General features: G+C 70.9%; 104 protein-coding genes (1 of these 104 running past the window's edge). 47 read left to right on the forward strand and 57 right to left on the reverse strand.

The genetic code is table 11. The features are described 5' to 3' along the window. The 3 genes from ACWEJ6_RS01870 to ACWEJ6_RS01880 all read right to left on the reverse strand — a co-directional run. Positions 1-85: the 5' end (the start) of a 3-deoxy-7-phosphoheptulonate synthase gene (locus ACWEJ6_RS01870; RefSeq protein WP_387671125.1), read on the reverse strand. Its footprint begins 974 nt before the window's first position; only the first 85 of its 1059 coding nucleotides appear in the window; its start codon is at positions 83-85; the stop codon falls past the left edge of the window. A 249-nt stretch (positions 86-334) separates the two neighbouring features. Next, positions 335-1027 (reverse strand): CBS domain-containing protein, encoded by a 693-nt coding sequence (locus ACWEJ6_RS01875; protein ID WP_387671127.1) that lies wholly within the window; start codon positions 1025-1027, stop codon positions 335-337. Between the two features lie 7 nt (positions 1028-1034). Continuing rightward, positions 1035-1238: a hypothetical protein gene (locus tag ACWEJ6_RS01880; protein WP_352322071.1), complete on the reverse strand. Its 204-nt coding sequence runs from the start codon at positions 1236-1238 to the stop codon at positions 1035-1037. Between the two features lie 187 nt (positions 1239-1425). Here ACWEJ6_RS01880 and ACWEJ6_RS01885 point away from each other — a divergent pair, with 187 nt between their 5' ends. Beyond that, complete coding sequence (locus ACWEJ6_RS01885; RefSeq protein ID WP_452420586.1) at positions 1426-3336, forward strand: N-acetylmuramoyl-L-alanine amidase; 1911 nt, start codon at positions 1426-1428, stop codon at positions 3334-3336. On the opposite strand, the gene ACWEJ6_RS01890 is transcribed toward ACWEJ6_RS01885, so the two are convergent. Next, positions 3299-4195 carry a MurR/RpiR family transcriptional regulator gene (locus ACWEJ6_RS01890; RefSeq protein WP_364330608.1) on the reverse strand — a complete coding sequence of 299 codons (897 nt, stop codon included), beginning with the start codon at positions 4193-4195 and terminating at the stop codon, positions 3299-3301. The genes ACWEJ6_RS01885 and ACWEJ6_RS01890 overlap by 38 nt on opposite strands. A gap of 50 nt (positions 4196-4245) precedes the next feature. Next, complete coding sequence (glgP, locus tag ACWEJ6_RS01895) at positions 4246-6825, reverse strand: alpha-glucan family phosphorylase (protein ID WP_452420588.1); 2580 nt, start codon at positions 6823-6825, stop codon at positions 4246-4248. A gap of 293 nt (positions 6826-7118) precedes the next feature. Here glgP and ACWEJ6_RS01900 point away from each other — a divergent pair, with 293 nt between their 5' ends. From ACWEJ6_RS01900 to ACWEJ6_RS01910, 3 genes are all read left to right on the forward strand, one after another. Next, complete coding sequence (locus ACWEJ6_RS01900; RefSeq protein ID WP_452420590.1) at positions 7119-9221, forward strand: alpha-1,4-glucan--maltose-1-phosphate maltosyltransferase; 2103 nt, start codon at positions 7119-7121, stop codon at positions 9219-9221. A 71-nt stretch (positions 9222-9292) separates the two neighbouring features. Continuing rightward, entirely contained in the window at positions 9293-10993 is a 1701-nt protein-coding gene (treS, locus tag ACWEJ6_RS01905) for a maltose alpha-D-glucosyltransferase (RefSeq protein ID WP_352322061.1), read from the forward strand. Positions 10994-10996: 3 nt separating this feature from the next. Further along, the gene (locus ACWEJ6_RS01910) at positions 10997-12328 is read left to right on the forward strand and encodes a maltokinase N-terminal cap-like domain-containing protein (RefSeq protein ID WP_452420593.1); all 1332 of its coding nucleotides are present in this window, start codon (positions 10997-10999) and stop codon (positions 12326-12328) included. Between the two features lie 31 nt (positions 12329-12359). Here the strand turns inward: ACWEJ6_RS01910 and ACWEJ6_RS01915 are convergent, their stop codons facing one another. Continuing rightward, positions 12360-13214, reverse strand: a complete 855-nt coding sequence (locus ACWEJ6_RS01915; protein WP_387671137.1) for an NAD(P)-dependent oxidoreductase — start codon at positions 13212-13214, stop codon at positions 12360-12362. A gap of 74 nt (positions 13215-13288) precedes the next feature. Between ACWEJ6_RS01915 and ACWEJ6_RS01920 the strand changes: the two genes are divergently transcribed. From ACWEJ6_RS01920 to ACWEJ6_RS01950, 7 genes are all read left to right on the forward strand, one after another. Next, a complete protein-coding gene (locus ACWEJ6_RS01920) occupies positions 13289-16396 on the forward strand; it encodes a BTAD domain-containing putative transcriptional regulator (protein WP_452420595.1) in 3108 nt (1035 codons plus the stop codon). 169 nt (positions 16397-16565) lie between these two features. After that, the gene (gene glgB, locus ACWEJ6_RS01925) at positions 16566-18761 is read left to right on the forward strand and encodes a 1,4-alpha-glucan branching protein GlgB (RefSeq protein ID WP_452420596.1); all 2196 of its coding nucleotides are present in this window, start codon (positions 16566-16568) and stop codon (positions 18759-18761) included. Positions 18762-18858: 97 nt separating this feature from the next. Next, positions 18859-20748, forward strand: a complete 1890-nt coding sequence (locus tag ACWEJ6_RS01930; protein ID WP_452420598.1) for a S8 family peptidase — start codon at positions 18859-18861, stop codon at positions 20746-20748. Between the two features lie 163 nt (positions 20749-20911). Beyond that, positions 20912-22291, forward strand: coding sequence for a S8 family peptidase (locus tag ACWEJ6_RS01935; protein ID WP_452420601.1), 1380 nt, complete (start codon positions 20912-20914; stop codon positions 22289-22291). A 162-nt stretch (positions 22292-22453) separates the two neighbouring features. Beyond that, positions 22454-23803 (forward strand): S8 family peptidase, encoded by a 1350-nt coding sequence (locus ACWEJ6_RS01940; RefSeq protein WP_452420738.1) that lies wholly within the window; start codon positions 22454-22456, stop codon positions 23801-23803. A 98-nt stretch (positions 23804-23901) separates the two neighbouring features. Continuing rightward, positions 23902-25599 carry a signal peptide peptidase SppA gene (sppA, locus tag ACWEJ6_RS01945; RefSeq protein ID WP_452420603.1) on the forward strand — a complete coding sequence of 566 codons (1698 nt, stop codon included), beginning with the start codon at positions 23902-23904 and terminating at the stop codon, positions 25597-25599. Between the two features lie 46 nt (positions 25600-25645). Further along, positions 25646-26590 (forward strand): TolB family protein, encoded by a 945-nt coding sequence (locus ACWEJ6_RS01950; RefSeq protein WP_452420605.1) that lies wholly within the window; start codon positions 25646-25648, stop codon positions 26588-26590. Here ACWEJ6_RS01950 and ACWEJ6_RS01955 read toward each other — a convergent pair. The 6 genes from ACWEJ6_RS01955 to ACWEJ6_RS01980 are packed head-to-tail and all read right to left on the reverse strand — an operon-like array spanning position 26538 to position 31024. Next, the gene (locus tag ACWEJ6_RS01955) at positions 26538-27125 is read right to left on the reverse strand and encodes a flavodoxin family protein (protein WP_452420607.1); all 588 of its coding nucleotides are present in this window, start codon (positions 27123-27125) and stop codon (positions 26538-26540) included. The genes ACWEJ6_RS01950 and ACWEJ6_RS01955 overlap by 53 nt on opposite strands. After that, positions 27126-27608, reverse strand: a complete 483-nt coding sequence (locus ACWEJ6_RS01960) for a flavin reductase family protein (RefSeq protein WP_352352263.1) — start codon at positions 27606-27608, stop codon at positions 27126-27128. A gap of 37 nt (positions 27609-27645) precedes the next feature. Beyond that, a complete protein-coding gene (locus ACWEJ6_RS01965) occupies positions 27646-28572 on the reverse strand; it encodes an ABC transporter substrate-binding protein (RefSeq protein WP_357973381.1) in 927 nt (308 codons plus the stop codon). A gap of 40 nt (positions 28573-28612) precedes the next feature. Next, positions 28613-29305, reverse strand: coding sequence for an ABC transporter permease (locus ACWEJ6_RS01970; protein ID WP_352352265.1), 693 nt, complete (start codon positions 29303-29305; stop codon positions 28613-28615). Beyond that, positions 29302-29979 (reverse strand): ABC transporter permease, encoded by a 678-nt coding sequence (locus ACWEJ6_RS01975; protein ID WP_352322038.1) that lies wholly within the window; start codon positions 29977-29979, stop codon positions 29302-29304. Before ACWEJ6_RS01975 ends, ACWEJ6_RS01970 begins: the two co-directional genes overlap by 4 nt. Further along, positions 29972-31024, reverse strand: coding sequence for an ABC transporter ATP-binding protein (locus tag ACWEJ6_RS01980; RefSeq protein WP_452420610.1), 1053 nt, complete (start codon positions 31022-31024; stop codon positions 29972-29974). The genes ACWEJ6_RS01975 and ACWEJ6_RS01980 overlap by 8 nt, the downstream gene beginning before the upstream one ends. 263 nt (positions 31025-31287) lie before the next feature. Between ACWEJ6_RS01980 and ACWEJ6_RS01985 the strand changes: the two genes are divergently transcribed. Next, entirely contained in the window at positions 31288-33012 is a 1725-nt protein-coding gene (locus ACWEJ6_RS01985) for a sigma factor-like helix-turn-helix DNA-binding protein (RefSeq protein ID WP_452420612.1), read from the forward strand. 4 nt (positions 33013-33016) lie between these two features. Here the strand turns inward: ACWEJ6_RS01985 and ACWEJ6_RS01990 are convergent, their stop codons facing one another. The 7 genes from ACWEJ6_RS01990 to ACWEJ6_RS02020 are packed head-to-tail and all read right to left on the reverse strand — an operon-like array spanning position 33017 to position 40161. Then, positions 33017-33742, reverse strand: a complete 726-nt coding sequence (locus ACWEJ6_RS01990; protein ID WP_358288782.1) for a DUF981 family protein — start codon at positions 33740-33742, stop codon at positions 33017-33019. 40 nt (positions 33743-33782) lie between these two features. After that, positions 33783-34949: a lipid-transfer protein gene (locus tag ACWEJ6_RS01995; RefSeq protein WP_357973396.1), complete on the reverse strand. Its 1167-nt coding sequence runs from the start codon at positions 34947-34949 to the stop codon at positions 33783-33785. Next, positions 34949-35344, reverse strand: a complete 396-nt coding sequence (locus ACWEJ6_RS02000) for a MaoC/PaaZ C-terminal domain-containing protein (protein WP_358288785.1) — start codon at positions 35342-35344, stop codon at positions 34949-34951. The genes ACWEJ6_RS01995 and ACWEJ6_RS02000 overlap by 1 nt, the downstream gene beginning before the upstream one ends. After that, entirely contained in the window at positions 35341-36342 is a 1002-nt protein-coding gene (locus tag ACWEJ6_RS02005) for a bifunctional MaoC family dehydratase N-terminal/OB-fold nucleic acid binding domain-containing protein (RefSeq protein WP_452420615.1), read from the reverse strand. The genes ACWEJ6_RS02000 and ACWEJ6_RS02005 overlap by 4 nt, the downstream gene beginning before the upstream one ends. Beyond that, positions 36339-37493 (reverse strand): acyl-CoA dehydrogenase family protein, encoded by a 1155-nt coding sequence (locus ACWEJ6_RS02010; protein ID WP_397164490.1) that lies wholly within the window; start codon positions 37491-37493, stop codon positions 36339-36341. The genes ACWEJ6_RS02005 and ACWEJ6_RS02010 overlap by 4 nt, the downstream gene beginning before the upstream one ends. Then, positions 37493-38533, reverse strand: a complete 1041-nt coding sequence (locus ACWEJ6_RS02015; RefSeq protein ID WP_452420617.1) for an acyl-CoA dehydrogenase family protein — start codon at positions 38531-38533, stop codon at positions 37493-37495. The genes ACWEJ6_RS02010 and ACWEJ6_RS02015 overlap by 1 nt, the downstream gene beginning before the upstream one ends. Then, positions 38533-40161, reverse strand: a complete 1629-nt coding sequence (locus ACWEJ6_RS02020) for an AMP-binding protein (protein WP_452420619.1) — start codon at positions 40159-40161, stop codon at positions 38533-38535. Before ACWEJ6_RS02020 ends, ACWEJ6_RS02015 begins: the two co-directional genes overlap by 1 nt. Positions 40162-40348: 187 nt before the next feature. Between ACWEJ6_RS02020 and ACWEJ6_RS02025 the strand changes: the two genes are divergently transcribed. The 7 genes from ACWEJ6_RS02025 to ACWEJ6_RS02055 all read left to right on the forward strand — a co-directional run bounded on the left by ACWEJ6_RS02025 (position 40349) and on the right by ACWEJ6_RS02055 (position 47347). After that, the gene (locus ACWEJ6_RS02025) at positions 40349-40999 is read left to right on the forward strand and encodes a TetR family transcriptional regulator (RefSeq protein ID WP_358288798.1); all 651 of its coding nucleotides are present in this window, start codon (positions 40349-40351) and stop codon (positions 40997-40999) included. 67 nt (positions 41000-41066) lie between these two features. Beyond that, positions 41067-42071: a sigma-70 family RNA polymerase sigma factor gene (locus tag ACWEJ6_RS02030; RefSeq protein ID WP_358288801.1), complete on the forward strand. Its 1005-nt coding sequence runs from the start codon at positions 41067-41069 to the stop codon at positions 42069-42071. Between the two features lie 43 nt (positions 42072-42114). Continuing rightward, a complete protein-coding gene (locus ACWEJ6_RS02035) occupies positions 42115-43230 on the forward strand; it encodes a steroid 3-ketoacyl-CoA thiolase (RefSeq protein WP_397164482.1) in 1116 nt (371 codons plus the stop codon). Between the two features lie 38 nt (positions 43231-43268). Continuing rightward, entirely contained in the window at positions 43269-44294 is a 1026-nt protein-coding gene (locus tag ACWEJ6_RS02040; protein ID WP_452420621.1) for an MBL fold metallo-hydrolase, read from the forward strand. Positions 44295-44319: 25 nt separating this feature from the next. Further along, entirely contained in the window at positions 44320-44994 is a 675-nt protein-coding gene (locus tag ACWEJ6_RS02045) for a FadR/GntR family transcriptional regulator (protein WP_352322012.1), read from the forward strand. A 32-nt stretch (positions 44995-45026) separates the two neighbouring features. Further along, positions 45027-45974 carry a DNA polymerase ligase N-terminal domain-containing protein gene (locus ACWEJ6_RS02050; RefSeq protein WP_452420623.1) on the forward strand — a complete coding sequence of 316 codons (948 nt, stop codon included), beginning with the start codon at positions 45027-45029 and terminating at the stop codon, positions 45972-45974. A 101-nt stretch (positions 45975-46075) separates the two neighbouring features. Then, positions 46076-47347, forward strand: coding sequence for a S1 family peptidase (locus ACWEJ6_RS02055; RefSeq protein ID WP_452420625.1), 1272 nt, complete (start codon positions 46076-46078; stop codon positions 47345-47347). 35 nt (positions 47348-47382) lie between these two features. On the opposite strand, the gene ACWEJ6_RS02060 is transcribed toward ACWEJ6_RS02055, so the two are convergent. From ACWEJ6_RS02060 to ACWEJ6_RS02095, 8 genes are read right to left on the reverse strand one after another with little or no spacing between them, the layout of a single operon-like run. Beyond that, positions 47383-48300 carry an aldo/keto reductase gene (locus tag ACWEJ6_RS02060; protein WP_452420627.1) on the reverse strand — a complete coding sequence of 306 codons (918 nt, stop codon included), beginning with the start codon at positions 48298-48300 and terminating at the stop codon, positions 47383-47385. Continuing rightward, the gene (locus tag ACWEJ6_RS02065) at positions 48297-48602 is read right to left on the reverse strand and encodes an L-rhamnose mutarotase (RefSeq protein WP_452420629.1); all 306 of its coding nucleotides are present in this window, start codon (positions 48600-48602) and stop codon (positions 48297-48299) included. The genes ACWEJ6_RS02060 and ACWEJ6_RS02065 overlap by 4 nt, the downstream gene beginning before the upstream one ends. Further along, a complete protein-coding gene (locus tag ACWEJ6_RS02070) occupies positions 48602-49591 on the reverse strand; it encodes an ABC transporter permease (protein WP_387671170.1) in 990 nt (329 codons plus the stop codon). Before ACWEJ6_RS02070 ends, ACWEJ6_RS02065 begins: the two co-directional genes overlap by 1 nt. Continuing rightward, positions 49588-51069, reverse strand: coding sequence for a sugar ABC transporter ATP-binding protein (locus ACWEJ6_RS02075; protein ID WP_387671172.1), 1482 nt, complete (start codon positions 51067-51069; stop codon positions 49588-49590). Before ACWEJ6_RS02075 ends, ACWEJ6_RS02070 begins: the two co-directional genes overlap by 4 nt. Beyond that, complete coding sequence (locus ACWEJ6_RS02080) at positions 51069-52118, reverse strand: sugar ABC transporter substrate-binding protein (protein WP_387671174.1); 1050 nt, start codon at positions 52116-52118, stop codon at positions 51069-51071. Before ACWEJ6_RS02080 ends, ACWEJ6_RS02075 begins: the two co-directional genes overlap by 1 nt. A 7-nt stretch (positions 52119-52125) precedes the next feature. Continuing rightward, positions 52126-52869, reverse strand: coding sequence for an SDR family NAD(P)-dependent oxidoreductase (locus tag ACWEJ6_RS02085; RefSeq protein WP_387671176.1), 744 nt, complete (start codon positions 52867-52869; stop codon positions 52126-52128). Then, on the reverse strand, positions 52866-54155 hold the full coding sequence (locus ACWEJ6_RS02090; RefSeq protein ID WP_364330707.1) for an L-fuconate dehydratase: 1290 nt from the start codon (positions 54153-54155) through the stop codon (positions 52866-52868). Before ACWEJ6_RS02090 ends, ACWEJ6_RS02085 begins: the two co-directional genes overlap by 4 nt. Next, positions 54155-55000 (reverse strand): fumarylacetoacetate hydrolase family protein, encoded by an 846-nt coding sequence (locus tag ACWEJ6_RS02095; RefSeq protein ID WP_352324024.1) that lies wholly within the window; start codon positions 54998-55000, stop codon positions 54155-54157. Before ACWEJ6_RS02095 ends, ACWEJ6_RS02090 begins: the two co-directional genes overlap by 1 nt. A gap of 859 nt (positions 55001-55859) precedes the next feature. Here ACWEJ6_RS02095 and ACWEJ6_RS02100 point away from each other — a divergent pair. Next, a complete protein-coding gene (locus tag ACWEJ6_RS02100) occupies positions 55860-57044 on the forward strand; it encodes a cytochrome P450 (RefSeq protein WP_358288833.1) in 1185 nt (394 codons plus the stop codon). 35 nt (positions 57045-57079) lie between these two features. Here the strand turns inward: ACWEJ6_RS02100 and ACWEJ6_RS02105 are convergent, their stop codons facing one another. From ACWEJ6_RS02105 to ACWEJ6_RS02120, 4 genes are all read right to left on the reverse strand, one after another. Beyond that, positions 57080-57901, reverse strand: coding sequence for a DUF559 domain-containing protein (locus ACWEJ6_RS02105; protein WP_452420633.1), 822 nt, complete (start codon positions 57899-57901; stop codon positions 57080-57082). Positions 57902-58036: 135 nt separating this feature from the next. Beyond that, positions 58037-58882, reverse strand: coding sequence for a CU044_5270 family protein (locus ACWEJ6_RS02110; protein ID WP_452420635.1), 846 nt, complete (start codon positions 58880-58882; stop codon positions 58037-58039). Further along, positions 58875-59447 carry an RNA polymerase sigma factor gene (locus ACWEJ6_RS02115; RefSeq protein WP_397164465.1) on the reverse strand — a complete coding sequence of 191 codons (573 nt, stop codon included), beginning with the start codon at positions 59445-59447 and terminating at the stop codon, positions 58875-58877. The genes ACWEJ6_RS02110 and ACWEJ6_RS02115 overlap by 8 nt, the downstream gene beginning before the upstream one ends. 98 nt (positions 59448-59545) lie before the next feature. Next, positions 59546-60385 carry an LLM class flavin-dependent oxidoreductase gene (locus ACWEJ6_RS02120; RefSeq protein ID WP_452420637.1) on the reverse strand — a complete coding sequence of 280 codons (840 nt, stop codon included), beginning with the start codon at positions 60383-60385 and terminating at the stop codon, positions 59546-59548. A gap of 76 nt (positions 60386-60461) precedes the next feature. Here ACWEJ6_RS02120 and ACWEJ6_RS02125 point away from each other — a divergent pair, with 76 nt between their 5' ends. After that, the gene (locus ACWEJ6_RS02125; protein ID WP_452420639.1) at positions 60462-60944 is read left to right on the forward strand and encodes a MarR family winged helix-turn-helix transcriptional regulator; all 483 of its coding nucleotides are present in this window, start codon (positions 60462-60464) and stop codon (positions 60942-60944) included. A gap of 10 nt (positions 60945-60954) precedes the next feature. On the opposite strand, the gene ACWEJ6_RS02130 is transcribed toward ACWEJ6_RS02125, so the two are convergent. The 3 genes from ACWEJ6_RS02130 to ACWEJ6_RS02140 form a co-directional block, all read right to left on the reverse strand. Beyond that, entirely contained in the window at positions 60955-61791 is an 837-nt protein-coding gene (locus ACWEJ6_RS02130; RefSeq protein ID WP_452420641.1) for an SRPBCC domain-containing protein, read from the reverse strand. Next, positions 61784-62341 (reverse strand): helix-turn-helix domain-containing protein, encoded by a 558-nt coding sequence (locus ACWEJ6_RS02135; RefSeq protein ID WP_352324016.1) that lies wholly within the window; start codon positions 62339-62341, stop codon positions 61784-61786. The genes ACWEJ6_RS02130 and ACWEJ6_RS02135 overlap by 8 nt, the downstream gene beginning before the upstream one ends. Before the next feature lie 116 nt (positions 62342-62457). Then, positions 62458-63486 carry a GDP-mannose 4,6-dehydratase gene (locus tag ACWEJ6_RS02140; RefSeq protein WP_358288852.1) on the reverse strand — a complete coding sequence of 343 codons (1029 nt, stop codon included), beginning with the start codon at positions 63484-63486 and terminating at the stop codon, positions 62458-62460. Positions 63487-63752: 266 nt separating this feature from the next. Here ACWEJ6_RS02140 and ACWEJ6_RS02145 point away from each other — a divergent pair, with 266 nt between their 5' ends. The 4 genes from ACWEJ6_RS02145 (at position 63753) to ACWEJ6_RS02160 (ending at position 67958) form a co-directional block, all read left to right on the forward strand. Continuing rightward, positions 63753-65024, forward strand: coding sequence for a glycosyltransferase family 4 protein (locus ACWEJ6_RS02145; protein ID WP_387671191.1), 1272 nt, complete (start codon positions 63753-63755; stop codon positions 65022-65024). Positions 65025-65071: 47 nt separating this feature from the next. Beyond that, complete coding sequence (locus ACWEJ6_RS02150; RefSeq protein ID WP_352324013.1) at positions 65072-65782, forward strand: class I SAM-dependent methyltransferase; 711 nt, start codon at positions 65072-65074, stop codon at positions 65780-65782. Continuing rightward, positions 65779-66834 carry a prenyltransferase gene (locus tag ACWEJ6_RS02155; RefSeq protein ID WP_397210871.1) on the forward strand — a complete coding sequence of 352 codons (1056 nt, stop codon included), beginning with the start codon at positions 65779-65781 and terminating at the stop codon, positions 66832-66834. Before ACWEJ6_RS02150 ends, ACWEJ6_RS02155 begins: the two co-directional genes overlap by 4 nt. 155 nt (positions 66835-66989) lie before the next feature. After that, positions 66990-67958 (forward strand): DUF1702 family protein, encoded by a 969-nt coding sequence (locus ACWEJ6_RS02160; RefSeq protein ID WP_387671195.1) that lies wholly within the window; start codon positions 66990-66992, stop codon positions 67956-67958. Here the strand turns inward: ACWEJ6_RS02160 and ACWEJ6_RS02165 are convergent. Continuing rightward, complete coding sequence (locus ACWEJ6_RS02165) at positions 67955-68584, reverse strand: class I SAM-dependent methyltransferase (RefSeq protein ID WP_364330959.1); 630 nt, start codon at positions 68582-68584, stop codon at positions 67955-67957. The two genes, ACWEJ6_RS02160 and ACWEJ6_RS02165, sit on opposite strands and share 4 nt — an antisense overlap. Positions 68585-68669: 85 nt before the next feature. On the opposite strand from ACWEJ6_RS02165, the gene ACWEJ6_RS02170 reads away from it, so the two are divergent. The 4 genes from ACWEJ6_RS02170 to ACWEJ6_RS02185 all read left to right on the forward strand — a co-directional run bounded on the left by ACWEJ6_RS02170 (position 68670) and on the right by ACWEJ6_RS02185 (position 70903). Continuing rightward, positions 68670-69122: a pyridoxamine 5'-phosphate oxidase family protein gene (locus ACWEJ6_RS02170; protein WP_352324010.1), complete on the forward strand. Its 453-nt coding sequence runs from the start codon at positions 68670-68672 to the stop codon at positions 69120-69122. Further along, entirely contained in the window at positions 69119-69310 is a 192-nt protein-coding gene (locus tag ACWEJ6_RS02175; RefSeq protein ID WP_352324009.1) for a ferredoxin, read from the forward strand. The genes ACWEJ6_RS02170 and ACWEJ6_RS02175 overlap by 4 nt, the downstream gene beginning before the upstream one ends. Positions 69311-69332: 22 nt before the next feature. After that, positions 69333-70421, forward strand: a complete 1089-nt coding sequence (locus tag ACWEJ6_RS02180; RefSeq protein WP_358288864.1) for a Zn-dependent alcohol dehydrogenase — start codon at positions 69333-69335, stop codon at positions 70419-70421. A gap of 161 nt (positions 70422-70582) precedes the next feature. Further along, a complete protein-coding gene (locus ACWEJ6_RS02185; RefSeq protein ID WP_387671196.1) occupies positions 70583-70903 on the forward strand; it encodes a hypothetical protein in 321 nt (106 codons plus the stop codon). Positions 70904-70952: 49 nt separating this feature from the next. Here the strand turns inward: ACWEJ6_RS02185 and ACWEJ6_RS02190 are convergent, their stop codons facing one another. The 3 genes from ACWEJ6_RS02190 to ACWEJ6_RS02200 form a co-directional block, all read right to left on the reverse strand. Further along, positions 70953-72176 carry an NAD(P)/FAD-dependent oxidoreductase gene (locus ACWEJ6_RS02190; RefSeq protein ID WP_358288870.1) on the reverse strand — a complete coding sequence of 408 codons (1224 nt, stop codon included), beginning with the start codon at positions 72174-72176 and terminating at the stop codon, positions 70953-70955. Positions 72177-72236: 60 nt separating this feature from the next. Continuing rightward, on the reverse strand, positions 72237-72683 hold the full coding sequence (locus ACWEJ6_RS02195; protein WP_452420646.1) for a hypothetical protein: 447 nt from the start codon (positions 72681-72683) through the stop codon (positions 72237-72239). A gap of 64 nt (positions 72684-72747) precedes the next feature. Next, positions 72748-73266, reverse strand: coding sequence for a DUF2231 domain-containing protein (locus ACWEJ6_RS02200; RefSeq protein ID WP_452420648.1), 519 nt, complete (start codon positions 73264-73266; stop codon positions 72748-72750). A gap of 118 nt (positions 73267-73384) precedes the next feature. Between ACWEJ6_RS02200 and ACWEJ6_RS02205 the strand changes: the two genes are divergently transcribed. Together ACWEJ6_RS02205 and ACWEJ6_RS02210 are read left to right on the forward strand one after the other, a co-directional pair. Further along, positions 73385-74158 carry a helix-turn-helix transcriptional regulator gene (locus ACWEJ6_RS02205; protein ID WP_452420650.1) on the forward strand — a complete coding sequence of 258 codons (774 nt, stop codon included), beginning with the start codon at positions 73385-73387 and terminating at the stop codon, positions 74156-74158. A 98-nt stretch (positions 74159-74256) separates the two neighbouring features. Further along, positions 74257-74745, forward strand: coding sequence for a hypothetical protein (locus ACWEJ6_RS02210; RefSeq protein ID WP_452420652.1), 489 nt, complete (start codon positions 74257-74259; stop codon positions 74743-74745). A 20-nt stretch (positions 74746-74765) separates the two neighbouring features. Here ACWEJ6_RS02210 and ACWEJ6_RS02215 read toward each other — a convergent pair whose 3' ends face one another. The 8 genes from ACWEJ6_RS02215 to ACWEJ6_RS02250 form a co-directional block, all read right to left on the reverse strand. After that, positions 74766-75773, reverse strand: a complete 1008-nt coding sequence (locus tag ACWEJ6_RS02215) for a sugar phosphate isomerase/epimerase family protein (RefSeq protein ID WP_452420740.1) — start codon at positions 75771-75773, stop codon at positions 74766-74768. Further along, positions 75770-76921, reverse strand: coding sequence for a Gfo/Idh/MocA family protein (locus ACWEJ6_RS02220; RefSeq protein ID WP_387671206.1), 1152 nt, complete (start codon positions 76919-76921; stop codon positions 75770-75772). Before ACWEJ6_RS02220 ends, ACWEJ6_RS02215 begins: the two co-directional genes overlap by 4 nt. An 11-nt stretch (positions 76922-76932) precedes the next feature. Then, the gene (locus tag ACWEJ6_RS02225; RefSeq protein WP_387671207.1) at positions 76933-77979 is read right to left on the reverse strand and encodes an ABC transporter substrate-binding protein; all 1047 of its coding nucleotides are present in this window, start codon (positions 77977-77979) and stop codon (positions 76933-76935) included. Further along, positions 77976-78983: an ABC transporter permease gene (locus tag ACWEJ6_RS02230; protein ID WP_452420654.1), complete on the reverse strand. Its 1008-nt coding sequence runs from the start codon at positions 78981-78983 to the stop codon at positions 77976-77978. Before ACWEJ6_RS02230 ends, ACWEJ6_RS02225 begins: the two co-directional genes overlap by 4 nt. After that, positions 78983-80467 (reverse strand): sugar ABC transporter ATP-binding protein, encoded by a 1485-nt coding sequence (locus ACWEJ6_RS02235; RefSeq protein WP_452420656.1) that lies wholly within the window; start codon positions 80465-80467, stop codon positions 78983-78985. Before ACWEJ6_RS02235 ends, ACWEJ6_RS02230 begins: the two co-directional genes overlap by 1 nt. Positions 80468-80479: 12 nt before the next feature. Continuing rightward, entirely contained in the window at positions 80480-81637 is a 1158-nt protein-coding gene (locus ACWEJ6_RS02240) for an ROK family transcriptional regulator (RefSeq protein ID WP_358288897.1), read from the reverse strand. Between the two features lie 178 nt (positions 81638-81815). Then, on the reverse strand, positions 81816-82688 hold the full coding sequence (locus ACWEJ6_RS02245; RefSeq protein WP_352352311.1) for an SDR family oxidoreductase: 873 nt from the start codon (positions 82686-82688) through the stop codon (positions 81816-81818). Positions 82689-82743: 55 nt separating this feature from the next. Beyond that, entirely contained in the window at positions 82744-83802 is a 1059-nt protein-coding gene (locus tag ACWEJ6_RS02250) for an MBL fold metallo-hydrolase (protein WP_387671215.1), read from the reverse strand. A gap of 46 nt (positions 83803-83848) precedes the next feature. On the opposite strand from ACWEJ6_RS02250, the gene ACWEJ6_RS02255 reads away from it, so the two are divergent. After that, positions 83849-84694, forward strand: a complete 846-nt coding sequence (locus tag ACWEJ6_RS02255; RefSeq protein ID WP_358288903.1) for a glutathione S-transferase family protein — start codon at positions 83849-83851, stop codon at positions 84692-84694. Here ACWEJ6_RS02255 and ACWEJ6_RS02260 read toward each other — a convergent pair. Continuing rightward, on the reverse strand, positions 84642-85931 hold the full coding sequence (locus tag ACWEJ6_RS02260; protein ID WP_452420659.1) for an MFS transporter: 1290 nt from the start codon (positions 85929-85931) through the stop codon (positions 84642-84644). The genes ACWEJ6_RS02255 and ACWEJ6_RS02260 overlap by 53 nt on opposite strands. Beyond that, positions 85928-86569, reverse strand: a complete 642-nt coding sequence (locus ACWEJ6_RS02265) for a winged helix-turn-helix domain-containing protein (RefSeq protein WP_452420661.1) — start codon at positions 86567-86569, stop codon at positions 85928-85930. The genes ACWEJ6_RS02260 and ACWEJ6_RS02265 overlap by 4 nt, the downstream gene beginning before the upstream one ends. A gap of 75 nt (positions 86570-86644) precedes the next feature. On the opposite strand from ACWEJ6_RS02265, the gene ACWEJ6_RS02270 reads away from it, so the two are divergent. The 5 genes from ACWEJ6_RS02270 to ACWEJ6_RS02290 all read left to right on the forward strand — a co-directional run bounded on the left by ACWEJ6_RS02270 (position 86645) and on the right by ACWEJ6_RS02290 (position 93031). After that, on the forward strand, positions 86645-87289 hold the full coding sequence (locus ACWEJ6_RS02270) for a B3/B4 domain-containing protein (RefSeq protein ID WP_352323530.1): 645 nt from the start codon (positions 86645-86647) through the stop codon (positions 87287-87289). 204 nt (positions 87290-87493) lie between these two features. Continuing rightward, complete coding sequence (locus ACWEJ6_RS02275; RefSeq protein WP_358288914.1) at positions 87494-91132, forward strand: multifunctional oxoglutarate decarboxylase/oxoglutarate dehydrogenase thiamine pyrophosphate-binding subunit/dihydrolipoyllysine-residue succinyltransferase subunit; 3639 nt, start codon at positions 87494-87496, stop codon at positions 91130-91132. 91 nt (positions 91133-91223) lie between these two features. Continuing rightward, positions 91224-91403, forward strand: a complete 180-nt coding sequence (locus ACWEJ6_RS02280; RefSeq protein ID WP_352323532.1) for a DUF6104 family protein — start codon at positions 91224-91226, stop codon at positions 91401-91403. A 99-nt stretch (positions 91404-91502) separates the two neighbouring features. After that, a complete protein-coding gene (locus ACWEJ6_RS02285; RefSeq protein WP_364330797.1) occupies positions 91503-92306 on the forward strand; it encodes a DUF4097 family beta strand repeat-containing protein in 804 nt (267 codons plus the stop codon). After that, positions 92303-93031 (forward strand): PadR family transcriptional regulator, encoded by a 729-nt coding sequence (locus ACWEJ6_RS02290; RefSeq protein WP_358288920.1) that lies wholly within the window; start codon positions 92303-92305, stop codon positions 93029-93031. Before ACWEJ6_RS02285 ends, ACWEJ6_RS02290 begins: the two co-directional genes overlap by 4 nt. Before the next feature lie 73 nt (positions 93032-93104). Here the strand turns inward: ACWEJ6_RS02290 and ACWEJ6_RS02295 are convergent, their stop codons facing one another. The 5 genes from ACWEJ6_RS02295 to ACWEJ6_RS02315 all read right to left on the reverse strand — a co-directional run bounded on the left by ACWEJ6_RS02295 (position 93105) and on the right by ACWEJ6_RS02315 (position 97494). Further along, positions 93105-93695 carry an oxygenase MpaB family protein gene (locus tag ACWEJ6_RS02295; protein WP_452420665.1) on the reverse strand — a complete coding sequence of 197 codons (591 nt, stop codon included), beginning with the start codon at positions 93693-93695 and terminating at the stop codon, positions 93105-93107. Next, positions 93662-93961, reverse strand: a complete 300-nt coding sequence (locus ACWEJ6_RS02300; protein WP_452420667.1) for an oxygenase MpaB family protein — start codon at positions 93959-93961, stop codon at positions 93662-93664. The genes ACWEJ6_RS02295 and ACWEJ6_RS02300 overlap by 34 nt, the downstream gene beginning before the upstream one ends. 76 nt (positions 93962-94037) lie before the next feature. Further along, complete coding sequence (locus ACWEJ6_RS02305; protein WP_452420668.1) at positions 94038-94994, reverse strand: zinc-binding dehydrogenase; 957 nt, start codon at positions 94992-94994, stop codon at positions 94038-94040. A 51-nt stretch (positions 94995-95045) separates the two neighbouring features. Further along, complete coding sequence (locus ACWEJ6_RS02310) at positions 95046-95924, reverse strand: hypothetical protein (RefSeq protein WP_452420670.1); 879 nt, start codon at positions 95922-95924, stop codon at positions 95046-95048. A gap of 130 nt (positions 95925-96054) precedes the next feature. Further along, positions 96055-97494 carry an acetyl-CoA synthetase gene (locus tag ACWEJ6_RS02315; RefSeq protein WP_452420672.1) on the reverse strand — a complete coding sequence of 480 codons (1440 nt, stop codon included), beginning with the start codon at positions 97492-97494 and terminating at the stop codon, positions 96055-96057. 283 nt (positions 97495-97777) lie between these two features. On the opposite strand from ACWEJ6_RS02315, the gene ACWEJ6_RS02320 reads away from it, so the two are divergent. Further along, positions 97778-98908, forward strand: a complete 1131-nt coding sequence (locus ACWEJ6_RS02320) for a trypsin-like serine peptidase (protein WP_452420674.1) — start codon at positions 97778-97780, stop codon at positions 98906-98908. Positions 98909-99003: 95 nt separating this feature from the next. Here the strand turns inward: ACWEJ6_RS02320 and ACWEJ6_RS02325 are convergent, their stop codons facing one another. Then, positions 99004-99246: an SSI family serine proteinase inhibitor gene (locus ACWEJ6_RS02325; protein WP_352323540.1), complete on the reverse strand. Its 243-nt coding sequence runs from the start codon at positions 99244-99246 to the stop codon at positions 99004-99006. A 346-nt stretch (positions 99247-99592) separates the two neighbouring features. Between ACWEJ6_RS02325 and ACWEJ6_RS02330 the strand changes: the two genes are divergently transcribed. The 3 genes from ACWEJ6_RS02330 to ACWEJ6_RS02340 all read left to right on the forward strand — a co-directional run bounded on the left by ACWEJ6_RS02330 (position 99593) and on the right by ACWEJ6_RS02340 (position 102723). Beyond that, on the forward strand, positions 99593-100690 hold the full coding sequence (locus tag ACWEJ6_RS02330; RefSeq protein ID WP_452420676.1) for a trypsin-like serine peptidase: 1098 nt from the start codon (positions 99593-99595) through the stop codon (positions 100688-100690). Positions 100691-100888: 198 nt separating this feature from the next. Beyond that, positions 100889-102049, forward strand: a complete 1161-nt coding sequence (locus tag ACWEJ6_RS02335; RefSeq protein ID WP_358288941.1) for a trypsin-like serine peptidase — start codon at positions 100889-100891, stop codon at positions 102047-102049. Between the two features lie 479 nt (positions 102050-102528). Continuing rightward, on the forward strand, positions 102529-102723 hold the full coding sequence (locus tag ACWEJ6_RS02340) for a hypothetical protein (RefSeq protein ID WP_387671240.1): 195 nt from the start codon (positions 102529-102531) through the stop codon (positions 102721-102723). A gap of 335 nt (positions 102724-103058) precedes the next feature. Here the strand turns inward: ACWEJ6_RS02340 and ACWEJ6_RS02345 are convergent, their stop codons facing one another. Further along, on the reverse strand, positions 103059-103319 hold the full coding sequence (locus tag ACWEJ6_RS02345; RefSeq protein ID WP_364330826.1) for a GntR family transcriptional regulator: 261 nt from the start codon (positions 103317-103319) through the stop codon (positions 103059-103061). Positions 103320-103459: 140 nt separating this feature from the next. Here ACWEJ6_RS02345 and ACWEJ6_RS02350 point away from each other — a divergent pair, with 140 nt between their 5' ends. The 6 genes from ACWEJ6_RS02350 (at position 103460) to ACWEJ6_RS02375 (ending at position 110815) form a co-directional block, all read left to right on the forward strand. After that, positions 103460-103675, forward strand: coding sequence for a DUF397 domain-containing protein (locus ACWEJ6_RS02350; protein WP_449915871.1), 216 nt, complete (start codon positions 103460-103462; stop codon positions 103673-103675). An 88-nt stretch (positions 103676-103763) separates the two neighbouring features. Beyond that, the gene (locus tag ACWEJ6_RS02355) at positions 103764-104117 is read left to right on the forward strand and encodes a hypothetical protein (protein WP_452420679.1); all 354 of its coding nucleotides are present in this window, start codon (positions 103764-103766) and stop codon (positions 104115-104117) included. Between the two features lie 24 nt (positions 104118-104141). Beyond that, positions 104142-104936, forward strand: coding sequence for an inositol monophosphatase family protein (locus ACWEJ6_RS02360; RefSeq protein WP_387671243.1), 795 nt, complete (start codon positions 104142-104144; stop codon positions 104934-104936). 495 nt (positions 104937-105431) lie between these two features. Next, positions 105432-107015: a trypsin-like serine peptidase gene (locus tag ACWEJ6_RS02365; protein WP_387671245.1), complete on the forward strand. Its 1584-nt coding sequence runs from the start codon at positions 105432-105434 to the stop codon at positions 107013-107015. A 439-nt stretch (positions 107016-107454) separates the two neighbouring features. Further along, on the forward strand, positions 107455-109050 hold the full coding sequence (locus ACWEJ6_RS02370; RefSeq protein ID WP_397164406.1) for a trypsin-like serine peptidase: 1596 nt from the start codon (positions 107455-107457) through the stop codon (positions 109048-109050). Between the two features lie 181 nt (positions 109051-109231). After that, positions 109232-110815, forward strand: a complete 1584-nt coding sequence (locus tag ACWEJ6_RS02375; protein ID WP_452420682.1) for a trypsin-like serine peptidase — start codon at positions 109232-109234, stop codon at positions 110813-110815. 83 nt (positions 110816-110898) lie between these two features. Here the strand turns inward: ACWEJ6_RS02375 and ACWEJ6_RS02380 are convergent, their stop codons facing one another. Both ACWEJ6_RS02380 and ACWEJ6_RS02385 read right to left on the reverse strand, forming a co-directional pair. After that, positions 110899-112257, reverse strand: a complete 1359-nt coding sequence (locus ACWEJ6_RS02380; protein WP_358288963.1) for a hypothetical protein — start codon at positions 112255-112257, stop codon at positions 110899-110901. A 277-nt stretch (positions 112258-112534) separates the two neighbouring features. Continuing rightward, a complete protein-coding gene (locus tag ACWEJ6_RS02385) occupies positions 112535-113743 on the reverse strand; it encodes an NAD(P)-dependent malic enzyme (protein WP_352352337.1) in 1209 nt (402 codons plus the stop codon). Positions 113744-113882: the final 139 nt, after the last annotated feature.

Genomic DNA, 113882 nt, shown 5'->3' on the forward strand with positions numbered 1-113882 from the left:
GGCCGAGCGGCTGTTCACCGATGAGCTCGCGGGGCGTGGGCAGGGGTTCGAACGAGGTGATGCGCAGGTCGCTGGTCGTGGTCATGGGCTGGTCCTCCGCTTTCGATGGAAGTTCGAAGGCGGTACGGCCCAGATCCGTGGCCCCCGGAGCCGTCCGCCTGAACGACGAAAGGCAGAGACGGGACGTCTCTGCCTTTGGGCTCCGGGTGATCAGTAAGTCAGCGCATGTGACCTTCGGCTCCACCCGGAGCCGCCACATAGCGCCAAAATCGGCTGATCACTGACATGCTGTTGACGCTAGCAGACGCCGGGTGACCGCTCCAAATCCCGTCCGCTATCCGAGATCGGATTCCCAGCCGGGTTCGCGCAGGTCGCCGAGCCCGTAGAGGCCGACCAGGGTGCCGTCGGCACGGGTGACGACGACATGGTCGACGTTCGCGCCCTCCATGCGGGTGGCCAGGGCGTCGAGCTGCTCGCTGGGCCGTACGGTGGTGACGCCGGTGTTCATCGCGGCCTCGGCGGTGCCGGTCAGGTCGGCGCCCTTGAGCTCGCGCGACCCGATGACGCCCTGCACCACCTCGTCCCGGTCCACCACGACCGCGAGGCCGGCCGGATCGGCGACGATGCGCTCGCTGAGCTCCTCCAGCGGGTCCTCCAGGTCGGCCGTGACCGGGTCGCGCCGGGCGCCGGAGCCCACCAGGACGGCCTCCCCCTCGTACGGCAGGTCGGCCGACAACCAGTCCATCTTGCCCAGGCCGTAGTCGTGCACGTCGGCGAAGCCCAGCCGGGCCAGCCGGTGGGCGGCGCGCGGGCTCAGGTCGCAGAGCCAGTCGTGGCAGTAGACGACGACCGGACGCGACCGGTCCAGCAGGTCGTCGGCCAGCCGGTCGAGCGAGCCGAGCGGCAGGTGCGCGGCGCCGGGCAGGTGCGCCCAGGCGTACTCGCGCTCGGGCAGCACCTCGGCGAGCTGGGCGTCGCGCGTGGCGAGCAGGTCCTGGACGCCGACGCGGTCGATGATGCCGATCATCAGGGCCTCAGCGCTCCCCCCGGCGGGGCCGTTCGGACTTGGGTCCTTCGGCGCGGTCGCCGCCCACCTTGCGCGGGCTCTTGTCCGGGTCCGACTGGAGTTTCCTGGCCACGCGCTTCTTGAGCTCCTGCTCGCTCATCCCCTGCCGGTCCAGTTGCTTGCGCAGCCGGCGGCGCTCGTTGTCGTAGGAGTGACTTCCGGGTCGAGGCATGACAACTCCCCCTCTCCTCCGAGGCCCGCCTACCCAGCCCGTCACCTGCTAGTCCTCGGGAACGGGCCGCCGGAGCCGGTCCGGCGGCCCGTTAAGGGATGAAAAATATCTTCGCAAAGTTCTCGCCAGAGAAGGAAAATGTTGAGACGCTGAACGCGCACCACGCCCCCCAGTCAAGGAGCGGTTCATGCGCAGAGCGCTGGCGATCGCCGTCGTCGCCTTGTTGCCCTTAACCCACGTGCCCTCGGCCAACGCCGAAGAGCCCGCCGACCGGCAGCAGGCGTTCGCCGCGGCGGCCGACGAGTTCAAGGTCCCCCAGAGCGTGCTGCTCGGCGTCTCGTACCTGGAGTCGCGCTGGGACGCCCACGCGGGCCAGCCGTCGAGCGACGCCGGGTTCGGCCCGATGCACCTGACCGACGCGGCCGCGTACACCGGCTCGAACCACCACGGAGAGGGCGAGGAGGACGCCCGCGGCGACGAGAGCAGGCCGCTCGCGCCCACGGCGACGCCCGCCCCGGCGGAGATCCCCGCCTCGCTGCGCACGATGGAACGCGCCGCGCAGCTCACCGGCGAGAGCCACGAGCGGCTGCGCACCGACGACGCGGCCAACATCCGCGGCGGCGCGGCGCTGCTGGCCGACTACCAGAAGAGCCTCGGCGCGCCCCTGAGCGCCAACCCCGGCGAATGGTACGGAGCCGTCGCCAAGTACTCCGGCGCCGACGAGGCCGACGCGGCCAAGTTCTTCGCCGACGAGGTCTACGCCACCATCCAGGAGGGCGCCGAGCGCACCACGGACGACGGGCAGAAGGTCACCCTGCCCAAGGTCCCGGACCTGGAGAAGATCGAGAAGTGGCTGGAGAAGCTCGGCCTGCGGCCCGCGCGGCGCGACGGCGTCGAGTGCCCGGCCTCGATCTCCTGCGAGTGGATCCCCTCGGCCTACCAGGAGCTCCCGCCGGACGACTACGGCCACTACGACCTGGCCAACCGGCCGGTCAGCCAGAAGGTCGACTACATCATCATCCACGACATGGAGGGCTACTTCCTCCCGTCGATCAAGCTCAACCAGGACCCGAACTACGGCGCGAGCTGGCACTACTCGGTCCGTTCCAGTGACGGGCACATCGCCCAGCACATCAAGACCAAGGACGTCGGCTGGCAGGCCGGCAACTGGTACATCAACGCCAAGTCCATCGGCATCGAGCACGAAGGCTTCCTGGCCGAGGGCAGCACCTGGTACACCGAGGCGATGTACCGCTCGTCGGCCCGGCTCGTCCGCTACCTGGCGCTCAAGCACGGCGTGCCGCTCGACCGCGCCCACATCCTGGGCCACGACAACGTCCCCGGCACGATCCCGAGCACGGTCCGCGGCATGCACGAGGACCCGGGGCCGTTCTGGGACTGGGCGCACTACTTCCAGCTCATGGGCGCGCCGCTGCACCAGTTCGGCGGGCCGCAGGCCGGCTCGGTCATGATCAAGCCGGACTTCGCCACCAACAAGCCCTACTTCTACGGCTGCGACCGCAAGAACCCCGAGGCGGCCTGCCCGCCGCTCAGCGCCGGCACCGTGTGGCTGCGCACCGAGCCGCGCGACGACGCCCCGCTGATCAAGGACATCGGCAAGCACCCGACCGGCGGCTCGCTCTACAGCGTGTACGACCACAGCGCCAGGGCCAGCACCGGCCAGCGCTTCGCCGTCGCCGACCGCCAGGGCGACTGGACGGCGATCTGGTACCTCGGCCAGAAGGCGTGGTTCCACAACCCGGCGAGCGCCCCGACCGCGATCCCGTCGATGGGGCTCGTCGTCACGCCGAAGCCGGGCAGGGCGACCGTGCCGGTGTTCGGGCGGGCCTACCCGGAGCAGGAGGCGTACCCGGCCGGCATTCCGTACCAGGCGGTGACGCCGCTGCAGTACACGTTCTCGGCGGGCGAGAAGTACACGCTGGCCGGGCCGGCCGCCACCGAGTACTACCGGGCGGTCACGTTCGACCTGGCCGACCACACGGTGGTCAAGGGCAAGACGAAGTACCTGGAGATCCAGTTCGGGCACCGCGTGATGTACGTCAAGGCTGACGACGTGCAGGTGTCGTTCTCCGGGTGAACTCCTTGACGGCGCGCCTGGTGCTCGCGAGCGCCTCCTGAGAGGAGTCGAACGTGCGCTGGGCGACGCCGACGAACACGCAGTCGACGACGAGGAGCTGGCTGATCCTGCTGGCCAGGGCGCCGGGGCGGAACTCCGTCTCGCGCCCGGCCGAGATCAGCACGTGCTCGGCCAGCTCCGCGATCGTCGAGCGCGGGTTGTTGGTGACGGCCACCGTGGTGGCCCCCGCCTCGCCCGCCCGGCGCAGCGGCTCGATCACGTCGGGGGTCTCCCCCGAGGTGCTGATGCCGATCGCCACGTCGCCCGCCTTCAGCAGGACGGCGCTGGTCAGGGCCAGGTGGGCGTCCTGGAAGGCGTGGCTGGACAGGCCGATGCGCAGCAGCTTCTGGGCGACGTCCTCGGCGACTAATCCCGAGGCGCCCACGCCGTAGGCGTCGATGCGCCTGGCCCCCACGATCGCGTCGACGACCAGGCCCAGGCGCTCGCTCGTGAGCTGGGCGACGGTGTCGTTGATGGCCTCCGACTCGGCCCTGGCCACCTTCTGGATGACCTCCGACAGCGGGTCGTCGGGCGCCAGGTCGCCGGGCACGAGCCGGTCGGGCTGCGCGGCCGCCGCCGCCAGAGCCAGCCTGAGCTGGGGGTATCCGGCGAAGCCGAGCAGCCGCGCGGTGCGCACGATGGTGGCCTCGCTGGTGCCGGAGGCGGCCGACAGCTCCGTGATGGTGCTGCGCGCGACCGTCGCCGGATCCTCCAGGATGAGCCGGGCGACGGTCTGCGCGGCAGGCGTCAGGGACGGCAGGACACCGCGGACCGTGGCCACCAGATTGTCAGCCCGCAGGCCGTTCCCGCTGTCGTCCACGGTCCTGATTATGCACCGCCCGACCACCGGGCCGACCTCGTCCGGATATATCAGCGCAAGGTACCGTTCGTCATTCCCACCGGCTCCTCCGGGACGGCGATCAGCCCCAGTTCCGCCGGAGTGGCAGCGAACGGGTGATGCGGGACGACCCGGACGGTGTATCCGAAGGCCCCCGTACGGTCGAGCGGCACCCGGCCCGTGAAGTGGGCGTGGCCGTCGTCCTCCAGCGACTCCAGGGCCAGCCGCGCGTACCGGGGCCGGACCAGCTCGTCGTGCGGCCCGACCTTGCCGTACGCGGCCTCGACCAGCACGTCCCCCGGCTCCAGGTCGCCGAGCGCGATCGTGGCCCGCAGCTCGACCGAGGCGCCCACCTCCGGGGCGTCGCCCACGCCGGACGCCTCGACGTGCTCGACCCGCACGCCCGGCCAGGCCCGCGTGACGCGCACCCGCCAGGCCGCGAACGCCCTGGCCGCGGCGTAGTTGTCGGCCGACAGCGCGCGGGCCGACTTGGCGGCCGGGGTGTAGAGGTCGACGACGTAGTCGCGCAGCATGCGTCCGGCCAGCACCTTGGGCCCGAGCGAGGCCAGGGTGTGCTTGACCATCTCCATCCACCTGCGCGGCAGCTCGTCGAACGGCCGGTCGTAGAAGCGGTCGGACACCTCGTGCTCGATCAGGTCGTACAGGGCGCCGGCCTCCAGCTCGTCGCGCCGGTCGGGGTCGCTGACGCCGTCGGCGGTGGGGATGGCCCAGCCGTTGGTGCCGTCGTACCACTCGTCCCACCAGCCGTCGCGGATCGACAGGTTGAGCCCGCCGTTCAGCGCCGACTTCATGCCCGAGGTGCCGGACGCCTCCAGCGGCCGCAGCGGGTTGTTCAGCCACACGTCGCAGCCCTGGACCATGAGCTGGCCGAGCGTCATGTCGTAGTCGGGCAGGAAGACGATGCGATGGCGCACGTTGTGCTGGTCGGCGAACTTGACGATCTGCTGGATCAGCTTCTTGCCGCCCTCGTCGGCCGGATGCGCCTTGCCGGCGATCACGATCTGCACCGGCTTGTCCGGGTCGAGCAGCAGCCGGGCCAGCCTCCTGGGATCGCGCAGCATGAGCGTGAGCCGCTTGTACGACGGCACCCGCCGGGCGAAGCCGATCGTCAGCACGTCGGGGTCGAGCGCCTCGTCGATCCAGCCCAGCTCGGCCACCGAGGCGCCGCGCTCGCGCCACGACCTGCGCAGCCGCTCGCGCGCGCCCTCGACCAGCCGCCTGCGCAGCTTGCCGCGGATCTCCCAGATCTCCCGGTCGGAGATCTTCTGGATGCCCTCCCAGCCGCGGGCTCGCTCGATCAGCGAGGGCAGCTCGCGGCCCGCCAGCTCCATGAACTCGCGCCCGACCCACGTGGGCGCGTGCACGCCGTTGGTGATCGAGCCGATCGGCACCTCGTCGAGGTCGAAGCCGGGCCACAAATCCTTGAACATCTCCCGGCTGACCGCGCCGTGCAGCTCGGAGACGCCGTTGACGCGCTGGGCCAGGCGCATGCCCATGACGGCCATGTTGAAGCGGCCGGGCTCGGCCTCGGCGCCCAGGGCCAGTATGCGCTCGACGGGCACGGTCGGCCAGGCGGAGTCGCCGCCGAAGTGGCGTTCGATCAGGTCGCAGGGGAAACGGTCGATGCCGGCGGGCACCGGCGTGTGCGTGGTGAACACCGTGCCGGCGCGGACGGCCTCCAGGGCCTCGTCGAACGACAGGCGCGACTCGGTCAGCTCGCGGATGCGCTCCAGGCCGAGGAAGCCGGCGTGGCCCTCGTTGGTGTGGAAGACCTCGGGCTCGGCGTGGCCGGTGATGCGGCAGTAGGCCCTGATGGCGCGTACGCCGCCCACGCCCAGCAGCAGCTCCTGCATGAGCCGGTGGTCGGTGCCGCCGCCGTAGAGGCGGTCGGTGACGTCGCGGGCGGCGGTGTCGTTGTCGGCCACGTCGGAGTCGAGCAGCAGCAGCGGCACCCGGCCCACCTGCGCCACCCAGACCTGGGCGTGCAGGACGCGGCCCTCGGGCAGGCCGAGACGGATCTTGACGGGTTCGTCGCCGTCCTTCAGCAGGGTCAGCGGCAGCCCGCCGGCGTCGAGCGCCGGATAGTGCTCAAGCTGCCAGCCCTCCGGCGACAGGGACTGGGTGAAGTAGCCGTGGCGATAGAGCAGGCCGACCGCGAGGATCGGCACGCCCAGGTCGCTGGCCGCCTTGAGGTGGTCGCCGGCGAGGATGCCGAGACCGCCTGAGTACTGGGGCATCGCGGCGGCGATGCCGTACTCGGGGGAGAAGTAGGCGATGGCGCGTGCGACGTCGGGCAGCGTCTGGTACCAGCGCGGCGATGTCATGTATTCGCGCAGGTCGTCAGCTGCGTCGGCCAGGCGGCGGAGGAAGCGGCGGTCGGCGGCCAGCTCGTTGAGCCGGGCCGGTGTGACGGCGCCGAGCAGGGCCACGGGATCGTGCCCGACCTGTTCCCACAGGGCCGCGTCGACCTCGGCGAAGAGGTCGAGCGTCTCCGGGTGCCAGGACCAGCGGAGATTGTGCACGAGCTCGCCCAGGGCGACCAGCTCCGTGGGCAGGACGGTGCGGACGGTAAACCGGCGGATAGCTCTCACGTTTCTGCACCCTACGGGCTAGGAGGGACCTCTCAGTCCTTCACCCCCAAGAAGCCCCTTCAAACCCCAGCCCGGAACAAGCATGAAGCCGGACGATTGGGGCAACTTTCCTCTTTGTTGGCTCTCCCGGGAACACACTCGGGAGGTCTATCCGCTGCTGTCCAGTATTTACGTGCAAGGATCGTTACTGCCGGGGTAGGCCGTATCCAGCGGTCCCACGCGGTTGCGAAATCTTGCACATACGGAAAGCCTCCGGCGGCGCCGAGCGCGCCGTCGCAAACCCTGCGAATGCGATGATCGGACGAATTCCCATCACGGACATCTCCCCCGTCGTCGACTGCGGGCAGTGGCCCGCCAAGGCGGTCGCCGGCGAGACCTTCCAGGTCTCGGCGACCGTCTTCCGAGAGGGCCACGACGCCGTGGCCGCGGGCGTGGTGCTCACCTCGCCCGACGGACAGCGTGGCCGCCTGAAACCCATGCGCGAGCTGGCCCCCGGCACCGACCGCTGGGGCGTCGACGTGTGCCTGCCGGCCGAGGGCGACTGGATGTTCCGCGTGGAGGCGTGGAGCGATCCGATCGCGACCTGGCTGCACGACGCCGAGATCAAGATCCCGCGTGGGCTCGACACCGACCTCATGTGCGAGGAGGGGGCCCGGCTGTTCGAGCGGGCCGCCAAGGCCGTCCGCACGGCCGAGTGCCCCGCGCCCGGCGGCCAGGGCGGCCCCGGCAACGGGCACCCCAGGAACGGCATGGGCAACAGCAAGGGCAACGGCAACGGCGACAGCGCGTGCGGGCACCGGGCGGCGCTGCTGTCGGTGTCGGCCACGCTGCGGGACGAGGATCTCGACCCGCGCGCCCGGCTGTCCATCGCCCAGCTCCCCGAGACGGCCGCGCTGCTGGCGGCGCATCCGTTCCGCGAGCTGGTGACCAGGGCCAAGCCGTACAAGGTCAGGGTCGACCGGCGCAGGGCGCTCTACGGCTCCTGGTACGAGTTCTTCCCCAGGTCCGAGGGCGCGGTCGTCACCGAGTCCGGCGTCTCCAGGTCGGGCACCTTCGAGACCGCGGCCAAGCGGCTGCCCGCCATCGCCAAGATGGGCTTCGACGTCGTCTACCTGCCGCCGATCCATCCCATCGGCCAGACCTTCCGCAAGGGCCGCAACAACACGCTGAGCCCGGAGCCCGACGAGCCCGGCTCGCCGTGGGCCATCGGCTCGGAGGACGGCGGCCACGACGCCGTCCATCCCGATCTGGGCACCCTTGAGGACTTCGACGAGTTCGTCAGCCGCACCCGCGCCCTGGGCATGGAGGTCGCGCTCGACTTCGCCCTGCAGTGCTCCCCCGACCACCCGTGGGTCAAGGAGCACCCGGAGTGGTTCACCATCCGGGCGGACGGCACGATCGCCTACGCCGAGAACCCGCCGAAGAAGTACCAGGACATCTACCCGATCAACTTCGACAGGGACCCCGAGGGCATCTTCGCCGAGGTCCGGCGGGTGCTGCGGCACTGGATGGACCACGGCGTGCGGATCTTCCGGGTGGACAACCCGCACACCAAGCCGGTGGCGTTCTGGGAGCGCCTGCTGGCCGACATCCACGCGACCGACCCGGACGTGGTGTTCCTGGCCGAGGCGTTCACCCGGCCCGCGATGCTCCAGACGCTCGCCAAGGCCGGGTTCCACCAGTCGTACACGTATTACACGTGGAAGAACTCCAAGTTCGACGTGGAGACCTACCTCTCCGAGCTCGCGCACGAGACGTCCGTGTTCCTGCGGCCGAACCTGTTCGTCAACACCCCGGACATCCTGCACGAGTACCTGCAGCACGGCGGCGTGCCGGCGTTCCGGATCAGGGCCGTGCTGGCCGCTCTCACGTCGCCGACCTGGGGGGTGTACTCCGGGTACGAGCTCGCCGAGAACGTTCCGGTGCGCCCAGGTAGTGAGGAATACCTTGATAGTGAGAAATATCAGTACAAGCCACGCGACTGGGCGGCAGCCGAACGCGAAGGAAGGACCCTCGCCCCGCTCATCACCCATCTGAATTTGTTCCGAAGAGCGCATCCGGCGCTGCAGGAATTGCGTAACCTACGGTTCCACAGGGTCGACCATCCGGACATCGTCTGCTTCTCCAAACGGCTTCCGGGCGCCTATGACACGGCCACACGAAGGCACGGGCTGGGCGACGTCGTTCTGGCGGTTGTCAATCTGGATCCTCACCACACCCACGAGGCGACGGTAGATCTCGACCTGCCCGCCATCGGTCTCGACTGGAACGCCGAGTTCGTCGTGGACGACGAGCTGTCGGGCGAGTCCTACCGCTGGAGGCAGAGCAACTATGTGCGTCTCGACCCTCACATCCAGCCTGCCCACATTCTCACCGTACGAGCCGCGCCACGGTAGAACAGAATTCAGCGGGGAGTCTTCAACGTGTGTGAAAGCGCCCTCCTCATGAGCCCCCTCTGGGGGAGCCCATGAGCTCCACACCCATTCCCAACACCTTCGACGAGGAGAAGCCGCGCGATCCTTACTGGTACAAGCGCGCCGTCTTCTACGAGGTTCTGATCAGGGGATTCGCCGACTCCAACGGCGACGGGACCGGGGACATCAAAGGCCTGATCAGCAAGCTCGACTACCTGCAGTGGCTGGGCGTCGACTGCCTCTGGCTGCTGCCCCTGTACGAGTCGCCGCTGCGTGACGGCGGCTACGACATCGCCGACTTCATGAAGATCCTGCCCGAGTTCGGGGATCTGGGAGACTTCGTGAAGCTGGTCGACGAGGCGCACAAACGCGGCATGCGGGTGATCGCCGACCTCGTCATGAACCACACCAGCGACGCCCATCCCTGGTTCCAGGCCTCCAGGCACGACCCGGAAGGCCCGTTCGGCGACTTCTACGTCTGGTCGGACACCGATGAGAAGTACCAGGACGCCCGGATCATCTTCATCGACACCGAGACGTCCAACTGGACCTACGACCCGGTGCGCGGCCAGTACTACTGGCACCGCTTCTTCCACCACCAGCCCGACCTCAACTACGAGAACCCGGACGTGCAGGAGGCCATGCTGGAGGTGCTGCGGTTCTGGCTGGACCTCGGCATCGACGGCTTCCGCCTGGACGCGGTGCCCTACCTCTTCGAGGAGGAGGGGACCAACTGCGAGAACCTGCCCAGGACGCACGAATACCTCAAGAGCATCAGGCGCGAGGTCGACCGGCTCTTCCCGGACCGGGTGCTGCTCGCCGAGGCGAATCAGTGGCCTTCGGACGTGGTGGAATATTTCGGCGATCCGGTAGGCGGCGGGGACGAATGCCACATGGCCTTCCATTTCCCGCTCATGCCCCGCATTTTCATGGCGGTCCGCCGAGAGTCCCGCTACCCAATTTCCGAAATTTTGGCACAAACGCCGAAAATTCCGGAACATTGCCAGTGGGGGATTTTCCTGCGGAACCATGATGAGCTGACGCTCGAAATGGTGACCGACGAAGAACGCGACTACATGTACACGGAGTACGCCAAAGATCCGCGTATGCGGGCGAATGTCGGCATCCGCCGGCGGCTGGCTCCCCTGCTGGAGAACGACCGCAACCAGATCGAGCTGTTCACCGCGCTGCTCCTGTCGCTGCCGGGCTCTCCCGTGCTCTACTACGGCGACGAGATCGGCATGGGCGACAACATCTGGCTCGGCGACCGCGACGGCGTCCGTACCCCGATGCAGTGGGACCCCGACCGCAACGCCGGGTTCTCCGACTGCGACCCCGGGCGGCTCTACCTGCCCGTGATCATGGACCCGATCTACGGCTACCAGGCGATCAACGTCGAGGCCCACCAGAAGAACGCGGGCTCGCTGCTCCACTGGACCAAGCGGATGATCGAGATCCGCAAACGTCACCCCGTCTTCGGGCTCGGCGAGTTCGCCGAGCTCAACTCCTCCAACCCCAGCGTGCTCGCGTTCGTCCGGGAGCTGGGCGACGACCGGATGTTGTGCGTCAACAACCTGTCGCGCTTCCCGCAACCGGTCGAGCTTGACCTGCGCAGATTCGTCGGCGTCTCCCCCGTGGAAACCATGGGAGGGGTCCCATTCCCGGCAATTGGCGAACTACCGTATCTTTTGACGCTTCCCGGGCATGGGTTCTATTGGTTCACACTCCCACCGGCACACACCCAGGAGGAGTAGGGCGTGATAGAGGAGCTCCTTGCCGCATGGATCGGCCGCCAACGATGGTTCGGCGGCAAGGGGCGCCCGATCGACGATCTGTCGATCGAGTCGGACGTCCTGCTGAGGCCAGGGCTCCGGCACCTGATCGTGGCCGTCTGGCAGGAAGGCGCGCGGGACCGGTACCAGATCTTCCTGGGCGAGCGGCACGACCTGCCCGACCGGCTCAACCACGCCCTCGTCGGCAGCCTCGGCGACGCCTACTTCTATGACGCCGTCCATGACGCCGACGCCATGAGCTGGCTGCTGGAGGGCATGGCGGGCGACGAGACCCGCAGCGGGCTGCGCATGCGGCACGCGCCCGGCGTCGTCATCGACACCTCCCAGCGCAGCCTGGTGCTGGGGGCCGAGCAGTCGAACACCTCGCTCGTGTACGGCGACTCCTACATCTGCAAGCTGTTCCGCCGGCTCGTCCCTGGCGTCAATCCGGAGCTGGAGATCATCAGCGCCCTGGCCGTCCGGAGCGCGCCGAACATCGCCCAGCCGTACGGGTGGATCGAGGCCGACGTGGACGGCACGGACACCACGCTCGCCTTCATGCAGGAGTACCTGTCCAACGCCAACGACGGCTGGGACCTCGCCTTGACCAGCGTCCGCGACCTGTACGCCTCGCTGCCGGGGGTCACCGCCGCCGAGGCGGGCGGCGACTTCGCGGCCGAGTCCGTACGGCTGGGCATCGCCACCGCCCGCGTCCACCAGGAGCTGGCCGCGGCGTTCCCCACGGACCTGGTCGAGATTCCCGAGGTCAAACGCATGGCCGAGGGGTTCCGGCGACAGCTCGGACGGGCCATGGCCGAGGTGCCCGAGCTGCGGCGGCACGTGGCGGCCCTGGAGGACGCCTACCACCAGGTGGAACTGCTCACCAGGGAAGTGCCCGTGCAGCGTGTTCACGGGGATTACCACCTGGGCCAGGTGATGCGCACGCCCACCGACTGGGTGGTGCTCGACTTCGAGGGCGAGCCGGGGCAACCGCTGGCCGAGCGCCGGGCGCTGTCGTCGCCGCTGCGGGACGTGGCCGGGATGCTGCGCTCGTTCGACTACGCGGCCAGGCACCTGCTGGCCGACCACCCGCAGGCCGCCGAGCTCCAGCCCCGGGCCGAGGCCTGGGCCGACCGCAACCGCACCGCCTTCCTGGACGGCTACCGCGAGGGCGGCGGCATGATCACGGTCGGGGACGCGGCGCTGCTGCGGGCGTTCGAGCTGTCCAAGGCGGTGTACGAGGTGGTCTACGAGGCCCGCAACCGCCCGTCGTGGGTCTCCATCCCGCTGGCCGCCTTCCACCCCCGCCCCGCCTGACCGGCGGACCCCGCCGCGGGCGGCCCGAGAGTCAGCGCAGCTCTTCGACCAGGCCGGGCAGGCCCTCGGCGCCGTGGCCGCGGGCGACGCGCTGGTCGATGATCGCCTTCAGCGGCAGCAGGAGGTCGGGCTTGACCTGCTGCTCCCGGAAGGCGCGCACCAGGTTCTCCAGGCCGGACCTGTTGATCTCCAGGTTCGACACCGAGGTCGTGTAGTCGCGCGACTCGACGGACTTGACCCACTCCGGTTGCAGGGCGGCCATCGCGTTGAGCCACGGGACCAGGAGGGTGCTGGTGAAGTCGGTCAACGAGTAGCCGGCCGAGTCGACGAGCGCGGCCGCCTCCAGGAAGCCGGCGATCTGGCCGTACATGCCGGTGAGCATGGCCAGGTCGAGGAGCGGGGCCATCCCGGGGTCGGAGCCGACGAAACGCGGCTCGGCCATCGCGCGGAACGCGTCCTCGAAGCGCTCGAAGGCCGCCTGCGAACCGCTGTAGAGCACGAGCGCGCCGGGCCGGCCGATCATCTGGGGCACGGCCATGATGCCGCCGTCCACGTAGTCGCCGCCGCGGGCGGCCACCCATTCAGCCGCCTCGCGGGCCTCGGCGGGCCGGCCCGTGGTCAGGTTCGCCACGACGCGGCCCGTCAGCGGGACGTCGGCCAGCAGCTCGTACACGGCCGGGTAGTCGAGCACGCAGACGATCACCAGCGGGCTGGCCGCGACCGCCTCCGCCACCGTCCCGGCGCGGGTGGCGCCCCTGGCGACCAGGGGCTCGGCCTTGTCCGCCGAACGGTTCCACACGGTGACGCGGTGTCCGGCGTCCAGCAGGCTGCCGGCGAGCGCCGCGCCCATGAGGCCGAGACCGATGATGGAAATTTCTTCTGACATTTCGGGATTCCTTAGGTTCTGACGGATGTCTTCACCCTGCCCGCAGGGGGTTATGGTCTGATTCGGAGTTGCTTATGGGGGGTGGAGTGCGGTTCGGGGTGCTGGGGGCGCTCGCCGTGTGGGGGCCCGGCGGCGAGCCCGTCCAGGTGCTGGAGGTCAAGGTCCGGGCGCTGCTGGCCGACCTGCTGATCCACGCCGGGCGGCCGGTCTCCGCCGACCGGCTGATCGAGGACCTGTGGGGCGGCAGGCCGCCGGCGAACGCCCTGGCCGCGCTCCGGGTGAAGGTGTCGCAGCTGCGCCGGGTGCTGGGCGACCGGGAGCTGGTGGCGTACCGGGCGCCGGGGTACGTGCTGCGGGTCGAGCCCGAGGACGTGGACGCCGGACGGTTCGCCGTCCTCGTCGGGCAGGCGCAGCGCAGCGCCGACCCGCGGACCCGCGCCGGGCTGCTGCGGCAGGCGCTCGACCTGTGGCGGGGGGCCGCCTTCGCGGAGTTCGCCGACAAGGAGTTCGCCAGGGCGGCCGTGGCCAGGCTCGACGAGCAGCGGCTGGTGGCCGTGGAGGAGCTGGCCGAGGCGCGGCTCGGGCTGGGCGAGCACGGGCTGCTGGCGGCCGAGCTGGCCGACCTGGTGGCCGAGCACCCGTTCCGCGAGCGGCTGCGGGCCGCGCACGTACGGGCCCTGTACCGGGCCGGGCGGCAGGGCGAGGCGCTGGCCAGCTACGCCGACCTGCGGACGCGGCTGGCCGACGAGCTCGGGCTCGACCCCGGTCCCGAGCTGGTCGCGCTGCACCAGGCGATCCTTGAGCAGGACCCGGCGCTCGACGGGCCGGAGCGGCGGCGGACGAACCTGCCCGCGCCGCTCACCGGCCTCGTGGGCCGGGAGGAGGCGGTGGCGGAGGTGCGCGCCCTGCTGCGCGCGAACCGGCTGGTCACGCTGACGGGACCCGGCGGCGTCGGCAAGACCCGCCTCGCGCTCGCCGCGGCCGACTCCCCCGGTCCGCCCGGCTTCGGCGGCGGGGTGTGGCTGGTGGAGCTGGCGGGGCTGCGCGCCGGGGCGCCGGCGGTCGAGGTGGCCGAGGCGGTCGCGGCGGTGCTCGGCCTGCGCGACGACGTGGGCGGCGCGGCGCAGGACCTGACCGCCCGGCTGGCCGACGTCCTGGAGGGCACCCGGACGCTGCTCGTCCTGGACAACTGCGAACACGTCGTCGAGCAGGTCGCCGCGCTGGCCGGACGGCTGCTGCGGGCCGCGCCCGGGCTGCGCGTCCTGGCCACCAGCCAGGAGTCGCTGCGCGTCGAGGGCGAGGCGCTGTGGAGCGTGCCGCCCCTGGGACCCCAAGCGGCGGCGGAGCTGTTCGCCGCGCGCGCGGGCATCGAGCCGGACGCCGACGTCGCCGAGATCTGCGCCCGCCTGGACGGCATCCCGCTGGCCCTGGAGCTGGCCGCGACCCGGATGCGCACGCTCACCCCGCGCCAGCTCGCCGAACGGCTGGACGACCGGTTCCGGGTGCTCGCCTCCGGCCGGCGCGGCGCGCCCGCCCGGCAGCAGACGTTGCGCGCGGTGATCGACTGGAGCTGGGAGCTGCTGGGCGAGGACGAGCGCGTCGTGCTGCGGCGGCTGGCGGTGCACGCCGACGGGTGCACGCTGGAGGCGGCCGAGGAGGTCTGCGCCGAGCCGGGCGTGGACGTCCTGGACGCGGTGGCCAGGCTGGTGGACCGCTCGCTGGTGGTGCGGGCGTGGGGTGACGGGGAGCCGCGGTTCCGGCTGCTGGAGTCGGTGGCGGCGTACTGCGTGGAGCGGCTGGAGGCGGCCGGCGAGCCGGCGGAGGTGCGGCTCCGGCACGTGCGCCACTACACGGACCTGGCCGAGCGGGCGGAGCCGTACCTGCGGGGGCACGGGCAGCGGCGCGCGCTCGCCCGGCTCGACGCCGAGGGCGGCAACCTGCGCGCGGCGCTGGAGACGGCGGTGCGGCTCGGCGCGGCGGCCGAGGCGCTGCGGCTGGTGAACGCCCTGGCCTGGTACTGGGTGCTGCGCGGCCGGCTGGGCGAGGGCAAGCGGGCGCTGGAGGCGGCGCTGTCGATCGCGGCGGACGACGATCCGGGCGCCCCCCAGGCCAGGGCGTGGCTGGCGGGCCTGCGGCTGCTGGTGGGCCAGCCGCCGGACCCTGACGTGACGGAACTGTTCACAGCGGTCGAGGACGCCCGGGAGCGGGCCAGGGCGCGATGGTTCGTCGGCTTCGCCCTGTTCGGGTACGACGATCTGTCGATCAGCGCCGGAATGATCGAGACGGCATTGTCGGAGTTCGCCGAACTGGACGACGAGTGGGGCATGGCCGCCACCCTGACCGTCCGGGCCAGATGGGCGGGGATGCGCGGCGATCTGGCGGGCATGCGGCGCGACGGCGAGCGCGGCCTGGCGCTGTTCCGGCGGACCGGCGACCGCTGGGGCGAGCTGCGGGCGGCGGAGTGCCTGGGCAGCCACGCCGAGATCATCGGCGACTACGACCGCGCCGCGGAGCTGCGCGCGGAGGGCCTGCGCATGGCCGAGGAGCTGGGCCTGTGGAGCTCGGTCTCCGACGCGCTGTCCCGCCTGGGCCGGATCGCCATGCTGCGGGGCGACCACGCGGCGGCCGACGACCACCACGAGCGGGCCAGGCGGCTGGCGGTGTCGCAGTCGAACCGTCCGGCCGAGGAGTTCGCCGAGATCGGGCTGGCGCTCGGCGCGCGCCGCCAGGGACGGCTCGACGAGGCCGAGCGGCTGCTGCTGAGCTGGCTGGACTGGGTGCTGGACGTCTCCGGCGAGCCGGGCGCGGCGCTGATCCTGGCGGAGCTGGGGTTCGTGGCCGAGCTGCGCGGGGACGCGGCGGGCGCGCTGGAGTTCCAGCTTCGCGGGCTGGCCGCCGCCCGCAACGTGGGCGACCCGCGCGCGACCGCGCTCGGGCTGGAGGGGCTGGCGGGGGCGCGGGCGCTCGGCGGCCGACACGCGGAGGCGGCGCGGCTGCTCGGGAAGGCCGCCGCCCTCAGGGCGTCCGTCGGCGCGCCGCTGCCGGCGGGCGAGCGAGGGGACGTGGACCGGATCACGGCGGCCGTGACGGCGGGGCTGGGGGCGGCGGGACTGGCGGCCGGCCTGGCCGAGGGGGCCGGCATGCCGGTGGACGACCTGCTGCCGGACACATCGGGCGCCTGATCGCCTTGTACAGGGCGGATCCGGCCACGACACGGCCAAGGATCATCCATGATGATCCCGCATACTTCTGCGATCATCCCGGGATTTTGCACATTCGGTGATTGTCGCCGTGAAAGCGGGCAGTGCCTGAGATGGACGGTCATCATAAGGCAGGGTTGGGAGCATGCCCATGAGGACAGAGCTCGACCGCCTCGCTGGCGGGGCGCACCACGATCCGCACTCCGTGCTCGGAGCACACCCGGTCCCGGGCGGCGTGGTGTTCCGCGCGCTGCGCCCGCTGGCCGAGCGGGTGCAGGTGGTGCTCGACGACGGCACGGCCCACGACATGAGACACCAGGCCCACGGCGTGTTCGAGGCCACGGTCGCCGGGCTGGACAAGGTGCCCGACTACACCCTGCGCGTCCGGTACGCCGGTGGGGAGCCGTACGAGGTCAAGGACCCGTACCGGCATTGGCCCACGCTGGGCGAGGTGGACCTGCACCTCATCGGCGAGGGGCGGCACGAGCGGCTGTGGGAGGTCCTGGGCGCCCGCGTGATGGAGCACCAGGACGTCCGGGGCACCGCGTTCGCCGTCTGGGCGCCGAACGCGCGCGGCATCAGGGTCGTCGGCGACTTCAACCACTGGGACGGCACCGCCTACCCGATGCGCTCGCTCGGCCGGTCGGGCGTGTGGGAGCTGTTCGTCCCGGGGCTGGAGGCCGGTGAGCGGTACAAGTTCCAGATCCTCGGCGCCGACGGGCTCTGGCGCGACAAGGCCGACCCCATGGCCCGGCGCACCGAGGTGCCCCCGATGACCGCGTCCGTGATCGACGAGTCCGCCTACACCTGGGCCGACGACGACTGGATGGCCGCGCGGCGCGAGCGGCCGGCGCAGCTCGGGCCGATGAGCGTCTACGAGGTGCACCTGGGCTCGTGGCGGCCGGGGCTGTCCTACCTGGAGCTGGCCGACCAGCTCTCCGAGTACGCGGCCGACATGGGGTTCACGCACGTCGAGCTGCTGCCGGTGGCCGAGCACCCGTTCGGCGGCTCGTGGGGCTACCAGGTGACCTCCTACTACGCGCCGACGGCCCGGTTCGGCACGCCCGACGAGTTCCGGCACTTCGTGGACCGCATGCACCAGCGCGGCATCGGCGTGCTGCTGGACTGGGTGCCGGCGCACTTCCCCATGGACGAGTGGGCCCTGGCCCGCTTCGACGGCACCCCCCTGTACGAGCACGCCGACCCGGCCAGGGGCGAGCACCCCGACTGGGGCACCTACGTCTTCGACTTCGGCCGCAGGGAGGTCAAGAACTTCCTGGTCGCGAACGCCCTCTACTGGCTGAAGGAGTTCCACGTGGACGGCCTGCGCGTGGACGCGGTCGCCTCGATGCTCTACCTCGACTACTCGCGCCGCGAGGGCGAGTGGACCCCCAACGTCTACGGCGGCCGGGAGAACCTCGACGCGGTCGAGTTCCTCAAGGAGATGAACTCCGTCTGCTACCGGGAGGCTCCGGGCATCTCGACCGTCGCCGAGGAGTCGACGGCCTGGCCGGGCGTCTCGCGGCCGGTGCACCTGGGCGGGCTCGGCTTCGGGTTCAAGTGGAACATGGGCTGGATGCACGACACGCTCGAATACCTGCGCCGCGAGCCGATCTTCCGCCAGTACCACCACCATCAGATGACGTTCTCCCTCATCTACGCCTATTCCGAGAACTACGTGCTGCCGCTGTCCCATGACGAGGTGGTGCACGGCAAGGGCTCGCTGCTCGGCAAGATGCCGGGGGACGAATGGCAGCGGTTCGCCCAGCTCAGGGCGTTGCTGGCGTTCATGTGGGCGCATCCGGGCAAGCAGTTGCTGTTCATGGGCGGCGAGTTCGGCCAGGGCTCGGAGTGGTCGGAGGAGCGCGGGCTCGACTGGTGGGTGCTGGAGTTCGACGGGCACAAGGGCGTGCAGCGGCTCGTCCGCGACCTCAACAGGCTCTACAAGGAGACCCCGGCGCTGTGGGAGCAGGACGCCAGGCCGGAGGGGTTCCGCTGGATCGACGCCGACGACGCGTCGGGGAACACGTTCTCGTTCGTCCGGTACGCGGCCGACGGGTCCGCGGCGGCCTGCGTGGTCAACTTCAGCGGCGGGGCGCACGAGAGCTACCGGCTCGGACTGCCCTACGGCGGCCACTGGGCGGAGGTCGTCAACACCGACGCCTACGACTACTGGGGCAGCGGCGTGGGCAACATGGGCGGGGTCGAGGCCGAGGCCGAGCCGTGGCACGGGCTGCCGTTCTCCACGACGTTGCGGGTGCCGCCGCTCGGCGCGGTGTGGCTGACCAAGGAGGCGCCGACGGAGGCTTCGGAGTCTGCGGGGCCGGCGGGGTCGTTGAACGTTTGAGGTGCGTGCGCTGAAAGTTCGGTGAGAAACAGGGCCAGGCTCTGTGCTGGCGGGATAAATCGCCCTAAACTCCGAGATCATCCCCCTCGGAGGACGCGTGCGATTTCGCCCCCTGATCGTGTGCTCGATCGTGCTGGCCCTGTCATCGGCCTCCGTCCCGGCGTTCGCCGACGACCCCGCGGCGACGCCGACGCCGGCGCCCTCCCAGAGCAAGCTGGAGGAGGGCCTCGCGCTCGACGGCGACACCACCCGCGCCATCGTGGAGCTGACCGACGCCGCGCAGCACGAGCCGGTGGCCGGCGTGGCGGCGGCCCAGAGCGTCGACGTGCTGCTGCAGCCGCAGAGCCAGTCGTTCATGGTGGTGGAGGGCACCGCCGAGGAGCTGGCGAAGCTGGCCGAGGACCCGCGCGTCACCTCCATCCACCGCGACCGGACGTACGCGCCGGCCGAGGTGGGGTCCAACATCACCCAGATCGGCGCGGACAAGGCCCACGAGAAGAACCTCACCGGCGCGGGCCAGAACATCGTCGTCCTGGACACCGGGATCGACCGCGACCACCCGTACTTCGGGGGCAGGCTCGTGGGCGAGGCGTGCTTCTCGGCCGTGGAGAGCGGCGTGGAGTCGCTGTGCCCGAACGGGCAGCCCCAGCAGACCGGCGAGGGCGCGGCCGACGCCACCACCGCCAAGTGCCTGTCCGGCGGCGTGAACCTGTGCGAGCACGGCACGCACGTCGCCGGCATCGCGGCGGGCAGCGGCGGCGTGGCCCCGGGCGCCGGGATCATCGCGGTGCAGGTGTTCAGCCGGGTGAACGACGAGGACATCTGCACGGGCGAGTCGTCGTGCCTGCTGGCCTTCGAGTCGTCGCTGCGGCTGGCCATGGACTACGTGGCCACGCTCACCCAGCCCGTCGCGGCGGTGAACCTGAGCCTGGGCGGCGCGTTGTCGGAGACCGACTGCGACGCCACCGAGGAGGGCGCGGTCTTCAAGCCGAAGATCGACGCCCTGCTGGCCAAGGGCATCGCGACCGTGGTCGCCGCCGGGAACGAGTTCTTCGAGGGCGCCTCCTACCCCGCGTGCGTCTCCTCGGCGGTCGCGGTCGGCGCGAACGACGGCGCCGACGCCATCGCCGACTTCTCCAACCGGGGCTCGCTGGTCGACTTCTTCGCCCCCGGCGTGGACATCCAGTCCTCGGTGCCGGACGACCAGATGGCCACGCACAGCGGCACCTCGATGGCGACGCCGCACGTCGCCGGCGCGCTGGCGCTGATGAAGGCCGCCGCGCCGCAGACGCCCGTCGCCGACCTGATCAACACGCTGAAGACCACGGGCCGGCCCTACCAGTACGAGGCCAACGGCGCCCAGGTCACCACCCCCCGCCTGGACGTGGGCGCCGCCCTGGCCGGCACCGGCACCCAGCCGCCGATCACGCAGTCGCCGACGACCGGCCCGACGGACGACCCCGGGCCCGGCCCCACGGATGGCAGCGGCCCGACGCCCCAGCCCGACCCCGACGACGGGCAGCCCGCGCCGGGCCCGACGTCCTCGGTCACGCCGGTCCCGCTGCCCACGGTCACGGTGACGGTGACCGTCACGCCGACCCCCGCCCCGTCGGCCGCCGCCGTCTGCACGCGCGGCACGGCCGCCGCCAGGATGACGGCCGGCAAGTGGGCCGTGGAGATCCACCGCAGCAGCGGGACGATCCCCGACAACACGCTGAACTGCTACCTGAAGCTGATCGGCAAGGCCAGCAAGGTGTTCCCCGAGCTGACCAAGGCGTCGTCGCTGGGCAAGGCGTACCGGGTGCTGAAGGGCACGAAGACGTCCCGCGACAAGCTGGACAGCGCGCTGCTGACGGCCTGGCTCAACTGGGCGCACGGCAGGAACGGCACCACCGTGCTGACCGCCGCCGAGAAGGTGCGGCTGAGCGGCGCGGCGTCGAAGGCGGCGCTGAGGAAGGCGACGAAGAACGTGCTCAAGTCGCTCTGAGTCGGCTTCACCGACGGAAGGGCCGGCCGGCCCTTCCGTCTTCCTCCCCGCATGGCAAAAAGCCGCTCAGCTTTCACTGCTTTCACATAGGCCACCGACATCACACTTGTCACACCCGGGGATGGACACCTCACACCGGACGGTCTGACCCTCGGAGGACTAAGTGAGGCTACGGTCCCTGCTCGCCTGCGCTGCCGCGCTGGCCACGACATCCGCCGTGCTCTGCGCGGCGCCAGCGCTGAGCGCCGACGCGCGTGACACCGGCGACCCGGTCATCAGCCCCGCCCTCGTCGCGGAGGTCCAGGCCAAGAGCAAGGTCCGGTCGATCATCCAGCTCAAGCCGGGGCAGAACGTGCAGGCCGTGGCCAAGGATCTCGAACAGGCCTCCGAGGGCAGCCGGGTGCTGGAGGCGGCGCAGTCGCCCCACTTCTTCGTCGCCGAGCTGGACGGCAAGACGCTGGCCCAGCTCAGGAAGGACGACCGCGTCCAGGCCGTCTACAAGGACGAGCTGCGCCCGGCCGTCCTGGACAGGAGCACCCGGATCATCGGCTCCGACCGGGCCAACGCGGCCGGCTGGACGGGCAGGGGCTTCACGGTGGCGATCCTGGACACGGGCATCGACCGCGACCACCCGTTCTTCGCCGGCCGGATCGTGGACGAGGCGTGCTTCTCCTCCTCCGACGCCAGTGACGGCTCGGTCTCGCTCTGCCCGAACAACCAGCCGAGCCAGACCGGCCCGGGGTCCGCGGACGCCGAGACCGCCCAGTGCGTCGTGAACGGCGTCAACGCCTGCTCGCACGGCACGCACGTCGCGGGCATCGCCGCGGGCCGGATGACGACCGGCGCGCCCTCCGACGGCGTCGCGCCCGCCGCCGGCATCCTGCCGATCCAGGTGTTCAGCCGCATCGACAGCGCGATGACGTGCGCGGTCATCGGCACCCAGGCGCCCTGTTTCCTCAGCTACACCTCCGACCAGAAGCTGGCGCTGGAGTACGTCGCGCGGGTGGCCGCGGCCCGGCGCGTCGCGGCGGCGAACCTGAGCCTGGGCGGCGGCGGGCCGTACCGCGAGAACTGCGACTCCGACCCGAGCGCGGCGAGCCTCAAGCCGGACTTCGACACGCTGCTCTCCCTCGGGGTCGCGCCCGTGGTGGCGGCCGGCAACAACGGCTTCCCCGACGGCGTCTCGGCGCCCGCCTGCATCTCCTCCGCCGTCGCGGTGGGCGCCACCGACGACCGGGACGCGCCGGCCGACTTCTCCAACCGGGGCCCGCTGCTCGACCTGCTCGCGCCGGGCGTGGGCATCAGGTCGTCGGTGCCGGACGACAGCTACGCCGACAAGAGCGGCACGTCGATGGCCGCGCCGCACGTGGCGGGGGCGTTCGCGCTGATGCGGCAGGCGTACCCGGACTTCACGGTGGCGCAGAGCCTGCAGCGGTTGCAGGCCACCGGCCGGAGCATCGGCTACGCCGCCGGCGGCGCCCAGGCGCGCACGGCCCGCATCGACGTGTTCAGCGCCACGGCCCCGAGCACTCCCAAAGCCTGACACCAGCACCCAGGACAGGGCCGGATCCGACGATCCGGCCCTTTCGCTTACCAGGACAAGAAGCGATAACAGAACACAAGCGCCTCTCTGACATCTCTTGTCCAATATCTACACTTCTTTACACAAACGCCCCCTGACCCCCCGGAGGATCAGTTGAGACTCATGTCTCTGCTGGCCGGTGCGATCACCCTCGCCGCCACCGCTGCGTCGCTGGTCGCCACCCCCGCCCTGGCCGATCCCGAGTCCAAGATCGACCCGGCCGTCACCTCGACGGGCGAGCACCGCGTCATCGTCCGCGTCCGCCAGCCCGCCCAGGTGCAGTCGGCCCTGGCCGGCGCGGAAGGGGTCAGGCAGGACAGGCGGAACGTCGTGGCCACGCCGCCCGCCGAGCTGGCCGGCAAGCTCGACTTCTTCGTCTACCGCGGCACCCGCGCCGAGCTGGAGAAGGTCGCCGAGCAGGCGGACGTCGTCTCGATCCGCAAGGACCGGCTCAACGAGCCCTCGCTGGCGCAGAGCGTGCCGCTGATCGGCGCCGACCGGGCGCACCGGCAGGGCTTCACCGGCAAGGGCACCGCCGTCGCGATCATCGACTCCGGCATCGACAACGACCACCCGGCCTTCGGCCGCCGCATCGCGGCGCAGGCGTGCTTCTCCGCCACCGACCCGGCCGACGGCTCGACGCCGCTGTGCCCCAACGGCAGCCAGTTCCAGATCGGCGACGGTGCGGCCAGCTCCGAGACCGAGGCGTGCCTGCGCAACGCCCCCCGGCCCGAGTACGGCCTGTGCTACCACGGCACCCACGTCGCGGGCATCACCGCGGGCCAGGCCACCAAGGAGTTCCCGAACCCCGGCGTCGCCCCCAAGGCCAAGATCATCGCGATCCAGGTCTTCAGCCGCTTCGACAACTCCCCCTACTGCGGCGCCGCGGCGTCCTGCGTGCTCGCCTACGACTCCTCGGTCCTGACCGGCATGGCGTACGCGAACGTGCTGGCCGACCAGTACGACATCGCCGCGGTCAACCTGAGCCTGGGCGGCGGCAAGTACGACGCCTACTGCGACGAGGGCGACGGCGCCGACTTCAAGGCCGAGGTGGACCAGCTCCAGGCCAAGGGCGTGGCCACCGTCGTGGCCGCGGGCAACAACGGCTTCGACGCCTCCGTCTCCTGGCCCGCCTGCGTCTCCAACGTCGTGACGGTGGGCGCCACCGACAAGCAGGACGCCGTGGCCTCCTTCTCCAACCGGGGCGCCCTGCTCGACCTGTTCGCGCCCGGCGTCTCGATCACCGCCGCCATCAGCGGCAACGCCTACGCCACGCTGAACGGCACCTCGATGGCCGCCCCGCACGTCGCCGGCTCGTTCGCGCTGCTGCGGCAGAAGCGCGCGCACGCCACCGCCGACCAGCTCCTCGACGCGTTGCGGAGCACCGGCAAGCCGATCACGTACGCCAGCGCGGGCACCCAGCTCACCACCCCCCGCATCAACGTCTACGCCGCCCTGCACCACCACCGCTGACCCGGCATCGGCCCAGGTTCCAGGCGGACGCCCCTACCCGGGCGGCCGCCTGGCCCTCTTCCGGGCCCGACACGAAATGTGTCGCTTAGGGTGGCTATATGGACGCAGGCAGGGCGATCTTCGAAACCGTCGACAAGCTTCGCCAGCGGCGCACCGGCCCGCTGGTCCTGGAGCTCGATCTCACCGAGGGCCTCACGGAAGGACCGCCGTCCGACCCGGTCGCCGCGGTGTTGTCCATGCGCAAGACCCGTCTGTCGGACGTGCTGTCCGGCCTCCGGCGGGCCGGCCGGGACTCCAGGGTCAAGGCGCTGGTGGTCAAGCTCGGCGGCAACCCCATGGGCCTGGCCATGGTCCAGGAGCTGCGCGAGGCCGTCACCCGCTTCCGCGCCTCCGGCAAGCTGACGGTGGCCTACGCCGAGACGTTCGGGGAGTTCAGCGGCGGCACGGTGCCCTACTACCTGGCCACCGCGTTCGAGCGGGTCTACCTCCAGCCCAGCGGCGACGTCGGGCTCACGGGGGTGGCGATGGAGCAGCGCTTCCTCAAGGGCGCGCTGACCAAGCTGGGCGTGGCGGTCGAGGCTGGGCAGCGGCACGAGTACAAGACCGCGGTCAACACCTTCACCCAGGACCACATGACCGAGCCCCACCGCGAGTCGATGACCCGCATCGTGGAGTCGGTCGCCGAGCAGCTCGTCCACGGCATCGCCGAGGGCCGCAGGCTCGACCCCGCCAAGGTGCGCGAACTGATCGACCGCGGCCCCTTCACCGCCTCCGAGGCGCAGGCGACCGGCCTGGTGGACGCCCTCGCCTACCGCGACGAGGTGTACGACGAGGTCCGACGGGCCACGGGCGGCGAGGCCCACCTGCTGTTCGTCTCCCGGTACGCCAGGAGCGCGGCGGTGCGGAAGCTGCCGCACCCCATGGCCGACGGCATCGCGCTCGTGCACGGCAGCGGGCAGATCAGGAGCGGCCGCAGCGGCCGCAGCCCGCTCGGCGGGGGCGGCGCGATGGGCTCCGACACGATCAGCGCGGCACTGCGCGCGGCCCGCCGGGACGAGCACGTCAAGGCCGTGGTCTTCCGGGTGGACAGCCCCGGCGGCTCGTACGTGGCCTCCGACACGGTGTGGCGGGAGGTGACGCTGACCCGCCGGGTGAAGCCGGTGATCGTCTCCATGGGCGACCTGGCCGCGTCCGGCGGATACTTCGTGTCCATGGGCGCCGACGTGATCGTGGCCCAGCCCGGCACCCTGACCGGCTCGATCGGCGTTTATGGCGGCAAGCCCGTCATGACTGACTTGCTCCAAAAAATCGGGATAAATACTGAACTGGTCGCCGACGGGGTCAACGCCGGCATGTTCTCCACCGCCCGCGGCTTCTCCCCCGAGCAGTGGGACCGGGTGAACGGGTGGCTCGACCGCATCTACGACGACTTCGTGGGCAAGGTCGCCGAGAGCCGCGGCCTGACCCGCGAGCGCGCCCACGAGCTGGCCAGAGGCCGGGTCTGGACCGGCGCGGACGCCCACGCCAACGGCCTGGTGGACGAGCTGGGCGGCCTTGAGCACGCCCTCGGCCTGGCCCGCGAGCGCGCCCGGCTGGCCGACGACGCCCCCGTGCGCGTCTATCCCAGGATCAACCCGCTGGAGCGGCTGCGGGGCCCGGAGTCCAGCGAGGACAAGTCCGCCGCCCTGGCCAGGATGCGGCTCGACGCCTGGGGGCCGCTGGCCCGCCTGTCGGCCGAGCTGGGCCTGCCCGCCGCCGGTCCGCTCTCTTTGCCCGGTTGGTACGTCATCAGATAATTTGATCTTGTATGCTCCCTGATCCACGGGGATCGGAGGAGTACACATGATCGTCAACCTCGCCGTCGCGCTGGCTCTGACAGCCGCGCCCGCGCCCGCGCAGCCGCCGACCGGCGCGCTGCCGGGCAGCGGCGCGAGCGTGGTGGCCAAGCTGTCCGGCCGGCCGGTCCAGCTCAGCTCCTACGGCACGGCCGCCCCCGGCGGCCAGTGGGCGTGGAACCCGGCCGAGCGCGCCTGGACCCGGGTGGACGGCGCGGTCAGCGTCTCCCCGGACGAGCGCCGGCAGGTGAAGCTGACCGACCATGCGGGCGGCGCGCCGAAGGTGACCTTCCTGGACCGCCGGTCGGGCAAGGAGAGCGAGGTCGAGCTGCCCGTGCCGGAGGACCCCGAGCGGGCGGGCCAGTACCTGCAGACGCTCTGGCCCACCTGGTCGCCGGACGGCCGCCGCCTGCTGCTCAACGTGTTCGAGCCGGGCGGCGAGCCGCGTTCGGCGGGCATCGTGCTGATCGACGTGCCCTCGCTGGAGGCCCGGTTCGTCCGGATCGAGAAGGCGCTCATCACCGTGGGCGGCTTCCAGTGGACGCACGACGGCAAGGGCGTGGTCGTGCGCTGGGGCAAGAACGGCTCCTCCGCGGTCCGCCGCTACGACCTCACCGGCGCCGTCACCCGGACCTGGCACGTGCGGGGACGTCCGGCCGCCTCCGGGCTCGGCGCGTTCAGCCCGTCGGGCCGCCGCTTCGTCACCGCCTGCACCTCGCTGGAGAAGGCCGCCTGCGTCTGGGACACCCGGACCGGCAAGGCCGTCACCCGGATCAAGCTGGCCTTCAGCCCGGTGTGGGGCCCGACGCTCGGCTGGTACGACGAGCGGCACCTGCTCGCCCCGGTCAAGGACGGCGTGGGCGTCGTCGACCTCACGGGCCGGGTCGTCGAGACGCTGGTCAAGGCCGGGAAGAAGACGACCCTGTATCCGCGCTTCGAGCGCCGGGGCTGAAGAAGGCCGCGGCCCGCTCCAGGGCGCCGGTGTCGCGCAGGATGTCGCCGGGGCGGTTGGCGTAGCCGATGAGCGCGCCGCCCCACGACCCGAAGTACTCCGCCGACAGGCGCAGCGTGCCGATCAGCGGATCGGCCACCGACTCGTCCTCCTCACTGATCGTGGTGACCGCCCAGACGGTCTTGCCCGCCATGCGCGCCTTGAAGTCGTAGCCGGGGACGCGCATCCAGGCCGACCAGTGGTCGAGGTAGAGCTTGGTGGTGGCAGAGACGCTGTACCAGTAGAGCGGGGAGACGATCACCAGGTCGGTGGCGTCCAGCGTGGCCTCGGCGAGCAGCTTCTCCGCGCCCTCGGGGACGGGGTAGAGGCCGTCGCCGGTGTGGCGGATGTCCCGGAAGGGCGGCAGCGGGTGGTCGTCGAGGCGCAGCCAGCGTTGCCCGACGTCCGGCGGCAGCGCGGCGGCGGCGTGCCTGGCCAGGGTCTCGGTGTTGCCGTCACGGCGGTTGCCGCCCAGGAGGAAGAGGAAACTGCGCATTCAGCATCCCATCGGCCGGTAGCGGGCGCGCAGCCGTACCAGCGGCTGGAGCGCGGGGGTGACATAGGGGACGGCGAGCACCTGGGCGACGAAGAGCGTGTGGTCGCCGGCCGGGACGACCTGGGTCGTCTCGGCCTCCAGGGCCGCCACACCGCCCTCGACCACCAGCGCCTCGGTGTGCGCCCCCCGGTGGTGGGGGGTGCCCGCCAGCAGGAGGCGGGCGCTGGGACGGCCGGCGGTGGCGAAGCGGCTGGCGATCGCGGCCTGGCCGGAGGACAGCAGCGAGGCCGCCCACCGGTCCTGCCGGAGCAGCACCTCGCAGAGGTAGCCGCGGGAGGCCAGACTGATCAGCACGAGCGGCGGCTCGGCCGAGACGGACATCAGCGCCGACACGGTCACGCCCAGGTCGTCACGCCCGTCCCGGACGGTGATCACCGCGACGCCCGCGGCCAGTTGCGCCATCGCCTCCGTGAACTCGCTCACAGCGGAGACCTCCGGCCGGAGGTCCCCGCCGCGGGCGTCAGGCGAGGCCGTTGGAGGTCAGCCATTCCTTGGCCACCGTGGCGGGCTCGTCCTTGTTGACGGAGATCTTCTGCATCATGTCGAGCAGGGACTGGGTGCTCAGCTTGGCCGAGATGCCGTTGAGCGTGGTGCGGATCGTGTCGTTCGCGCCGGACTTGAACAGCAGCGGCGTGACGTTCTGGGCGGGGAAGATGTTCTTGGTGTCCTGGAGCGGCACCAGGTTGTTGGCCAGCATCTTGGGGTCCGTGGTGAACACGTTGCCGACCTGGATCGAGCCGTCCTTCAGGGCGTCGGCCGTGGCCGGGCCCTTCGGCTCCCACTGCTTGAACTCCAGCCCGTAGACCTCCTTGAAGCGCGCCTCCCACCGCTTCTTGAACTCGGGCGGGCCGCCGACGACCATGTTCTTGGAGACCTTGGCCAGGTCCTCGATGGTGTTCAGCGACTGCTTGGTCTGGGTGTCCTTGGTGACCGAGAGGCTGTCCTTGTCCTCGGCAGGGGAGGAGTCGAGCACTTCGAGCTCGGCCGGGAGCTTCTCCTTCAGCGCCGCGTTGACCTCGTCGGTCGTCGAGGCGGTGTTCTTCAGGTCGACGAAGGCCAGCAGGTTGCCGTTGTACTCCGGAACGATGGTCAGGCCGCCGTTCTTGACCTGGTCGTAGACCGCCTCGCGGCTGCCGATGCGCGGCTTCTCCTCGACCTGCACGCCCTTGGCCTCAAGGGCCTGGGCGTAGATCGACGCGAGCAGCACGCTCTCGTCGAAGTCGAAGGAGCCGATGACGGCCTTGCCCCCGGCCGCCGCGGCCGACCCACTGGGCGCCGCGCTCGTGGTGTCGAGCGGGTTGCCCCCACCGCCGCTCCCGCCACCGCAGGCGGCCAGCGCCAGCGTCGCCGACACGAGCACCGCCGCGGTGCCGATCATGCGTCTCATGTGTGAATTTCCCTTCTAAAGCGGCAGGTAATACCGGAGACTATCGAACCTTCAGTCTCTGGCTCACCCCCGGCGAAACGGTCACCCTCTGGATGAGGGCGAACACGATCTGCACGACAAGCGCGAACAGCACAATCAGTACTGAACCCCCCACAACGCTCGCATAATCCTTGGTCGCGAAACCGTCGATCACGAACCGGCCGAGCCCGCCGAGCCCCGTGTACGCCGCGACCGTCGTGGTGGAGACCACCTGGATCGCCGACAGCCTGAGCCCGAGCAGGATCAGCGGCAGCGCCACCGGGACCAGCACCCGGCCGAGCACCTGCCCGCCGCGCAGCCCCATCCCGTACGCCGCGTCGCGCAGCTCCGGATCGACGCCCTTGATCCCCTCGTAGGTGTTGACCAGGATCGGCGGCACCGACAGCAGCACCAGCGGGATGATCACCGGCCAGATCGAGGACGTGCCGAGCAGCAGCACGAACAGCACCAGCAGGCCGAGCGTCGGCAGTGCCCTGGCCAGGTTCGCCGAGATGACGACCACGACCTCGCCCCTGCCGGTGTGGCCGATGGCCAGCCCCAGCGGCACCGCGATCAGCATCGCCAGCACCAGCGCCAGGGCCGAGAACTCCAGGTGCTCCAGCAGCCGCGCCGGGATGCCGTCGGGGCCGGCCCAGTTCGCCCCGGTGCCGAAGAAGTCGGCCAGCCAGCCGAAGAACGAGCCCAACCAGCTCACGACGTCCCCTTCCGCGCGCGCACCCAGGGGGTGAGCAGGCGCTGGGCCAGGACCAGCAGGCCGTCGGCGACCAGCGCCAGCGCGACGATCAGCACGATGCCGGTGACCACCGGCGGCATGAACGGGTTCTGGTAGGCCCGGGTGAACAGCCCGCCGAGCCCGCCCTGGCCGATCAGCGCGCCCACGCTGACCAGGCTGATGCTGGAGACCGCGACCACGCGCAGCCCGGCCAGCACCACCGGCGTGGCGATGGGCAGCTCGACCTGCAGCAGGCGGCGCATGGGCGTGAACCCCATCGCGACGGCCGACTGGCGCACGTGGTCGGGCACCGAGTTGAGCCCGTCGACCACGGCCGGGATGAGCACGGCCATGCCGTAGAAGGTCAGCGGGATGATCACGGTGGTCTGCGACAACCCGGTCACCGAGATCAGCAGCATGAACACCGGCAGCGACGGCAGCGCGTAGACGACGTTCATCAGGCCCGAGGTGGGCTGGTAGAGCCAGCGCCAGCGCACGCAGGCCAGCCCGAGCGGCAACGCCAGCACCAGCGCGGCCAGGATCGGCACCAGGGACATGGTCAGGTGGTCGGTCAGCAGGTTCCTGATGCTGTCGGCGCGGCCGGTGTCCCAGTTGCGGGCGATCCACTCCCAGATGCTGGGCGGACCCTCACGCATCGGCGGCCTCCGCCAGCGCCTCGTCCAGGGCCTCCCTGGTGGCCACGCCGACGACCCTGCCGTCCTCGTCCACGGCGACCGAGCAGCCGGAGGGCGACAGCAGCGCCGCGTCCAGGGCCGAGCGCATCGAGTCGCGGCCGGGCACGAACGTCCCGTACGGCTCCAGCTCCTCGGGCCGCGACCCGGCGAACCAGCCCACGGGCCGGTCGTCGTCGGTCACGACCAGCAGCCACGGCTCGTCACTGGCCGCCCGTTCGCGCACGGTCAGGTCGGTACGCAGCCGCAGCCCCTTCGTGGAGATGAACTGCAGCCGCCGGATCCCCCGGTCGTGGCCCAGGAACTCGCGGACGAAGTCGTCGGCCGGCTCCGACAGCAGCGTCTTGGGGTCGGCGAGCTGGGCCAGCCGCCCGCCCACGCGCAGCACGGCCACCCGGTCGCCGAGCTTGATCGCCTCGTCGATGTCGTGGGTGACGAACACTATGGTCTTGTTCAGCTCCGCCTGGAGCCGCAGCAGCTCGTCCTGGAGGCTGGTGCGGACGATCGGGTCGACCGCGCTGAACGGCTCGTCCATGAGCAGCACGGGCGGGTCGGCGGCCAGTGCCCTGGCCACGCCCACGCGCTGCTGCTGCCCGCCGGAGAGCTGGAAGGGATAGCGGCCGGCGAAGGCCGGGTCGAGGCCGACGCGTTCGAGCAGCTCCATCGCCCGCGCGCGGGCCTTCTTCTTGTCCCAGCCCAGCAGGTACGGGACCGTCGCGATGTTGTCGACGATCTTCCGGTGCGGGAAGAGGCCGGCCTGCTGGATGACGTACCCGATGCCGCGGCGCAGCGTGGGCGGGTCGATGCCGCTCACGGGCACCCCGTCGAGGAGGATCTGTCCCTCGGAAGCGTCGATCATGCGATTGATCATCCGGAGGGACGTCGTCTTCCCGCAGCCCGAGGGGCCCACCAGCACGGTGATCTCGCCGGTGGGCGCCTCAAGGGAGAGGGCGTCCACGGCGGTGGTGCCGTCTGGATAGCGTTTGGTGACAGCGTCGAATGTGATCACGCGTGACCTCTCGCTCGATGGCAGGGCCGCGGCCCCCCTGCCACGACCGCCGCATGATCTCGGTGGCCCACAAGACTACGGCGACCCTCACCCCTGTGTCCCCACGGGGCACGGCTTAAACGTTTCACTGACCAGGGAGATTTACCGGAATTTCCGATCAAGTGGTGCGCCGGGCCTGGGGGAGTTGGCATGATTACCTCCACAAACTCCAGACGCGTACCCCTCACCTCAGCGTCCGCACATTTAGCAAGAGGATCGGCCCCGTGTCCCAGCCGCTCACCGGTCAGCGCCCCCGCACAGAACTGATCGCAGAGCTCTACGACCGCCATGCCGCCGGGCTGTTCGCGTACTGCGCCGACCAGCTCGGCGATCCGGACACCGCGTCCGACGTCCTGGCGTCCGTGTTGTCCGGCGTCCCCGACGTCGCGCCGCCCCGTGCCGCCCTGTACGCCTACGCCCGCCGCCAGATCCACCGGCGGGACGTCGTCTACGCCCCGCCCGTCGTGGACCCGCTCATCGACCCGGCCTCGGCGCTGGTCGAGCGCGTGCTGCGCGAGCTGCGCCCGCAGCAGCGCGAGGTGCTGGTGCTGTGCGCGGTGTGCGGGCTGAGCCGGGCCGAGCTGGCCTGGGTGCTCGACGTCGCCCCCGACACCGCCGACGAGCTCGCCTTCGGGGCGGGCCACCGCTTCCGCGAGGTCCTGGACATGGCCCTGACCGCGCTGGCCGGCGGGCGGGCGCCGAAGCCGGTCGCCGACGTGTACGGCGCGCTCGCGGTCGCGCCGCTGCGCGACGTCCTGGGACGTCTGCCCTGGCCGGAGCCGCCCGCGATCCTGCGGGTGCACTTCGCCGGATCGGTGCCGGCCGAGCCGGGGCCGCTGTTCGTCAAGCCGCTCTGGCCCGCGCCGCCGCAGTGGCCGCTGCCGCTCGCCGCCACCGACCCGGCGACCAGCACCGGGATCTTCCCGGCGGACCTGCTCACGCCGCCGCCCGCCGGACGGCCGTCCGTGCACGAGGCGACGACCGCGCCGATGCCCAAGCTGCGCGACCCGCTCGGGGCGCTGGACTCGATGGGCCCGCTGCGGGACCCGGCCGCGCGGGCGGCGGCCGTCCGGCCGTTCCTGCCCAAGCCCCCACAGCCGGCGCAGCCCCCGCAGCCGCTGCCTGAGTCCGTACGGCCGTTCAGCACGGGCGACTTCACCGCGCCGCCCGCCGCTCCGGCCGAGGGCCGGATGGCGGGGGCCGCCGTTCCCCCGCCCGGTGAGCGGCCCTTCTTCCTGGCCGCGCCCATCCCCGCGGACGTGCTGGACGACGAGCCCATCACCCAGGAGATGCCCGCGATCAGGGACGTCCCGGCGCATCAGGACCCGGGCCGCGCTGCCCGGCGTCCCCTGGCGGCGGAGCAGCCGGTCAAGGAGGCGGCGCCGCTGTTCACCCCGAGGTCCAGGGTCGCCGCCGAACCGGTCTACCGCATGCCCGCCCCCAAGCCGGCCCACGCCCCGGCCCCGTCCGAACCGGCCCTACCCGACCCGGGCCTGTCCGCCTCCGCCCCGTCCGACCCTGCTGTGTCCGACCCTGCTGTGTCCGACCCTGCTGTGTCCGACCCTGCTGTGTCCGACCCTGCTGTGTCCGACTCGGCTGTGTCCGATGCGGCGCCGTCCGGGCGCAGCCGCGCGGCGGACTTCGCCGTCGAGCTCGCCCGCGAGCTGGAAGCCGACCGCGCGCGCTACCCGGACCCCGCGCGCGACCTCCAGAGCCCGTCCCGCCGCAAGGCCGGCGCCGAACCGGCCCGCTCGCCGGGGAGAGGCGGCGCCAAGCCCGGCGCCCGCAAGCAGCCGGCGGGCAAGAAGAAGTCCGCGGCCAGGAAGAAGGCGCTCAAACGACGCCGGGAACGGCACTACGACTGGGCCTGGGAGTTGATCGGGTTCCTGATCTGCGTGGCCATCGCGATGATCGTGTTCTTCTCCGTGCCCATGTTCATGGGCCCGTGAGCGCCTACATGGTGTTGACGATCAGCCCGATGTGGGTGAAGTAGTTCAGCGCGCCGAACAGCAGGAACGCCGCCCCGGCGATCCCCCAGCACACCCCGGTCACGGTCGTGACCGGGCCGCCCCTGGCCCGCAGCGCGAACGGGAACAGCACCGCGCCCACCCCGACCAGCACGTACAGGCCGGAGATGAAGGTGGCCTCCAGCAGCGGCAGGCCGGCGAAGGCCCCCGAGATCGGCTCTTGCGGCGGCGCGGCGAACAGCGTGTACGTCCACCCCGCCGCCGCGATGCCGAAGCAGGCCAGCCCCATGCCGAAGACGAACAGCGAGATCGGCCCGGCCGTGCGCGCCACGAGCTTGCGCCGGTCGGGCGCCACGGTGATCACGCCCCAGCGTTTCCACAGGTAGAGCGCGGCGGCCAGCAGCAGCACGCCGAACGCCAGCGAGGGCTCCCCGAAGATGATGTTGTCGAACGGGAAGCCCTGCCCGGCCAGCGGCCAGGTGAGCGTCATGTGCAGCCCGGTGACCGCCAGGACGGCCCCGACCGCGCCGAACGCCAGCGCCCAGCCGTCCACGTGCTCCAGCGGGTCGCCCCTGAGCAGCCGGCGGCCGAAGGAGACCACGAGCAGCAACCCGACGCCGGCGGCGACCGCCATGATCGTGTTGTAGGTGGGCATCCTGGCCCAGTCGATCTTCAACTCCGGCTGTGCCAGGATCCCCCAGAATCCACTCATACAGGGATGATTACCCTGAGTTGCTTCTCTTAACTGATCGTCACGACGCCGACAGGATCAGGCCGCTCGTCGGCACGCCGGTTCCCGCCGTGACCAGGACGTTCCGCGCCCCGGCGACCTGGTTGGCGGCCGTCCCCCTGATCTGCCGGACGGCCTCGGCGATGCCGTTCATGCCGTGGATGTACGCCTCGCCCAGCTGGCCGCCGTGCGGGTTGACGGGCAGGCGGCCGTCCAGCTCGATGCCGCCGTCCCGCAGGTAGTCAGGAGCCTCGCCGCGTCCGCAGAAGCCCAGCTCCTCAAGCTGGGCCAGGACGAACGGGGTGAAGTGGTCGTACAGGATGGCCGTCTGGATGTCCGCCGGGGACAGCCCGGACATCTTCCACAGTTGCCGGCCGACCACGGACATCTCCGGAAGGCCGCTCATGTCGTCCCGGTAGTAGCTCGTCATCATCATCTGGCCCGCGCCCGCGCCCTGCGCCGCCGCCGTGATCACCGCGGGTGACCTGCGCAGGTCGTGGGCGCGTTCGGCGGACGTCACGACCAGGGCCACCGCGCCGTCGCTCTCCTGGCAGCAGTCGAGCAGGTGCAGCGGCTCCACGATCCACCGGGACGCCTGGTGCTCCGCCAGCGTGATCGGCCGCCCGTGGAACCAGGCGGCCGGGTTGGTGGCGGCGTGCCGGCGCATGGCCACCGCCACCCGCCCGAAGTCCTCCGACGTCGCCCCGAACTCGTGCATGTAGCGCCGCGCGAACATGGCGACCCACGCGGCCGGGGTCATCAGCCCGTACGGCACGTGCCAGCTCATCTCCAGGCCCTGGGAGGTGGGCTCCCCGGTCAGCCGGGCGTTCGGCTGGCCGAAGCGGCGGCCCGAGCGCTCGTTGAAGGCCCGGTAGCAGACCACCGTCCTGGCCATGCCGGTGGCCACGGCCATCGCCGCGTGCGCGACCGTGCCGCAGGCCGCGCCGCCGCCGTACTCGACGCGGGAGAAGAAGGTCAGGTCGCCGACGCCGGTCTCCCGGGCGACGGCGATCTCCTGGTTGGCATCCTGGGTGTAGGTGACCATGCCGTCCACGTCGGACGGCGGCACCCCGGCGTCGTCCAGGGCGGCGAGCACGGCCTCGGCCGCCAGCCGCAGCTCCGACCGGCCGGAGTCCTTGCTGAACTCGGTGGCCCCGATGCCCGCGATCGCGGCCCGCCCGCCCGGCATCACGCGCTCCCGGGCAGGACGAAGGTGACGGTGCCGGTGGCGTGGTCGCCCAGGCTCACCCTGCCGCGCACCTGCGCGGTGTACCGGTCGCCGTCGCGCTCGACGATCACGCCGCTGAAGCTCAGCCGGTCCCCCGCGTACGCCGGGACGCCCAGCTTGACGTTGATGCTGGTGATGACCGCCTCCGGGCCCGTCCAGTCGGTGACGTAGCGTTCCACCAGGCCCATGGTGGTGAGGATGTTGAGGAAGATGTCCTTCGAGCCCTGGGCGCGGGCCTTGGCGGTGTCGTGGTGCACGGGGGTGAAGTCCCTGGTGGCCAGGGCGGTGGCGATCACCGTCGTGGGCGTCAGGTCCACCTCCAGCTCGGGCAGGGCCGTTCCGGCGGCGGGGGTCACGGCTCCTCCGGCGTCCACATCGGCAGGACGAGCTCGTCGTCCATCGACCGGTACGTCACCCGCAGGGCCATCCCGACCTCCACCTTCTCGACCGGGCAGTCCACGACGTTGCCCACGATCCGTACTCCTTCCGGCAGTTCCACCACGCCCACCACGAACGGGACCTCGCGCCCCGGCACCGGCGGATGGTGGTGGACGACGTAGCTGTAGAGGGTGCCGCGGCCGCTCACCACGACGTGCGACCGGTTCCCCGAGCGGCAGTTCGGGCACATCGGACCGGGCGGATGGCGCAGCTCCCCGCAGTCCGCGCAGCTCTGGACGCGCAGCTCGCCGTTCCGCGCCCCCTCCCAGAAGAACGCGGTGTCCGCGTTGGCCGCCGGCCGCAGCGGGTACGGCTCCCGCGCGCGCGGGGCGGGCGCCTTCGGCCGGAACTTCAGCACCCGGAAGAGCATCTCGGCGACCGGCTGGTCGTCGTCGCCGTACCAGGTGACGTTCCAGGTGGCGAAGTAGCCCTCGCCCAGGGCGGTGCGCTTCGGCCCGGCCAGCGACGTGAAGCGGGTCGCGGGGGTCAGCAGCTCGCCGATCCTGGCGTACCGGTGGTAGGTCTGCTCGCAGTTGGTCGCCACGACCCCGGTGAAGCCCGCGGCGTCGAGCGCGGCCAGCAGGTCGTCCACCGGGGAGCGGTCCTTGGCCTGCGAGCCCGGCCCCTGCATGGTCCACACCTGGGCCATCGCGGGCGGCGCCACGCCTTCCTCCAGATAGCGCGGGTTGGCGTCGCCCATGGCCGCCAGCCAGTGGCGGATCATGGGCGCGTTCACCGGGTCGGCGGCCGGGGCGCCGCGCAGCTCCCCCATCGCCATCTGCTTGCCGGCCAGCTCGTGCAGCTCCGCGTCGGTCATCGCGGTGGTCATCGCGTCAGTCGTGCCGGACGTCGCGGCGGTCGTGTCGGTCATCGCGCCAGTTGTCGTGCCGGACGTCGCGGCGGTCGTGTCGGTCATCGCGGCGGCCTCGGCAGGTTCAGGCCGAGCATCGCGATCAGCTCGCGCTGCACTTCATTGACCCCGCCGCCGAACGTCAGCACCACCGCGCCCTTGACGCCGTGGTCCATGCGCTCGGCCAGCTCGGCCGTCTCCGGGTCGGAGGGGTCGCCGTAGCGGGACACGACGTCGCAGACCAGCCGGCCGATCTCCTGCATGCGCTCGGAGCCGTAGATCTTGGTGGCCGAGGCGTCGGGCGCGCCCAGCCAGCCGAGGTCCATGTTCGCCGCCACCTGCCAGTTGAGCAGCTCGTTCGTACGGAAGGCGGCCCACACCCGGGCGAGGGCGCGGCGTACGTCCGGATTGTCGGTCAGCCCGGCGTGCCTGGCCCAGGCGAGGAAGCGGTCGTAGGTCTGGCCGAGGTTGCCGGCCGGGCCGAGGGTGACACGTTCGTGGTTGAGCTGGTTGACGATCAGGTCCCAGCCCCGGTCCACCTCGCCCACCACCATGTCCACCGGGACGCGCACGTCGGAGTAGTAGGTGGAGTTCGTGTGGTGGCGGCCGTCCATGGTGACGATCGGCGTCCAGGAGAAGCCGGGGTCGTCGGTGGCGGCGATCATCATCGTGATGCCCTTGTGCTTCTTGGCCTCGGGGTTCGTCCGGGCGGCCAGCCAGATGTACTGGGCGTAGTGCGCGCCGCTGGTGAAGATCTTCTGGCCGTTGACGACGTAGTGGTCGCCGTCCAGCACCGCCGTGGTGCGCAGGGAGGCCAGGTCGGTGCCGGCCTCGGGCTCGCTGTAGCCGATCGCGAAGTGGCACTCGCCGGCCAGGATGCGCGGCAGGAACCGGTCCTTCTGCTCCTGGGTGCCGTACTGCATCAGCGTCGGGCCCACCGTCTGCACGGTGATGATCGGGTACGGCACCCCGGCGCGGGCGATCTCGTTGGCGAAGATCTGCTGCTCCAGGGGGCCGTAGCCGCCCCCGCCGTACTCCTTGGGCCAGCCCAGCCCGAGCTTGCCGTCGCGGCCGAGCCGGCGGCAGTGCTCCATGTACGCCTCGCCGAACGGGTCGTCGGCGATCTTCGCGCGGTCCTCGGCGGTCAGGCAGCCGCGGAAGTACTCGCGCAGCTCGTCGCGGAGCGCGCGCTGCTCCCGGGTCAGGTCGATCAGCATCAGACGAGGGCTCCGATCAGGTCGAGCTGGGCGTCGGCGCCGCCGAGCAGGTGGGACAGGTGCTTGGCCTGCGCGAAGTGGCGGTGCAGCGGGTAGGTGACGTCGAGCCCGAGGCCGCCGTGCAGGTGCTGGCAGGTGTAGAGCGCCTTGACGGCCTCGCAGACGTGGAACGCGGCCAGCGCCACGTCCTCGTCGGCGGGCAGGCCCTCGGCCAGCCGCCAGGCCGCCGACCACATGGCCACGTCGAGGGCCCGGCCGGCGATGTAGACGTCGGCGATCTGCATGGTCACGGCCTGGAACTCGGCCAGCGCCCGGCCGAACTGCCGTCTCGTCCTGATGTAGGCGGTGGTCAGGTCGAGCGCCCCGGCCAGGACGCCGCTCGCCTGCGCGGCGACGGCCACGGTGAACAGGCGTCCGGCGTCGGCGGCCGCCTCGGGCCCGGCCACCGCCTCGGCGGGCGTGCCGTCCAGCCGGATCGTGGCGGCCGGCTCGCCGGTCGAGGCGAACTCGGGGCTCGCGGGCGGCGACGCCACCAGGAACAGCCCCTCGTCCGCGGTGACCAGGACGTCGTCCGCCGGGTAGGGCACCGCGACCTTGCGCCCGGTCAGCGACCAGCCGTCGCCCTCGCGGCGGGCGGCCGTCGTCGGCGGGTCGGCCGGGGCCCGGCCGGGCTCGCGCCGGGCCAGGGTGCCGCGCGTGACGCGCCGTCGCTGGTCGGGGCTGCCGTGCCGGGCCAGGGCCAGCGTGCTCACCAGGACGGGCAACGCCGGCACGGCCACCGCCCGCACACCCACCTCGCGCAACACGACGGCCATCTCGACGGGGCCGAGCCCGGCGCCGCCCGCCTCCTCGGACGCGCACACGCCCATGAGCCCGGCCTGCCACAGCCCGTCCTCGGCCGCCGAGCCGCCCTGCCCTTGCCCGGCCGCCGGGCCGCCTTCACCCTGCTTGGCCGCCGGGCCGCCCTCTCCTTGCTTGGCCAGCACTTCGGCGGTCAGCTTCTTCAGGTCCTGCTGGGTCTCGTCCAGGTTGAAATCCATCAGCTCTCCAAGAGGTGGTGCCTGCCGTGCTCGACGAACTCGTCCTCGATCGCCTTGACGTCCACGCCGGTCAGGGGGCGCAACCCGGACGGGGAGCGCCACCAGACGGGGTCGCCGGTCCGCCACGCCTCCTTGGCCAGGATCCGCTTGATGACCTTGTGGGAGGGGGTCAGCGGAAGTTCTCGACAAATCCGGATATAGCGGGGTAAGGACTTGGGGCCCAGGTCGGTGCGCCCGGCCAGGAACGCCGCGAACGCCTCCGCGTCGAAGGGGACGTCCATGACCAGCGCCGCCATCACCTGGTCGCCGGCCGCCGCGTCCGGCACCGGATAGACGGCCGCCTCCACCACGCCGCCGAACTCCCGCAGGGCGGCCTCCACGGGGGCGACGGCCAGGTTCTCGCCGTCCACGCGCAGCCGTTCGGTGCCGCGTCCGGCGAAGAAGACGTGGCCGGCGGGGTCGGCGTAGGCCAGGTCGCCGGACCAGAACGCGCCGTTCCTGACGCGTTCGGCGTCCGCGTCCGGGTCGTTGTAGTAGCCCTCGAAGAGGCCGGGGCCGGCGGTGTTGACCAGCTCGCCGACGGCCTCGTCCGGGTTGAGCAGGCGGCCGCCCTCGATGCGGGCGGGCGGGCACGGGCGTCCGGTGGCGGGATCGAGGATCTGCACGCCCGCCCCCAGCCTGCCCAGGCTGCCGGGCGGGGCGCCGGGGTCGGGGCTGAAGGAGATGGCCGTCTCGGTGGAGCCGAACGCGTCGATCACCCGGCAGCCGAACCGCTCGCCGAACCGCCTGGTCGCGACCGCGCTGCCCTCGTTGCCGAAGGCGATCCTGAGAGGGTTGTCGGCGTCGTCCGGGCGTTCGGGGGTGGCCAGGACGTAGGAGAGCGCCTTGCCGACGTAGTGCAGGTAGGTGCAGCCGTGCCGCCGTACGTCCGGCAGCAGGCCGGAGGCCGAGAACCGCCTGCGCACGGCCAGCGCCGCCCCCGAGGCCACGGCCGGGGCGTAGGCGGCCATCAGGGCGCCGGAGTGGAACAGCGGCATCGAGCAGTAGACGACGTCCTCGGGCGTGAGCAGCGCGGCCAGGCTCAGCCCCGGCAGCGCCAGCTTGCGCTGCGTGATCCGGACGGCCCTGGGCCGCCCCGAGGTCCCCGACGTGAAGATCAGCATCACCAGGTCGCCAGGAGCCGCCTCACCGGCCCGCCCGCCGCCCTCCCCCAGGGACGACACCGTTGACGACACCGCGGACGACACCGTGGACAGTGGCATGCTCTCCACGCCCAGCTCCTCGGCGACCGACGCGGCGAGGGCGGCGAAGGGGGCGTCCCAGAGCAGGAGGTCCACGTCGGTTGCGCGGGCGTCGCGGACCAGCTCGTCGGCCGGGCGCGTCGGGTTCAGCGCGACCAGCACGTGCCCGTCGAGCGCCGCCCCGCCGAGCACGAGGAGCAGCTCCGGGACGTTCTCCGCCAGCACGCCCACGTGCAGACCCGCGCCGCGCCCGCTCAGCCAGGCCCCCGCCGCCCGGCAGCGGGCGACGTGCTCGCGCCACGACCACACCGCGCCCTCGAACATCAGCCCAGGTCGGTCGTCCTGCGCCCGGTCGAGGAGCAGGGCCGCCAGCGTCTGCGCGATCATCGAGCCTCCAGCAAGCGCTAGGTAAGCCGAATGGCAAACTAGAACAGATTCTAATATCTGTCCAGTACCGGCCCTCCGCACAATGTTCCGACATAGTCCTGTAACGCCGTAGACATGCGCCGATACGGCCTGTTTGTGACTCGCGAGTAACAAGCCGCGTTGCCGAGAAATCAGATAACGTGTTCTTATGCGTACCTCGCCCGGGTCATTCTCCGCGCCCCCCAGCGACACCGAGGGGGCCGCCGAGGGCCGCGCGGCGGCGGGCGGTCGCAGCGTCCGCACCCGCAGCCAGCACCAACGCCGCAAGCGCATCGTCCAGGCCGCCGCCGCGCTGGCCTCGCGCGGCGGCGTCGAGGCGATGCAGATGCGCACGGTCGCCGAGCGCGCCGGCGTGGCGCTCGGCACGCTCTACCGCTACTTCCCGTCCAAGATGGACCTGGTCGTCGCGGTCGTGGGCGAGGAGATCGACCTGCTGGAGAGCAGCATCGAGCGCCGCCCGCCCGGGGCGTCCACGCCGGCCAGCCGGGCCGTCGACGTGCTCATGCGGGCCACGCGGGGGCTGATGCGCGAGCCGGAGCTGGCCGACGCGCTGATCCGGTCGTTGATCATGGCCGAGGTCCAGACACCGTTCGGCGACCGCATGACGGGGCTGCTGCTGCGGGTCTCCGCCGACGGGCTGACCATCGACCAGGCCGGCGAGGAGCAGCTCGACCTCGCGGGCTCGCTGGCCAGCGTGTGGGTGCAGGAGCTGCTGGAGATGTTGCGCGGGCGGCGCACGTACGACCAGATCCAGCGGCGCATCGAGACCGCCGCGACCCGCCTCCTGGCCGACATCTAACCCCTTCCGGACATCTCCGTCATGCCCTAATCGGCTTTTTGTCGGTGGCGGAAGCTATACAGGGGGCATGAGCGACAAGCCGACGAGCGAAGACTTCCTCCGGCTGGCCGATCCGATGCGGCGCGAGCTGTTCGCACACTGCTACCGCATGCTGGGGTCGGTGCACGACGCCGAGGATCTCGTGCAGGAGACCTATCTGCGCGCCTGGCGCGGTTACGACGGGTTCGAGGGGCGGTCGTCGCTGCGCACGTGGCTCTACCGCATCGCCACCACCGCCTGCCTGACCGCGCTCGACAGCCGCACCCGGCGGCCCCTGCCGACCGGCCTCGGCGCCCCGAGCACCGAGGCGGCCGCGCCCCTGGTCCAGGACGGCGAGGTGCCCTGGCTGGAGCCGGTGCCCGACACGCTGGCCGGGGTCGAGGCGGCCGGCGACCCCGCCTCGATCGTGACCTCGCGCGAGAGCATCCGGCTCGCGCTCGTCGCCGCGCTCCAGCACCTGCCGCCCCGGCAGCGCGCCGTGCTGATCCTGCGCGACGTGCTCAGATGGCGGGCGGCCGAGGTCGCCGAGGCGGTCGGCCTGTCCACGGCGGCCGTCAACAGCATCCTGCAGCGGGCCCGCGCGCAGCTCAGCGAGGTCTCGCCGAGCCTCGACGACCAGGTCGAGCCGCTCTCCGCCGAGCAGCGCCACCTGCTCGACCGCTACGTCGCCGCCTTCGAGAACTACGACGTCGACGAGCTGGTCTCGCTGTTCACCAAAGACGCGATCTGGGAGATGCCCCCCTACGTGGGCTGGTACGAAGGTCCCGACGCGATCGGCGAGCTCGTCTCCACGCAGTGCCCCGCCAGTCGGCCGCACGACCTCAGGCTGCTCCCCGTGGCCGCCAACGGCCAGCCCGCGTTCGCCGTCTACTTCCGCGAGCACGACGTCTACCGCCGCTTCGCCATCATGGTGCTGGCGTTGCGCGAAGAAGGCGTCAACCACGTCGCCATGTTCTTTGACCTGCGGCTTTTCGACACTTTCGGGCTGCGCGCCGAGTTCCCCGCCGGAAGCGAGGCTTCCACCACAAAGTAGAACGCGTTACAGTCGCGGCCAGAGCAACGTTCTGGAGGCGACTGTGGGCACACCTGTGATCGTCGAAGCCGTTCGCACGCCCATCGGCAAGCGGGCGGGATGGTTGTCGGAGCTCAAGCCGCAGCAGGTGCTGGCCGCGGCGCTGAACGGCCTGGTCCAGCGCGCCGGCGTCGATCCGGCCACGATCGGCCAGATGTTCGCCGGGTGCGTCACGCAGGCCGGCGAGCAGGGCGGCCACGTCGGCCGCTACTCGTGGCTCTACGCCGGGCTCCCCTACCAGACGGGCGTCACCACGCTCGACGCCCAGTGCGGCTCCTCGCAGCAGGCCGTGCACCTGGCGGCGGCGATGATCAGGGCGGGCGTCATCGAGGCCGGCGTCGGATGCGGGGTCGAGATGATGAGCAGGGCGCCGCTCGGCAGCAACGTGCGCCCCGCGCGGCCGCGTCCCGACGACTGGAGCATCGACCTGCCCGACCAGTTCACCGCGGCCGAACGCATCGCCCGGCGGCGCGGGCTGACCAGGGAGCGGCTCGACTGGTTCGGCGCGCGGTCGCAGCGCCTGGCGGCCAAGGCGTGGGCCGACGGGCGGTTCGAGCGGGAGATCGTGCCCGTCGGATCCGTCCGCAGGGACCAGGGGTTACGCGAGACCACGGTCGAGAGCCTGGCCGGGCTCAAGCCGGTCGCCGAGGGCGCCCTGCACACCGCCGGCACGTCCTCGCAGATCTCCGACGGCGCGGCCGCCGTGCTGGTGACGAGCGAGCAGGAGGCCCGCCGGCAGGGGCTGCGGCCCAGGGCGCGCATCCTGGCGCAGGCGCTCGTCGGCGCCGAGCCCTACTATCATCTCGACGGTCCCGTGGAGGCGACCGCGAAGGTGCTGACGGCGGCCGGGATGACCATGGGCGACATCGACAGGTTCGAGGTGAACGAGGCGTTCGCGTCCGTGGTGCTCTCGTGGGCCGCGGTGCACGAGCCCGACCTCGACCGGGTCAACGTCAACGGCGGGGCCATCGCGCTCGGCCATCCCGTCGGGGCCACCGGCGCCCGGCTCATCACCACCGCCCTGCACGAGCTCGAACGCTCCGACACCACCACCGCGCTGGTCACGATGTGCGCGGGCGGCGCTCTGGCCACGGCGACGATCCTCGAACGCCTGACCTGATCCACCATTCACACGCACGTGCTCGATCGGGGGAACCGGTGGGGAAGACCAGGCGCAGGCCGTACTCGGAACAGCGGCCGCAGGAGCTCGGCGGCGGGGTGTGGAGCGTGCCGGTGCCCATCCCGGGCAACCCGCTCGGCTACACGCTGGTCTACGCCGTCGAGTCGCCGCGCGGGCCGGTGCTGGTGGACGCCGGGTGGAACCATCCCGACGCCTGGCAGGCGCTCAGCGGCGGCCTGGCCGCGCTCGGGCTCGACGTCGGGGCCGTGAGCGGCGTGGTCGTCACCCACTTCCATCCCGACCACGCCGGGCTGGCCGGGCAGGTCAAGGAGGCGTCCGGGGCCTGGATCGCCATGCACGAGGAGGACGCCGCGCTGGTCCGGCTCATGCACCGGTTCGCCGCGGAGGAGCACGCGAGCTTCCAGTCCGACATGCTCAGGCGGGCCGGCGCCGCCCCCGGCGAGGTGCGCGAGGCGATGGGCACCCGGCCGACGCCGCCCGCGCTGCCCGACCGCGAGCTGCGCGACGGCGACCTGGTGGAGTTGCCCGGCCGCAAGCTGCGCGCCGTGCACACGCCCGGCCACACGCCGGGCCACATCTGCCTGCACCTGGAGGACGCCGACCGGCTGTTCACCGGCGACCACGTCCTGCCCGACATCACCCCGCACATCGGGATCTATCCCTACGACCGCGACGACATCGATCCGCTGGGCGACTTCCTGGACTCGCTCGACCGGGTCGGCGAGCTGGGCCCCCTGGACGCCCTGCCGGCACACGAGTGGATATTTCCCGATGTTGCCGCGCGCGCCGCCGAGATCCGCCACCATCACGAGGAGAAGCTGATCCGGTTGCGCACCCTCATGGCCGAGCGGTCGCGACCGCTGACCATCTGGGAGGTCGCCTCGATGATGACCTGGAACCGGCCCTGGGACGACCTGGCCCCCGTGCTGCGCGGCATGGCGGCCGGCGAGGCCGCGGCCCATCTGCGCACCCTGGAGACCCGGGGCATGGTCCGCCGCGTCCCGGACGTCGATCCCGTACGCTTTCAGGCTCTAGACTCCTAGACATCCGATGTCTAGGGAGAAGAGTGTGGCGGTCACCGACGCGGCCATCGACAAGATCAAGCAGATGATCCTCTCCGGGGAGCTGACCCCGGGCGACCGTCTGCCGAAGGAGGCCGACCTCGCCGAGCGGCTCGGCCTGTCGCGCAACTCGCTGCGCGAGGCCGTGCGCGCGCTCGCCCTGATCAACGTCCTCGACGTGCGCCAGGGCGACGGCACGTACGTCACCAGCCTGGAGCCGCACCTGCTGCTCGACACCATGTCGTTCGTGCTCGACCTGCACCGCGACGACACGGTGATCCAGTTCTTCGAGGTGCGGCGCATCCTCGAACCGGCCGCGACGGCCCTGGCCACCGAGCTGATGCGCGACGAGGACATCGAGGAGCTGCGGCGCATCCTCGACTCGCTGCCCGCGCAGCCGACGGTCGAGGAGCTGGTCGCCAACGACCTGGAGTTCCATCAGCGCATCGCGCGCGGGTCGGGCAACAGCGTGCTCTGCTCGTTCATCGAGAGCCTGTCAGGTCCGACCACTCGGGCCCGGGTGTGGCGCGGCCTCACCCAGGAGGGCGCGATGGAGAAGACCCGCGAGCAGCACACCGCGATCTACGAGGCCATCGCCGCCCGCCAGCCGGACGTGGCGCGGTCGTGGGCCACCGTGCACGTGGCGGGCGTGGAGGCGTGGCTGCGCAAGGCCCTCGACTGATCGGCGCCCGTTCCCCGGGTAGTAACCGTGTCGTGGCCGACAAACTGGAGCGATACCGCAGCAAACGCGACCCCAGCCGGACCCCCGAGCCCGTGCCCGCCACCCCTCCCGAGGACGGTGGCGGCGCCGCGTTCGTCATCCAGGAGCACCACGCCCGGTCCCTGCACTGGGACCTGCGGCTGGAACGCGACGGCGTGCTGGCCTCCTGGGCGGTCCCCAAGGGCCTGCCCGCCGCCCCCGGCACCAACCACCTGGCGGTGCACACCGAGGACCACCCGATGGAGTACCTCACCTTCCACGGCGAGATCCCCAAGGGCGAGTACGGCGGCGGCACCATGACCGTCTGGGACACCGGCACGTACGAGACCGAGAAGTGGTCCGAGCGCGAGGTCAAGTTCGTCCTGCACGGCCGGCGGGCCTCCGGGCGGTTCGTGCTGTTCCGGACGCGGGGCAAGAACTGGATGATCCACCGCATGGACGCCCCCGTCCGCGACCCGTTCCCCGACGTGGAGCCCATGCTGCCCACCGAGCGCGCCCGGCCGCCCAGGGACGCCGCCGCCTACGCCTTCGAGTTCGCCTGGGGCGGACGCCGGCTCCTGGTCCCCGTCGACGGCGGGCGCACGACGGCCGCCCGCGAGCATCCGTGGCTGCGCCCGCTGGCCGAGTCGTTCGGCAGCCGGACGGCGGTGCTGGACGGCGAGGTGGTCACGCTGGCCGGGACCGAGCTCCTGGTCGTCCAGGACCTGCTGTACGACGAGGGCCGCTCCCTGGTGGACGAGCCGTTCGCCGACCGGCGGGCCGCCCTGGAGTCGCTCGGGCTGGCCGGCCCCCGCTGGCAGACCGCGCCCTCGTGGCCCGGCGAGGCCGGCGCGGTCCGGCAGGCGGCGCGCGAGCAGGGCCTGCCCGGCGTGGTGGCCAAACGCCTGGACTCCCGCTACGAGTCCGGCACGTCCGCGTTCTGGCTGTTCATCCCCTCCTGAGGCCGCAAGCCCGCAAAGCACAGCGCGGAGCGGTACTTGGACGCGGTAGGCGTGCCGGATCGCCTGCTGTGATGGCCCCTCATCCAGACATGGGGGGATCCATGCAGAACATCCGCTTACGCCGTACGGTGCTGATCTTGGCGTGCGCCGTCGTGCCCTTCCTGGGCGCCGGAGCCGCCTCGGCGGTCACCGTCTCCGGCCCCGACCTCACCCGGCAGGCAGCCGACGCCGGGGGCAAGCCGCCGGCCAGGGACTCGACCGGCCCGCGCGGCCAGGTCCCCGGCGGCTTCGCGAGCTGGGACGCGCTCTTCACCGAGCAGACCCGGCTGAACGCCGTCGCCGACCGCGTCACGGCCGTGGCCGAGACCTCCGACGGGTACGGCGGCGTGGTCGTCGCGCCCGAGAACCACGAGGTGCGCCTGTACTGGAAGGGCCAGGTGCCCGCGCCCGTGCGGGCCGTGGTCGACGAGGGACGGCTGACCGCCCCGGTCTCCGTGCTCCCGTCCGCCTTCTCCTACGCCGACCTCCTCGCCGAGGCCGACGAGTGGAGCGAGTCCGGACAGGTGACGGGCGCCGCCCCGCAGGCCGACGGGAGCGGCGTGCGACTCTCGGTCCCGGACGAGGACACCGCCCCCGACCAGCTCCAGCGGCCGAGCGGCGCCACCGCGCCGATCACGCTGGAGCGCGGCGAGCGCTTCGACCCGGCCTACAGCAGGCAGGACGACGTCCCGAGCTACTACGCGGGCGGCCGGACCTGGAACGCCAGGACCGGCTCCGGCTGCACCTCGGGGTTCGCCGTCTACGACAAGAACGGCAATCCCGGCTTCCTGACCGCCGCGCACTGCGGCGAGTTCTGGGACTCCTTCTACGACGGCGGCGGCTCGGGCAGCCCGGCGAACCGCATGGGCGATCTGCAGTGGCGGCTGCCCAAGCGGGACGCCGCGATCGTCCTGGCCGACGCCACGGCCGACGTCTTCGACGGCGGTCCGGCGGCCGCCACCAGCAACCGGGTGGTCGCGTTGTGGAAGGCATACGTGGGCAACTTCGTGTGCAACTCGGGGGCGTCGCTGGGCGAGTACTGCCTGATCAAGGTGACCGAGACCGGGTGGAGCGGCACGTACACGAACGGGCAGTACGTCAAGCACATGGTCAGGGCCAAGAGCGTCGTCGGCGGCTGCGCCGTGGCCCACGGCGACAGCGGCGGCCCGGTCTACTCCTACACCAACTGGTTCGACGACGTCGCGGCGCAGGGCATCACGTCGGCCATCAGCAAGCCGGTCGCCTGCGGCGGGCTGGACGGCGGCCGGGTGATCGTCTTCTCCCGGGTGTGGGACGTGGCCCTGGCCTTCGGCGCGTCCGTACAGGTGCACTGAACGAGGACGGCGGCCGGGCGGGGGCCCGGCCGCGGTCAGCCCAGCAGACCCTCGCCGGCCAGTTCCAGCCACAGCTCCTCGGGGACCGGGCGGGCCCACAGGGCGGCGTTGGCCAGGACCTCCTCGGGCGCGCGGGCGCCCAGCACGATCGAGGCGACCGCCGGATGGCGCAGCGGGAAGGCCATGGCCGCCTGCGGCAGCGAGACGCCGTGGCGCTCGCAGACGGCGGCGATCCGGGTGGCCCGGTCCAGCAGCGGCGCCGGCGCGGGCGCGTAGTCGAAGGTGCCCGACGGGGCCGGTGTGGCCAGCAGGCCGCTGTTGAAGACCCCCGCGGCCAGCACCCGGACGCCGCGTTCGGCGCATTCGTCCAGCAGCGGCAGCCCCGACTGGTCGAGCAGCGTGTAGCGCCCGGCGAGCATGACGACGTCGACGCCGGTCTCCCGGACGAAGCGCAGCGGCGCCTGCCACTGGTTCATCCCGACGCCGATCGCCTTGACCACGCCCTGCTCCCGCAGCTCGGCCAGCGCCGGGTACGCCTCGGCCAGCGCCTGCTCCAGGTGGTCGTCGGGGTCGTGGATGAGCGCGATGTCGATCTCCGGCAGGCCGAGCCGGGCCAGGGAGTCCTCCAGGGAGTCGCGCACGCCGTCGGCCGAGAAGTCCCATGCGCGGCCCAGCCCGACCGGGACGTCGAACATCTCGTCGTCGTCGCGCACCCGCGAGGGCACCACCAGCCGGCCCACCTTCGTGGACAGGACGTAGCCCGACCGCTCCGCGAGCGCGGCGCCCAGGCGGCGCTCGGACAGCCCCAGCCCGTAGTGGGGCGCGGTGTCGAAGAGCCGCACGCCGCTGTCCCAGGCCGCGTCGACCGTGGCCCGCGCCTGCTCGCCGGAGACCGCCTGGTAGAGGTTGCCGAGCGGGGCGCCGCCGAGGCCGACGCGGGGCAGGTCGATCACGTCAGCTCCCAGACCTGGCGCAGGCCGCCCGCCGACTGGTCGAAGTCGCCGTCGAGCAGGCGGTTCATCTGGCGCTGCCAAGCCTGGTCGGCGGGGTCGTCCTTGAGCGCGGCCTGCAGCGCGGCGTAGTCCTCGACCTCCACGAAGTGGAACAGGTCGAGGCCGTCGCGGAAGATGCGCCACGAGATCACGCCGTGGGCGCGCAGCGCGGACTCCAGGGCTGCCGGGATCGTGGCGTGCTCCCGTTCGTAGATCTCCTCGCACCCGGGCCGGAGCCTGGTGCGCAGGGCGAGGCGTTCCATCAGTCCTGCGCCTTTCCGCCGGCGATCCTGCTGATGATCAGTGCGATGAGAATGATGCCACCGTAGATGACCGGTTGCCAGAAACCGGAGACCCCGATGAGGGTGAGGATGTTCTGGACCAGGCCGATCACCAGCACACCGGTCAGCGCGCCGAGGACGGTGCCCTTGCCGCCGTCCATGCTGACGCCGCCGATGACGGCCGCGGCGAAGACCATGAAGATCCAGCCGTCGCCCATCTCGTTGCCGATCGCGCCGAGGCGTCCGGTCTCCAGGATGCCGGCCGTGGCGGCCAGGATGCCGCCGAGGACGAACACGCCGAACAGCACGCGGTCCACCCGGATGCCGGCGGCGCGGGCGGCGTCGGCGTTGCCGCCGATGGCGTACAGCGAGCGGCCGAGCCGGAGGTAGGTCAGGCCGAAGATGCCGGCGGCGAACAGCAGCGCGGCGATCCAGATGGCGGCGGGCAGGCCGAGCCAGGTGGCGCTGCCGAGGTAGAGCATCGAGTCGGGGAGCTGGAACAGCGTCTTGCCCTGGGTGAGCCCCTGCTGGAGGCCGTCCACGATGATCAGCATGGCCAGCGTGACGATGAACGCCGACAGCTGGAACCTGATGATCAGGAACCCGTTGAACGCGCCGATGGCCGCGCCCACGAGCAGGGCCAGCGGGATCACCAGCCAGCCGGGCAGCCCGAGGCCGAACCCGCCCGCCGAGGCCGGTACGACCAGCATCACGGCGATGCCGGGCGCGGTGCCGACCGTCGACTCCAGCGACAGGTCGAACTTCCCGGCGATCAGGATCATCGCCTCGGCCAGCACGAGCAGCGAGATCGCCGCCTGCTGCTGCAGGACGTTCGTCAGGTTGCCCGCCGTCAGGAAGGTCGGGTCGAGGAACGCGCCCACGACCAGCAGGAGCAGGATCACCGGCACCAGGGTCAGGTCGCGGAACCTGGCCAGCCTCAGCCGGGGGGCCGGAGCAGTCAAAGTGGTCACTCTTGTATGCCTTCCATCACGGCCACGAGCTCGTGGTCGGTCCAGCCACGCGGCACGTCCTTGACGACCCTGCCGTGGAACATCACCAGCACCCGGTCGCAGATGCGCAGGTCGTCGAGCTCGTCGGAGACCACGACGGCCCCCGCGCCCCGGCCGACGGCGTCCTCGACCGCGCCGAGCAGGGCCTGCTTGGCCTTGACGTCGACGCCCGCGGTCGGGTTGATCACGACCAGCGCCCTCGGGTCGTCCACGAGCGCCCGCGCGAACACGACCTTCTGCGCGTTCCCGCCGGACAGGTCGCCGACGGGCTGGTCGGGCCCCTCGGTCTTGATGTCCAGGCTCTCGATCATCTGGACGGCCCTGGCCCGGCGCCGCGCGGGCGAGACGATGCCGTAGGCGCCCAGCTTGTGGGCGATCGGCAGGGTCGCGTTCTCCCCCACCGACAACATCGGCACGAAACCCTCGTGGTGCCGGTCCTCGGGCACGAACCCGAGCCCGGCGCGCATGGCGGCGGGCACGTCGCCCGGTCTGACCCGGGTGCCGTCGATCGTGACCACGCCCGTGTCCGGCTTGCGCAGCCCGACCAGGGTCTCGGCCAGGCCGACCTTGCCGCTGCTCGCCGAGCCCGCCAGGCCCACGACCTCGCCGGACCTGACCGAGATGTCCACGTCCTGGTAGCGGCCGGTCAGCGACAGGCCCGCGCCCGACAGCACGACCGCCTCGCCGGGCACGCGCTGCCGGGACTCGTAGGCGGCCGTGGCCTCGCCGGTCATCGCGTCCACCAGCTCGTCCTGGGGGAACCCGGCGACCGGCCGGGTCACGATGTGCCGGGCGTCGCGGAAGACCGTGACGCTCTGGCAGATCTCGTACACCTCGTCCAGGTGGTGGGAGATGTACATCATCGTGACGCCCTGCTCGCGCAGTGAGCGCATGCGGGTGAACAGCCGCTCGATGGCCGGGCCGTCGAGCCGGGCGGTGGGCTCGTCGAGGATGATGAACCGGGCGCCGAACGACAGCGCCCGCGCGATCTCCACGAGCTGCCGCTGCTCGACGCCCAGCTCGCCGGCCAGCGCCTGCGGGTCGACGTCCACCTCGTAGGTGTCCAGCAGCTCGCGCGCCTTGGCCCGCAGCGCCCGCCAGTTGATCATCCGGCCGCGGCCGGTCTGGCGGTTGACGAACAGGTTCTCCGCGACCGTCAGCGCCGGGATGATCGTGGACTTCTGGTACACGCACGCGACGCGCTGCCGCCAGGCGTCGCGGTCGGCCAGGGCGGGCGCCGCCTCTCCCGAGAACAGCACCTCGCCCTCGTCCGGCCGCTGGAGCCCGGTGAGGATCGACACGAGGGTGGACTTCCCCGCGCCGTTCCGGCCGACGAGGGCGTGGGTCTGGCCCTCGGCGATGGCGATCTCCGCGCCGTTCAGCGCGGTGGTCGGACCGAAACGCTTGACGACATTTCGGGCTTCAACGTGATATTTCATCACTTGACCTGGTTACCCCAGAGGTTCTGGTCGTCCACGTTGTCCTTCGTCACCAGCGGCGCCGGGAGCTGGTCCTCGAAGCCGTTGGGCAGCTGGATGATGTTGCTGCCGTGGTCGGTCGGGCCCGGCTGGAACGTCTTGCCGTCGACCGCCGCCTTGGCGTAGAAGATCGCGTACCGGGCGTAGAGGTCGGCCGGCTGCGACACCGTGGCGTCGATGTTGCCCTTGCGGATCTCCTCGAACTCCTGCGGGATGCCGTCGTTGGAGACCACGAAGACGTGCTTGGGGTCGGTCGGCGGGACCAGCAGGTTCTTCTGCTTGAGCACCTGCAGCGTCGGAGCCAGGTGCACGCCGCCGGCGTGCATGTAGATGCCCTTGATGTCCGGGTTCTGCTCCAGGCGGGTCTGGAGCATGGACGCCGCCTTGCTGCCCTCCCACTCGGTCGGCTCGCTGAACACCGTGATGCCGGGGAACTTGCTCTTCATGCACTCGTTGAACGCCTCGGACCGGTCGCGGCCGTTGATCGAGCTGAGCGCGCCCTCAAGCTGCACGACCTTGCCCTTGCCGCCGAGCTTCTCGCCGAGGAACTCGCACGCCTTGGTGCCGTACGCGCGGTTGTCGGCGCGTACGACCATATAGACCTTGCCCTTGTCGGGCCGGGTGTCCACGGTGACCACGGGGATCTTCTTGTTCTCCAGCTGCTGGAGCGTGTTGGCGATGGCGCCGGTGTCCTGGGGGGCCATGACGATCGCCTTGGCGCCCTGGCCGACCAGCGCCTGCACGTTGTTGACCAGCTTGGAGACGTCGTTCTGGGAGTTCGTGGCGGGCATCAGGTCGGCCTTGAGCTCGGTCGCCATCTGCGGGACGTACTTCATGTAGGAGTTCCAGAAGTCGGAGTCGGCGCGCGGGTGGTCGATGCCCACCTTGCCGCCGCCTCCCCCTTCCGCCGTGGAGCCGCTGGAGCCGCTGGAGCCGTTCGTGCCGCTGGAACCGCAGGCGGCGACGACCGCCAGCAGGGCCGCGCTCGCGACCACCGGACCGATCTTCATGGGGGGGTTACCTTCCTTGGTTGGTTGGCCGGAGCCGTAGCCCCTGCATGCCGCCGTCGACCGCGAGCGCGGTGCCGGTGGTCGCGGCGGACTCGGGACCTGCCAGATAGGCGATCGCGGCGGCGACCTCCTCGGCGCTGACCAGGCGGCCCATGGGCTGCCTGGCGTTCAGCGCCGCTCGTTCGGCCTCGGGATCGTCGGCCGAGTCGAGCAGCCGCCCCACCCACGGGGTGTCGGCGGTGCCCGGGTTGACGCAGTTGACGCGGATGCCCTCACGGACGTGGTCGGCGGCCATGGCCAGGGTCAGCGACAACACCGCGCCCTTGGTCGCGCTGTAGAGCGCCCGGTGCGGCAGCCCCGCGGTGGCCGCGATCGAGCAGGTGTTGACGATGGCCGCGTGCTCCGACCTGCGCAGGTACGGCAGCGCCGCCCGGCTCACCCGGACGATGCCGAACACGTTGACCTCGAAGACCTTCCGCCACTCCTCGTCCGGGTTGTCCTCGACCGTGCCCTGGGCACCGACGCCCGCGTTGTTGATCACGATGTCGATGCCGCCGAGCCGTTCCGCGGCCTCGGCCACCGCCGCGCGCACGGACGCGTCGTCGGCCACGTCCGCCTTGATCCCCACGAAGGGGTCGCCGGGCGGGGCGAGGTCGAGGCAGGCGACCTGCATGCCGCGCGCCGCGAGCAGGGTGGCGGTGGCCAGGCCGATGCCTGAACCGCCGCCGGTCACGATGGCCTTGAGCGTCATGACGTGGCCCTCCATACCTGGCCGTCGGGGAAGCTGTGGGCGGCGATCGACGCCGCGTGCATCTCGGCGCTGAAACCGGGGGCCATGGGGGCGGTGTAGCGGCCGTGGTCGATGACGACCGGGTGCACGAAGTGCTCGTGCAGGTGGTCGACGTACTCGATCACGCGGCCGTCCATCGTGCCGGTGATCGCCACGTAGTCGAACATCGACAGGTGCTGCACCAGCTCGCACAGCCCGACGCCGCCCGCGTGCGGGCAGACCGGCACGCCGAACTTGGCCGCGAGCAGCAGGATCGCCAGGTTCTCGTTGACCCCGCCGACCCGGGCCGCGTCGATCTGCAGGTAGGAGATCGCGCCGGCCTGGAGAAGCTGCTTGAAGACGATGCGGTTCTGGACGTGCTCGCCGGTGGCGACCGGGACCGGCCTGATGCCCTCGGCGATGGCGGCGTGGCCGAGCACGTCGTCGGGGCTGGTCGGCTCCTCCACCCAGTGCGGCCGGTACGGGCTCAGCGCGCTCACCCATTCGATGGCCGAGGCGACGTCCCAGCGCTGGTTGGCGTCGATCGCGATCGGGTAGTCGGGGCCGCAGACCTCGCGGGCCACGCGGAAGCGGCGCAGGTCGTCGTCGAGGTCGGCGCCGACCTTGAGCTTGATCTGGCCGAAGCCCTGGTCGAGGGCCTCCTTGCAGAGGCGTCGCAGCTTGTCGTCGTCGTAGCCGAGCCAGCCGGGAGAGGTGGTGTAGGCGGGGTAGCCGGTCTCGATGAGCCGCTGGATCCGCTCTTCCTTCCCCTCTTCCGCATTTTTCAGGATCTGGAGGGCTTCGTCCTGGGTGAGCGCGTCGCTCAGGTAGCGGAAGTCGATCAGCCCGACGATCTCCTCGGGCGACATCTCCGACAGCAGCCGCCACACCGGCTTGCCCGCCCGCCTGGCCTTCAGGTCCCACAGGGCGTTGACCACGGCGGAGATCGCCATGTGCATGACGCCCTTCTCCGGGCCCAGCCAGCGCAGCTGCGAGTCGTTGACCAGCTCCTTGTACAGCGCGCCGAGGTCTTCGACGTCCCGGCCGAGCACATACGGCTCAAGCGCCCGGATCGCTCCGGTCTGCACGTCGTTGCCGCGTCCGATGGTGAACGCGAACCCGTGCCCCTCGACCCCGTCGTCGGTCTTCAGCACCACGTAGGCGGCGGAGTAGTCGGGGTCGGGGTTCATCGCGTCCGAGCCGTCCAGCTCTCGCGACGTGGGGAAACGCACGTCGTGCGTCTCCAGCGCGACGATTCTGTACGCCATCAGGCCTGCCCCACCGTCTGCCGCTGGCGGCCGAGCCCGTCGATCTCCAGCTCCATCACGTCGCCTGCCCGCAGGTACGGCTGGCCGGGCATGCCCATCGCGACCCCGGCCGGGGTACCGGTGTTGATCACGTCACCGGGTTCGAGCACCATGAACCGGCTCAGGTACCGCACGATCTCGGCCACATCGAAGATCATGTCCTTGGTTCCGCCGTCCTGGCGCGGCTCGCCGTTCACCCAGAGGCGCAGCCCCAGGCTCTGCGGGTCGCCGACCTCGTCCGCCGTCACCAGCCAGGGACCCAGTGGGTTGAACGTCTCGCACGACTTGCCCTTGTCCCACTGGCCGCCGCGTTCGAGCTGGAACTCCCGCTCGGAGACGTCGTTGGAGATCGCGTATCCGGCGATCACGTCGAGGGCCTCGTCCCGGCTGTCGAGATAGCGGGCCCGCCGGCCGATCACGACCGCCAGCTCCACCTCCCAGTCGGTCTTCACGCTGCCACGCGGCACCAGCACCTCGTCGTACGGGCCGATCACGGTGTTGGCGGCCTTCATGAACACCACGGGCTCGGCGGGCGGCTCCGCGCCGGACTCGGCGGCGTGGTCGCGGTAGTTCAGCCCGATGCAGACCACCTTGCCCGGCCGGGCGATCGGCGCGCCCACCCGCAGCCCGGCGGCGTCGACGACGGGCAGGTCGCCGCGCTCCAGCGCGTCACGCACGCGCGCCACTCCCCCGGAGGCGAGAAAAGCCCCGTCGATCTCGGGCTCCCCGATGTCGCGCAGGGTGCCGGAGGCGTCCATCACCACCGGCCGCTCCTGTCCGACAGGTCCCACTCGCAGCAGCTTCACACCGCACCCTTCACTTATTCATCGGATGTCTGTGCCTCAGATGCTGCTGCGACATGGCGGCGCATGTCAAGGGCGTCCAGCGGGATACCTCCGATCCGTGACCCAGAACGACACCTCGAACCCTAACCAATCACCTCCCTCAGCCCCCATAGCTCCGAAGATTCCCCTCCCTTGCCGATCCGCACCACCTCCAAAAACATCGGAGGTACCTCACCCTTTCTCCCTCACCACTCGCCCACTCCTGACGACTCCGCCCGTTCGGCGCGACGTCCTTGGCGCCGCCCCAGACGACCCTCGCCAATCGGGGCGTCGGCACGGTCGCCGCCAAGAGCCGCGCTGATGCCGGACTTGGGGGCCGGGCTTGGGGTTGGGGGTGGCGTTGGGGGCCGGGCTGGGGTTGGGGGTGGGCTTGGACCCCGGGCTTGGGGGGTTGGACCCCGGGCTTGGGGGTGGGCTTGGGCCCCGGGCTTGGGGGCCGGGCTTGGGGGCCGGGCTTGGGGGCCGGGCTTGGGGGCCGGGCTTGGGGGCCGGGCTTGGGGGCCGGGCTTGGGGGCCGGGCTTGGGGGTGGGGCTTGGGTGGGGTTGGGAGTGGGGCCAAGTCGGTTAGCGGTGGTGAGCACGGGGGCGGCACCGCTGTGGTGCTGGGCTGGGGCATGGGTGAGGAAGCGTCGGCGGGGAGGGGGTTGTCTGCTGTCGGGTTATGGCGGGTGGGGAGGAGGTGTCTGCTCCGGGGTTATGGCGGCGGTGTCTGGAGCGTTGGGAGGGTGGCGGGGTGGGGCTACTTGACGGGCGTACAGTGGCGTAATAGAACACGTTTCAGTACGAGTAAACCAAGCGCTTGATCAAGAGGTGACCGCGCGTGCATATCGACCTCGTAGACAGGGACCGTTACGCGACTTCCGGCCCACCCCACGAACAGCTCGCCTGGCTCCGCGCCAACTCCCCCGTCCACTGGCACGACGGCGAGCCCGGGTTCTGGGCGGTCACCCGCTACGAGGACGTCGTGCACGTGTCCCGCCACTCCGACCTGTTCTCCTCGGCCAAGAAGCTCGCCCTCTTCGACGAGATGCCCGAGGACCAGATCGCCCTCCAGCGGCTGATGATGCTCAACCAGGACCCGCCCGAGCACACCAGGCGGCGTTCCCTGGTCAACCGCGGCTTCACCCCCCGGACGATCGGCGCCCTCGAACAGCACATCCGCGACATCTGCGACGACCTGCTCGACAAGTGCTCCGGCGAGGTGGACTTCGTCACCGAGGTCTCCGCCCCCCTCCCCCTGTACGTGATCTGCGAGCTGCTCGGCGCTCCCGCGACCGACCGCGACAAGCTGTTCTCCTGGTCGAACCGGATGATCGGCGCCCAGGACCCCGACTACGCGGCGACCCCCGAGGAGGGCTCCGGCGCCGCCATGGAGGTGTACGCCTACGCCAACGAGCTCGCGGCGCAGCGCAGAGCCGCCCCCAAGGACGACATCATCACCAAGCTCCTCCAGCCCGACGACAAGGGCGAAACCCTCGGCGAGGACGAATTCGACCTGTTCGTCCTGCTGCTGATCGTCGCGGGCAACGAGACCACCCGCAACGCGGCCTCCGGCGGCATGCTGGCCCTCTTCGAGCACCCCGACCAGTGGGACCGCCTGGTGGCCGACCCCACGCTGGCCAGGACGGCGGCCGACGAGATCGTCCGGTGGGTCTCGCCGGTCAACCTGTTCCGGCGCACGTCGATGGCGGACCAGGTGCTCGGCGGGCAGCCCATCAAGGACGGCGACAAGGTCGTGGTCTTCTACTCCTCCGCCAACCGGGACGCCTCCGTGTTCCCGGACCCCGAGGTCTTCGACATCGGACGCACCCCCAACACGCACATCGGGTTCGGCGGCGGCGGCGCGCACTTCTGCCTCGGCAACCACCTCGCCAAGCTGGAACTGCGTGTCCTGTTCGAGCAGCTGGCCAGGCGCCGGCCGCGCATCCGCCAGGCCGGCCCGGCCCGCCGCCTGCGCTCGAACTTCATCAACGGCATCAAGGAGCTCCCGGTCACGATCGCCTGACCTTGCCGACGCCCTCCGAGCCACCGGGGACGCCCTCACGAGAACCGCCGGCGCCGGGGATGGCGAGCGGTTCCGCGGCGGGCCGCGCGGATCTGGCGGAGGACGCGGACGGTGCCCTCCGGGCCGGGTTGCCAGCCGCGCTCGATCAACGCGTCGGCGACGTGCCGGAGAAGGCCGGCGATCTGGCCGGGGATGACGTCGCGGCGTACGGCGATCACCCGCCAGCCCAGCCGCCGCAGCTCCTCGCGGCGGGCCGCGTCACGCCGCCGGTCCGCCGGGGAGGTGTGGTGCTCCTGGCCGTCGTACTCGACCCCCACCCGGTACGGCTCCCACCCCAGGTCGAGGTAGGCGTGCCGGCCGCCGCCCAGGGGCACGGCGAGCTGCGTGGTGGGCCTGGGGAGGCCGCCGTCGACGAGGACGACCCGCAGCCAGCTCTCCCGGGGCGAGGCGGCGCCGCCGTCGGCCAGGCTCAGCGTGTCGCGCAGCCGCCAGGAGTTGAGCGGACGACGCCACAGCGCCTCCATGTCGACGCCCCGCCGCGCGAACTGGTCGAGCGCCGCCACCGCCTCCGGACGCGGCAACGACCGGGCGCAGTCGAGGGCCGTGCGCGCCATGGTGGTGAGCCGGACGCCCCGGTGGTCAGTGACGTCGTCGGCGGGCGGTTCGCCCACGTACGTGACGCAGCCGGGGATCGCCAGGTGAGCGGGGGCGATCACCTCCACCGGCCAGTCGGCCTCGGGGATGGAGAGCACGCTCAGGCCCCAGACGTGTGCGGCCGTCTGCCGGCAGACGACGGCCTGCCGGCAGGACCGGGTGATGCGCTCGGCACGGCCGAGCAACGAGAGTGCGGCGTTCACGGGGTCCAGGCTGACGCCCTCACCCCGGCCCCCGCAGAGCCGAACCGCGTTCTGTGGACAACCGTCCGGCTACCCACTCAGCGGCTTCGCCGCGTCACCGCAGAGGCCGATCACTCCGGTCGGGGATTCCCCGGCTCATCGCGGTGGCTGGTCGGTCCAGGTGGCGGTCACCCAAACGAAGTCTCGGCCCCACGACAGGCCCCCGTCGCCGCCGTAGAGGTAGTTCGTCCGGATCACCCGTGCGCTCTCGGGATCGACCACCATCCTGATCTCCGGCCCGCCGTCGGGGTTGGGGAAGCGCAGCTCCTGCCCGTCCTCTACCTCGCCGGCGTTCTCGACCCCGGGTGTCGCGGAGAGCGCCCGGAACGCCGCCGACCGGACCTCCGGCGGCGCGGGCAGCTCCGAGATGAGCGCGACCAGGGAGAACAGCGGATCGCCGCGCTGCTCGGAGGAGCTCATGGCGCTGGGAAGCCCGGGCAGCGCGGCGATCCGGGACGTCAGCGCCGCCGGCTCCGTCGGCAGCTCTTCGAGCTCCTCGATGCTCACCTCGGCCCCCTTGAGCCTGAGGGGGTTCGGGTCGGGCACGACGACCCCGGCGGGGGCGTCCGGCCGGCCCCTGGACCAGCGCCGGCCGTCCCGCGTGGTCCAGCTCTCACGGGTGGGGATGTCCACGCCCCGGTACTCCCGGGTGACGTGCCAGTAGCGTCCGGCGCCCTCGGGCGTGCGCTCGGCGCTCGCCGCGGCCATGAGCAGCACCTCCCTGCCCGAGGCCGGCGTGCCGGCGGGCGTGATCGCGCCCGTCGCGAGCACGGTGACGGCCGCCGCGGCGGCCAGGGCGAGCGCGGGCGCGAGCCATCCGGTCCGCCGGCGGTGGGTACGGCCGCGCGCCCTGTCCTGGAGGCGGCTCCTGCTGCGCGCCATCGCCTCGGCGGCCGGTTCCGGCTTGGCCAGCAGGGTGGCGAGCTCCTTCAGGTCATCCACGAGCTGTCTCCTTGTCGACGAGGGCCTGGATCTTCGCGCGCGCCCGGCTGAGCCTGGATCCGACCGTGCCGGGGGCGATGCCGAGCGCCTGGGCCACCTCGTCGTAGCCGAGCTGGCCGAGGGCCACGAGCAGCAGGACGTCGCGCTCGCCCGGCGACAGCGCGGCGAGCGCCCTGGCCAGGTACGGCTGCATGCCCTGGGCCGTGACGGAGGCCACGACCCGGTTCTCATGGCCTTCCATGACGGGTTCGGGGCCCAGCCGGGCCAGCGCCCGGTAGTGGCGGATCTCCTTGCGCCGGTGCCTGGCGATCAGGTTGGTGGCCAGGCCGAACAGCCAGGGCCGTAATCCGCCGCGCTCCGGGTCGAACCGGTCGCGGTGGTCGAAGGCCAGCAGGAACGTCTCGGCCGTGATGTCCTCGGCGATCTGCGTGTCCAGCCGGCCGGCCACGTACAGGTAGATGTCGCGGAAATGGCGGTCGTGCACGAGGGTGAACAGCTCGGGGTCCCGCCGGTACCGGGCGGCCAGCTCGGCGTCGGTCAGCTGTTCGCCCGCTTCGGCGATCACGTTGTCGTCTCCGTCATCAGGCTGCCTTCACGAAGTGGTGGACGGTCACCCATGCTTCGCCGCAGGCCCGGATCGCCTTCCCGGCAGGCCGCCGCCGGTCAGCAGGCCGCCGCGCGCAGCGCGGGCAGGACGTCCTCGGCCAGGCGTTCGGCCTGGGCGCGCGGGCCGGGGCCGAGGGGCGTGAAGTTCATCGACGTGAACCCCAGCTCCACGAACGCCGCCAGACGGTCGGTCACCTCCGCCGCCGAGCCGGCGACCACGCCGTCGACCTCTGCGGGGGACCCGATGCGGAAGGTGACGTTGTAGACGCACTCGACGGCGCGACCGGCCGACAGGATCCGGTCGCGCATGGCCGCCGCCCGCTCCGGCGGCGCGAACCCCAGGGACGGGATCCAGCCGTCCGCCAGCCGGCCGGTGGCGTCGAGGGCGCGCGGCCCGTACGTGCCCAGCCAGATCGGGATGGGGCTGAGGGGCTTGGGCTCGATGGTGGCCCGATCGGTGCGGTAGCGGGAGCCTTCATAGGTGAAGTCCGACTCGGACCACAGGCCGCGGATGATGTGGACGGCCTCCACCATGCCGTCCACCTTCTCGCGGGGCGTCGGCACCCCGAGCCCGAACGCGCGGAACTCCTCGTCGGAGTAGCCGCCGCCGAGGCCGAGGATCAGCCGGCCGCCGGAGAGCCGGTGGAGCGTCTCGGCCATCTTGGCGACCATCGCGGGCGGCCGGTACGGCACCCCCAGCACCCGCGTCGCCACCTTGATCCGCGAGGTGGCGGCGGCCACCCAGGTCAGCATCGTCCACAGCTCGTACGTGGGCTCGACGCCGCACGGGTGGTCCGACGCCGAGACGAAGTCGAAGCCCAGTTCCTCCGCCGCGCGGGCGTCGCCCACGGGATCGGCCCCCGACGCCGCCGACGTCGATATGCCCAGTCCGAACACGACCCGCCTCCTCCACTTTGGTTTACATGTAAACCTAGAGCGGAGGTCGGTTACACGTCAACTAAACTGCCGGGTCATGGAGCCCAACTGGCTGGACGACGCCGAGTTCCGGGCCTGGATCGGCTACCGCAGGATGCGCCTGCTGCTGGACGCCCAGGTCAGCCGCGACCTCGCGAGCGACTCGGGGCTGTCGGCACCCGACTACGACGTCCTGTCGGCGCTGTCCTCCACGCCCGGCCACCGGTGGCGGCTCACCGCGCTGGCCGACCGCATGCTCTGGTCGAAGAGCCGCCTCTCCCGGCACATCTCGCGGATGGAGCAGCGGGGGCTGGTCACCCGCGAGGGGTTCGAGGGGGACGCGCGCGGGGCCGTCGTCGTGCTGACCGACGGCGGGTTGCGGGCCATCCAGGAGGCGGCGCCCGCCCATGTGGCGTCGGTGCGCAGGCACTTCATCGACCTGCTCTCGCGGGAGCAGATCGAGGTGCTCGCCACGATCGCCGAGACCGTCCTCGACCACCTGCCGGACGGCGGTCAGGACACACCGACCCGACCAGGCTGACCCTGTGCGGTCAGGCGACCCACATCGGACGCCAGTCCGGCACCTCGTGGTAACGCCGCAGCTCCGCCACCCCGGACAGCATCCCGCCCCAGGCCGCGTACGGCGGCCGCTCGGCGTCGAAGCCGCTCTGCACGAGCGTCAGCCGCGTCCGGCCGGCGGACCCGGCGAGCTCCCAGGAGCTCACCCCGGCGCCGCCCCAGTCGACGGAGAACCGCCGCTCCGGCTCCAGCTCCAGCACCTTGGCCGGCGACGGGTCGTTCGCGAACCCGCCCATGGCGAACCGGCCGCCGACGTACGGCTCGATCTCGATCGGCATCCCGAACCACTCGCTCACCTTCTCCGAGTCGACCAGCGACTCGAAAACCTGGGCGGGCGGCGCGTCGATGGTGACCTCGGCGCGCAGCTCGCGCGCGGTGAAGTCGGCGCGCGGCGTGAGCGGGCGGCCCTCGACGTGCTCGGCCAGGCCGGCCAGCACCTGGAACCAGTACGTCTGCAGCACGCCCCGGATGCTGGCGCCGGTGACGACGTCCTGGAAGTCGAAGTGCGACTGCGTCACCGAGACGATCGTCGCCGAGTCGCCGTCCTCCTCGACCGCGAGTTCGGCGGTCGTCTCGACGCCGTCCAGCAGCCAGGCGAACCGCACGCCGCGCTCGTCGGCCGACAGGACCCGCTGGTGCGGCGCGTCGCCCTCCGGCGTCGTACGGCCCCAGAACTCGAACCGGTCCGGCAGGTCCACCTCGACGTGCTCGGCCAGCCAGACCCGCGCCTCGGCCGGATCGGTGAGCGCGTGCCACACCTCCTTGACCGGCGCCTGGACGCGGACCTTCGCGATCATCGGCTCACTCATGCTCTTCTCCCTTGGGGTAACAGGCGACGGCGAGCTTGAAGGCGTCCCCCTCAGCGCCGCCGTAACGAGTGAAAAGCTCCTGCAGCATGCCCTGCAGGTCGTTCAGGAACTGCTGGCGGCTCTCCGGACGCACGTGGATCTCTCCGGACAGTCCGATGGACGGCAGCTCGGGCGCGTCCCGGTCGAGCGCGGCGATGTCGGCCTGGACCTCCTCCATGAGGTCGAGCAGGTAGCCCAGGCTCAGCTCGTCGCGCGCCTTGCGCAGCCCGATCCGGCCGACCAGCCGCGGCGACAACCAGTACGACCGCGCGCCGGCCTGGTAGATGCCCTCGTGGACGCCGCGCACCTTGCGTTCGGACACCAGCTCCACGAGACCGGCCTCGACCAGCCGCTTGACGTGGTAGTAGACCCGCTGCGGGGTCTGCCCGAGGCGTTCGGCGACCTCCGAGCACGTACGCGGCTCGGCCAGCTGCCTCAGCACCTCGACCCGTTGCGGCTTGAGCAGCGCCTCGGCCTGCTCGATCTGTTCCAGATACAGGACATCTCTCATCGCAAAAACAATCTTTTACGTAAAAATCCCCTTTGTCAATGGGTCAGGCCAAGAGCAGCCGTAGGCAGAAAAAAGGCCCGCACCGGACCGGGCGGGCCAGGGGGGCGGAACCGGCTCTAGGGCCAGGAGCTGTCCTGGTCGGGGTCGCCGCCGGCGGACAGCAGGCGCAGGTCGCTCTCGACCATCATCGCGACCAGCTCGTCGAACGACACCCGCGGCTCCCACCCGAGCTGCGCCCGCGCCTTCTTCGGGTCGGCGCACAGCAGGTCCACCTCCGCCGGGCGGTGCAGCCCCTGGTCGACCACCACGTGCCGCTCCCAGTCCAGCCCGGCGGCCGTGAAGGCGGCCTCCACCAGCTCCCGCACCGACTTCATCCGCCCGGTGCCGATCACGTAGTCCTCGGGGTTGGCGGCCTGGAGCATGAGGTGCATCGCCTTGACGTAGTCGCCCGCGTAGCCCCAGTCGCGGCGCGCCTCCAGGTTGCCCAGCCGCAGCTCCGTGGCCAGGCCGAGCTTGATCCGGGCCACCCCGAGGGTGACCTTCCTGGTGACGAACTCCGCGCCGCGCCGCGGCGACTCGTGGTTGAACAGGATGCCCGACACCGCGAACATCCCGTACGACTCGCGGTAGTTCTGCGTGAGGAAGTGCCCGTACGCCTTGGCCACCCCGTACGGCGAGCGCGGATGGAAGGCGGTGCGCTCGTTCTGCGGGGTCTCGGTGACCTGCCCGAACATCTCCGAGGACGACGCCTGGTAGAAGCGGATCTGCCCCGGGGACGACGATCCCCCGCCCCGCGACACGCCCGAACACACCCGGATGGCCTCAAGCATCCGCAGGACGCCCATACCGGTCACCTCGGCGGTCAGCTCGGCCTGCTCCCACGACATGGGCACGAACGAGATCGCCCCCAGGTTGTACACCTCGTCGGGCTGAACGCGTTCCACCGCGGAGATCAAGGACCCCTGGTCCAGCAGGTCGCCCCGCACCACCTGGACGTCGGCCAGCAGCTTGCGCATGCGCGAGACGCGCGGGTTCGCCTGCCCGCGGGCCAGCCCCCACACCTCGTAACCCTGGTCGAGCAGGTGCTCGGCCAAGTAGGAACCGTCCTGGCCGGTGATGCCGGTGATCAGAGCGCGCCTGGCCAAGGGGTCCTCCAACTATCACGTAGGTACGGTGGCCCGCACCGCGTCCCTTTGGGACGGGAATGTACAGCTAAGCGCCTGGACGCAGCACCAAAGCCCACTAGAACCTGTTCCACCGAACCACGCTCGGTTACCTTAATGTCGCAGTTCGCACGGCCTGTGGAGACTGTTGTGAACAATTCCAGGTGACCTACCGAATGGTAGCCTTCTCGGACTAAGGTCATCTTTCACGGTACACGCCCGCCTCTTGGGGCCTTACCGCAGAAAACATGGGCCTACCGGCGGAGAAAGGGGTGTCCGTGAGCGAGGCGCTGCGGATCGCGCTGCTGTCCTATCGCAGCAAGCCCACCTGCGGCGGGCAGGGCGTCTACCTCCGGCACCTGAGCCGTGAGCTGGTCGCGCTCGGCCACCACGTCGAGGTGTTCTCCGGACCGCCCTACCCCGAGCTGGACGAGGGCGTCGTCCTGCGCGAGGTGCCCAGCCTCGACCTCTACCGGGACGAGGACCCGTTCAGGACCCCGAAGCTGGCCGAGTACCGCGACTGGATCGACCTCCTGGAGGTCGGCACCATGTGGACGGCCGGCTTCCCCGAGCCGCTCACCTTCACCCTGCGCGCCTACCGCGAGCTGAAGAAGCGCGTCGGCGACTTCGACGTCGTCCAGGACAACCAGACCCTCGGCTACGGCCTGCTCGGCATCCAGAAGCTGTTCCCCGTGGTCGGGACGATCCACCACCCGATCAGCGTCGACCGGCGGATCGAGCTGGAGGCCGCCACGGGCTACAAGAAGCTCACCATGCGCCGCTGGTACGGGTTCGTGAAGATGCAGTCCCGCGTCGCCCCCAGGCTCAGCCCGATCCTCACCGTCAGCGAGTCGTCGCTGGCCGACATCCACCGGGACTTCAACGTCCCGCAGGCCAACATGCGGCTGATCCCGCTCGGCGTGGACACCCGCTACTTCCACCCGCGCCCGGACAAGCCCCGCCGCAAGGGCTCGATCGTCGCGGTGGCCAGCGCGGACTCGCCGATGAAGGGCGTGGCCACGCTGCTGCGCGCGGTCGCCAAGCTCGCCACCGAACGCGACGTGAACCTGACCGTGGTCAGCAAGCCGACCCCCGGCGGCCCGACCGAGCGGCTGGTCCAGGAGCTGTCGCTGCAGGACCGGGTGCGCTTCGTGCACGGCATCTCCGACGACGAGCTGGGCGAGCTGATCGCCACCTCGGAGATCTCCGTGGTCCCCTCGCTGTACGAGGGCTTCTCGCTGCCCGCCGTCGAGCACATGGCCTGCGGCACGCCCCTGGTGGCCAGCCGTACGGGCGCGCTGCCCGAGGTCGTGGGCGACGCGGCCGTCCAGGTCCCGCCGGGCGACGCCGAGGAGCTGGCGGCCGTGCTGCGCCGCCTGCACGACTCCCCCGAGGAGCGCGAGCGGGTGGGCAGGGCCGGCTACGACCGGGTCATGGAGCGCTACACCTGGCACGTCGTCGCCAAGCGGACGGTCGAGGCGTACCGCGAGGCGATGGCGGCGCACAAGGCCCGCCGCTGACCCCCGAACGCAAAGCCCCCAAGAGCTGATCAAGGAGAAGCGACAAAGTGCTGACCGTGGACTTCGACCGGCTCCCCGTGGGCCCCGGCGTGCGCGTGCTCGACCTGGGCTGCGGCGGCGGCAGGCACGCCTTCGAGGTGCTGCGCCAGGGCGCCGACGTCGTCGCCTTCGACATGGACCAGGCCGAGCTGGACAACGTGGCGGCCATGTTCGTGGCGATGGACAAGGCGGGCGAGGTGCCGCTGGGCGCGACCGGCGAGACCGTCCAGGGCACGGCGCTGGACATGCCGTTCGAGGACGGCGGCTTCGACCGGGTCATCGCGGCCGAGGTGCTGGAGCACATCCCCGACGACATGACCGCCATGCGGGAGATCTTCCGCGTGCTCAAGCCGGGCGGCACCGCGGCGATCACCGTGCCGAGCTTCCTGCCCGAGCGCATCTGCTGGGCCCTGGACGAGGACTACCACACCGCCCCCGGCGGCCACGTGCGGATCTACACGCTGGCCGAGCTGTCGGCCAAGCTCAAGTCCGTCGGCTTCGAGATCGGCCCGCACCACCACGCCCACGGCCTGCACGCGCCGTACTGGTGGATCAAGTGCGCGGTGGGCGTCAACAACGACGACCACCCGGTCGCCAAGGCGTACCACGAGCTGCTGGTGTGGGACATCATGAAGCGCCCGGCCGCCACCAGGATCGCCGAGGCGCTGCTCAACCCGCTCATCGGCAAGAGCGTGGTCCTCTACGTCAAGAAGCCATGATCTCCCGCGAGGAGGTCGTCCGCACGGCCCTCAGCATCGCGGCCATCCAGCAGGACGACGGCGGCGTGCCCTGGCCCGAGGGGCACGTGGACGCGTGGAACCACGTCGAGTGCCTGATGGGCATGTCCGTGGCCGGGCTGACCGAGCCGGTGCGGCGCGGCTGGGAGTGGCTGGCCCGCCACCAGCGCCCCGACGGCTCCTGGCCGATGAAGCTGCTGGACGGCGTGGCCACCGAGGCGGGCGGCGAGTCCAACCACGCCGCCTACGTCGCCGCCGGCGTCTGGCACCACCTTCTCGTCACCGGCGACCGCGAGCACGCCGAGCGCCACTGGCCCATGGTCAAGGCCGCGCTCGACTACGTGGTGGGCCTGCAGACCGAGCGGGGCGAGATCGTCTGGGAGCGGGACGCCCACGGCCGCGCGGCGGCGTACGCGCTGCTGACCGGGTGCTCCTCGATCCACCAGGGCCTGCGCTGCGGCGTGCTGCTCGCCGACCACCTGGGCGACCCGCAGCCGCACTGGGAGCTGGCCGCCGACCGGCTGGCCCACGTGTTGTCGGCGCACCCGGAGGCGTTCGCCGACAAGAGCCGGTTCTCGATGGACTGGTACTACCCGGTGCTGGGCGGCGCGGTGCGCGGGCGGCAGGCGTTCGAGCTGCTGGAGCGCGAGTGGTCCACGTTCGTGGTGCCGGGGCTCGGCATCCGGTGCGTGTCCGACCAGCCGTGGGTGACCGGGGCCGAGACGTGCGAGCTGGTGCTGGCCCTGGACGCCATGGGCGACCGTACGCGGGCCGCCGCGCTCTTCGCCGACGTGCAGCACCTGCGCCACGAGGACGGCTCGTACTGGACCGGCTGGCAGTTCGTCAACCGCAAGCACTTCCCGCACGAGCGCTCCGGTTACACCGCGGCCGCGGCCATCCTCGCCGCGGACGCGTTGCAGCGCCTGTCCCCCGGTTCCGGGCTGTTCCGCGACATCGCGGGCACGTCGGTGTCGGATCCGGAGGCGTGCGGGTGCGTGGAGCGTCAGTCGTTCAGGTCGGCGCCTCCCGGCTGATCCCGCGCGGCGTCGGCGCAAGGGCTTTTGCGGGTTCTTTGCCGGGGACATCCGGTGCGCCGCCGGTGAACGGCGCAATGGGGTTACTAGCTTCGTGTCTGGCCGTAGGAGGCGTCTTCGGGGGAAGCGTGGGCGACACGGGCACAACAGCGTTCTTGGACCAGGTCAGGATCGAGCCGACACTGTCCCCGGCGAGGGGGCTGCGGAGGTTTCTGGCCAAGGATCCTTCGGAGTCCGATCTGGGCCGGCGCAGGTTCCGGCTGCGCCCCGGCGCTCCCCGGACGGTCTTCACGGATTCCGAGCAGTCGTACGTGTTCGGCTTCAACGCGGTCATGTCGCGGGAAGTCGAGAAGATCGAAGACCTCTCACCCGAGCAGCGGCCGTTCGGCCACGAGGGCGCGGCGGCCGCCTGCACCGTGCTCGACCTGCTCACCTTGACCCGGGGCCGGCGCCTTCACGAGCTACTGGCCGGCCCCGCCCAGCATCACCGCCACGCCGCGTACGTCGGCGCCGGACGCGGCTACGCGCTGCTGCGGCTGCGTCCGGTCTGGGGCGCGCGGCGGGCGCACCCGCTGATGCGCTGGCTGGCCGTGGACGGGTTCGGCTTCCAGTGGAGCCTGTCGCGCGCGGACCGCATGGTGGGCCGCAGGAGCATGCCCGACCTGCTCACCCGCGCCCACTGCGCGGTCTTCGACCAGGGCCTCGGCCGGCTGCTGTGGTACCACGACTGCGCCTCGCCGGACGACGTCGGCGCGCGCATCGCGGGCTTCCCGGCGAGCCGGCGGGCCGACCTGTGGAGCGGCGTGGGGTTCGCGGCCACGTACACGGGCGGCGCCGACAGCGACGAGCTGTGGTGGCTGACCGAGCACGCCGGCGCCGACGGCTTCCGCGCCCACCTGGCCCAGGGCTGCGCCTTCGCGGTCACGGCGCGGCTGCGGTCGGGGGCGCTGCCGGACCACACGCGGCTGGCCGTGCCGATCCTGGCCGACGCCGCGCCCGACGAGGCGGCCGCCTGGACCGACCAGGCGCTGCTGGCCCTCGGCCACGACGCCCACACCCACGAGGACTTCCAGCGCTGGCAGGCCCACACCCGCCGGTCGTGGAACCGCCGCCACCGGCGCTAGACGCCCCGGCCGACGCGTTCGAGCACGCGCAGCGAGCCCTCGGCCGACACCTCGCGGAAGGCGCCCGACTCAAGGGCCCGCAGGTAGACCCGGTAGGGGGCCTGCCCGCCGTCGGCCGGGTCGGGATAGATGTCGTGGAAGACCAGCGCGCCGCCCTCCATGACGTGCGGCGCCCAGCCCTCGTAGTCGCGGGTCACCGGCTCCTCGGAGTGGCCGCCGTCGATGAAGAGCAGGCCGAGCGGCGTGTTCCACAACGCGGCCACCCGGTCGGACCGCCCGACGACGGCGATCACCTCCTCCTCCAGCCCGGCGGCGGCGATGGCGGCGCGGAAGAAGGGCAGGGAGTCCATCCGCCCGAAGCGCGGGTCCATCAGGGCCGGGTCGTGGTGGGCCCAGCCGGGCTGGATCTCCTCCGAGCCCCGGTGGTGGTCGACGGTGACGACCACCGAGCCGGTGTGCCGGGCCGCCGCGCCGAGGTAGATCGCCGACTTGCCGCAGTAGGTGCCGATCTCGCAGAGCGGCCCCAGGCCGCCGTACCGGCAGGCCGCCTCGAACAGGGCCAGACCCTCCTTCGGCGGCATGAATCCCTTGGCGTGCTCCGCTGCCTGCAGCAGCTCCGGCGGCATCGTCATAGGCATGCACCCTAGCCGAACCGAACAACATTCCAGGGACCTCTTGCCGTGCTTCTTTGCAACCTGTTCTACTTGGCACGTGAATCAGCGCGCTCGCATCGCGATGTCCGACGACGAGGTCACGGCGTTCCTGGAGGGTTCGCGCAAGGTCCAGCTCGCGACCATCAATCCCGACGGGACACCGCACCTGGTGACCATGTTCTACGGGCTGGACGAGGGCCGCATCGCCTTCTGGACGTACGGCAAGGCGCAGAAGGCCCGCAACCTGGCCCGCGACCCGCGGGTGAGCTGCCTGGTCGAGGCGGGCGACGACTACGACCAGCTCCGCGGCGTCCTGGTGTACGGCGTGGCCGAGCAGGTGGACGACCGGGACCGGGTGCTCGCCATCGGCATGATGATCGCGCGCAGGATGACGCCGGGCGTGCCGGACGACCTGCTCACCCCCTACGTCGAGCAGACCGGCAGAAAACGCATCGCCTACGTCGTCGAGCGCACCAAAGTGGTCTCATGGGATCACAGGAGGCTCACATGAAGGTCAAGGTCGATGAACTGGTCTGCGAGGCCAACGCCGTGTGCATGGGGCTCGCCCCCGAGGTCTTCGAGGTGGACGACGACGACCAGTTGCACATCCTGCTCCCCGAACCACCCCCCGAGATGCAGGACCGCGTCCGCAGCGCGGTCAGGTCCTGCCCGAAAGCCGCCCTGTCGCTAGAGGACTAGCCGTAGCCGGAGGAGGAACCCCATGCGCGCCGCGATCCTGCACGCCGTAGGCAACGACAAGCTGGACATCCGCGACGACATCACCCTGGCCCCCGTCGGGCCGACCGATGTCCGCGTACGGATCAGAGCCACGGGCGTGTGCCACTCGGACCTGTCGGCCATGTCCGGCGTGCTCCCGCAGCCGGTGCCGCTGATCCCGGGCCACGAGGGCGCGGGCGAGGTGGTCGAGGTGGGCGAGCACGTCACGTCGGTCGCGCCGGGCGACCACGTCGTGATCAGCTGGCGGCCGGCCTGCCAGTCCTGCGACCTGTGCGTGGGCGGGCAGCCGTACATGTGCATGAAGTACGTCATCGAGTCCTTCAGCAAGGGCAACTTCCGCTTCGGCGGCGACAACGCGACGGCGTTCGGCATGGCGGGCTGCGGCACCTGGGCCGAGGAGGTCATCGTGCCCTGGCAGGGCGCGATCAAGATCGACGACGACGTGTCGTGGGAGGCGGCGGCGCTGATCGGCTGCGGCATCACGACCGGCGTGGGCGCCGCGATCAACACCGCCAAGGTGCGTCCCGGCTCCACGGTCGTGGTGATCGGCTGCGGCGGCGTGGGCCTGTCGGTCATCCAGGGCGCCCGCGTCTCCGGCGCCAGGACGATCCTCGCCGTCGACCCGCTGGAGTCCAAGCACGCCCTGGCCAAGAAGGTCGGCGCGACGCACGCGATCACGCCCGAGCAGGTTCCCGAGGCCCTGAACGAGCTGACCGGCGGCAGCGGCTTCGACTACGGCTTCGAGGTCGTCGGCAAGTCGGCGACCATCCAGAGCGCCTGGCAGCTCACCCGGGCGGGCGGCGACGTCATCGTGGTGGGCGCCGGCGCGGTGGACGACATGGTCTCCATCTCCGCCTTCAGCCTGCTGTTCGAGGGCAAGAGACTGCTGTCCAGCCTGTACGGCGAGGCCGACGTGCGGCACGACTTCCCCTACTTCGCCAAGCTCCACAAGGCGGGACAGCTCGACCTGGAGTCGCTGATCAGCGCCCGCATCCGGCTCGGCGACCTGAACGACGCCGTCGCGGCCCTGCGCGGCGGCGAGGTGCTCCGCCAGATCGTCATCATGGACTGACCCCGGCCCGGGGCCGGAGAACGGGCTTCCGCTCTCCGGCCCCGGGCAGGTCGGGCCGCGATCGGCCGAACCGGTCGCACGCTCTTCGCCAAGGCATTGCTAAGGAAAGTTTCCTAACAGATACTCCGGGTTGAGTGCCCACCACCCCCCAAGGAGTATCCATGCTTCGTCGCGGCCTCGCCCTGCTCTCCCTCGCCGCCGCCGGCCTGCTCGCCCTCGCCGCGCCCGCCCAGGCGGCCGTCGTGGACGTGACCTTCGGGCCGGTCTCGATCGGCGACTACTGTCACGCCAAGGTCAGCTCGTCCTCGTGGATCGGCTTCTACGAGTCCGGCGGCCTGCGCTGCTACACCGGCGGCCCCGGCCCGATGACGTACGCGGGCTCCGGTGACCCGTACCTGGCCTGCAAGTTCCTCACCACGGACGTGGTGATGTCCGCGCTGCGCGGCGCCTCCGACGCCCTGGTCTGCCGCGTCGTGCGCTGACCCTCCTCCGGTGCGGCACGGGACCGACCGTCCCGTGCCGCCTCCGGCGTCAGGAGGGCAGGAGCTGGTCGAGAGGGGTGCCGGGGTCGGCGAGCGCGGCCCGGTCCACGGGCTTGCGGGACCGGATGAGTGCCTGGGTGTGGTCGGTGACGTCCCAGATGTTGACGTTCATCGCGGCCAGCACCCTGTCCTGCTCGTCCAGCCAGAAGGCGATGAACTCGCGGGCGTCCAGGTCGCCGCGGACCACGACGTCGGGCGTGCGACCGGGCGGGACGTGGCCGACGTACTCCATGCCCAGGTCGTACTGGTCGGTAAAGAAATAGGGCAGGTTGTCGTAGTCGCCGGCCCGGCCAAGCATGGCGCGGGCGGCGGTGGCGGGCTGGTTGAGCGCGTTCGCCCAGTGCTCGACCCGGACGTGGTGTCCCAGCAGCGGGTGGTAGGCGTTGGCGATGTCGCCGGCCGCGAAGATGTCGGGGTCGGAGGTGCGCAGGTCGGCCCCCACCTTGACGCCGTCCTCGACGGTCAGCCCGGCGGCCCGCGCGAGGTCGGTGTCCGGTTCGGCGCCGACGCCGGCCACGACGACGTCCGCCTCGACGTGGGCGCCGTCGGCGAGCAGGACCCCGGAGCCGGTGATCTCGGCGGGACGGGCGTCGAAGAGGAAGTTCACGCCGTGCTCGCGGTGCAGCGCGGTGAACACCTGGGCGACGTGCGGCCCCAGCACGCGCAGCAGCGGCGCGGACGCCGTCTCGATCACGGTGACCTCGGCCCCCGCGGCGCGGGCGGCGGCGGCCACCTCCAGGCCGATCCAGCCGGCCCCGAGGATCGCGACGCGGCCGGCGCCGGCCAGGGTGGCGCGCAGGCGTTCGCTGTCGTCGACGGTACGCAGGTACAGCACCTCGGGCCGGTCGGCCCCGGGGAGGTCCGGGCGGCGCGGACGGGAGCCGGTGGCCAGCAGCAGCCGGTCGTAGCCGAGCTGCTCGCCGTCGCTCAGGGTGACCCGGTGGCCGGCCGGGTCGATGCCGGTGACCTCGACGCCCAGCCGCAGCTCGACGTCGTGCTCGTCGTACCAGGAACGGTCGTGGACGAAGATCTTGTCGCGTTCGCCGGCGCCCTGGAGGTAGTCCTTGGACAGCGGCGGCCGCTCGTACGGCAGGTGCGTCTCCCTGCCGACCAGCACGAGCCGGCCGTCGAAGCCCTCGCCGCGCAGGGCCTCTGCGGCCTTGGCGGCGGCGAGGCCGCCGCCGGCGATCACGATGGTCGCGGGTGCAGGCATGGTCGGATCTCCTCTTTCTGTCCGGTTCCTGGGCGAAGGGCGTGGTGATCGCGGCGCACGTCAGCTCCCGCCCACGCCGAGCGCGGTGAGCAGCACCAGGACGACGGTCACGACCGCGAACAGCCCGTGACCCGCCACCACCGCGACGGGGAACTGCCGTTCGGCCGGAACCGGCGAGCCGGCCGCCGCCGGGCCGGAGCCGAGCCGGGCGACGCGCGCGTGATGGACCGGGATCCACCGCGCCAGCATGACGAACCCGAGCAGCGCGACCGGCACGAGCAGCGCGAACGCGAGCCAGGCCAGCCCACGGGCGTCGGCGAACAGGTGGATGATCCACACGACCAGGCCCGCCGCGGCGAGCAGGAAGTGCCCGAAGAGCACCGGGGCGGGCAGCCGGGACTCGCCGGCCTTCTGCTGGGCCACGCCGCCGCGGGCGATCCAGGTGCCGAGCATGTAGAAGCCGCCGACGGCGGTGACGAGCCAGGTGATCAGTGCCGCGATCTCCACGATCTTCCTTCTTTCCAGGATGAGCCGTTCGTATGTCAGATGGCGGGTGTCCGAAGGCGGCGCCTCACGGTGGCGGGGTGGTGGTGAACCCCTCGGCCTGGGTGTCCTCGCCGGCGACCCGTACGCCGTAGCGGAAGGCGAGCTTGCCGCCCAGGTAGCCGGACACCGCGAGCACGGCCAGGCACACCGCCGACAGCACGATCTGCCCCACCGGCACGGGCCCCGGCGGCCCGCCGCCCAGCCGCCAGGCGAACCCGGCCGTGTATCCGGCGGTGACCGCCAGGTTGAGCGCCATGTGCACCAGACCGGTGCGGAAGGCGGGCGTGCGGGGCGGGATGGCGAACAGGTCCAGGAACCCGACGCAGGCGGCGGCCAGCGCGCCGAGGCCGCCGAGGGCGATCAGCCAGACCGACCCCTGCGCCAGGAAGCCGCCCGGCGACACCACGTGGGAGGCGACGTCGAAGACCAGGCTGGCCACCCATGCCCCGATCGGCACCGTGACCAGGATCGGGTGCGCCGGATGCCCGTACGGGCCCGCCAGCGCCGTCACCGGCCGCTTGGCCCGGTCGGTCAGCTCGTCCATGACCCACCTCCTATTTCACCAACAAGTCTTGGACATATTCGGCAGCGGCGTCAACCTCCCCAGCACAAAGCCATGGCTTCAGATGTTTCACAAGTTTTCTAGGCGTTAAGGTGGATGCGTGACGTCCGACTCCACGAGCCTCGCGGCGGTCGCCGCGCTCAGCGACGATCTGCGCCGCAGCATGTACGAGTTCATCCGCCGCGCCGGGCGGGCCGTCACCCGCGACGAGGCGGCCCAGAGCGTCGGGATCTCCCGCAAGCTCGCCGCCTTCCACCTGGACAAACTGGTGGACGCCGGGCTGCTCGCCACCCGCTACGAACAGCCGGGCGGGCTGCGCCGCGTCGGCCGCGCCCCCAAGGTGTACGAACCCTCCGACCTCGACGTCCAGGTCAGCATCCCCCAGCGCGAACCCGTCCTGCTCGCCGACATCCTGCTCGACGCCGTGCTGGCCGAGACGCCCGGCGAGAGCGCCGGTCAGGCGGCCCGCCGCCTGGCCCGCGAGCGCGGCCACGACCTCGGCCACACCGAACGCGCCGGGTTGCGCGGCGCCCGGCTCGGCCCCGAGCGCGCCCTGACCTGCGCCCAGCAGGTCCTGGAACGCCACGGTTTCGAGCCCAGCCGCGACACGCCGACCCTGGTCCGGCTGCGCAACTGCCCCTTCCATCCCCTGGCCGCCAAGGCCCCCGAGCTGGTCTGCGGCATCAACCACGCGTTCCTGGCCGGGTTCCTCGACGGCCTCGACGCCCCGGCCGTCCAGGCCACCCTGATCCCGCGGCCGGGTCACTGCTGCGTCGAGCTGGGCGTCCCGCAGGACCCCGGCGGCGCGGCGGCGGAGGCGCCGGCGTGCGCCAAGGACGGTGACGGCCCGCCACCCGCTCCGCCAGGGTCCTGACCGGTTCCGGCAAGGGTTTCCCATGGGCCCGGCCACGGCCCGCCGGGCGCTCTACCGTGGGACCGCCGGAGCGGTGACGTGGCAGGGGAAGGCGTCCGATGATCGCAGCCATCGCCAGGGTCCAGAAACTGTCGGCGGCGTTCGCGTACGCCGCCGCGGTGCTCACGCTGACCTGGCTGACCCAGGACGGCCGCCTGGGCGACGGCATGTACGGCGACCTGGCCATGGCCGTCCTGGCCTTCCCGCTCTACCTCGCCGCCGGCCCGCTGAACGGCGCGCTCCGCGCCCACGCGCCGGGGCCCGCCCACGTCTGGGACTTCGTCCTCATGGCCTGGCCGGGGATCGTCCTGGCGATCCTGCTGGCGTGGCTGCGCGCCCGGGTGGCCGGGCGGGCACTCGGGTGGCTCGCGGCGGCGGCCGTCACGCTGGTGGGGGTGGCGACCACCTTCGACGGCTGGGCGCCACGACGACCGTACGGCTGGCCGTTCCTCGTCTGCGGGCTGATCATGATCGTCGGGCTGATGACCGCCCGCCGGCCCGCCCCGGACGCCCGGCACGGGCCGGACGCGCGGTCGCCCGGCCCGTGACCAGCGGGCCCTACGTGGTCCTACGTGGTGGAGAAGGCCGCGTCGAAGGCCGTGGCGGGCGGCGTGATGGAGTTCAGCCGCCGGATGTACCCCAGCGCCTCACGGGCGCCGTCCAGCCGGTCCATCCCCGCGTCCTCCCACTCGATCGAGATCGGCCCGTCGTACCCGATCGAGTTGAGCGCCCGGAAGCAGTCCTCCCAGGGCACGTCACCGCGCCCGGTGGAGACGAAGTCCCATCCCCGCCGCATGTCCGCCCACGGCAGGTGCGACGACAGCCGCCCCTTGCGCCCGTCGCCGACCCGGACCCGGGTGTCCTTGCAGTCGACGTGGTAGATCCGGTCCTTGAAGTCGAGGATGAACGCCACCGGGTCGAGGTCCTGCCACACCATGTGCGACGGGTCCCAGTTCAGCCCGAACGCCGGACGATGCCCGATCGCCTCCAGCGTCCGCTGCGTCGTGTAGTAGTCGTAGGCGATCTCGCTCGGGTGGATCTCGTGGGCGAAGCGCACCCCGACCTCGTCGAACACGTCGAGGATCGGGTTCCAGCGGTCGGCGAAGTCCTGGTAGCCGGCCTCCACCATCGACGCCGGCACCGGCGGGAACATGGCCACGGTGTGCCAGATCGACGACCCGGTGAACCCCACCACCGTGTCCACGCCGAGCGCCGCCGCCGCCCGCGCGGTGTCCTTCATGTCCTCGGCCGCGGCCCGCCGCACCGACTCCGGGTCGCCCGAGCCCCAGATGCGCGCCGGCAGGATCGCCTTGTGCCGCTCGTCGATCGGATGGTCGCAGACGGCCTGGCCGACGAGGTGGTTGGAGATCGTCCACACCTTCAGGCCGTGCTTGTCGAGCTGGGCGCGCTTCTGCTCCACGTACGACGGGTCCGCCACCGCCTGCGCCACGTCGAAGTGGTCGCCCGAGCAGGCGATCTCCAGGCCGTCGTAGCCCCATTCGGCCGCCAGCCTGCACACCTCCTCGAACGGCAGGTCCGCCCACTGCCCGGTGAACAGCGTTACTGGTCTCATCAGTCCTCCACAGGGGTGTACCGGCCGCCGTCGGCCGCGCTCGCCTCCACCGCCGCCAGCACGCGCTGCACCCGCAGCCCGTCGGCGAACGACGGCGAAGGGTCGGCGCCGGTCGCGACGGCCTCCAGGAAGTCCTTGATCTCGTGGGTGAAGGTGTGCTCGTAGCCGAGCCCGTGCCCCGGCGGCCACCACGCCCCCACGTAGGGATGGTCGGGCTCGGTCACCAGGATCCGCTCGAACCCGCCCCCGCCCTCGCTGAACCACAGCTCGTTCATGGACTCGAAGTCGAACGCCAGGCTGCCGAGCTGCCCGTTCACCTCGATGCGCATCGCGTTCTTGCGCCCGGTCGCGAACCTGGTGGCCTCGAAGGAGGCCAGCGCGCCGCCCGACATCCGGCCGATGAACAGCGCGGCGTCGTCGACGGTGACCGCCCCCCGCTCCTCCGTACGGGACCCGCCCAGCCCCGCCGACTCCCCCGCCAGCGGACGCTCCTTGACGAACGTCTCCGTCAGCCCCGACACCCCCGCCACGCGCTGGCCGGTGACGAACTCGGCGGCGTCCACGATGTGCGAGCCGATGTCGCCGAGCGCCCCCGCGCCCGCCTTGTCCTTCTGCAACCGCCACACCAGCGGGAACTCCGGATCCACGATCCAGTCCTGGAGGTACTGGGCGCGTACGTGCCGGATCTCGCCGAGCCTGCCCTCCTCGACGTACCGGCGGGCCAGGGCGACCGCCGGGACCCGCCGGTAGTTGAAGGCCACCATGCTCCTGCCCGGCGCCGCGGCCGCCGCCGCGACCATGGCCTCGGCCTCGGCGACGGTGTTGGCCAGCGGTTTCTCACAGATCACGTGCTTGCCGGCGCGCAACGCGGCGATCGCGATCTCGGCGTGCGAGTCGCCCGGCGTGCAGATGTCGACGATCTGCACGTCGTCCCGCCGGACGAGCTCCCGCCAGTCCGTCTCGACGTCGGCCCAGCCGAGCCGGGCCGCCGCGGCGGCGGTCTGCTCCTTCGACCGGCCCGCCAGCACCGCCATGCGCGGCGCGAGCGGCAGGTCGAAGAACGCGCCGACGCTCCGCCATGCCTGGGAGTGGACGCGGCCCATGAACGCGTAGCCGATCATGCCCACGCCGATGGTGGTCTTGTCTGACATGCAACCCCCGATCAGGATTCGAATCCGAGCGCCAGATACTTGTCGACGTTCTCCTTGGTGATCGTCTCGGACGCGAGGGTGATCGACTGGGGAACCTGGTTCTCCACGAGGTCACTCATGCCCTTGCCCTGCGCGATCAACCTGGCGAGCCTGACGGCCGAGGAGGCCATCGTGGGGCTGTAGGTGACGGTGGCCTTGAGCACCGACGTGCCGGCCTGGATCTCCTTCATGGCGTTCAGCGAGCCGGCGCCGCCCACCATGATGAACTCGTCCCGGTTCGCCTCCTTGATGGCGGCCAGCACGCCGACGCCCTGGTCGTCGTCGTGGTTCCACAGGGCGTCGATCTTCTTGTGCGCCTGCAGCAGCGACGTCGCCACCTGGTTGCCGGTCTCGACGGTGAACTTGGCGTCCTGCTTGGCCGTGACGCTGAACCCGTACGTCTTCAGCGCGTCGGCGAAGCCCTTGCTGCGGTCCTGGGTCAGCGGCAGCGTGGCGATGCCCTGGATCTCGACGATCACCGGGTTCGCGACGCCCTTGTCCTTGAGCTGCTTGCCGATGTAGTGCCCGGCCGCGACGCCCATGCCGTAGTTGTCGCCGCCGATCCACGTCCGGTAGGCCAGCTTGTCGGGGAACACCCGGTCGAGGTTGATGACCGGGATGCCCGCCTGCGTCGCCTGCAGCGCGACCTGGTTCAGCTGCTGGCCGTCGTTCGGCAGGATGACCAGGGCGTTCACCTTGGCCGCGATCAGCGACTCGACGGCGGAGATCTGCTGGTTGATGTCGTTGGTCGGCTCGACGGCCTTGAAGTCGACGTCGCCGTACTGCTTGGCCGCGCTCTCGGCGTTCTTGGCGATGGCCGCGATCCAGCCGTGGTCGGCGGCCGGCGCGGAGAAGCCGATCGTCACCTTCTGGCCGGGTTCGTCGTTGCCGCTCGCGGCGGGGGCGGGCGCGGGCGCCGCCGACGAGGGAGCGGCCGCCGGCTCGTTGCTGGTGCAACCCGCCGCTAACAGCACAGCCCCGCCGACGAGGAATCCCCTGCGCGCGACGTTCTCACTCATGTTGCTCTCGCTTTCAGGTTCCGCCGCTGGAGAAGGACGGCGACGACGATGATCAGGCCCTTGGCGATCAGCTGGTCGCTGGTGTTGAGCCCGTTGAGGATGAACAGGTTCGTGATGAGGGTGAAGATCAGCAGGCCCAGGATCGAGCCGATGATCGTGCCCCGGCCTCCGGTGAGCAGGGTGCCGCCGATGATGACGGCGGCGATGGCGTCGAGCTCGTACAGGTCGCCGTGGGTGGACGAGCCTGTCGTCGTACGGGCCATGATGAGGATCGCGGCGACGCCGCAGCAGAAGCCGGACAGGGCGTACAGGAGCATCGTGTGCCTGCGTACGTCGATGCCGGCCAGCCTGGCCGCCTCGGGGTTGCCCCCGACCGCGTACGTGCGGCGGCCGAACGTGGTGCGGTTCAGGACGATCCACCCCAGCACCACGACCAGGGCGAACACGTAGACCAGCAGCGGGATGCCGAGCAGCCGCGTGGTGGACAGCTGCACGATGCCCTCGACCTGGATGAGCTGCGTCTTCCTGTCGGACATGCGCTGGGCCAGGCCGCGGGCGGCCACCAGCATGGCCAGGGTGGCGATGAACGGCACCATCCGCCCATAGGCGATCAGCAGCCCGTTCACCAGCCCGGCCCCGGTGCCGACGAGGATCGCGCAGACGGCCATCACCACCGGCCCGTACGACTGGGTGGCCAGCGTGGTCGCCCAGACGGAGGCGAGGGCCATGACGGCGCCGACGGACAGGTCGATGCCCCCGCCGATGATCACGAACGTGGCTCCGACGGTGATCACGCCGATCGTGGCGGCCAGGGCCAGGATGCTGACCAGGTTGGAGGTGGTGGCGAAGTTGTCGAACCGGGTGACCAGGCCGACGACCACGAGCAGCGCCAGCGCGCCCAGCAGGCCGAGGTGGCGGATCTCGGCGACCCCGTTCAGCAGGGACGGTCTCGGCCGGGTGACCCCGGCGGCGGGTCGTTCGGGCGCCTCTATGGGCTCGCTCATCACGCGGCCCTCCCATCCATGATCATGTCCAGTACGCGGTGCTCGTCCAGGCCGGCCGCCTCGCCCTCGTGGATGACGGCGCCCTCGCGCAGCACGAGCACCCGGTCGGCCAGCCCCAGCACCTCGGGCACCTCGCTGGAGACCAGCAGCACGCCGATGCCCTGGTCGGCCAGGTCGCGGATGACGGCGTACAGCTCGGCGCGGGCGCCGACGTCGACGCCGCGGGTGGGCTCGTCGAGCAGCAGCAGTCTGCGTCCGCCGAGCAGCCAGCGGGCGAGCACGGCCTTCTGCTGGTTGCCGCCCGACAGGGTCCTGATCGGGCGTTCGGGGTCGGGCGGGCGGATGTCGAGGAGCTGGGCCAGGCGGGCGGCCTCGGCCCGCTCGCGGCCGCGGTCGATCCAGCCGAACCTGGCGAACTGCGGCAGGGTGCCGAGCGTGATGTTGGCGGTGACGCTCTGGTCGAGCAGCAGGGCCTGGGCCTTGCGTTCCTCGGGGGCCAGGCCCATGCCCTGCCGGACGGCGCCGGTCACGCGGCGGCGGGCCGGGCGGCCGGCGAGCGTGACGCGGCCGGAGGCGGGCCGGGCTCCGTAGACGGCCTCCAGGATCTCGGAGCGTCCGCTGCCGACGAGCCCGGCCAGTCCGACGATCTCGCCGGCGCGCACGGAGAAGGAGACGTCGGCGAAGACGCCGGGCGCGGTCAGGTTCTCCACGCGCAGCACCTCCTCGCCGGGCGGCCGGGTGGGGCGGGGCGGGAAGACGTACTCGACGTTGCGGCCGGTCATGAGGGAGACGATGCGGGCGGTGGGCGTGTCGCGGGCGGGCAGGCCAACGGCGACGGTGCGCCCGTCCTTGAGCACGGTGACGCGGTCGCCGATCTCGCGGATCTCCTCCAGCCGGTGGGAGATGTAGACGACGGCCACGCCCTGGGCGGTGAGCTCGCGGATGATGCGGAACAGGTTGGCGACCTCGTCGTGGGCCAGGGCGGCCGACGGCTCGTCCATGATGATCAGGCGGGCGTCGTGGGAGAGGGCGCGGGCCATCGAGACGACCTGTTTGGCGGCCGGTGAGAGCCGTCCGACCTCGGTGGAGGGGCGGATCTCGCCGTGGCCGAGGCGTTCCAGCACCGCGCGGGCGGCCCGGCGGCCGGCCTGGCGGTTGACGAACCCGAAGCGGGCGTGCTCGTGGCCGAGGAAGATGTTCTCTGCGACGCTGAGGCCGTCGACCAGGTCGAGTTCCTGGTAGATGGTGGCGAAGCCGAGCCGGATGGCGTCGATGGGGCTGGTGGGCCGGACGGGCGCGTCGTTGAAGACGATCGTGCCCTCGTCGGGCTGGTGGACGCCGGCCAGCACCTTGATCAGGGTGGATTTGCCCGCGCCGTTCTGGCCGAGCAGGCAGTGGACCTCGCCCGCCCGTACGTCGAGATCGACCCCGTCGAGCGCGCGCACGCCGGGGAACTGCTTGACGATGCCCTTCATGACCAGCATCGGGGGTCCCCTTCAGGCGTTGACGATGCGGTTGATGTTGTCCGGTGACAGGTAGTGCTCGATGGCGAGCAGGCCCGCGCCGAGAGCGGCGGCGTTGATCCCGGTGCGGCTCGGGGTGATGGACAGGTGGTGGGTGGCCAGCGGCAGCGACCGGCGGTAGATGGTCTCCCTGACGCCGGCCAGGAGGTGCTCGTGGACGCGGGACAGCGCGCCGCCGATGACGATGACCTCGGGGTTGAAGAAGTTGACCAGGCCGGCCAGCACCTCGCCGATGAGCCGGCCGGCCTCCCTGACCAGCCGCAGCGCCTGGGTGTTGCCCGCCTGGACGAGCGCGACGACGTCGGCGCCGGTCTCGGCGGCCAGCCCCAGCTCGGCGAGCCGGCGGGCGATGGCGGCGCCGCCGGCCACGGCCTCCAGGCAGGCGCTGTTGCCGCAGCGGCAGCCGGCGTCGTCGTGGCCGCTGACGCGGATGTGCCCGATGTCGCCGGCCGAGCCCTGGGCTCCTCTGTGGAGTTTGCCGTCGGCCACGATGCCGCAGCCGATGCCGGTGCCGACCTTGACGAACAGCAGGTGGCTGGTGCCGGCGAAGGCGTTGCGGTGCTCGCCGAGCGCCATGACGTTGACGTCGTTGTCGACCAGCACCTGGATGCCGTCGAAGTATTCGGGGACGGGGTAGTCGTTCCAGCCGGGCATGATCGGCGGGTTGTTGGGGCGGCCGGTGGCGAACTCCACCGGGCCGGGCACGCCGATGCCCATGGCGCGCAGCGCGGCGCGGGGCCGTCCGGCCTCGCCGAGCAGCCGGTCGAGCCGCTGGTCGACGTGGGCGAGCACCTTGTCGGGGCCCTCGCCGATCTCCAGCGGGTCTTCGCACTCGGCCAGCAGGCCGCCGGTCAGGTCCATGAGCGCGACCCGGCAGTGGGTGGCGCCGAGGTCGACGCCGGCGAAGGCGTGCTCCTCGGTGTGCAGGCGGAGCTGGCGCGGGGGACGGCCGCCGGTGGACTCGCCGCTCTCGGTCTCCTCGACGAGGCCGCGCTCGATGAGCGCGTCGACCCGCTGGGAGATCGTGGATCTGGCCAGTCCGGTGAGGCGCGCGAGATCGGAACGGGTGGTCGCCGATCCGGCGCTGATGAGCGTCAGGACGTCGGCAGCCGAGCCCGGCTGGGGGGTCATGCGGGAACAATAAGATCACTCATGCGGCAAATCAAGAGTCTGATTCGACCGAACCTCGCGGACTTATGCCGAAGATCGAACAAAGCCTGGCATGAGACGTTCGCCGGAACCCTCCCGAACGCGCGGAAGCCGGCCACCGCCCCGGCGGGCGATGACCGGCTTCCGGCAGGCTCCGGCGCTAGAGCATGGCCTTCATCGAGTCGCCGGCCGTCAGCACGTACGGCTGCTCGGCCATCACCGAGCCCCAGTTGTCGGCGATCGCCTCGGGGGTGAGGTCGTCGGCCTTCCAGCCGGGCCCCTCGGCCACGAACACGCGGGCCACCCGCCCGCCGCCGACGGTGAACACCTCCCCGCTCGACTCGCACGAGTCGTGCACGAGGTAGGCGACCAGCGCGCTCACCCGCTCGGGCGTGAACTTGGCCTCGAACTCGGCCGGCAGCAGCGCCTCGGTCATCCTGGTCCAGGCGATGGGGGCGATGGCGTTGGCCTTGATGCCGTTGCGCGCGCCCTCGATGGCCAGCGTCTTGGTCAGCCCGACCAGGCCCATCTTGGCGGTGGAGTAGTTGGCCTGGCCGAAGTTGCCGAACAGGCCGGCCGGGCTGGAGGTGTTGACGATGCGGCCGTACCCGGCCTCCTTCATCAGCGGGTAGGCGGCCTGGCTGACCAGGTACGACCCGCGCACGTGCACGGCCAGCACGCCGTCGAAGTCCTCGACGGTCATCTTCCCGAACGACTTGTCCCGCAGGATGCCCGCGTTGTTGACGACGATGTCGACCCGGCCGAACGCGTCGACGGCCGTCTGCACGAGCGCCCTGGCGCCCTCGGGAGTGGCGACGTTGTCGGCGTTGGCGACGGCCTGGCCGCCGTTCTTGGTGATGAGCTCGACCACCTCGGCGGCGGGGCCGGTGGAGGCGCCGGTGCCGTCGAGCGCGCCGCCGAGGTCGTTGACCACGACCTTGGCGCCCCGCTCGGCGAGCAGGAGCGCGTGCGCCCTGCCGAGGCCGTGCCCGGCGCCCGTGATGATCGCGACCCTGTCATCGAACCGAAGCATCGAACCTCCAGAGCAAGAGAACAACATTCTGGTAGGAGTACGATAACCGACCGGCTCAGGCGCGTCTCCAGAGCTCGGGCTCGCCCTCCTCCCGGCGTACCCTGCCCCGTCCGGCCAGCCATACCAGGTGGGCCAGCGTCTCGTTGTTGGCCGCCCGGCGCATGAACGGCGGGATCGTCTCCCAGGGGCGCGACCAGCTCAGCCGGGTGGCGACGTCCCAGCAGGTCACGCCGTCGTCCTCGCCGACGACCCGTTCGATCTCGGCCAGCCGCTCGTCGTGGTGCGCCAGCACGTGGTCGACGCGTCCGGCCAGCTCCAGGAAGCGGTACTCGTGGCCGGGCAGCACCTCGTCCACCTCCAGCTCGCGGACGGCGGCCAGCGAGCCGAGGTAGTCGGCCAGCGGGTCGGGGCCCGACTGGGGGTGCACGGCCACGATCGGGGTGATCTTCGCCAGCACGTGGTCGCCGGAGAGCAGCAGCCTGCGCTCCGGCGAGACGAAGCACAGGTGGCCGGGCGTGTGGCCGGGGGTCCAGACGGCCCGCAGGTCCCAGCCGGGCAGGTCGAGCTTCTCGCCGTCCTCGATCAGCCGGTCGGGACGGGCCATCGTGACCATGTGCCTGATCATCATGGAGGCCCCGGCCAGCTCGTCCAGGCTCAGGTCGGGCACGCCGGAGCGCCGGAGCAGGGCCCGCTCGCGCTGGACGAGCGAGTCGATGGCGTCGTCGTCGTACCGCTCGCGCACGAGGTTCGCGTCGGCCGGGTGCAGCCCGATCCAGGCGCCCGACGCCTCGCGGACGCGTCCGGCCAGGCCGTAGTGGTCGGGGTGCAGGTGGGTGACCAGGACGGCCCTGACGTCGGCGATCCCGTAGCCGGCCACGGCCAGCCCGGCGGCCAGGGCGTCGTAGGCCTCGTCGGTGTTCCATCCGGCGTCCACGATGGCCACGCCGTCGGGCAGTTCGAGGGCGTAGACCAGCACGTACCGCAGCGGGTTGACCGGGATGGGCACCGGGATCGACCACAGCCCCGGCCGGACCCGCTCGACCTCGGGAACCGCCCCGCTCATCCACGCCTCACGCTGGGCCACGCTGGAAGGAGTCACCACGAACTTAGCCATGGCCCCGAATATAGTTCTGGTCCCGAATCATGTTCTACTAGGGGTCATGAAGCTGAGCCGCGAGATCTCAGACGATGGCCGCTTCGTCCGGCAGCCGAACCGCTTCACCGAACGGCTCGGGCCGCCCGAGCCCGGCCGCTACCGGCTCTACGCCTCCTACGCCTGCCCGTGGGCACAGCGCGTGCTGATCGTCCGCGCCCTGCTCCGCCTGGAGGACCTGCTGGACGTCACGATCGTCGACCCCATCCGCGACGAGAAGGGCTGGCGGATCCCCGACGGCGACCCGCCGTACCTGTCGGAGCTCTACCACGCGACCGAACCGGGCTACACGGGCCGCTACACCGTGCCGTGCATCTGGGACAGCCGGGAAGAACGCCTGGTCACCAACGACTTCCCGCAGATCACCCTCGACCTGGAGACGTCGTGGGGCAGCGCGCCCGACCTGTACCCCGAACGCCTGCGCCCGGACATCGACATCATGAACGACCGCCTCTACCACGGCCTCAACAACGCGGTCTACGAGGCCGGCTTCGCCCGCGGGCAGCAGGCGTACGAGGAGGCGGTCGCCCGCGTGTTCACCACGCTCGACCTGCTGGAGGTGCGCCTGGCGGAGTCGGAGTTCCTCTTCGGCACGCTCACCGACAGCGACGTGCGGCTGTTCACCACGCTGGTCAGGTTCGACACGGTCTACCACGGCCACTTCAAGTGCTCGATCAGGCGGCTGACCGACTATCCGGCGTTGTGGGCGTACACCCGCAGGCTCTACGCGATCCCCGCATTCCGCGACACCACGGACTTCGACCACATCAGACGCCACTACTACATGACCCAGACGAACATCAACCCGAGCAGGATCGTTCCGGTAGGACCGGAACTCGACTGGAGCCTGTGACCCCCGGCCTCGGCATCGCGACGAACAGCAGCGCCGAGGCCAGCACCACCCCTGAGGCCACCCACCAGGCGGCCGACGCGCCCGCCTGCGCGGCCAGGACGCCGAGCGTGGAGTTGGCCAGCACCCCGCCCGCCTGGAGCGAGAGCGAGGACGTCGAGGTGACCGTGGTGCGCTCGGCGGCGGAGACCGCGTTGTGCTGCATCTCCAGGCAGAGCAGCCCGGTCACCGACAGCCCGGCGAACATGACCAGGTAGGCCAGCCCGGCCGTCACCAGGCCGGGCACGCCGTCCAGCCCGGCGGTGGCGGCCAGCGAGCCGACCGACAGCGCGCAGAGCACCGCGCCCATGGCCGCGCCGCGGGCCGAGCCGCCCGCCAGGCGCGCCACGCGGGGCGCGATCGCGCTGCCCGTGGCGCTGGCGGCGTATCCCAGGGCCGCCACGACGGCGTAGGCCAGGCTGCCGCGCTCGGACGTGCCGGCCAGCTCGGCCAGGCGGCCGGGGGTCAGCAGCTCGATCGTCATCAGCAGCACGCCGGACGCGGCGGCGGCGAGCATCAGGCGGCGCAGCACCGCTCCCCCGGCGGCCAGCCGGATCCCGCCGACCACCGTCGAGGGCACCTCGCGCAGCACGCTTCCCAGCGACCGCCGCGCGTGGGCCGGCTCGGGCAGCGCGAACACCACCACGACCAGCAGGACGACGGCCGCGACGGCCCCCAGCAGCGGCGGCACGGCCAGCGGCGTGATCGTCCCGGGCGGCACCAGCAGCGGCACGGCGCCGCCGACCAGCACCCCGGCGCACATGGCCACCGACTCCAGCGCGCCGCCGCGCGCCAGGCCCGGCTTGAGGTCGGCGTCCTCGCCTTCGAGCTCGTGCAGGGTGTCGACGTACCAGGAGGTGGCCGGGCCGCTGGACAGCGCCCTGGCCACGCCCTTGATCACGCAGGTGACGAGGAACATCCCGAACGTCGTCGAGACGCTCATCAGCGCGAGCGCCGCCGCGGTGAACACCGCCGAGGCGGCCAGCACCATCCGCCGTCCGATGACGTCGGCCAGGCCGCCCGTGGGCAGCTCCAGGCTGACGGTGACGACCGAGAACACGGTCACCGCCAGGCCGATCTGGGTCAGGCTGAGCCCTCTGTCGGTCATCAGCAGCACCATGACGGCGGCCATCAGGCCCAGCGGCAGCCAGGTCAGGAAGCTGACGAGCATGTAGCGCCGTAACGCGGAACGAGCGGTCATCGGTCCTGCTCCTTGTCGCTGGGAGAACCGTCGGTGGGGGAACCGTCGGCGGGAGAACCGTCGGTGGGAGAACCGTCGCGGGGGAAGCCGTCGCGGGGGAAACCGCCCATCCAGATGTTGACCTGGCGGGCGTCGGGGTCGCCCGAGCAGCGGGCGGCGAGGTCGCGCAGCAGCTCCATGGCCCGGTCGTTGAACTCCCTCAGCCCGGCCGGGGGCAGCTCCACGATGTGGTCGCTCAGCCCGGCCGCGCGGGCCCACTCGGGGGACCAGTCGTGCTCCTCGTGCTCCTGCGCGACCCGGCCGAGGACCTCGACCTGGCGCATCCGCATGATCCGGACCGCCTCGCGGCCCTCCTCGGTGCCGGACAGCTCGCCGCTGTCCCAGGAGGTGTAGCGGTGGCGGGCCCGCCAGCGGCGCTCGCGGCCGTCGCGCCGGTCGGGGTCCTCCTCGATGAATCCGTACTTGAACAGCTCGCGCAGGTGGTAGCTGGTCGAGCCGGAGCTCTCGCCGACCTTGCGGCCCAGCTCGCTGGCGGTGGCCGGGCCGTCGCTGCGCAGCAGCCCGAGCAGCCGCACCCGCAAGGGGTGGGCGACCACTTTGAGCACCTGCGGGTCACTGATCCTGTACTGCTCCTCCATGAGCACGACCCTAGACCGCAAAGGCTTTTTTGCAAAGTGATTTTTGCGAATTCCCCGACCTTCTAAACTGGGCGGATGCTCGACGACATCCGCGTGGACGACGCCGTCCTCGCCCTGCGCCCCGACTTCGCCGTGCTGGTGATGCTGGCCCACGGCCTGCGGAACGGCCCCACCGACGACCGCACCCGCGCCTGGCTGGCCGAGGCGTCGGCGTGCGAGGTCCAGGCCGACAAGATCGACGCCTGGAAGGACGCCTACCGCGCCTTCGGCGCCAAGCCGCAGCGCACCAGGCCCTCGGTCGACGCCCTGACCCGGCGCATGCCGCTGCCGGAGATCAACCGGGTGGTCGACGCGTACAACACGATCAGCGTCAAGCACGCGCTGCCCATCGGCGGCGAGGACCTCGATCGCTACCAGGGCCCGGCCCGGCTGGTGCGGGCGACCGGCGACGAGCACTCCGAGGAGGCGCTCGGGCAGCCCGAGCCCGGCGAGGTGATCTGGCGCGACGACGCCGGCGTGACCTGCCGCCGGTGGAACTGGCGTCAGGTGGCGCGCACCCGGCTCACCGAGGAGACGACCAACGCGATCTTCCTCCTCGAACGGCTGGAGCCCATGTCGATGGAGGAGCTCCAGCAGGCCGGCAAGGAGCTGGCGGAGCTGCTGGAGGAGCTGTCACCCGGGGTGCGGATCACCAGCAGAATCGTGCCCGGAGGGAAATAAACCTGCCGGCCATACGTTGATACCAAACAGTAACAATGGCGGCTCTCCCTGGATTGACTAGGCGGGCGTGACCTCTTCGGCGTGTCCTGAGAGGATCGTTCGAGGCGGCGCGTGCTCTTCGGCGCGCGCTGCCGGTCCGGGCGAGTAGCCTTGGACAGGTTCTCTAACATCAACGCCGATCTGCGGAAGAGGGCGATTTCCGCCGTGTCGTCTGAGTCGTCGCGGACAAACCCGCTGGCAAGCTTTGGTCAGAACGAGTGGCTTGTCGACGAGCTGTACCAGAAGTACCTTCAAGATCCAGAGTCTGTCGACAAGGCCTGGTGGAACTTCTTCGCTGACTACAACCCTGATTACGGACCGGGCCGGACCCCGGTCAGGGAGGCGGCGAACGGCACTGCGACCGCGCCCGCACCTCCCAAGGCGCCCCCGAAGGCGCCTCCGGCAGCCGAGAAGCCGAAGCAGCCGGCCACCCCGGTGCCCAAGGGCGCCGAGGAGGTGAAGCTGCGCGGCGCCGCCGCACGCACGGCCGCCAACATGGACCTGTCCCTGACGGTCCCGACGGCGACCAGCGTCCGGGCCATCCCGGCCAAGCTGCTCATCGACAACCGCATCGTGATCAACAATCACCTCAAGCGGGGGCGTGGCGGCAAGATCTCCTTCACCCACCTGATCGGCTTCGCGATCGTCAAGGCGCTGAAGGCGATGCCGGAGATGAACTACTCCTACACGGAGGTCGACGGCAAGCCCACGCTGGTCAAGCCCGAGCACGTCGGGTTCGGCCTGGCGATCGACGTCCAGAAGAGCAACGGTGAGCGCCAGCTCCTCGTGCCCTCGATCAAGGGCGCCGAGGAGATGGACTTCCGCCAGTTCTGGGTGGCCTACGAAGAGGTCGTCCGCAAGGCCCGCGCGGGCAAGCTGGGCGTCGACGACTTCTCCGGCACCACGATCTCGCTGACCAACCCCGGCACGATCGGCACCGTCCACTCCGTTCCGCGCCTGATGCCCGGCCAGGGCACGATCATCGGCGTCGGCGCGATGGAATACCCGGCCGAGTACCAGGGCGCCTCGCCCGACACGCTGTCGCGCCTGGCCGTCTCCAAGGTCATGACGCTGACCAGCACCTACGACCACCGGATCATCCAGGGCGCCCAGTCGGGCGACTTCCTGCGCCAGATCCACCGGCTGCTGCTCGGCGAGGACGGCTTCTACGACGAGATCTTCGAGGCGCTGCGCATCCCGTACGAGCCGGTGCGCTGGGTCCAGGACATCTCGGCCTCGCACGACGACGACGTGGCCAAGTCGGCCCGGGTCATCGAGCTGATCCACGCCTACCGCGTGCGCGGCCACCTGATGGCCGAGACCGACCCGCTGGAGTACAAGCAGCGCAAGCACCCCGACCTCGACATCCAGTCCCACGGGCTGACCCTGTGGGACCTCGAGCGCGAGTTCGCCACGGGCGGTTTCGGCGGCCGTCCGCTGATGAAGCTCCGCGAGATCCTGGGCGTGCTGCGCGACTCCTACTGCCGCACGGTCGGCATCGAGTACATGCACATCCAGAACCCCGAGGAGCGGGCCTGGATCCAGGCGCGGGTGGAGAAGCCGCACGCCTCGCCCGAGCGCGACGAGCAGCTCAACATCCTGTCCCGGCTCAACACCGCCGAGGCGTTCGAGACGTTCCTGCAGACGAAGTTCGTCGGCCAGAAGCGCTTCTCGCTGGAGGGCGGCGAGTCCCTGATCCCGCTGCTCGACTCGGTGATCAGCGACGCCGCCGACGAGGGCCTCGACGAGGTCGTCATCGGCATGGCCCACCGCGGCCGGCTCAACGTGCTGGCCAACATCGTGGGCAAGTCCTACGCGCAGATCTTCGGCGAGTTCGAGGGCAACATCGACCCGCGCACCGCCCACGGCTCCGGCGACGTCAAGTACCACCTGGGCGCGAGCGGCGAGTTCACCGCCCCGAGCGGCAAGATGATCACGGCGTCCGTGGTGGCCAACCCCTCCCACCTGGAGGCGGTCGACCCGGTGCTGGAGGGCGTCGTCCGCGCCAAGCAGGACCTCCTGGAGCGCGGCGAGGAGGGCTTCACCGTCCTTCCCGTCCTCGTCCACGGCGACGCGGCCTTCGCCGGCCAGGGCGTGGTGGCCGAGACGCTCAACCTGTCGCAGCTGCGCGGCTACCGCACCGGCGGCACCGTGCACGTGGTGGTCAACAACCAGGTGGGCTTCACCACCTCGCCGGCCTCCTCCCGCTCGTCGGTCTACGCGACCGACGTCGCGCGGATGATCCAGGCGCCGATCTTCCACGTCAACGGCGACGACCCCGAGGCCGTGGTGCGCGTGGGCCAGCTGGCCTACGAATACCGCCAGGCGTTCCGCAAGGACGTCGTCATCGACCTCATCTGCTACCGCCGCCGCGGCCACAACGAGGGCGACAACCCCGCCTTCACCCAGCCGCTGATGTACGACCTGATCGACGCCAAGCGCTCCACCCGCAAGCTCTACACCGAGGCGCTGATCGGCCGGGGCGACATCACGGTCGAGGAGGCCGAGTCGGCGCTGCGCGACTACCAGGCCAAGCTGGAGCAGGCGTTCACCGAGACGCGCGAGGCGGCCAAGAAGCCCAAGGAGGCGGCCGCCATGCGGGTGCCCCCGGCCGAGGTCGTCAAGTGGTCCCACGCCGACACGCCGACGGCGATCAGCGACGAGACGCTCAAGCGCATCGTCGACACCCAGCTCAACCTGCCCGAGGGCTTCACGCCGCACCCGCGCCTGGCGCCGGTGCTGCAGCGCCGCGGCCAGATGGTCGAGACCGACTCGATCGACTGGGCGATGGGCGAGACGCTGGCGTTCGGCTCGCTGCTGATCGACGGCCACCCGGTGCGCCTGGTCGGCCAGGACTCCCGGCGCGGCACGTTCACCCAGCGGCACGCGGTGCTGGTCGACCGGATGACCGGCGCCGACCACACGCCGCTGAAGCAGTTCAACGAGGGCACCACGAAGTTCTACGTCTACGACTCGCTGCTCAGCGAGTTCGCGGCGCTCGGCTTCGAGTACGGCTACAGCGTCGTGCGTCCCGATGCCCTGGTGGCCTGGGAGGCGCAGTTCGGCGACTTCGTCAACGGCGCCCAGACGATCATCGACGAGTTCATCTCGTCCGGTGAGCAGAAGTGGGGCCAGCGCTCCTCCGTCGTGCTGCTGCTGCCGCACGGCTACGAGGGCCAGGGCCCCGACCACTCCTCGGCCAGGATCGAACGGTTCCTGCAGGTCTGCGCGCTCGACAACATGACGGTCGCGCAGCCGTCCACGCCGGCCAACTACTTCCACCTGCTGCGCTGGCAGGTGGAGTCCAACCGGCGCAAGCCGATGGTGGTCTTCACGCCCAAGTCGCTGCTGCGGCACAAGGCGGCCACGTCGAAGGCGTCCGACTTCACCACCGGCACCTTCCAGCCGGTCATCGGCGACACCACGGTCGACCCGGCCAAGGTCACCCGGATCGTCCTGGTCTCGGGCAAGCTCTACTACGACCTGGCCGCGCAGCGCGACAAGACGGGCCGCGACGACGTCGCGATCGTCCGTCTTGAGCGGCTCTACCCGTTCCCCACCGAGGAGCTCACCGCCGAGCTGGCCCGCTACGGGCAGCAGGCCGAGCTGGTGTGGGCCCAGGACGAGCCGGTGAACATGGGCCCGTGGCCCTACCTGACGCTGAAGCTGGCCGAAGACCCGCAGACGCTCGGCGGCCGGTCGCTGCGCCGCGTCTCGCGGACCCCGAACAGCTCGCCCGCGACGGGTTCGCACAACTCGCACGACACCGAGCTGGAGGAGATCCTCCACCAGCTCTTCGGCTGAGCAGGCCGCCAGTGAGCCCCCGGCCGTCCGGCCGGGGGCTTCTGCGTTGACCGGCAGGGTGAGGCCCCTGCCTGCACGAAGGAGAGAACCCATGTACTTCACCGATCGAGGGATCGAGGAGCTGGTCGATCGGCGGGGCGAGGAAGAGGTCAGCGTGCTCTGGCTGGGCGAGCGGCTGCGCGAGTTCGTCGATCTCAACCCCGAGTTCGAGACCCCGATCGAGCGGCTGGCCACCTGGCTGGCCCGCCTCGACGACGAGGACGACGACTGACGGGATTCCGCCGCCGAGACGCGATACATCTTGAGTTTTCGAGTAACGCGACATATCGTGTTCTCGTAGGAGACGTACTCGTCAAGGAGGCATACGTTCATGGAGAAGTGGACGCTGGACGCTCCCGAACAGCTCACGTTCGGGCCGGTTGAGTCACTTGACGTGCGGATCGTCGCGGGCAGGCTGGCCGTCCTGGCCAGCGAGGGGCCGCCCACGCTGGAGCTGACCGAGATCGAGTCGGCCGCGCCGCTGCTGGTCAGCTACGACCCGCTGACCAAGGAGCTGGTCGTCACCTACGAGGGCCTGACCCTGGACGGCCTGCTCGGCTGGCTGCGGCGCGACAAGCGCAGGACCAACCTCACGCTCACCGTGCCCAAGGGCTGCCGGGTGAACACGGAGGTGGTCTCGGCGTCCACGGTGCTGGCCGGGTTCGAGCGGTCCACCCGGGTCAAGAGCGTGTCCTCCGAGGTCGTCCTCGACGGCGTGAGCGGCGAGGTGAGCGCCACCACGGTCTCCGGCTCGATCGAGAGCCGGGCCATGGAGGGCGACCTGGCGCTGAAGACCGTCTCGGGCGAGCTGACCCTCGCCGACGGCAGCCCGCGCCGGCTCAAGGCCAGCACGGTGTCCGGCCGCATCACCGCCGACCTGACGCTCCGGCCCACGAGTCATGTGACGCTCAACAGCGTCTCGGGTGCCATCCTGGTGCGGGTGCCGGAGAACGTCGAGTCCGACGTCAGCATGAGGTCCACCTCCGGCAGGCTGAGCTCCACGTTCGACGGACTGTCGGCGAACAACAGCCCCGGCTCCAAGGCGCTGTCCGGACGGCTGGGAGGCGGCATGGCCTCACTGTCGGCGTACACCGTCTCGGGCGAGGTCGCGCTGCTCAAGGGAGAGAAGGAATGAGCCCTGTCTTCGGTCACGGCCGGCTCCGGCTGTACCTGCTCAAGCTGCTGGAGGAGAGCCCGCGGCACGGATACGAGGTCATCCGGCTGCTCCAGGACCGCTTCCTCGGCGTCTACTCGCCCTCGCCCGGCACGATCTACCCGCGGCTGGCCCGCCTGGAGGAGGAGGGCCTGGTCACGCACGAGGTGATCGAGGGCAAGAAGGTGTTCTCCATCACCGACAAGGGCCGCGAGGAGCTCAACGCCCGGCTCGACGAGCTTGACGACCTGGAGCAGGAGATCTCCGCCTCGGTGCGGGACATCGCCCGCGAGGTCAAGGAGGACGTCCGCGACACGGTGAAGTCGCTGCGCGACGAGCTGACCCGGATGGCCAAGGACGTGCGCACCGGCGCCCGCGACGACGCCAAGGCGCGGGCCGAGGAGCTCAAACGGCTCAAGGAGCAGCAGAAGCGGCAGTGGATGGCGCACGCCAACCAGTGGCAGGTGGAGAGCGACCGGCTGGCCGGCGAGTGGCGCCGGATCTGGTCGGACATCTGGACGACGCTCGGCGGCGACACCGTGCGCCGGACCGAGCTCGACAGCGAGCTGGGCGAACTGCTGGCCGACTTCGTGGCCCAGGCCCGCACGGAGGCCGCCGACGCCGCCCTGACCACGCAGAAGCTGCACGAGCTGCACACCGTGCTCGACGAGGCGTCCGCCCGCATCCGCGACATCCTCCGCCGCTGAGCCGCCGCCGAGCCGCCGCTGGGGCGTCGCTGGGCCGTCGCTGGGCCGTCGCTGGGCCGTCGCTGGGCCGTCGTCAGGCCGAGCGCAAGGAGCGTTGCGGGCGTCCGTGGCCGCGGGCCGCTCTGCGGGCGTGGTAGGCGACCGGCATGTAGCGCAGGCGCTCGGGCAGGCGCGCGGTCAGCATCGCCACGGCGTGCCCGAGGTGCCGCAGCCGCCGCTCGTCCCGGGCCGTCCAGCGCAGGCCGAGCTTCCTGCGCGCGGCCGGCGGCAGGGTCCCGACGGTGACGAAGTGGTTGAACTCCCCCGACCCCAGCCCCACCGGCGTCCACAGCCGGCGCAGCGGCCTCGGCAGGCCGGGCGGGGCGGGCGTGCCGCGCATGACGGCGAGCACCTCCAGCGCCGTCGGGTGCGGCTCCAGCCGTTCGGCGATCATCGTGTCGAAGTAGCGCCAGAACGCCTCCAGGTCCGCCGGCATCTCCCGCTCCGGCACGTGCAGGATCGCGCCGAGCTGCCGCGACTCGGCGTACATGCGGCGCTGCTGCTCCTCGGTGTAGGGCGTGCCGAAGTAGCGGTTGAGCGTGATGAACCGCTCGAACAGTGACAGGTGCACCCAGGCCCACGCCTCCCCGTTCAGGGCGTGGTAGGCGCGGCCGTGCTCGTCCACGCCGCTGATGGAGCGGTGCAGCTCGCGCAGCCGCCGCCCCTCGGCCAGACGCCCTCACCGCCGTAGACCCACTTCTGGACGGAGGCGAGCGTGCGGTTGAGCCGCCCCCACGGGTCGTCCTTGTACGTCGAGTGCTCCGCCACGGCCGCGCCGACCGCCGGATGCATGGTCTGGAGGACCAGCGCGCTGCCGGCCACGAGCAGGTTGCGGTATTCGCCCGCGGTGTCCCAGTGCATCGAACCCGGGCCGAACGGCTCAACGTTCATGGTGAACGCCTCCAGGGTGATACGACGTCATTCTTCCTGTATCACCCAGAAGGCGGACAAGTAACCCTTCACTTATTCAGCTGGTAAAGACGATTTTTCCGAAGATCTCCCCCCCGGCCATGGCCGCGAAGCCGTCCCGGGCCTCGGTCATCGGCAGCGTCCGGTCGATCACCGGCCGCACGCCCGTCTGCTCCAGGAACACCGCCAGCCGCTGGAGCTGGTCGCGGGTGCCCATGGTGGTGCCGACCACGGACAGCTGCAGGAAGAAGACGCGGTTGAGGTCGGCGGACGGGACCGCGCCGCTGGTGGCCCCGGAGACCACGATGCGGCCGCCCGGTCTGAGTGACTTGAGCGAATGGTCCCAGGTGGCCTGGCCGACCGTCTCCATGACCGCGTCCACCCGCTCGGGCAGCCGCGCGCCCGTCTCGAAGACCTGGTCGGCGCCCAGCTCGCGGGCCCGCTCGCGCTTGTCCTCCGACCGGCTGGTCGCCCAGACCCGGAAGCCGCCCGCGCGGCCGAGCGCGATCAGCGCGGTCGCGACGCCGCCGCCGGCGCCCTGCACCAGCACGGTCGAGCCCGGTTCGAGCCCGGCCTTGTCGAACAGCATGCGGTACGCGGTCAGCCACGCCGTGGGCAGGCAGGCGGCCTCCTCGAAGCTGAGCGCGGCCGGCTTGGGCACGAGGTTGCGCCGCGGCACGGCGACCCGCTCGGCGAACGTCCCGTCGTGCACCTCCGACAGCAGGGAGCGCCTGGGGTCGAGCGTCTCGTCCGCGCCCGTGCCGATGACGGCGTGCACGATGACGTCGTTGCCGTCCTCGTCCACGCCGGAGGCGTCGCAGCCGAGCACGATCGGCAGGCGGTCCTGCCTGATGCCCACGCCCTTGAGCGTCCACAGGTCGTGGTGGTTGAGGGCGGCGGCGCGTACCGAGACGGTCGTCCAGCCGTCGGGCGCCTTCGGGTCGGGGTGCTCACCGAGCGTCAGCCCGGCGAGCGGATTGTCGGGATCGGTCTGTGTGGCGGTTACGGCGAACATGGCCGCACCCTACTAACCGGCCCGCCGCCACCCACGACACCGCCCCGCCGCTCACCGCCGGACCGTCACCCGGATCCCCGCGAGGGCGCGGCGCCGGAACTCCTCTGGGCCGGCGACGGCGACCTCCACGTCCCCACGGCACGTCCACTCCCCCGGACGCCCGCGTCCCTCGATCACCTTCGGCAGCCGGGCCTTCCTGACGCAGTCGGGCGTGGGCGCCAGCACGACCATCTCCCGCACTCCCCCGCCGAACCAGAGCTGCGGCCCGGCCGGCCCCTCCTGGGTCACGGCCCCCGGACGGGCCAGCCGCACCGACCCCTCGCCCGACAGCACCAGGTAGCCGTCCCTGGTCACCTTGCCGTGCAGATCCCGCGCCAGGGCCGCGCGCTGTTCGAAGGTCAGCCCTTCACCCCTGTCCTGCATGGCCAGCCGCCAGCGTCCGAACGCGAAGAGCAGCACCTGCCCGCTGCCCCCGCCCGGCTGGCGCGGCCACAAGGTGACGCCGGGGCCGTAGCTCCTGATCGGCCGGCCGCCGCCGGTCACCTCGGCGACCCCGTTGTACGGCACGCTGAACTGCCGGAACCGCCCGTCGATCCACGCGCCCTGGAACGGCCGCACCCCCAGCTCGTTGAGGTCGAGGTCGGCCGGGTAGCGCACCTCGGCCTTCAGCCCGTCGGGGAAGACGACGTCGATGATCTCGTCGTGGCCCTTGGTCCTGGCCGGGATCCGCAGCGCGTTGGGGCCGTTCTCGATCGTGGTGAGCGAGCGGATGGGCGTGGTGGCGGACGGCGAGGGCGGCTCCTGCCGCGGGTCGCGGCTGAGCAGCAGGCTGACGGCCGGGATCACCAGCAGAGCCAGCACCACCGCGAGCCCGATCCACCGGCGGCGGCCGCGCCCCCCTGCCTCGATGACGTCGAACTGGTCGGACACGACGTGCCTCGCCGGGTTAGTGCGGGTTGCGCCCTTCACCCCCAGTTCAGTTGAGCGACATCCGCCCGCGCAAGCCCTCGAACCCGGCGAAGTCGCCGTACGAGGTCACAACTTCACAACCTCGGCGGGATCACCAGGTGGCCACGTTGGGTCCGTCGCCCGCGACCAGGTCGACCCGCTGCCCCACGAGCTCCCGGGACATGGCGTCGGCCAGCAGCTCCGGCTCCAGCACGTGCGCGTGCGCCCGCCCGCCGGCCGGCAGGTCGACGACGAGGATGCCCTTGTCCGGCTCGCCGTCCGGGCCGTGCGCGACCGTGTAGCCGGCCACGGTGGCGGGCCCGGCGTACGAGCCCACGACGGGCACCCCGGCCGCCGTGAACACCGGGACGGCGTCCCCGGGCGGCCCGCCGGGCTCGCTGGACCACACCGCGTACGTGTGCTTCGTCAGGTGCATCCCCACGCCGGTCACCAGCCCGTGGCCCGGCTGCGTGCGCAGCAGCCCGGCCATCGTGGCCGTCGAGTGCAGCACGTAGTCGCTGGCCGGGCCGCCGGCGTACGGCAGGCCGCCGGTGACCGTCAGGCCGCGCCGGTCGTACGGGTCGAGCCCGATCGCGTCGCACGCCTGCCGCAACGCGACGGCGAAGCAGCTGTACAGGTCGAGCGCGTCCATGTCGGCGAGGCCGAGCCCGGCGCGCCGGAAGGCGGCCTCGGCGGCGGCCCCGATCGCCTGCGACGAGCCGAGCGCCGGCCGCGCCGCCACCTCCCAGGTGTCCTCGGCGTACGCCCAGCCGCGCAGGTAGACCCGCCGCTCGTCCGGCACCCCCAGCCGGTCGGCCAGCTCCGCGCAGGCCAGGACGACGGCCGCCGCCTGGTCGACCTCCATGACCGCCACGGTGTTCCTGGTGTAAGGCCAGCCGACGAACCGGTTGCCCTTCACCAGCTCCTCGGGCGTGCGCACGGCCCGCCGCCACGCGTACGGGTTGGCCGCGGCCACCTCGGTCATCGGCGCCATCATCCGGCCCCGGTCGAGCATCTCCTCCTCGACCGTCATCCCGGCCGCCGCCCGCCGCGCGGTCTCCATGATCGCGTACGTGTGCACGGGCAGGAACAGGTCGTGCGCCAGCTCGGCGGGGTGCGGGGGCCGTTCCCAGCCGTAGGGCGGCTTGGGATCGGCGGCGTGGCTCCACGGCACGTGCTCGCCCGCCCGCCGGTAGGCCCGCCGGGTGGCCAGCGCCTCGGCCCCGGTGATCAGCGCGCAGTCCAGGTCGCCCGCCGCGATCCGGGCCGCGGCAGCGCCGATGAGGAGCTGCGGAGCCGTGCCGCTGACCTTGGAGTAGGCGGTGTGGCGCGGCGTGGCGCCCAGGCGCTCGGCCAGCCGCCCGGTGGGCGAGTCGTACTGCCAGGAGTCGGTGTGGACGATCTGGATCGAGTCGAGCCGCCCGGCGGGCAGCCGGGCGTCTTCGGCCGCCTCGCGGGCGACCGATTCCCACAGATCGAGGGGTTCCGGGCCGGGCTGTTCGCGCACGGTGCGTTGTGCGATGCCGATGAGACAGGGGGTGCGTGGATCCATACCGACATCTAACCAGAACAACATTCGGTTGATAAGCAGTGGCGTTTGATAATCAGCGTTACCGCTGGTGTCTCAGACTCTTCACTACCCTTCTGACCTGCGGAGATGCTTTTTTTGAATACATGTGATTTCGCTATTTCCATAACAAAACGGAGGCGGAGCCGACCTTTTCGCACCGCTTTCTGGCTGGCGGGTTGCGTCATTCATTAGCGTGCTCAACGTTTTCCTGGCCCACCGGGGCGCAGCACCCCGCTCTGGGCCGCCGAGAACCGAGAGGAGTTCCATGCATTCCCGAGCAAGGCGCATCGCGATCACCCTCGCCGCGCTGGTGGCCGCCGCCCTGGCCGCCGGCACGACCACCGGCGCCACGGCGGAGGCGACCTCGGCGCCCGACGTCGTGTCCAGGAACGCGGCGACCCCCGCCGAGCAGGCCATGCAGTTCTGGACGCCGGACCGCATCAAGCTCGCCACCGACCACGACGGCGCGCTCGACGTGTCGTCCAGAGGTGTCAGGGGCGGCAGGGGCGGCGACCAGACCCCCGACGGGCCGCCCGGATCGGTCCCGCCGATCGGCGGGGAGAAGGCGAAGGCGGGCAAGAGCCGGCAGGTCGACCTGCCCAACACGGTCGGCCGCGTGTTCTTCACTCTGCCCCGGACCGACCCGCGCGACCCGAAGAACTGGCGGTACTGCTCGGCCAGCTCCGTACAGGGCAAGTACCACAATCTGGTGGCGACCTCCGCCCACTGCGTCTACGACCCCCAGAAGAACACCTTCTACGACAACTGGATCTTCATCCCGTCGTACTGGGACGGCGACAACGTGTGGGAGGGCAAGGCGCCGTACGGCATCTACGCCGCCAAGACGTTCAACGCGCACGACGACTTCGTGGTGAAGGAGGACTACGACTTCGACTACGCGTTCGTCAACGTCTACAACGGCATCAAGGTGAGCTGGGAGAAGACCGGCAACCGGTGGCACTGGACCGTCAAGAACGCCGGCCGCCTCGGTGACAACGTCGGCGGCCAGGGCTTCACCTGGAACCGCAGCACGAAGCTGAACGTGTTCTCCTTCGGCTACCCGGCCGGCGGGCACCCCGACGGCGACAAGCCGTACACCGGCCGCACCATGAAGTGGTGCTACGGCAGGACGGCTCCGATGCCCGAGGCCAAGAAGTACGACCTGCAGGAGCAGATCGGCTTCAGGTGCTCCTTCACCGCCGGCGCCGGCGGCGGCCCGTTCATCTACGACTACCGGAACTCCACACGCACCGGCTACCTGGTGGGCGTGAACAGCGTCGCGTGGGACACCGACGGCAACGACCGCTACGACCACATCTCGTCGCCGTACTTCAACACCGACACCTACGACGTCTACAAGGCCGCCGCCAACCGCTGGACCGGCGACATGCCGTGATCCGGCCCGGCAGACGAGGCCCCGGATCCTCCTCGGCGGGATCCGGGGCCTTCCCCGGTCGTCGATCTCCCGGGCGTACGCCTCAGAACCGCGCCTCAGACGCGGAAGACCGGGCCCGTGGCGACGGCGAGGGCGCAGGCGTTGGGGAAGGTCTGCGAGTAGCGGTAGCGGTCGCCGTCCCAGACGCCCTCCGCCCGTACGTCCACCGGCTCGTAGTCGGCGGTGCAGGAGACCCCCGTACGACCGCTCAGACGGGCCGGGTTCCCGCCCACCTGTTCGAGAGCGGAACAGGCCGCGACCTGCCCCGGCGCGACCCGGCCGGGGGTGCACTCCAGCACGCCCTGCCGATCTCCGACGCTGATCCGGAAAAGCCTTTGGTCCTTGTGCGACGTCCGGACATCGGGCGGCCCGGTCGTGGCGTTCGCCACTGGAGCGGCGGCGAATGCGGCGCAGGAAAGCGCGATGATGCAGAGAATTCGGTGCATAGGCGCAGCCTCTATCAGCCCTCTGACCTGGGGCAACGACCGACACGCGTGATCATTTACGCGTATCGGGAGGGATCGGCTGATGGTGTCCTTATCGCACACGGTGCACTCTTGATCAGGTAACGAATCTCTATCCGGGCTGCAATACAGGCAGTTGATCTGGAAAAATCCACCCTTACGACCCCAAGAAAGGCATTTCATGATCTCCCGGGCCAGGCAACTGGCGGCGGCCGCCCTGGGCGGCGCGCTGCTGTTGCTGCCTGCCTTCACGGGGATCGCGAACGCCGCGCCGGCGAGCCGGGTCTTCGGCGTCACGCTGGCCAAGACCGCCGCCGACATGAAGAAGGTCGCCGACTACTGGCGTCCCGACCAGCTCAAGCAGGCCGACAGCTACAGCCCCGCCACGCCGGGCGCGCAGGCCGCCCCGACGTCCTCGGCCGGCGCCGCCTCCGGGCCCGCCTCGCCCGTGACGGCGGTGCGCCGGACGTCCGCGACGCAGGGCATCGCGCCCGTGCAGCCCAAGCAGGGGGGCACCGGCAAGACCATGGGCAAGGTCTTCTTCAAGTTCGGCGCCAAGCAGTACTGGTGCTCGGCCAGCGCAGTCGCCGCCCGCAACCGCAGCGTCGTGGCCACGGCCGGCCACTGCGCGTACGACTCCCGCCAGGCCAAGGCCGCCGAATACTGGATCTTCGTCCCCAACCCCGGGCCCAACGGCGAGACGCCCGACGGGATCTACGTGGGCGCCGCGCTCAGCATGCACGAGGACTGGTCCGGCAAGGGCGACTACGACTTCGACTACGCGTTCGTGACCGTGCACCGCGGGTTCGTCTGGGAGCAGGCCAAGGACGGCACGTACACGATGAAGGACGTCGGCCGCCTCCAGGACAACGTGGGCGGCCAGGGGCTGGAGATCAACAGGAAGCCGGCGGCCGCCACCATGACGGCGTTCGGCTTCCCGGCCGGCGTCCAGCCCGACGGCAGCCGTCCGTTCGACGGCAAGACGCTGCGGACGTGCCAGGGCAGCGTCACGTACTGGACCGTGGCTCCCGCGCTCGACCTGCAGAAGGGCGTCCGGCTCCAGCCGTGCGCCTTCAGCCCCGGCGCCAGCGGCGGTCCCTGGCTGGTCGAGTACGACGCGGCCCGCGGGCTCGGCAACCTGAACGGCGTCAACAGCCTGACCTGGAACAGGGATGCCAAGGGCGCCTACGACGCGGTGTCGTCGCCGTACTTCGACACGACCACCGCGGAGGTCTACCGACGCGCCGCCGCACTCACCACGCCGGGAAATGTGACGTAAGTCACATGCAACCAGGTGATCACAAGACGTGATCAGCCGATCCATTGATCTCGGTACGGTAACGGCGCTGGGTGGGAGCGCTGACTTGATCTACCGAAAATTTCCATTCGCCCTGTCAGCGTTATAGGTTCCGGGTCGTCCGTTTGCTGAATTTCGGGGTGCAAGAGGCGCCTCCTGTCAGCGCAACCTGGAGTTACCTTGAAGCGAATCCTCCTCCCCGTCGGCGGCGCGGTCGTGGCGACCGGCCTTCTGGCCGCCGGGCTCTCCGCCACCGCCCAGGCCGACGGCGGTGTCTCCAACGACCCGATGGCCGGCAGCAACTCCCAGGCCGCCTCGATCGCCTCCTTCTGGATCGCCTCCAACGGCGCCGCCCTCCGCCAGGCCACGCAGTACACCTGGGACTCCAAGGAAGTGCGGAAGGTCGTCTCCAAGGGCGGCTACGACCCCGACGGCCGTCCCGGCATGACCGCGCCGACCGGCGCTCAGAAGGGCGGCGCGTCCCAGAACGTGAACCTGCCCAAGAGCATCGGCAAGGTCTTCTTCGTCGACGGCTCCGGCAAGTTCCGCTGGTGCTCGGCCACCTCCATCCAGTCGGGCAACCGCAACCTGGTCGCCACCGCCGGCCACTGCGTGTACGACACGGACAGCAACAGCGACACGCTGTCCAACTGGGTCTTCGTCCCGGGCTACTACCAGGGCAAGGCCCCCTGGGGCATCTACGTGGGCAAGCAGGCCTTCACCCACTACGACTTCGACAACTACGAGGACTACGACCGCGACTACGCGTTCGTCACCGTCTACAACGGCATCCAGTTCGACGGCGTGAAGCAGGTGGACCGCAAGGACTTCGAGCGCTTCAGCGGCCCGAAGCGCGCCTGGGGCGGCCACTACTACATCCTGCTGTCCAAGGACGCCGGCCGGCTCGGCGACGCCGTGGGCGGCCAGGGCTTCGCCTGGAACCAGCCGACGGGCAAGTTCGTCCGCACCTTCGGCTACCCGGCGGCCCCGCACCCCGACGGCAACAAGCCGTACAGCGGTGTCACGCCGAAGCACTGCTACGGCAAGACGACGGCCAAGACCGTGGGCGCGTCCTGGCTCAAGATCGAGGAGCACGTCGGCCTGAAGTGCGCCGTCACCCCCGGCTACGACGGCGGGCCGTGGCTGCTGAACTACAGCAACGCCAAGCGCCTCGGCTACGTGAACGGTGTCACCAGCACCTTCGCCGACCAGGACGGCAACGACCGCATCGACTACATCACCTCGCCCTACTTCGACGGCGAGACGGCGGCCGTGTACAAGGCGGCCACCAACTTCCCGTCGGGGAAGATCGTGGGGCCTAACGGGGAGCTCTACAAGTAAGCCCTCACCAGGGGAGAGAGGGCCCCGGCGTTGCTCCTTGCCGCCGGGGCCCTCACCTGTCCACCCACCGATTCGCCTCCCCCCAGGAAAGGCGCTCCGCGCCCACAAGGCCCCCATCCGGGTTCCAGCCAGAAAGCCGTGCCCACAGCTCGCTCGGCCCCGTCAATCGACTTCCCAGGAAAGCGCTCCGCGCCCACAAGGGCTCAGACCCTTCCCGATCAGGCGCCTACCGGCGCACCCCACGCGCCTGCGGCGCCATGGAACTCCCGCTCTCACCGCCCACCCCACCGCGGACGGCATGCCCCACCCGCGTTCCTGACACTCCCACTGGAAGCTCGCTGGGCATCCGTCGCCGGCAGGGCTTCTTGGGAGCCCATGTCCGATGAACCCGCCCCGGCCACAACCGTCCTTGTGCTGCCTGTCGAATCCGCAGCGTTTCGGGGCGTGATTCGCCAGCCCTTGTGGCGCAAGATGTCGGTATGACCGAGGATCAGGACGAGCCCGCGACCGCTCCCGCCACGACGGCACCGGAGGTCACGATCACCCTCGACCCCCACGTCAAGGCGTACGTCGACCGAGCGATCGAGGACGGTGAGTTCGCATCCGTGTCCGCGGCCTTCAACGAGGCGATGCTGGAACGCATGCGCCGCCGCCCCCGCGTCCGCAGCTGGTGACCGCGAAGGGCAGAACAAGCGGGCCGGACGCACGGCCGACCCGCTGACTACCGGACGGTGGCGCGATCGCCCGCCGGAGCCGTCACCGGCGAATGAGCGGCCAGACAGCCCGCCAGCGCCCCGGTGTCGTCCGGCCCCCCGGTGTACGTGGGCGCCCCCTCCGCCTTGACGTCGTACCGGTTGACGAGCGCGACCTGCGCACCTGTATCGACTCCAGCTGGGCGTCGCCCGCAGCAACGCCCGGTGGACGATCCGACGCTTGACGGGCACGACCTCCCGGCGCCGACGAGGCGGCTGGCCGTGCCCCCAGAGCGAGCATCCAGCGCCACGCCCACTTACGCGGAACCACGCGACACGAACGTCCCCCGCCCATGGACGACGACCAGCAGGCCGCGTTCCGCCAGATCCTTGACCGCGCGCCGGACCGTCACCCGGGAGACGCCATACTGGCTCGCCAGCTCCAGCTCGGCGGGCAGCTTGGCGCCGGGGGCCAGCAGGCCGGAGGCGATGTCGGCCTCGACGTCCTCGGCCAGTTGCCGCCACACCAGGTTCGGCCCGACATGGTCGATGCGGTCGCTTTTGTCCACCAAGGCCATAGAAAAACGCTAAGGGACGCAGAACCTACGAGGACAAGTGACTACCTCATCCAAGGTATGGAGAGGTCCTATCATGTCTAGTGCTTGTATCTTCCAAGCGATCCCCCCGCGGGCCGCTGACGAGACGAAAGGAAGCACTCATGACAGACCTGTACCGCGGCAACCTCGATGACGTGCCCTTCACCCAACTTCGCGGCGACGGCCCACCGGGCGACCACGTGGAGACCTGCGTCCTGATCGCGCAGATCCCCGGCATCGACGACGCCTACGCACTCCGCGACTCCAAGAACCCCGACGCCGGAACGCTCCGCTTCACCGGCACCGAGCTGCGCGCCGCGGGAATCGCCACCATCTAGCAGAGACCGAGACAGCCGCCCCTGCCCGAAATCAAGGCCCAAGGACCGAAACGAGCAGGGGCGGCCCCGCCGACCACAGGGGAGCACCATGCACTGGCACGCCTACCTGTGGACCGGCAACGGCGCCGAGCGCGGGAGAGAGGCCGAACGCCGCGCCGGCTCCCCCGACTTCCCCACCTCGCCGCTGCCCCCGATGCGTACGGGCGACTGGCTGGCCAAGCCGGCGGCGCGCGTCGTGGCCACGTTCGAGATCCCCGAACCGGCGACCAAGTGGCTGGCGGCCGAGTACGGGAAGACGCGCGACCAGCTCCAACCGCCCGAGGGGATCCCTCTCGGGGAACGACTGGCAACGATCGGCGTGATCTGCTGCCCGAACCGGCACGTCTCCCATTCATGCCCGATCAACCGCCCCCACGGACGAAGGCCCCCTTCAGCCCCATAGCACCCGATGTCTAGCATGGGCCCCATGCTGATCGACGCGGTGACCGAGATCCTTCGCGAGACCGCCGAGATCGCGATCCTCCCCCGGTTCCGCTCCCTCGCCGCCGGTGACGTCTCGGAGAAGACACCGGGCGAAGTGGTCACCGTGGCCGACCGCGAGGCCGAGGAGCTGATCAGCCGCCGCCTCCGCGACCTCCTGGACGCCCCCGTGGTCGGCGAGGAGGCGGCCTCCGCCGACCCCGCGCTCCTGTCCGCCCTGCACGACGCCCCCACCGCCTGGCTGGTCGACCCCCTGGACGGCACGGCCAACTTCGTCGCGGGCCGCCCCGAGTACGCGGTGATGGCAGCCCTGGTCCGGTCGGGCCAGACGGTCGCGTCCTGGATCGTGCGGCCGGCCGAGGACGACGTCTACGTCGCCGAGCTCGGCTCCGGAGCCTGGCGGAACGGCATCCCCGTCCACCGCGCCGCGCCTCCCGCCGACCCCGCCCGGCTGCGCGGCGCCGTCCTCACCCGCTTCCTGGACGACGACGCCAAGGCCCACGTGGCGGCAGCCGAACCCCGCTTCGCCGCCCTCACCCCGGGGACGAAGTGCGCCGGCGTGGACTATCCCCGCCTCCTGAACGGCGACCAGGACTTCCTGCTGTTCCACCGGACGCTCCCCTGGGACCACGCGCCGGGCGTCCTGCTGCTGACGGAGGCCGGCGGCGCCGCCCGCCACCTCGACGCCACCCCGTACAGCCCGTCCGTCCCCAGACCGGGCCTGCTCAACGCAGCCGACGCGGCTTCCTGGCGAACGGTCCGCACCATCCTTCTCCCCTGACACCTGGGGGTCGCGGCTGCCGCCGCCCCCGCTTCGCCATGCCCAAAAACGACAAACACCCCAAACAGCCACATAGCACGCAGGGCGTGTTGGGTCCGAGCCCCCTACGAAATCGGGCAGATTGTCGAAACCTGAGGGATCCTGAGCCGAACCTGAAGATCACCTGTGAGTGGCGGGCCGATTTAGACGGATGGGGCCCCAATCTGGTTCCTGTGATCTGGATCACATTCATGCGATCACACAGCGCGACGACCGGCTAACGGAACTTTCGTCCCGACCGTCAAATCCCCTACAGGTCCAGCGAAAACATCACCTTCCGGTAACGTCACGCCAAAGCCTCTGACAGATAACAGCACGATAACGGCGGAAACGCCCCTTACCGATCCCTCCAGAACGGCTTTCACCTGCGGAGATCACTGGCTATGTTCCTTGCTATCCCTTTACTGACGCATGGGACGCATGTTGCGACCCACGACAGACCAAGGAGCAGTTCCCTTGAAGCGCATCCTCATCCCCGCCGGTGGCGCCATCCTGGCTACCGGCCTCCTGGCCGCCGGCCTCGCCGGTACGGCCTCGGCCGACAGCGACATCTCCACCGACGCGATGGCGGCGAGCGCGGCCAACGCGAAGGCGATCGCCGGTTTCTGGGCCGAGAACAACGGTGCCGCCCTCCGGGCCGCCACCGAGTCCAACGTCTGGGACAAGGCGGACGTCGCCAAGCTGCAGAGCAAGGGCGGCTACAGCGCCGACACCAAGCCGGGCACCACTGCCCCGATTGGTGAGGAGAAGAAGACCACCGCCAAGACGCAGAACGTCAACATGCCGAAGACCATCGGCAAGGTGTTCTTCGTCAACGGCAAGGGCGAGAAGAAGTGGTGCTCCGCCACCTCGCTCCAGTCGAAGTACCGCAACCTGGTCGCCACGGCCGGTCACTGCGTCTACGACACCGGCGCCAACGCCGACGTCATGTCCAAGTGGGTCTTCGTCCCCGGTTACTACCAGGGCAAGGCTCCGTGGGGCATCTACGTGGGCAAGCAGGCCTTCACCCACTACGACTTCGACGTGTACGAGGACTACGACCGCGACTACGCGTTCGTGACCGTGTACAACGGCGTCTCCCTCTCGACCAGCGCGGTCCAGGAGAAGCAGGTCCTCAAGTCGGAGTTCGACAAGTTCGAGGGCAAGAAGGACGTCAAGTCCACCGAGCTCAAGGACATCCCCGGCGGCAAGACCGCCGAGCAGCAGTACAAGGAGGGCCTGGACAAGTACGGCCCCAACGGTGGCTTCCGTGCCGAGACCACCACGACCGAGGAGGCCTCCGGCGGTAACTTCACCGACGCGATCCCCACGGTCGACAAGGTCGAGGTGACCGAGGGCCAGTACAACGCCGCCCCCGCCGCCAACGAGAACCCCCGCCTGTGGAAGAACGGCGACAAGGGTGCCATCAAGAACACCCCGCTCACCGAGGCTCAGTACAAGCAGAAGCTTGACGAGAAGGCTGCGGGCAAGGTTCTCGGCAAGGTCTACAAGGACGCCCAGGGCGACTACTGGCTGACCCAGTACTACGTCGTCCAGTGGTACAAGGTCACCAAGACGACCCGGTACTACCACGACTCGTTCTTCATCTACACCGGTGGAGACGTCGCGGCCAAGGACGCCGGTCGCCTCGGCGACAACGTCGGCGGCCAGGGCTTCGCCTGGAACCAGCCCACGGGCAAGTACGTCCGCGTGTTCGGCTACCCGGCCGCGCCGCACCCCGACGGCCACAAGAACTACACCGGCATCACGCCGAAGTGGTGCTACGGCAAGACCACCAAGAAGCTGGTCGGTTCGGCCGCCAAGAAGATCGAGGAGCACGTGGCGCTCAAGTGCGCCATGACCGAGGGCGCCGACGGTGGTCCTTGGCTCCTCAACTACAGCAACTCCAAGCGCCTCGGTTACGTGAACGGTGTCACCAGCACCTTCAACGACCAGGACGGCAACAACCGCGTGGACTACATCTCCTCGCCGTACTTCGACGGTGAGACGAACGTCGTCTACAAGGCCGCTGCCAACGTTTGGTCCGGCAAGATCGTCTGATTGACGGCTTCCGACGGGCGGTCCTGACCGCTCGTACGAACCGTCAGCAACCGAAGGGCTCGGCATCCGCCGGGCCCTTCGGCCTTTCCGGGCCGGAAAGTGAAGGCGTTTGGACGCATGCGACGCCGAAACGGTGCCATCAGGCCGATGTGATCTGCGTCACACTGCTCTCGCGGACCCGATCAAGACCGAGCGGCGACCCCGCAACCGCCGCCCGCCCCTCGTTCATGTTGATCAGGGCAAACGCCCTCAAGCCCGACTTCCCCTGACTCCTGCGCCACAACGCCCTAAACATCACAGAACGATAACGCCCGGCTTGTCGCATCTTTTCCTCTCAAAGCGGCTACCCGACTTCAAGATCGACACTGTATGTTCCTGGCTATCCCTTTACTGACGCATGGGACGCAAGAGGCGTTCCACGACAGCGCAAGGAGTTACCTTGAAGCGCATCCTCCTCCCCGCCGGTGGCGCCATTCTGGCCACTGGTCTGCTGGCCGCCGGCCTCGCCGGTGCCGCTCAGGCCGACCCGGACGTCGACGCCGCCGCTCTGGCTGCCAGCCAGCAGAAGGCTGCTGAGATCATCAACTTCTGGACCAAGTCCGACAACGCTGCCCTGCGGCAGGCCACGGCCTACTACTGGGACAACAAGGACGTCAAGAAGATCGTGCAGAAGGGCGGGTACGTCGCTGACGGCAAGCCCGGCTCCACCCCGCCGATCGGCGCCGAGAAGACCGTCACGGTCAAGTCCCAGAACGTGAACCTGCCGAAGTCCATCGGCAAGGTCTTCTTCGAGGGTCGCGACGGCAAGCTGTACTGGTGCTCCGGCACCTCCATCCAGTCGAACTACCGCAACCTGGTTGCGACGGCTGGTCACTGCGTGTACGACATCGCCGCCAACGACGAGGTCGTCTCCCGCTGGGTGTTCGTCCCGGGTTACTACCAGGGCAAGACCCCGTGGGGCATCTACGTGGGCAAGCAGGCCTTCACGCACTACGACTTCTCGAACTACGAGGACTTCGACCGCGACTACGCGTTCGTCACCGTTTACAACGGTGTCAACCTCAACTACAGCAAGGTTGAGTCGCACCAGGTCACCAAGGCCGAGTACGACAAGTTCGAGGGCAAGAAGGAAGTCAAGTCCACCGAGCTCAAGGACATCCCCGGTGGGAAGACCGCTGAGCAGCAGTACAAGGAGGGCCTGGACAAGTACGGCCCCAACGGTGGCTTCCGCGCCGAGAACGTGACCTCCAAGGAGCCGGCTGGCGGCAACTTCGAGGACTCCGTTCCCACCGTGGACGAGGTCGAGGTGACGGAGGGCCAGTACGCTGCCGCCCCCGCCGCCAACGAGAACCCCGGCCTGTGGAAGAACGGCGACAAGGGCGCCACCAAGAACACCCCGCTCACCGAGGCTCAGTACAAGCAGAAGCTTGACGAGAAGGCTCAGGGCAAGGTGCTCGGCAAGGTCTGGAAGGACAACCTGGGCGACTACTGGCTGACCCAGTACTACGTCATCCAGTGGTACAAGGTCAGCAGCGCGACCAAGTACTTCCACGACTCGTTCTTCATCTACCCGGGTGGGGACCTGTCCCTGACCGACACGGGTCGCCTCGGCGACAACGTCGGTGGCCAGGGCTTCGCGTGGAACCAGCCCACCGGTAAGTACGTCCGTACCTTCGGCTACCCCTACGCCAAGCACCCCGACGGCTCGAAGCCCTACTCCGGCGTTACGCCGAAGTGGTGCTACGGCAAGACCGGCGCGAAGGCGACCAAGGTCCCGAGCCTGAAGATCGAAGAGCACATCTCGCTGAAGTGCGCCGTCACCGGCGGCTACAACGGCGCCCCGTGGCTCCTCAAGTACAGCAACGCCAAGCGCATGGGCTACGTCAACGGCGTGACCAGCGTTCTGTACGACACGGACAACAACGACCGCTGGGACTACATGTCCTCGCCGTACTTCGACGGTGAGACCAACTCGGTCTACGCCGCCGCGGCGAACGTGTGGTCGGGCACCATCCTTCCGAAGGCCGACAGCTGATCTTCGGACGGATACCGGGCTGAGGGTCCAAACCTCCGCTCAACCTAGCTTCACCCGAAGGGCTCGGCATTTGCCGGGCCCTTCGGCCTTTTCTGGCGAAAACTGAGACGATCCCTTACCAGAGTGACAAGAGGGTCGATAGGGTTTTGACGCCCTTCTTGACAACTTCGTGGAGCCTCCCTTGAAGCGCCTGCTCATCCCCCTCGCCGCCGCCGGCTTGAGCGCCGCACTCCTTGCCCAGCCGTCCAGTGCCGCCCCTGACTGGGTCACCGACAACCTGATGCCCAAGCCCGCCGACGCGTACGGCACCGCCAAGTTCTGGCTGGGCGCGAACGGCGCGGCCCTGCGCAAGGCGACGCAGTACAACTGGGACGCCAAGAACGTCTCCAAGCTGGTCGCCACGCAGAGCAAGGACGGCGCCCCCGACGGCAAGCCCGGCCTGACCGCTCCCACCGGCACGCCGAAGCCCACGGCCAGCAAGAACGTCAACCTGCCCAAGACCATCGGCAAGGTGTTCTTCGTCGACCACGCGGGCCGCTACCGCTGGTGCTCGGCCACCTCCATCCAGGCTCGCAACCGCAACCTCGTGGCGACCGCCGGCCACTGCGTGTACGAGACCGGCAAGGACGTCTACGCCAAGTGGATCTTCGTGCCCGGCTACTACCAGGGCAAGGCTCCTTGGGGCGTCTACGTCGGCGCCTACGCCTTCACGTCCTACGACCTCGACACCTACGACGACTACGACGGCGACTTCGCCTTCGTCGCGGTCCACAACGGCTTCTCCCTGGTCGCCGAACAGGCCGAGGGCAAGCAGGTGCTGAAGTCGGAGTTCGACAAGTTCGACGGCAAGAAGGACGTCAAGTCCACCGAGCTCAAGGACATCCCCGGCGGCAAGACCGCCGAGCAGCAGTACAAGGAGGGCCTGGACAAGTACGGCCCCAACGGCGGCTTCCGCGCCGACAACGTGACCTCCAAGGACGCGGCAGGCGGCAACTTCGAGGACTCGGTCCCCACCGTGGACGAGGTCGAGGTGACCGAGGGCCAGTACAACGCCGCCCCCGCCGCCAACCAGAACCCCGCCCTGTGGAAGAACGGCGACAAGGGCGCCACCAAGAACACCCCGCTCACCGAGGCCCAGTACAAGCAGAAGCTTGACGAGAAGGCTCAGGGCAAGGTGCTCGGCAAGGTCTGGAAGGACAACCTGGGCGACTACTGGCTGACCCAGTACTACGTCGTCCAGTGGTACAAGGTCAGCAGCGCGACCAAGTACTTCCACGACGCGTACTTCATCTTCCCGGACAACGCCAAGGCCAAGGACATGGGCCGCCTCGGCGACGTCGTCGGCGGGCAGGGCTTCGCGTGGAACCAGCCGCGCGGCCAGAAGGTCACCGTCTTCGGCTACCCCGCCGCCCCCCACCCCGACGGCGACAAGCCCTACACCGGCGTGACCCCCAAGTGGTGCTCCGGCACGACCGGCACCAAGACGTACCAGGTCAACACCTTCCGGGTGGAGGAGCACCAGGTGCTCAAGTGCTCCATGACCCCCGGCGCCGACGGCGGCCCCTGGCTCATGAAGTACGACAACGGCAAGCGCACCGGTTACGTCAACGGCGTGACGAGCATGTTCCACGACCAGGACGGCAACGACCGGATCGACTTCATCAGCTCCGCCTACTTCGACGGCGAGGTGGCCGACGTCTACAACAAGGCCAACTACGCCGAGACCAAGAGCATCGTCGGCCCGAACGGCGAACTGCTCGACTAGCGACGCCGAAGCCCCGGGACCGCCGAAGAGACGGCCCGGGGCTTCTCCCGTCCCGGAAACCACCGGAACCGGTCCTGAAGCCGTCACACAGACGTGAGCTCGCGCGTACGCTCCCGCAACGCCATCACGGCCCGCTCGTTCTTGTAGGGCTCCAGCCGCCGCCGCAGGTCCGCCGCGTACGACCGCGACCGCGCCGACTGCAGCTCGCCCGCCAGCGCCAGCGCGTTGCCCGCCGCCTGGCACGCCTCCTCCAGCTCGCCGCACTCCAGCAGCCCGGCCGCCAGCAGGGACAGGTTGAACATGCGCCCCCGCACGTACCGGGTGTCCATGTCGAGGGAGCGCCGCGCCAGGCGCACCGTGCGCTCGCCCTCCCCCAGGTCACGGAAGCAGTGGGCGAACTTGGCCGACAGGTAGGCCTCGTCGAAGTAGCTGAGCCAGCGCGGCTCCTCGGTGGGCCTGCGGGCGTCGAAGGCCAGCTCGGCCTGGTGCAGGGAGGCCCCGCAGGACCTGGGGTCGCCGAGGCCCGCGTGCGCGTGGGCCTCCAGGACCTGCGCGGAGGACAGCAGGGTCTGGACGCCGGCCCGCCGGGCCGCGAGCTGGGCGGCCCTGGCCAGGTCGAGGGCGTGGGCCGGCTGGCCCATGTAGATGGCCTGGTGGGCCATGCCGGCCAGGATCTCGCCGCCCAGGGTGTGGTCGTCGGCGCCCCTGGCCAGGCGGAGGGCCTGGATGAGGTAGCGCTGGGCCAGGCCGTGCTGCTCCATGTCGTAGGCCATCCAGCCGGCCAGGCGGGTCAGCTCGGCGGCCGCGGCGGCCAGCTGCTTGCCGGTGGACTCCCCGTAGCTGCCGTCCTTGAGCAGGGGGGAGACGGCGGTGTCGAGGTACTTCACGACGGACGAGCGGACCCGGCCGCTGCCGAAGCGGTTGTCGAGCTCGCCGAAGGACCGGGTCACCTCGTGGATCGCGGCGATGTCGGCCCTGCCCACCCGGCGCGCCCCGGTGCCGCTGGGACGCCCTTCTGGAGGCGCCGTCAGCCAGCGTATGGCTCCGACGGATCCTGCTCCGATCGCGAAGGTGGAGTCGATCAGAAACCTCCGTCTCTCCACGTCGGCCCGCCACAACGCCGTCACGGTCGCGACCCCCTCCTGCCACGTGTGGGTGAACTCCTGACCGAGATCGAGGGGCGTGATGTTGGTCGGCATGCCCAGGTCCTCCGAGCTCACCGGGCGGCCGAGCCGCAGCGCGAATATCTCCGTGAGCAGGCACGGGACGGGATCCCGTGGCTTCTGACCCCCGATCCACCGCAGCACAGAGCTGTGGTCGTACTTCAGACCCGGGGTGCCGCGCGCGGCTCCCAGGTCGTTGAGGCGCCTGGCCAGTCCCTTGTGGGAGAAACCCGCCTCGGCGATGAGCTGCTGGAGCAGTCGGTTAGGCTCGCGTTCCATCGCTCTCCTCGTCACAGGAGTCGGCGCCCACATCCTTACAGAGAGCTATTTTTATAGCACGTTGCGTAAAGGCTTTTCGGCAGTTCCCAAAGGTCACGCGAACTCCATCGCAATCCCTTCGCCAGTCCTGCTCGGGATCAGGATCTGGATCCGGCTCACCTGGACGGGGAACTCACCTACCCATGCCGCGGGCGGGAAACCGCAATGCCTGCTGACCTGGGCGGAAGCGGGAGAACGAGCGAGCGGGGGCCGATCGGCCCCCGCTCGTGACGGTGGATCAGGCGCGCGCGACGCCGTCGGCGCGGGCCTGGGCGGCCACGGCGGCGGTCACCGCGGGGGCCACCCGCCGGTCGAACGGGCTCGGGATGACGTACGTGGCCGACAGGTCGTCGCCGACGACGGCGGCCAGCGCCTCGGCGGCGGCCACCTTCATGTTCTCGGTGATCGTCGTGGCCCGCACGTCGAGGGCGCCGCGGAAGACCCCCGGGAATGCCAGGACGTTGTTGATCTGGTTGGGAAAGTCGGAGCGCCCGGTGGCGACCACCCTGGCGTGCCTGGCGGCCACCTCGGGATGGACCTCCGGGGTCGGGTTGGACAGCGCGAAGACGATGGCGTCGGGCGCCATGGACGCGATGGCCGCCTCGGAGACGGTCGAGCCGGACAGCCCGAGGAAGACGTCGGCGCCGGCCAGGGCCTCCTCGGTGGAGCCGGTGTGGCCGGCCCGGTTGGTCTCGCGGGCCAGGGCCTCCTTGACCGGGTTGAGCCCTTCGCGGCCCTCGTAGATCATGCCCTTGGAGTCGGCGACCGCGATGTCGCCGATGCCGGCGCCCAGCAGGATGCGGGTGACGGCGACGCCGGACGCGCCCGCGCCGGCCACGACCGCGCGCAGGTCGCCGAGCGCGCGGCCGGTCAGGCGGGCGGCGTTGCGCAGGGCGGCCAGGGCGACGATGGCGGTGCCGTGCTGGTCGTCGTGGAAGACCGGGATGTCGAGCAGGTCGCGCAGCCGGTCCTCGACCTCGAAGCAGCGCGGGGCGCTGATGTCCTCCAGGTTGACGCCGCCGAACGACGGCGCGAGGCGCACGACGGTCTCGACCAGCGCGTCGACGTCGGTGCAGTCGAGGCAGATCGGCACGGCGTCGACGTTGCCGAACTCCTTGAACAGCAGCGCCTTGCCCTCCATGACCGGCATGGCGGCCGACGGCCCGATGTCGCCCAGGCCGAGCACGGCGGTGCCGTCGGTGACGACGGCGACCACGTTGGAGACCCAGGTGTAGTCGTTGACCAGCGAGGGCGTCTCGGCGATGGCGGTGCAGACCCGGGCGACGCCGGGCGTGTAGGCGAGCGACAGGTCGTCGGCGTCGCGGACGGGAATGGTCGAGCGGACCTCCAGCTTGCCCCCGCGGTGGAGCGCGAAGGCCGGATCGAGGTCGAGCGGTTCGACGGAAGCAGAAGCGGGCGTGGCAGACACAGCGACCCCTGTATTCATCGGAGCGGAAGAGACCTTCGGCGTACGAGCGCGAGTGGGCTGGCTTCGGTAGCTGCCAAGCTCCCCCTCGTCGGTCGTCTCTGAGGGGTTACGGGGGTCACCCGTCTCCCCATAGTGCCACATGGTGAGATGGTCGATG

It is taken from the genome of Nonomuraea sp. NPDC004702 (assembly GCF_053601695.1).

Coding starts and splice junctions, on each gene's coding strand:
- ACWEJ6_RS01875 (WP_387671127.1), bottom strand. CDS start 1,027: ATGATCGGCATCATCGACCGCGTCGGCGTCCAGGACCTGCTCGCCACG.
- ACWEJ6_RS01880 (WP_352322071.1), bottom strand. CDS start 1,238: ATGCCTCGACCCGGAAGTCACTCCTACGACAACGAGCGCCGCCGGCTG.
- ACWEJ6_RS01885 (WP_452420586.1), top strand. CDS start 1,426: ATGCGCAGAGCGCTGGCGATCGCCGTCGTCGCCTTGTTGCCCTTAACC.
- ACWEJ6_RS01900 (WP_452420590.1), top strand. CDS start 7,119: ATGATCGGACGAATTCCCATCACGGACATCTCCCCCGTCGTCGACTGC.
- treS (WP_352322061.1), top strand. CDS start 9,293: ATGAGCTCCACACCCATTCCCAACACCTTCGACGAGGAGAAGCCGCGC.
- ACWEJ6_RS01915 (WP_387671137.1), bottom strand. CDS start 13,214: ATGTCAGAAGAAATTTCCATCATCGGTCTCGGCCTCATGGGCGCGGCG.
- ACWEJ6_RS01920 (WP_452420595.1), top strand. CDS start 13,289: ATGGGGGGTGGAGTGCGGTTCGGGGTGCTGGGGGCGCTCGCCGTGTGG.
- glgB (WP_452420596.1), top strand. CDS start 16,566: ATGAGGACAGAGCTCGACCGCCTCGCTGGCGGGGCGCACCACGATCCG.
- ACWEJ6_RS01940 (WP_452420738.1), top strand. CDS start 22,454: ATGTCTCTGCTGGCCGGTGCGATCACCCTCGCCGCCACCGCTGCGTCG.
- sppA (WP_452420603.1), top strand. CDS start 23,902: ATGGACGCAGGCAGGGCGATCTTCGAAACCGTCGACAAGCTTCGCCAG.
- ACWEJ6_RS01950 (WP_452420605.1), top strand. CDS start 25,646: ATGATCGTCAACCTCGCCGTCGCGCTGGCTCTGACAGCCGCGCCCGCG.
- ACWEJ6_RS01955 (WP_452420607.1), bottom strand. CDS start 27,125: ATGCGCAGTTTCCTCTTCCTCCTGGGCGGCAACCGCCGTGACGGCAAC.
- ACWEJ6_RS01965 (WP_357973381.1), bottom strand. CDS start 28,572: ATGAGACGCATGATCGGCACCGCGGCGGTGCTCGTGTCGGCGACGCTG.
- ACWEJ6_RS01975 (WP_352322038.1), bottom strand. CDS start 29,979: ATGCGTGAGGGTCCGCCCAGCATCTGGGAGTGGATCGCCCGCAACTGG.
- ACWEJ6_RS01990 (WP_358288782.1), bottom strand. CDS start 33,742: ATGAGTGGATTCTGGGGGATCCTGGCACAGCCGGAGTTGAAGATCGAC.
- ACWEJ6_RS01995 (WP_357973396.1), bottom strand. CDS start 34,949: ATGCCGGGCGGGCGGGCCGCGATCGCGGGCATCGGGGCCACCGAGTTC.
- ACWEJ6_RS02005 (WP_452420615.1), bottom strand. CDS start 36,342: ATGACCGACACGACCGCCGCGACGTCCGGCACGACAACTGGCGCGATG.
- ACWEJ6_RS02010 (WP_397164490.1), bottom strand. CDS start 37,493: ATGCTGATCGACCTGACCCGGGAGCAGCGCGCGCTCCGCGACGAGCTG.
- ACWEJ6_RS02015 (WP_452420617.1), bottom strand. CDS start 38,533: ATGGATTTCAACCTGGACGAGACCCAGCAGGACCTGAAGAAGCTGACC.
- ACWEJ6_RS02020 (WP_452420619.1), bottom strand. CDS start 40,161: ATGATCGCGCAGACGCTGGCGGCCCTGCTCCTCGACCGGGCGCAGGAC.
- ACWEJ6_RS02025 (WP_358288798.1), top strand. CDS start 40,349: ATGCGTACCTCGCCCGGGTCATTCTCCGCGCCCCCCAGCGACACCGAG.
- ACWEJ6_RS02030 (WP_358288801.1), top strand. CDS start 41,067: ATGAGCGACAAGCCGACGAGCGAAGACTTCCTCCGGCTGGCCGATCCG.
- ACWEJ6_RS02055 (WP_452420625.1), top strand. CDS start 46,076: ATGCAGAACATCCGCTTACGCCGTACGGTGCTGATCTTGGCGTGCGCC.
- ACWEJ6_RS02065 (WP_452420629.1), bottom strand. CDS start 48,602: ATGGAACGCCTCGCCCTGCGCACCAGGCTCCGGCCCGGGTGCGAGGAG.
- ACWEJ6_RS02075 (WP_387671172.1), bottom strand. CDS start 51,069: ATGAAATATCACGTTGAAGCCCGAAATGTCGTCAAGCGTTTCGGTCCG.
- ACWEJ6_RS02080 (WP_387671174.1), bottom strand. CDS start 52,118: ATGAAGATCGGTCCGGTGGTCGCGAGCGCGGCCCTGCTGGCGGTCGTC.
- ACWEJ6_RS02085 (WP_387671176.1), bottom strand. CDS start 52,869: ATGACGCTCAAGGCCATCGTGACCGGCGGCGGTTCAGGCATCGGCCTG.
- ACWEJ6_RS02090 (WP_364330707.1), bottom strand. CDS start 54,155: ATGGCGTACAGAATCGTCGCGCTGGAGACGCACGACGTGCGTTTCCCC.
- ACWEJ6_RS02125 (WP_452420639.1), top strand. CDS start 60,462: ATGGAGCCCAACTGGCTGGACGACGCCGAGTTCCGGGCCTGGATCGGC.
- ACWEJ6_RS02130 (WP_452420641.1), bottom strand. CDS start 61,791: ATGAGTGAGCCGATGATCGCGAAGGTCCGCGTCCAGGCGCCGGTCAAG.
- ACWEJ6_RS02135 (WP_352324016.1), bottom strand. CDS start 62,341: ATGAGAGATGTCCTGTATCTGGAACAGATCGAGCAGGCCGAGGCGCTG.
- ACWEJ6_RS02145 (WP_387671191.1), top strand. CDS start 63,753: ATGGGCCTACCGGCGGAGAAAGGGGTGTCCGTGAGCGAGGCGCTGCGG.
- ACWEJ6_RS02155 (WP_397210871.1), top strand. CDS start 65,779: ATGATCTCCCGCGAGGAGGTCGTCCGCACGGCCCTCAGCATCGCGGCC.
- ACWEJ6_RS02165 (WP_364330959.1), bottom strand. CDS start 68,584: ATGCCGCCGGAGCTGCTGCAGGCAGCGGAGCACGCCAAGGGATTCATG.
- ACWEJ6_RS02175 (WP_352324009.1), top strand. CDS start 69,119: ATGAAGGTCAAGGTCGATGAACTGGTCTGCGAGGCCAACGCCGTGTGC.
- ACWEJ6_RS02180 (WP_358288864.1), top strand. CDS start 69,333: ATGCGCGCCGCGATCCTGCACGCCGTAGGCAACGACAAGCTGGACATC.
- ACWEJ6_RS02185 (WP_387671196.1), top strand. CDS start 70,583: ATGCTTCGTCGCGGCCTCGCCCTGCTCTCCCTCGCCGCCGCCGGCCTG.
- ACWEJ6_RS02190 (WP_358288870.1), bottom strand. CDS start 72,176: ATGCCTGCACCCGCGACCATCGTGATCGCCGGCGGCGGCCTCGCCGCC.
- ACWEJ6_RS02200 (WP_452420648.1), bottom strand. CDS start 73,266: ATGGACGAGCTGACCGACCGGGCCAAGCGGCCGGTGACGGCGCTGGCG.
- ACWEJ6_RS02210 (WP_452420652.1), top strand. CDS start 74,257: ATGATCGCAGCCATCGCCAGGGTCCAGAAACTGTCGGCGGCGTTCGCG.
- ACWEJ6_RS02220 (WP_387671206.1), bottom strand. CDS start 76,921: ATGTCAGACAAGACCACCATCGGCGTGGGCATGATCGGCTACGCGTTC.
- ACWEJ6_RS02225 (WP_387671207.1), bottom strand. CDS start 77,979: ATGAGTGAGAACGTCGCGCGCAGGGGATTCCTCGTCGGCGGGGCTGTG.
- ACWEJ6_RS02230 (WP_452420654.1), bottom strand. CDS start 78,983: ATGAGCGAGCCCATAGAGGCGCCCGAACGACCCGCCGCCGGGGTCACC.
- ACWEJ6_RS02235 (WP_452420656.1), bottom strand. CDS start 80,467: ATGCTGGTCATGAAGGGCATCGTCAAGCAGTTCCCCGGCGTGCGCGCG.
- ACWEJ6_RS02240 (WP_358288897.1), bottom strand. CDS start 81,637: ATGACCCCCCAGCCGGGCTCGGCTGCCGACGTCCTGACGCTCATCAGC.
- ACWEJ6_RS02245 (WP_352352311.1), bottom strand. CDS start 82,688: ATGCTTCGGTTCGATGACAGGGTCGCGATCATCACGGGCGCCGGGCAC.
- ACWEJ6_RS02250 (WP_387671215.1), bottom strand. CDS start 83,802: ATGGCTAAGTTCGTGGTGACTCCTTCCAGCGTGGCCCAGCGTGAGGCG.
- ACWEJ6_RS02255 (WP_358288903.1), top strand. CDS start 83,849: ATGAAGCTGAGCCGCGAGATCTCAGACGATGGCCGCTTCGTCCGGCAG.
- ACWEJ6_RS02260 (WP_452420659.1), bottom strand. CDS start 85,931: ATGACCGCTCGTTCCGCGTTACGGCGCTACATGCTCGTCAGCTTCCTG.
- ACWEJ6_RS02265 (WP_452420661.1), bottom strand. CDS start 86,569: ATGGAGGAGCAGTACAGGATCAGTGACCCGCAGGTGCTCAAAGTGGTC.
- ACWEJ6_RS02270 (WP_352323530.1), top strand. CDS start 86,645: ATGCTCGACGACATCCGCGTGGACGACGCCGTCCTCGCCCTGCGCCCC.
- ACWEJ6_RS02280 (WP_352323532.1), top strand. CDS start 91,224: ATGTACTTCACCGATCGAGGGATCGAGGAGCTGGTCGATCGGCGGGGC.
- ACWEJ6_RS02285 (WP_364330797.1), top strand. CDS start 91,503: ATGGAGAAGTGGACGCTGGACGCTCCCGAACAGCTCACGTTCGGGCCG.
- ACWEJ6_RS02290 (WP_358288920.1), top strand. CDS start 92,303: ATGAGCCCTGTCTTCGGTCACGGCCGGCTCCGGCTGTACCTGCTCAAG.
- ACWEJ6_RS02300 (WP_452420667.1), bottom strand. CDS start 93,961: ATGAACGTTGAGCCGTTCGGCCCGGGTTCGATGCACTGGGACACCGCG.
- ACWEJ6_RS02305 (WP_452420668.1), bottom strand. CDS start 94,994: ATGTTCGCCGTAACCGCCACACAGACCGATCCCGACAATCCGCTCGCC.
- ACWEJ6_RS02315 (WP_452420672.1), bottom strand. CDS start 97,494: ATGGATCCACGCACCCCCTGTCTCATCGGCATCGCACAACGCACCGTG.
- ACWEJ6_RS02320 (WP_452420674.1), top strand. CDS start 97,778: ATGCATTCCCGAGCAAGGCGCATCGCGATCACCCTCGCCGCGCTGGTG.
- ACWEJ6_RS02330 (WP_452420676.1), top strand. CDS start 99,593: ATGATCTCCCGGGCCAGGCAACTGGCGGCGGCCGCCCTGGGCGGCGCG.
- ACWEJ6_RS02340 (WP_387671240.1), top strand. CDS start 102,529: ATGACCGAGGATCAGGACGAGCCCGCGACCGCTCCCGCCACGACGGCA.
- ACWEJ6_RS02345 (WP_364330826.1), bottom strand. CDS start 103,319: ATGGCCTTGGTGGACAAAAGCGACCGCATCGACCATGTCGGGCCGAAC.
- ACWEJ6_RS02350 (WP_449915871.1), top strand. CDS start 103,460: ATGACAGACCTGTACCGCGGCAACCTCGATGACGTGCCCTTCACCCAA.
- ACWEJ6_RS02355 (WP_452420679.1), top strand. CDS start 103,764: ATGCACTGGCACGCCTACCTGTGGACCGGCAACGGCGCCGAGCGCGGG.
- ACWEJ6_RS02360 (WP_387671243.1), top strand. CDS start 104,142: ATGCTGATCGACGCGGTGACCGAGATCCTTCGCGAGACCGCCGAGATC.
- ACWEJ6_RS02380 (WP_358288963.1), bottom strand. CDS start 112,257: ATGGAACGCGAGCCTAACCGACTGCTCCAGCAGCTCATCGCCGAGGCG.
- ACWEJ6_RS02385 (WP_352352337.1), bottom strand. CDS start 113,743: ATGAATACAGGGGTCGCTGTGTCTGCCACGCCCGCTTCTGCTTCCGTC.